Here is a 115,343-nt window from a genome sequence, read left to right as displayed (position 1 = left end):
TGCCTCTTTTGGGGGAGGCATTGGGCGCATGCGTGAAACCTGCGGGGCGGCCTGCGGCCTGTTTCTGCTGGCGGGGCTGGAGCGTTGCGCCGTTGAGGGAGCAGACAGGGCGGGCAAGGCCGCCAATTATGCGTTGGTTCAGGAACTGGCGGCGCAGTTCAAGTCCGAATGCGGCTCGATGCGTTGCGCCGATTTGCTCGGGCTCTCGAAAAAAGAGCCGGTTGTTCCGACTCCCGAAGCAAGAACTCCCGCATATTATGCTAAGCGGCCATGTCCGAAAATGATAGAAACAGCAGCCCGGATATGGGGCGATTTCCTTGAAAAGGAAGGAAAATTGTAACATAATCTGGCCAAATCGCACGTTTTTATTAAATTTTTTTTGTTTTCAGAAACAAAGACCGCTTTTTTTAGCTATTTTTGCCGGGACACAAAATAATTGTTGTAATATATAAAAGCAAAAAATTATGTTGAAAGAAAAAGCAGGTGTTATTGCCGGACAGATCTGGGAAGCACTGAATGGTACTGAAGGTAAAACTCAGAAACAGCTGAAGAAAGAAGCCAAACTGAAAGCGGACAAGGATTTGTTCCTGGGCTTGGGCTGGTTGCTGAGAGAAGACAAGATTGAAACAAGCGAAGTGGACGGTGAATTGGTTGTAAAGTTGAAATAAAGAAGCTTGCATAAAAAAGGAGGTGCGTTGGAAACGGATGACAGTCCGTTTTGCAGCGCACCTCCTTTTTGTGTCCGTCCTGTCAGTTCTCGAAGCAGCCGTTTTCTTTGTCACAGCACGGGCAGCCTTGAAACTCAAACTCAATGGTCGAATGGCTGATCCCTTTTACGGCCAGCGCGTGTTTGATCTGTTGTTTGATGTCGTTCATTTGTGACACGTCTTTGATGACGACATGCACGGTTGCCGCGTTTTCTGTTGTGCTTACAGCCCATACATGGAGGTGATGCCAGTTTTCAATCCCTGATATGCCTGTTATGGCATTTCCTATTTCGTCGAGGTTTACGGAGTCGGGCACAGCGTCAAGCGACAGATAGAGGCTTTCCTTCAGCAGTTTCCACGTTGATGCGAGGATGATGCAGGCTATGGCAAGGCTTATCAGTGTGTCGATGATGACAAATCCCGTGAGAAGAATGACAATGCCTGAAATAACCACCCCCAATGAAACCAGCGTGTCCATCGCCATGTGCAGGAAAGCGCCTTTTACATTCAGGTCGTGTCCTTGGTTCCGCATGAGGAGCAGCGTTGTGATTCCGTTGATGAGGATGCCTGCCCCTGCTGTCCATGAGATGGCGGCTCCGGACACTTGTTCGGGGTTGCGGAGCTTGTAGATGCTTTCTATCAGGATACATCCCACGGCTATGAGCAGGATGATGGCGTTGGCCAGCGAAGCGAGCACGGTGCTTTTCTTGTATCCGTAGGTGAAATGTTTGTTGCCGTGGCGTTTCGCCATCTGGATGGCAAACAGCGAAAGCAGCAGGCTGAATACGTCGCTCAGGTTGTGTCCGGCATCCGAAAGCAGTCCCAGTGAGTTGTATCCGAAACCCACTCCTGCTTCGATGAGGACGAACAGAAGATTCAGTATGATGCACAGGATGAACACTGTGCTGAGTGAGGCGGGAGCATGGTGGTGATGCTCGTGCAGATGATGGTTTTCGTGTGACATATCGACGGTTCTTTTTTTGTTTTCTGATGCAAAGGTAGGAATTTTGTCATCATCCTGTCCGCGTCGGACCGCAATAACAACCGGGTTGCATTTGTACGCTTTTAATTTCGTCGGATGGTTGCGGTTGTGCGGATTTTCCTTAATTTTGCAGCCTTGTTTTTAATTTGTCAATATGAAGAAGAAGCTTTGTCCGCAATGTAAGATCCCGTCGGTCTATGTCAAGAATGAAAAGGGTGAGCGCCGTTTGGTGTATGTAACTTCAGACGGGACGGTTGTTCCGAAAAATCCGGAAGAAACTCTTGATGGGTATGACCTTTCAGAAGTGTTCTGTCTGGGATGCTCGTGGCACGGATCGCCTTCCCGTATGGCGAGGTGGTAAGCCCTTGTTCCTGTCGGGGCTGCTCAATCTTTGTTTTTTTCTGTTTTCTGCACTCTTTACTTTTATTTTATGAAGAGAAAATACGAAAAATATTCAAAGAATAAGGAAAAATAAGATATTTTATTTAGAAATTATCCGTTACAATAAGGATAGATTTGATTATCTTTGTCTTGAAATTGTGACTAAAAATAAGATTATATGGAGAAAGTGGTTGTAAATTCGTACGAAGAGTTTGAGCAATTGCTGGGTAAACAAATCGGAATTTCTGATTGGCTGGAGATACCCCAGGAGCGTATTAATCAGTTTGCTGACGCTACACTGGATCACCAGTGGATTCATGTGGATGTGGAACGCGCGGAGAAGGAAAGCCCTTACAAGAGCACGATTGTGCACGGGTATCTGACGCTTTCACTGCTTCCTTATCTGTGGAATCAGATCATCGAGGTGAATAACCTGAAGATGATGGTTAATTATGGAATGGACAAGATGAGGTTCGGGCAGGCTGTGCTTTCCGGACAGAGTGTGCGTTTGGTAGCCGAACTGCATTCGTTGGTTAACCTGCGCGGTGTGGCAAAAGCAGAAATCAAGTTCTCTATTGAAATCAAGGATCAGAAAAAGAAGGCGCTGGAAGGAATCGCCACTTTCCTCTATTATTTCAATTGATGGATAATGATACGGAGAAAAAACTGAAAGAATGGGCGCGGCAATATCATCAGGCCGCGTTCATTGTTTCTGATCCGGTGCAGTTTCCTCACCGGTATTCGCGGAAAGAGGATATTGAAATCAGCGGATTGCTTACGGCTGTGCTGAGTTTCGGCAATCGCAGGCAGATTCTGAGGGTATCCGAGCGGCTGGACGGGATGATGGGGCATAGTCCGTTGGAATATGTGCTGTCGGGAAGGTGGAGAGATGATTTCAGGGGTTCCGATCCGCGAAGCTTTTACCGGATGATTTCTTATGCTGGATTCCGTCTTTATTTTGAGAAGCTCTATGAAGTGTATGCGTCGGGAAGGACGCTGGAGGATGCTCTGTCGGATTTCACCGGAAATCCGATGCAGAAGCTTTGTGCCTTTCTTGAAGTTTCCGACCGCAGTCCGCAGAAAAAGCTCAATATGTTTCTCCGCTGGATGATCCGGAGGAACTCGGACGTGGATTTCGGCATCTGGAAAACGCTGTCGCCTTCCGAGCTGGTCATTCCGCTTGATACGCACGTATGCCGTGTGGCTTTTCTGTTGGGGCTGACAGAAAAGCAGGTCTTTTCATTGAACAATGCGCGGAAGATAACGGAAGCCTTGTCGGAAATATTTCCCGGTGATCCGTGTTTGGGCGACTTTGCGCTTTTCGGGTATGGAGTGGACCACCCTGAGGGCTAGAACTTGAGTGAAGCGTAGATGCCGCAATGACCGTCACCTGCTACGGGGCTGATGGTAAGGTCGTGCTTCTTGGCGAAGGGGCGTGTGAATATGTAGGAACTGCCTGCGCCGATTACAGCACCGGCGGCTACATCCCACCAGTCATGTTTCTTTCCGTACACGCGGCTCCATCCCACGTAGGTTGATACGACATAGGCTGGGATTCCCCATTTCCATCCGTACCGGCGCTGGATGAACGAAGCGGCGGCGAATGATACAGACGTGTGCATGGAGGGAAATGAATGCATGTCGCTGCAGTCCGGGCGCTCTTTTTTGACGGCGTATTTCAGTGCATAAGTAACTCCTAGCGTTGTTATTCCGGCAAAGGCTCCCTGCTTCAGCCCTTCCCAGTCTTTATTGATCAGTATGGCGGTGAGGCCTGCCACCGGGAGCAGCACAGCTCCCACATCTCCCGATGTACGCACAGCCTTCCGGCTTCCGGTCACTTCAATTTTTTGTCCGAACATGAAAACTGCCATGCAAAGGGCAGCCACGAATAAAAGCAGATGTTTCATTTTCTTTAGAATAGTTTGGGGATAAAGATAATCAGTCCGATGACAGCCGAGGCGATAGCCAGAAGCAGTACTGCTCCGGCTGCCAGATCTTTTGTGCGCTTGATCGCTTCGTTATAGTCGGGCGAAACCGCATCCGCCAGTGCTTCGATTGCGGAGTTGAAAGCTTCTGCCGCCAGAACCATGCCGATAGCCATTGCGATGGCAATCCATTCGGTTGCTGACAGTTTCACGATACAGCCGGTGATGATTACACATGCTGTTATGAAGCAGTGAATCCAGGCGTTGTGCTCGCAGGTTACGAGCAGCCGGATTCCGTTGAATGCGAATCTGAAGCTTCTCAGCCGTTTGCGCAGAGTGAAACCGTTGTTCTTCATGGCTCAGATATTGACAGTCACTTCTACGGGGCAGTGGTCAGAGCCAAAGATTTCGGTATGAATCTTGGCTCCTTCCAGCTTGTCGGCCAGTCGTGCAGAAGCCAGAAAGTAGTCGATGCGCCACCCTGCATTCTTTTCGCGTGCCTTGAACCGGTACGACCACCATGAATAGATGCCGGTCTGTTCGGGATAGAAATGACGGAATGTATCAATGAATCCGGCGTCGAGCAATGTCTGGAACTTTTCGCGCTCCTGGTCTGTAAATCCGGCGTTCATACGGTTTGTTTTCGGGTTTTTCAGGTCTATTTCCTTGTGCGCCACATTCAGGTCCCCGCATACAAGCACAGGCTTCTGTTCATCAAGCCGTTTCAGATAAGCCCTGAACTCGTCTTCCCAGGTCATGCGGTAGTCCAGGCGTTTCAGTCCGTCCTGCGAGTTGGGAGTATATACGGTGACAAGGAAAAAGTCTTCCATTTCAAGTGTGATGACACGCCCTTCGCGGTCATGTTCGTCGATGCCCAGTCCATAAGTTACGCTTAACGGGCTTTTCCGGGTGAAAATTGCAGTGCCCGAATATCCCTTTTTCTCGGCATAGTTCCAGTATGAGGCATATCCTTCAAATTCCAGATCCAGTTGTCCTGCCTGCATTTTGGTTTCCTGCAGGCAGAAAAAGTCAGCGTCGAGCTGTTTGAACGCTTCACGGAATCCTTTGTCGCAGCAGGCGCGAAGTCCGTTTACATTCCAAGATATCAGTTTAATCATAATGAAAACTTGTTTTGCTGTAGAATAAATATGAATTGACAAATCCTCTCTTCTTGTGCGGGAGAGGGAAATCCGCTTGCGTTTATTTTTTCAGATCGAAAAGGTACGTAAGTCTTCCGCCGATGTAAGAATGTCCCGAACGTCCGAAATAATCTTTTTTAGAGTTGTTGTAGAAGTCGCTCAGGCCATAGTAATAGCGTGCTTCAAGGATGAAGTGCCCGATTCCCGTGCGCACTTCAAGGCCTCCGCCTCCGATAATTCCATAGTCGAACTTCCTGTCGGCCGGCTTGTCATACTGTTCGTTTGTTCCTTGCGGCCGGTTAGATGGATTCCACGAAGCGCTTTTGATTTCTTTTTCGCTGATGAGAAACCCTATCTGCGGACCCAGATTCAGGACAAAGCGCACGCCGTTTCCCTTGTCTTTTCCGAAGGCCAGATGGGCGAGCAGGGGAATCTCCACGTAGTTCATGTTGCGGTGGTAAGTATCTCCCGTTCCGTCTTCAATCACCTCCTTCCATCCTCTTTGCGAAAAGTTCACTTCGGCCTGTATGCCGCAGATCATCTTGAAGTATTTTTCAGAGATGTAGCGTGCGGTAACGCCGAATTCCGGGCCGATGAGCTTGCTCTGCTTGATGCTTGGCTGGAAACTGACCGAGCTTACGTTGACGCCTCCATTGATTCCGATAGAAAAGTTGTGTCGTTCGTCTTGCAGCTGGGCTTTCGCCGGCAGAATCCATGCACACCCTATTGCTGTGAGAAAGAGCAGGAGTATATGTCTTTTCATTGCAATCATTCAAAATCCAGTTTAATCAGTTCGAAATCTTTGGTGATGTGTACGAAAAAGACTTTCCGGTTGATGAACCCTCCCCAGTTGTTTACGCGTTCAAACTTGAACCCGGTCTGTATGGGGACAACCTTTACTTTGCTCAGGTTATTCTCCAGTCCGTCCCCTTCCTGCGCCAGTCCCTTCAGAAAGAAATAGCCGGTGTCGAATCCCAGCATTCCGAATTTTGGATAGCTGTTGGCCATGTCTTTGCTGTACCACCTGCGGTAGTTTTGGGTGAAGCGTACAGCTTCGGGGAAGAGGTTGTTGGTGTAGAAAGAAGAATAGAAGTATGTGTCCAGCTCGTAGAATGATGCCAGATGCTCCTGCGTGTATGTCTGCCATTCGGGATAGCCGAACAAGTGCATGTCAAAGCCGGGATGTTCGCGGCGGACAAGCGTAAGATGGGGAAGCAGGCGGGTGAGAGCCGAGCTGCGTCCCGACGTAGGGATAAAGATGTTTGTCCGGGTTGTGTCCATTGCCCCGATAACCTTGTCGGGATCGATTGCGCTGCCGAGCTGGATCTGCTTGAATGTCACCTGGCTGTTCCGAAGTTCGTTTTTCAGCCCGGTGATGAAGTCGGCCTTTTCCTTGTCGCCGTTTGCCGGATCAAGGAAAATCACGTTGCACCGGCTGAACTGGCGTATGAAATGTTCGTATACTTCCGAATACAGGTATGACTGGGGCGTGTTGACCTGGTATATCTGCGGTGTGCTGAACACCTGGTCTACTTTGGGCTCGAACGGGATGACCAGCCGGATGTCGTTCTTCTTTGCAAACTCGGTGGCGACAGGGATGTTTTCGGGGGCTACGGGACCGAAGATGATGTCCATTGTCTTTATCACCGGCTTGTTTAGTATGGAAGTCATCACCTGCTTGCTTCCCTGCGTGTTGTAGGTGTACAGGTCGAAAGATATTCCCTGGCGTTTCAGGCTGTCTACGGCAAGCAGCAGCCCTTCGTAATACTCGGTCATTCGGGGATTGCTTTTGTCTGTCCCGTTCTCTTTGACGGTGAACGGAAGCAGGACAGCCGCTTTAACCACATTCATCTTTTGGGCGACCGGCTGGCTTTCTCTGAAAAGTTCTTCGTTGGTGGGTTCCGGTCCCGCCGCCTGCAGGTTTCCGTTCTTAGTCTTTTCCGATTCGGGGTAGGGGATGAACAGGAATGTGCCTCGCCTCAGTTTCCCGTTTTTGAGGTCGGGATTGAGAGCGATCAGCGCGTCCTGGGTGATTCCGTATTTCTGGCAGATGCTGAAGATGGTTTCCTTGCGTTCCACCTTGTGCATCTCTTTCCATTCCTGCTCTTCCGCTTTCCGCTGAGGGGCGGTTTCCTTCGCCGTCGGGACCGATGCGCTTTCTTGTGCCGGAATGCATACAACCTGTCCTGTCCGGAAATTGCTTGCGCTCAGTCCGGGATTTGCTTCGCAGATGGCTTGCGCCGTCACGTTGTATTTTACGGTAAGCTGGTAGAGAGTTTCTCCCGACTGGATGGTATGGAATACCACTTTTCCGGCATTTGAGCCGTTTCCCGACTGCGGAATCTTCAGTGTTTCTCCTGCGCGGATTTGTTTGTCGCTCCCGGGATTCAGGCGCACGATATCGTCCACGCTGATGTGATACGTGTTGGCAATCGAGTAAAGACTTTGTCCTTTGGCCACGGTGTGCAGGAAATATCCGTTTCCGGTTTGGGCTTTTATCGTTCCGCCGATACTTCCTGCTGTGAGAGAAAGCGAAAGGCACAGTATATGTATAAACTTCATTTTCAGTTGTAATGGTTTGTCATGGGGCAAAAGTACAAAAAAGTTCTTTATCTTGACAAGAAAACCTGATATATCCGGGGAAATAGCATTAAAAAAACGATAAAATCAATCGGGGGAGATGGCAGCGGACTTGTGCCGCATACGGCCCGGTTTCTATGGTCCAGCAGGTGAACCGTACGGTTCAGCCATGTGGTCCGTATAGTCCAGCACTTGAACCGTACGGTTCACGCGCTGGACTGTAAAATATGTGCTGGCATTTGGCGGAAAATTCCGGAGAGGAGAAGAAAACGGACAAAAGCAAATGCGGAACGATAAAAAACACCGGACTTTTTGATACGGGTGCTCTGAAATATCTCTATCTTTGCACGGATATAAAAGACAGACTGAGGATATGATTGAAGGAACGGAAACGATAGACGTGCAAGGGGCACGCGTACATAATCTGAAGAACATTGATGTGGCCATACCCCGTAACAGCCTGACGGTTATTACGGGATTGAGCGGAAGCGGCAAGTCGTCGCTGGCTTTCGATACGATTTTCGCGGAAGGGCAACGGCGCTATATCGAAACGTTTTCTGCTTATGCGCGGAATTTTCTGGGAGGTATGGAACGTCCGGATGTGGACAAGATTACCGGGCTGAGTCCGGTGATTTCCATCGACCAGAAAACAACAAACAAGAACCCCCGCTCTACCGTAGGAACAACCACCGAAATCTATGACTATCTGCGTCTGTTGTTTGCCCGTGCCGGAACGGCTTATTCATACCTGTCGGGCGAAAAAATGGTGAAATATACCGAAGAGCAGATTCTTGATCTGATACACCGCGACTATAAGGGACGGAAAATCTTCATTCTGGCTCCGCTGGTCCGTACGCGCAAGGGACACTATAAGGAGCTTTTCGAGCAGGTGCGGAAGAAAGGGTATCTTTACGTGCGTGTGGACGGAGAGGTGAAAGAAATCGTTCACGGGATGAAGCTCGACCGCTACAAGAACCATGACATCGAAGTGGTGATAGACAAGATGGCGGTGAACGGACAGGATGAAACGCGCCTGAAGCAGAGCGTGGCAACTGCCATGCAGCAGGGGGACGGACTGCTGATGATTTTGGATGCGCAGACCGAAAGTGTGCGGCACTACAGCAAACGCCTGATGTGTCCGGTGACGGGGCTTTCGTATCGCGAGCCTGCTCCGCATAACTTTTCGTTCAATTCGCCTCAAGGTGCGTGCCCGCGCTGCAAGGGACTGGGCTATGTGAATCTGATTGATGTGGACAAGGTGATACCCGACCGTTCGCTTTCGGTGTACGAAGGAGCCGTCGCGCCTTTGGGAAAGTACAAGAATACGATGATTTTCTGGCAGATCGAGGCTCTGCTGGAGCGTTATGAGGCTACGCTGAAGACTCCTGTGAGCGAGTTGCCTGAGGATGTCGTCAATGAAATACTGTATGGCTGTGATGAGCGTCTGAAAATCAAAAGTTCGCTTGTCCATACCACTTCCGACTATTTTGTCCTTTACGAAGGAATCGTGAAGTATATCCAGATGATGCAGGACAAGGATGCTTCGGCTACCGCGCAGAAATGGGCCGACCAGTTTGCCAAGACGGCTGTATGTCCGGAATGCCGCGGGGCGCGTCTGAATAAGGAAGCGCTTCATTTCCGCATCCATGACAAGAATATTTATGAGCTGGCTTCGATGGATGTCAGCGACCTTTATGAATGGGTTTGCCATGTCGGAGAATTTCTCGACAACAAGCAGCGGATCATCGCTTCCGAGATTCTGAAGGAGATACGCACGCGCTTGAAATTCTTGCTTGACGTGGGGCTGGACTACCTGTCGCTCAACCGCTCTTCCGTCAGCCTTTCGGGAGGAGAGAGCCAGCGCATCCGCCTTGCCACGCAGATCGGATCGCAGCTCGTGAATGTGCTGTATATCCTCGACGAACCGAGCATCGGTCTGCACCAGCGCGACAATATCCGTCTTATCAATTCGCTGAAGGAGCTTCGCGACCTGGGAAATACGGTTATTGTCGTAGAGCATGACAAGGACATGATGCTGGCGGCCGACTATGTGGTGGACATGGGCCCGAAAGCCGGACGTCTGGGAGGTGAAGTGGTGTTTGCCGGAACGCCCCGGGAGATGCTGGAGAAGGACACGCTGACTTCGCAATACTTGAACGGGAAGATGAAGATTGAGGTTCCCGCCCAGCGGCGGAAAGGCAACGGCAAGTCCGTTTGGCTGAGAGGGGCGAAAGGCAATAACCTGAAAGGTGTGGACGTGGAGTTTCCTCTGGGAAAGCTGATTTGCGTGACCGGGGTGTCGGGAAGCGGAAAGTCTACGCTGGTCAACGATACGTTGCAGCCCATTTTGTCGCAGCATTTTTACCGCTCGTTGCAGGATCCCTTGCCGTATGATGCCGTCGAGGGGCTGGAATATGTTGACAAGGTGGTTAATGTCGACCAGTCGCCGCTGGGGCGTACCCCCCGTTCGAATCCGGCCACTTATACCGGTGTGTTTTCTGACATCCGCAACTTGTTTGTCGGTCTGCCCGAAGCTAAAATCCGCGGTTATAAGGCGGGACGCTTTTCTTTCAATGTGTCGGGAGGCCGGTGTGAGGCTTGTGGCGGAAACGGGTACAAGACGATTGAGATGAACTTTCTTCCCGACGTGTTTGTGCCTTGTGAAGTATGCCATGGCAAGCGGTATAACCGCGAAACGCTGGAAGTGCGTTACAAAGGAAAGTCAATCGCCGATGTGCTTGACATGACCATCAACCGCGCCGTTGAGTTCTTCGAAAACGTTCCTCAGATACTCAATAAGATAAAGGTGCTTCAGGAAGTCGGGCTGGGCTACATCAGGCTGGGGCAGCCTTCCACTACATTGTCGGGAGGGGAGAGCCAGCGCGTGAAACTGGCCACAGAGCTTTCAAAGCGTGATACGGGAAAAACGGTGTATATTCTTGACGAACCTACAACCGGACTGCACTTCGAGGATATCCGTGTGCTGATGAGCGTGCTTGACCGTCTGGTCGACAAGGGCAATACGGTGATTGTCATAGAGCATAACCTGGATGTCATTAAAATGGCAGACTATGTTATCGATATGGGTCCGGAAGGCGGAAAAGGCGGAGGACAGCTGCTTGTTTGCGGCACTCCGGAAGAAGTGGCCGCATCGGGGAAGGGATATACTTCCCAGTTCCTGAAGGAAGAACTCGAATGGTCAAAGAAATAAAAAAACAGAAGAACGATGTCAAAAGAAAAGATTGCAAAGACAAATGCTGCCCGGTTGCTGGACAGGGACAAAATAAAGTATGAGCTGGTGCCGTATGAAGTGGACGAAAATGATTTGAGCTGCATCCACGTGGCAGCCACGCTGGGGGAAAACATCGAACAGGTGTTCAAGACGTTGGTGCTTCATGGCGACAAGTCTGGCTATTTCGTTTGTGTAATTCCCGGAGAGCATGAAATTGATTTGAAGCTGGCGGCCAAAGTGTCCGGCAATAAGAAATGTGATCTGATTCCGGTGAAAGAGCTGCTGCCGCTTACGGGATACATTCGCGGAGGCTGTTCTCCCATCGGCATGAAGAAACATTTCCCTACTTATATTCATCATACGTGCAACGACTATCCTTATATATATGTAAGTGCAGGCATACGCGGGCTGCAGGTGAAGCTGGCTCCGGCCGATTTGGTCAAGGTGAGCCAGGCTCAGGTATGCACGCTGTTTGGAGTGGAATGAAACGGATATCTAAATAAACAGGTTATGAAATACGGAAAATGGATTGGCGGTATCATGGGATTCATGACGATGGGACCGCTTGGGGCTTTGGCCGGATTTGCCATCGGCTCCTTGTTTGACAAGGCCGGAGATGCGCAGGCTGCGCAGGACGGTTATTCACAGGATAATGTATACATGGGGCAGCGGAACAGTTTTCTGTTTTCCATGCTTGTCATGTCTTCATACATTATCCGTGCGGACGGACGCATCATGCACAGCGAAATGGAATACGTGCGCCAGTTCCTCCGCATGAATTTCGGAGAAGCTGCCGTTGACGAAGGGGAGCGCATCCTGCTGAATCTGTTCGAGCAGCGCAAGCAGATGGAGCGTACAGACCCGTTGGCTTTTAAAAATACCATCCGTGACTGTGGAGCGCAGATCGCGGCTAATCTTACTTACGAACAAAGACTGCAACTGCTTGACTTTCTGGTTAAAGTCGCTCAGGCGGACGGCAATGTATGCGTGCAGGAAGTAGATGCCCTGAAGGAAGTGGCCATGTATATGAGGCTCAATATGCAGGATGTGGACTCGATGCTCAGCCTGGGCGGAAACTCGCTTGACGAAGCCTATAAAGTGTTGGAGGTATCCCCTTCGGCAACTGACGACGAAGTGCGTTCCGCCTACCGCAAGCTGGTGCTGAAGCATCATCCGGACAAGGTGGCTGCATTGGGGGACGACATCCGTAAGGCTGCCGAAGAGAAGATGCAGGCTATCAACGAGGCAAAGGAACGTATTTTCAAGGCAAGGGGAATGAAGTAATTGTCAGATATACAAATGGAAAATAAAATTACGAAAATCAACAAAGTAGAGGTCCGCAACCTTCAGATGGACGACTATGCCCAGCTGGCCCAGTCGTTCACCCGTGTCTATGCGGACAAAGACGTGTTCTGGACACGTGAACAGATCCAGAAACTGATCGACATCTTTCCGGAAGGGCAGATTGTGACCGTTGTCGACGGTAAGATCGTTGGCTGTGCGCTGTCTATCATCGTCGACTACGACATGGTGAAAGGCGATCATACCTACGCGAAAGTGACAGGAAACGAAACCTTCAACACGCATAACCCGAAGGGGAATATCCTTTACGGCATCGAAGTGTTCATTCATCCCGAGTACCGCGGCCTGCGTCTGGCCCGCCGTATGTATGAATATCGCAAGGAGTTGTGCGAAACGCTGAATCTGAAGGCAATCATGTTCGGCGGACGTATCCCCAATTATTACAAGTATGCCGACAAGATGCGTCCGAAAGAATACATCGAGAAAGTACGCTCGCGCGAGATTTATGATCCGGTGCTGACTTTCCAGCTTTCAAACGATTTTCATGTCCGCCGGGTGATGCGCAACTATTTGCCTAATGATGAAGAGTCAAAGCATTGCGCCACGCTGCTTCAGTGGGACAACATCTATTATCAGCCTCCCACAGATTCATACGTGGACAAGAAGACGACGGTGCGTGTCGGACTGGTTCAATGGCAGATGCGTTCATACCAGACGCTTGACGATGTGTTCGAGCAGGTTGAATTCTTCATTGATGCGGTTTCGGGCTATAAGAGCGATTTCGTGCTTTTCCCCGAATATTTCAACGCTCCGCTGATGGCAAAGTTCAACAACCTGGGCGAAGCGCAGTCTATACGCGGACTGGCTCAGTACACGGAGGAAGTGCGCGACCGTTTTGTCACGCTGGCCATCAAGCACAATATCAATATCATTACCGGAAGCATGCCGTATGTGAAGGAGGATAACGGGCTTTATAATGTTGGTTTCCTTTGCCGCCGCGATGGAACATACGAGATGTACGAGAAGATTCACGTCACTCCCGACGAAGTGAAGAGCTGGGGCCTGAGCGGAGGCAAGCGTGTGCAGACTTTTGATACGGACTGCGCGAAGATTGGCGTGCTTATCTGTTATGATGTGGAGTTCCCTGAACTTTCTCGTCTGATGGCCGACCAGGGCATGCAGATTCTGTTTGTTCCTTTCCTTACCGATACACAGAACGGATATTCGCGTGTGCGTGTCTGCGCTCAGGCCCGCGCCATCGAGAACGAATGCTTTGTCGTGATTGCCGGCAGCGTGGGCAATTTGCCGCGCGTGCACAACATGGACATCCAATATGCCCAGTCGGGTGTGTTTACACCGTGTGACTTTGCTTTCCCTACCGACGGAAAGCGTGCCGAAGCGACTCCGAACACGGAAATGATTCTTGTGTCGGATGTTGACCTTGATTTGCTGAGCGAGCTGCATACCTACGGAAGCGTGCGTAATTTGCGCGACCGCCGCAGCGACCTTTATGAGCTTAAAATGAAAAAAGCGGCAACGGAGGACTGACATTGCCGGGCTGCTTCGAACGAAGATAAAAGGCGCAGAGCATAAGCGGCGTTTGATGATGCCGGAGATGCTCTGCGCCTTTGCTGTTTTATTTTACGTTTATCAGCTCGTATTTCCTGTTTCCGAGTCCGATTTTTTCTGCATGAGCCAGGCAGGTCTGGTATTCGGTGTTCGGATTGGTGTTGCAGAAATGGTCGTGCCGGTCATGGAAATGCGGAGCAGCCATTTCATCCGTGAGCTGGCTTCCGGGCAGGGGAGTCTGTTTGAGGCAGGCATCCACGCATGCCTGGTCAAGAGCCAGCGGGTCGAATGAGGCGAACATGCCTACGTCCGGTATGATAGGCGTGTCGTTTCCCGAGTGGCAGTCGCATGTCGGTGAAACATCGCATACCAGTGATATGTGGAAATTCGGCCGGCCGTCGACCACGGCTTTGGTGTATTCGGCCATCCGGCAGTTCAGTTCCTTGATGGCGGCGTTTTGCGCAAAGTCGATGGCATCGAAATTGCAGGCGCCGATGCATCGTCCGCATCCTACACAGTTCTCTGCATTCACGGACATTTTCTTTCTCTCTTCATCGAAAACAAGTCCGTTGTTCGCGCATTCGCGCATACATCTCTTGCATCCCCGGCAAAGTTCGTCGTTTATGATGGGTTTGCCGTTGCAGTGCTGGTCCTTTTTCCCGGCTCTTGATCCGCATCCCATTCCTATATTCTTTATTGCTCCGCCGAATCCGGTCATTTCGTGTCCTTTGAAGTGCGTCAGCGAAATGAAGATGTCTGCATCCATAATGGCACGGCCGATCTTGGCTTCTTTCACATATTCTCCGCCGGCTACGGGAACTGCGATGTCGTCTGTTCCTTTCAGTCCGTCGCCGATAATCACAGGGCATCCTGCAGCAAGCGGAGTGAATCCGTTCTCCCATGCGCAATACAAGTGCTCGATGGCGTTTTTCCGGCTTCCCGGATAAAGGGTGTTGCAGTCGGTGAGGAACGGTTTGCCGCCTTGTTGTTTCACCATGTCTACAACGGCGCGTGCGTAGTTGGGCCGGAGAAAGCTCAAATTGCCCAGCTCGCCGAAGTGCATCTTGATAGCAGCGAACTTTCCGTCCATGTCTATCCGGTCGAATCCTGCTGCCTTTATCAGTCTTTTCAGCTTGTCGGCCGGGCCTTCGTCCGGTTTGCAGCGGAAGCTTGTGAAAAAGACCTTCGACAAATTAGATGTGCTGTTTTCTGTCATAGTCTTCTGTGGTTTATAGTTAGTTACTGTTCGTTATTGCAAAAATACGGAAATTTATGATGTTATGGTTGCCGGTGTGTGTCTTCTTTCGCTTTTTTGTGCTATATTTGGCGGCAAAGAACAAAGTATATGGACAAGCGACATTTTTTGATAGCGGCGATGTGCCTCATGGCACTGGCAGGCTGCACGCAGAAAACCGAACTTCCTGAGAATCCGGAGGATAAGGAAGAATACCGTGATTCGCAGGGCAACAGCTGGATTTATAATGCAATGCTTATGCGCTGGGCGCTGATGCCTTCGGCGATGAACGGACTGACGAGCACACATTATTATTATCCCCAGTCCGGATCGTGGACTGATGCCAGCGGTACGAGAGTGAATCCTCCGTCGAATGTCAAGGTGGCCCCTTCGTCATCGGCCAAGTCAAAGTCGAGCGGACGTGTGTTTGGAACGAGCCGCCGTTCTTCGGGTATTCATGCATAAGGGGAGGGAGTGAATGGAACGTGTTTTTGTAGCACCCCGACCGGGATACCGGGAAAAGATCGAAGCGTTGGGCTTTGACTTTCATGGTGACTATTGGCGCGAGGAAGCCTGTTATCGCCTGTCCTCAAACGAAGTGGAGATGCTGGAAACGGCTACGGCGGAAGCCTATCGTATGTATTGCGATGCGGTGGAGTATATCTTGAACGACCAGCCTGAGTTTATGGAGCGCATCTTGCAGCTCCCGCCGGAAATCTGTGAGCGGATCCGCCGTTCGTGGGATGAAGACGAACTGAGCCTGTACGGCCGGTTTGACTTCCTTGTCGACAAGTCGGGCGTTCCCCGGATTCTTGAATTCAATGCCGACACGCCGACATCCTTGCTTGAAGCATCCGTTATCCAGTGGCAATGGAAGGAAGATTTGTTTCCTGCAAGCGATCAGTACAATGGCATACACGAGGGTCTGGTGCAGTCGTGGAAAGACATGTTTCCTGCGGGAAGCGAGATTCATTTTGCAGGCGCGCTGGATGACCATGAAGATACAGGCACGCTGCAATATCTGGCGAGCACGGCCATGGAAGCCGGATTCTCTACACGGGTGCTTGACATGAATTCGCTTGACTTGCGCGACGGGTGTTTCTATGATCCGAGCGGCGAGCGGGTGAAACGCTGCTTCAAGCTCTATCCGTGGGAGTGGATGGTTGATGAGAGTGCCGACGGCTGCCTGGCCGATGTGCAGTGGGTGGAGCCGGTCTGGAAGCTGCTGATGTCGAACAAAGCCATATTGAAGGTGCTTTTCGACCTGTTTCCGGATTCGCCTTATGTTCTCCCTTGCTATCTTTCACGCCCCGAAAGCGGTCTGTTCTGCAAGAAGCCCGTGTATTCGCGCGAAGGGCATAATGTGAGTGTGCTTGAAATCAGAAATTGGGAAGAGCGGGTGCGTCTGGCTGAAACGGAAGGCGACTACAATAAGGGAGCGTATGTTTATCAGGAGTATGTGGAGCCGACGGCTTATTCCGGCCGCTATCCGGTCATCGGATCGTGGGTTGTGGGCGGAGAACCTGCCGGAATCGGGATTCGCGAGAACCGTACGGAAATAACCGGCAATCTTTCGGAGTTTGTTCCCCATATCATCGGATAAGAACGTTTCGGGCTGCATCGCGCATCGGAAAATGCGGTATGAGAGGGCCTGTTTCCGCAAGAATGATGCTGAAAAGCGGAGAAATGAACGAAAAACTTTCATGAAGTATTGCGGAATTAAAAAATAGTTGTACCTTTGCAACGCGTTTGAGAAAAACGATATGCGAGAATATCCGGTTCCTTGGATGAGTGGCTTAGTCAGCGGTCTGCAAAACCGTGCACGGCGGTTCGAATCCGCCAGGAACCTCTCTCAAATGGCGAAGTGAAACATAGTCCGGTTCCTTGGATGAGTGGCTTAGTCAGCGGTCTGCAAAACCGTGCACGGCGGTTCGAATCCGCCAGGAACCTCTCAATGCACTCTTAGCTCAGTTGGTAGAGCAACTGACTCTTAATCAGTGGGTCCAGGGTTCGAATCCCTGAGGGTGTACATAAGAAAGGAGGCCGGTGCGCCTCCTTTTTTGTTTGTGTCCGCATTCGTTGGCGCAGGATGCCGGCGGACGTTCATCGCTTTGCCAGCCTCCTTTTTATCTCTTCTGCAACACGGTCTGCATTGTTGCAGCTCAGGAGGTATTTCTTTCCTTTTCCGGTGCGGATGAAAAAGGCCTGGGAGTAGTCGCCTACATACGATGTGTAGTAGCCGATGTCGCGGTTGTAATAGCGTCCCACATAGCCGTATATCCCGCCGATGCCGAATATGCGGATATTGCCCGTGCTGCGCGGGTCGTATCTCTGCACTTCCTCGATGTCTGCCAGCTTGATGCGCAGCTTCCCTTTTCCTCTTGCAAGTGTGAGGGCCGAGTCGTCGAGCGTGATTTCTTTCGGCGCATACAGCATGATGGAGCACAGCGACAGGAGCACGATGAGGATGACGAAGCCGCAGAGCGTCTGTGCGGTAGGATTCGTGGCGTGCATGAAATCGCGGATGGGAATCAGCAGGCCGAAAATGACGATGATCGGGATGACAATCCAGGTGATGAGTCTGACGGTCTGGCTCAGTGAAACTTTTTCTTTAATCATGGTGATGAATGGTTTTGCTTGTGAAAACTTCCGCAAGTTACTCAAAATATTCCGGCTGTGCAAGAGCAGAGAGATGTTGTGCGGCCGTTCCGTAATCGAGGTAACATCTTCTGTAATTTGTTTACATTTGAATTGGAAGAAACGTTGTAATTTTGTCACGTAGATAAAAATAGACGTATTATCTCTTTTTTTAATTATCAATAGGGAATGACTATGCAACTCATTAAAGACAAAGAATTCGGAGGCGAACGCCCGCTGTTCGCTTCGCACAATCTGCATCTGGATAATGTAACCATACTTGCCGGTGAATCGGCCATCAAGGAATGCAGCAATATCGTGGCAACCAACTGCCGTTTTGAAGGGAACTATCCGTTTTGGCATGTACGCGGATTTACTATCGACAATTGCTATTTTGCCGTAGGAGGACGTTCGGCTTTGTGGTATTCCGACCATTTGACTATGAAGGATACGGTGGTTGACGCACCCAAAATGTTTCGCGAAATGAACGACATCAACATAGAGAATGTCGTGATGAATGATGCCGACGAAGTGTTCTGGCGTTGCAGCCGTATCCGCGTGAAAAATCTGAAGCTTCATGACGGCACTTATCCGTTTATGTTCAGCAGCGACATTTATGTAGACGGCCTGGAAAGCGACAGCAAGTATGTTTTCCAGTATGTGAAGAATGTGGAAATTCATAACGCAAAGATCACCACGAAGGATGCGTTCTGGGAAGTGGAAAACGTAACCATCTATGATTCGGAACTCGACGGCGAGTACCTGGGCTGGCATTCAAGGAATCTCCGGCTGGTGAACTGCCATATCTCGGGAGAGCAGCCTTTGTGCTATGCGCACGATCTGATTCTGGAGAACTGTACCTTCGATCCTGCATGCGACCGCGCTTTCGAATATTCGACGCTGAACGCTGATATCCGCGGTGCTATTACAAACATTAAAAACCCGACTTCGGGGCGCATTGTGGCAGACTCTATCGGTTCGGTCACGCTCGACGAGAATATCAAGGCTCCGGCCAACTGCGTGATAGAAACAAGAAAGTAAGCAGGCCGGCCGGGAAAAGAGCCGGCAGAGCGGAAGCGGTACCTTCATTTCCGCCTGCCGGCTTTTCCGTCGAGCTGCCTGCGTATCCATTCCATGAGCACTTCCACTGCATACCGCTGTTCGTCGGGGGTGAGTTCCCTGCCCGCCGGAATGTGATGCCATTTGGCGAAGCAGCCTCTGCAGCAGCACCCCGTGGCGTGTTGGGCGATGAATACGGGATGCCCTCGCATCGGCGTCTGCTTTCCGTCGTTCGGTATGAAGGCCGGGGCGAGCCGTTTTCTTACAAAGTCCTCGGCATGGCGGCGGATGGTGTCCATTCCCTTTCTGCTGATGTACTCTTTGTCTGCCGACTTCAGCATGAACCTGCTTCTGAAGTCGGACTGGGACAGACGCTCGAACAGGTCTGACAGGTCGTGTCCGGTATGAAGTTCGGGCGGTGTGCCGCTTTCCGTGCCTGCGGTTTCATCGAATAATTCAGGAAAAAGGCTGTTCATGATTCTCTTTTTTATGTTGGCGGAGTCAAAGATACAAACTTCCTGGTTTTCAGGGAACAATCAGACCGTAAAAAATGACCCGTCATCTTGATCAAAAGACCGCGGTCTTTCACTTAAAATGAGCCGTTATCTTCATCAAGATAAGCCGTCATCTTTTCCGGGGGTGGAGTCTGCTGAAGGAGCGGGCCGGGGCGGGTGTGACGGCGGACGTTCTTCCGCCGTTTTTCCGTTTGCGTCCGGCGGCTTTCCTTTGTCCGCAAAAACGGAAGATTTCATTTACAATCTCTTTCATATAACTTTTTTTTCATATAAATTTGCAGCCTAAATTGGGAAAGATATATCCTGATATTGTTTTGGATACGAATAAAACTGATTATATGAGCAAGAAATTTACTGAATATTCCCAGCTCAGCCTTTCGGACGTGAACAAGGAAGTGCTGAAGAAATGGGATGAAAACGATGTGTTCTCGAAAAGTATGACGGAACGCGAAGGGTGTCCTTCGTTCGTGTTTTATGAAGGGCCTCCTTCGGCAAACGGTATGCCGGGCATCCATCACGTGATGGCGCGCACAATCAAGGATACGTTCTGCCGCTACAAGACCATGAAAGGGTTTCAGGTGAAGCGCAAGGCAGGATGGGATACGCACGGGCTTCCGGTGGAACTGGGCGTTGAAAAGGCGCTCGGCATTACGAAAGAGGACATCGGCAAGACGATTTCTGTGGCCGACTATAACAGGCATTGCCGTACGGATGTGATGAAGTTTACGAAGGAATGGACCGACCTGACTCATAAGATGGGCTACTGGGTGGACCTCGACAATCCGTACATCACGTATGACAACCGCTACATCGAAACCCTCTGGTGGCTGTTGCAGCAGCTTTACAAGAAAGGGCTGCTGTATAAAGGATATACCATCCAGCCTTATTCGCCGGCAGCGGGAACGGGGCTCAGCTCGCACGAACTGAACCAGCCGGGCTGTTACCGCGACGTGAAGGACCTGACCGTGGTGGCTCAGTTCAGAATGAAGAACCCGAAGCCGGAAATGGCGGAGTGGGGGACGCCTTACTTTATCGCGTGGACAACCACGCCGTGGACATTGCCTTCGAATACGGCTCTGTGCGTAGGTCCGAAAATCGACTACGTGGCCGTGCAGACCTACAACGGCTATACCGGCGAAAAGATGACCGTGGTGCTGGCCAAGGATCTGCTCTATACGCATTTCAACAAGAAGGCCGAAGGCATGGCTCTCGAGGACTACAAGCCGGGCGACAAGCTGATTCCGTTTAAGGTGGTAGGCGAATACAAGGGGCCGGATCTGGTTGGAATGGAATACGAACAGCTGCTTCCGTGGGTGAAGCCGGTGGAGCTTGACGAAAACGGCAACTGGCACGACGCAGCCTCAAAAGCGTTCCGCGTGATTCCCGGCGATTACGTCACAACCGAAGACGGTACGGGTATCGTTCACATCGCTCCGACATTCGGTGCGGACGACGCTTTCGTTGCGAAGGCGGCAGGCATCCCTTCGCTGTTCATGATCAACAAGAAGGGCGAAACCCGTCCGATGGTCGATCTGACCGGCAAGTTCTATTTGCTGGACGAACTTGACGGGAAGTTTGTGGACGAATGTGTGAATGTTGACAAATATAAGGAATATCAGGGCCGCTGGGTGAAGAATGCGTATGACCCCCAATTTACGGTTGACGGGAAATATGACGAGAAGGCGGCTCAGGCAGCAGAGTCACTCGACTTCTTTATCTGTATGCAGATGAAGCAGGACAGCCAGGCGTTCAAGATAGAAAAGCATGTGCACAATTATCCGCATTGCTGGCGCACGGACAAGCCGGTGCTCTACTATCCGCTCGACAGCTGGTTTATCCGTTCGACTGCCTGCAAGGAACGGATGATCGAACTGAACAAAACCATCAACTGGAAGCCGGAATCTACCGGAACAGGACGCTTCGGAAAGTGGCTTGAAAACCTGAACGACTGGAACCTGAGCCGTTCGCGCTACTGGGGAACTCCTCTTCCCGTCTGGCGCAGCGAGGATGGCGAGGAAATATGTATCGGTTCGGTCGAGGAACTGTATAATGAAATAGAAAAGTCGGTGGCGGCAGGTTTCATGAAGGAGAACCCTTACAAGAAGCTTGGATTTGTCCCCGGAGATTATGCCAAGGAAAACTATGACAGGATTGACCTGCATCGTCCGTATGTGGATGAAATCATTCTTGTTTCGGCGAGCGGCAAGCCGATGAAGCGCGAGGCTGACCTGATTGACGTGTGGTTTGATTCGGGCTCCATGCCGTATGCGCAGCTTCACTATCCGTTCGAGAATAAGGAGCTGGTTGACTCGCGCAGCTATTATCCTGCCGACTTCATTGCGGAAGGCGTGGACCAGACGCGCGGATGGTTCTTTACGCTGCATGCGATCGCTTCGATGGTATTCGACAGCGTGGCGTTCAAGAATGTGGTATCCAACGGACTGGTGCTCGACAAGAACGGCAACAAAATGTCAAAGCGTCTGGGCAATGCGGTCGATCCGTTCAGTACCATCGAGAAGTTCGGTTCCGACCCTCTGCGCTGGTATATGATTACCAACTCGGCTCCGTGGGACAACCTGAAGTTTGACGCCGACGGAGTGGATGAAGTGCGCCGCAAGTTCTTCGGTACATTATATAATACGTATTCGTTCTTTGCGCTCTATGCCAATGTCGACGGATTTACATATGCAGAAAAAGACGTGCCCGTGGCTGAACGCCCGGAAATCGACCGCTGGATCTTGTCGCTGCTGAATTCGCTCATCAAGCAGGTCGACGACTGCCTGAACGATTACGAGCCTACCAAAGCCGGCCGTCTGATTACGGATTTCGTGAACGACAATCTGAGCAACTGGTACGTGCGCCTGAACCGCAAGCGTTTCTGGGGCAGCGCCATGTCGGCCGACAAGCTGTCTGCTTACCAGACGCTGTATGTCTGCCTTGAAACGGTTGCCAAGCTGATGGCTCCTATCGCTCCGTTCTATGCCGACCGCCTGTATATGGATCTGGTCGGTGTAACCGGACGCGACAATGTTGTGTCTGTTCATCTGGCCAAGTTCCCGGTTGCCGACGAAAGCTTGATCGACCGTGAGCTTGAAGCGCGCATGCAGATGGCGCAGGATGTTACTTCAATGGTGCTGGCGTTGCGCCGCAAGGTGAACATCAAGGTGCGCCAGCCGCTGCAGTGCATCATGGTGCCGGTGGTGGATGAAGAGCAGAAACGCCATATCGAAGCAGTGAAGGAACTGATCCTGAATGAAGTGAACGTGAAGGAACTGAAGTTTGTGGACGGAGCGGAAGGAGTGCTTGTGAAGAAGGTGAAGTGCGACTTCAAGAAGCTTGGCCCGAAGTTCGGAAAGCAGATGAAGGCTGTAGCCGCAGCAGTGGCAGGCATGTCGCAGGAAGCGATAGCCGAGTTTGAACGCAACGGAAGCTATACGTTTGATATCGACGGAACTCAGGCCGTGGTGGCTGTTTCGGATGTGGAAATCTACAGCGAAGACATTCCCGGCTGGCTGGTGGCCAACGAAGGACGGCTGACCGTCGCGCTGGAAGTGACCGTGACCGAAGGCCTGCGCCGTGAAGGTATCGCGCGTGAGCTTGTCAACCGCATTCAGAATATCCGCAAGAGCAGCGGCTTTGAAATTACCGACAAGATAAAAGTCGTGTTGTCGAAAAATTCGCTGACAGATGATGCGGTAAATGAATATAATACTTATATTTGCAACCAAGTGCTGGCTGCTTCGCTGACTTTGGCGGACGAGGTGTCTGAGGCCACAGAACTGGAACTGGACGACTGCACTTTGCGCGTAAATGTAACCAAACTGTAATATGAACCCATCCTTCCGGCGCAGTCCGGAAGGATACTATTATTAACTTAAAAACTTAGAACACTATGGCTGAAAAAACGAGGTATTCTGACGCTGAACTTGAGGAGTTCCGTGCCATTATCATGGAAAAACTTCAGCTCGCTGAACGCGACTATGAGAAACTGAAAAGCAGTATTATGAATACAGACGGCAATGACACTGACGATACTTCCCCCACCTATAAGGTACTGGAAGAAGGTGCCAATACGTTGTCGAAAGAAGAAACAACCCGTTTGGCTGCACGCCAGCTGAAGTTTATACAGAATCTGCAGGCGGCGCTGGTGCGTATCGAAAACAAAACCTACGGCATTTGCCGCGAAACGGGAAAGCTGATTCCGGCTGAACGACTTCGCGCTGTTCCTCATGCCACCTTGAGCATCGAGGCAAAACAGAACGGAAAGAAATAATGTTAAACTGAACAGGAGGATTGGGAATCGGAAATGTATCGGACAATGAAAGCCATTTCCGATTCTCAATTTCCGTTATTGCTTGGACTGATAGAAATAGAAAATGAAGAAATTCCTGACTCAAGGACGATTGGCCGCTCTTATTGTGGCGGCGGTGCTGGTTATAGACCAGGTGATCAAGATTGCCGTGAAAACGAATATGTTCTTGCACGAGCACATTCGTATAACCGACTGGTTTTACATCTACTTCACGGAAAACAACGGAATGGCTTTCGGACTTGAGATATTTGCCAAAATCTTTCTGACTCTTTTCCGCATTGTCGCTGTCATTCTCATCACATGGTATCTGGCCCGTATCGTCAGACAGTCGGAGAAAGTGAAGAACGGTTACATCGTTTGTCTTTCGCTGATACTTGCCGGCGCGGTGGGAAACATCATTGACTGTGTTTTCTATGGCGAAGTTTTCAGTGCCAGCACACATACGCAGATAGCGTCGTGGGTTCCGGTGGGGCAGGGCTATGCCGACTGGCTGCACGGAAAAGTGGTTGACATGTTTTATTTCCCCATCATTGACACCTATTGGCCCGACTGGATGCCGTTTGTAGGAGGGGAGCATTTCATATTTTTCAGTCCGATATTTAACTTTGCCGACGCTTCCATCAGTTGCGGCATTATCGCCTTGCTGCTTTTCTACAGCCGCTATCTGAATGATATGACTAAAAGTTCGCCGGAAAAGAAACAGGTAAAATAAGAGTGCTATGGTTGGACGGTTTTTCAGAATGTTCTGTGGAGGGGCAATGGCCTTTTGTCTGGCGGGATGCGGAAATAAAATACCCGGTGACATCATTCAGCCTGCGGCAATGGAGAATCTGCTGTATGATTACCAGATAGCGAAGACAATGAGTTCTGAATTGCCCTATACTGACAATTATAAGAAGAACGCTTATTTTGCTTATGTGTTTGAAAAGCATCATGTGACTGAGGCTGAATTTGACTCGTCGATGGTCTGGTACTCACGCAACGGCAAGGAACTTTCTGTCATCTACGACAATCTGAAGAAAAGGCTGGAAGAAGACGGCGAGCAGATGAAGCTCATAACTTCGCGCCAGAACGGTGAAATCGCGGTTTCCATGTCGGGAGATACGGTGGACATCTGGCAAGACCGTCCTTTATACTGGCTTACGCCATCTCCTTATACCAACAAGGTGCTGTTTGACCTGAAGGCTGACACTTCGTTCAAGCCGAAAGATATGCTTGCTCTTGAAGCGAAGTTCTCTTTTTTCCCGCGTAACGGGCAGCGAGGAGAAGCTGTGATGGGACTGAAAGTGAGTTTCGACAACGACAGTGTGCAGGGGCTGACCCGTGTCGTGAGCGGAAATGGTGTGCAGCGTCTGTATCTGCGCCCGGATTCAGCCTTTGAATTTAAAAATGTGAGCGGTTTCATCTATTATGTCAGCAAGGAAGATGAAAGGGGCGACCTGCTGCTGACTGACATCAGGCTGGTTCGGACACACCAGGCCAATGTCCTGGAAAAGAGCCGGCGTTTCGTGGCCGACTCTGTGCAGAGAGAAGCTCCCAGACCTTTGACACGGCGGTGACAGATGGCTTTATGAAACGTTTTGCTGTTCATCGTCTGTGGGTGTGGGACAGAAGCGAGGTGTGCGGCCTGTCTTTGGTGGAGGTGGACGAAGTGTCCCACATTGTGAGTGCGGTCCGGCCGCTGGCGTGTGAAACGGAACGTACAGAATGGATTGGCGGCTTTGTTATAGTGGCGCCTCAATGCACTTCTCCTTTGTCCGGCGAAAGTTTCGATGCTTACCGGAAACGTCTTTTGTCGGAATGGGATTCGGCTGAGTGCCGGTCTTCCCACTCCTTGTATGCGTATCATTTTTCTCCGTTCAATGTTGTGGATATGGACTTTCCGGCTGTATCCCGGATGACCGTTTTATAACATCCTGCGGCGGAATTCGGAACATACGATTGCTGTGGCGACGGCTACATTGAGCGATTCGCTGGTAGCGTTCCCTTGCGGATAGTTCGGAATAAGAAGCCGCCGGTTTGTCAGTCGCGAGATTTCGGCGCTGATGCCCTTGCCTTCGTTTCCCATGATGATCAGTCCGTGACCGTCCAATGGGGCTTCGTAGATGTTTTCTCCGTCAAGAAAAGTGCCGAACAGCGGAGTTCCTTCCGGCAGAGAGCCGGCCAGTGCCTTCAGGTCGCAGTAGTGGAGCTTGACCCGTGCCAGTGCGCCCATGGTGGCTTGCACTGTCTTTGGGTTATAGACGTCTGCTGTTCCGGGTGAGCAGAATATATGGCCGATGCCGAACCAGTCTGCAATGCGGATGATGGTGCCCAGATTTCCCGGGTCCTGCACGTCGTCCAAAGCCAGACAAAGCGAATGTTCGATGACGGAAGCGTCGGTTTCTGCTTGTGGGATTTCAAAAACGGCCAGCACATCCTGTGGGGTTTTGAGAAGGCTGGCTTTTGCAAGTTCTTCCCGGGTGACCTCAATCATTTCTTGTGCGCGGAGGTCGGGATTCTTCTTGAGCCATTCCAGGGTACCCGCTATCAGCCGGCACCGAAAGTGTCCCAGCAGATCGCCTACCAGCTTATGTCCTTCTGCCAGAAACGCGTTTTCTTCCTTTCTGTATTTTTTAAGTTCCAGCGAACGGATAAATTTGATTTTATTTTTGCTCAGCATTGTTTTCTGATAAAGTAAATTTGCGGCAAAGCTAAGAAGATATTTTTGAATATTGTATATGTTTGGTGAAAACAGACGGGTTTTGTTTTGATTTCGGATAAATTAACGGAACATTCGTCCTTTGTGCTTGAGATGCTTTGCTGTTTTTATTTTCATGTCAAATTACCGATGGCATTGGTTTTTTTTCTACTTTTGCGTGTAAATCCGTAAAACCGTATCTGTATGAAGCTTGCCTTGCGCCATTGTTCAATCTTTTTGATGCTTTTGCTGGGTCTGAGCGCATGCTCTGTCAGCAAATTCATCCCTGAGGGGCATTATCTGCTGGATGCGGTGAAGATCGAATCAGACAACAAGGAGGTCAAGCCGTCGGAGATGCGTGCTTATGTGCGGCAGACTTCCAACGCCAAATGGTTCAGCCTGGTCAAGATTCCTATGTACATCTATAGCGCTGCGGGGAGAGATTCCACCAAATGGATCAACAGGCTTTTATACCGGATGGGTGATGCGCCGCGCATATATGATCCGGAACTGACTGAAGAAACGCGCGAGCAGATGGAGCAGGCCGTGCGCAACATGGGGTATATGGGCGCGCAGGTTGGCGCTGTTGAAGTGCGTAAGGGGAACAGGCTGAAAGTACATTATGTCATACGTGCAGGGGAACCGTATACGGTGGGAAGCGTTGCTTATGATATTGACGACTACCGCATCGCTGAGTACCTCAGAGCGGATTCTGTTCATCGGATGCTTGCTCCGGGCATGCGCTTTGACGTGAACGTGCTCGATCAGGAGCGGCAGCGTATTACCCAATATTTGCAGAACCGCGGATATTTCAGATTCAACAAAGACTTTATTACCTATCAGGCTGACACTACGCTTTATTCGAAACAGGTAGGGCTGACGCTGAAGCTTGCTCCCTACCGGAGAAAGAAAGAAGACACTCCGGCACCTCACAAGCAGTATCATATCCGTGATGTCAATTTTATCTTTGACTCCGATTTCTCGGATTTGAGCACGACGGGACTTGCCGGACTTGATTCTGTCCGGTCGGGCGGAGTGAACTTTTATTATAAGGACAAGCTGTATCTTCGTCCACGTGTCATTACGGATTATAACCGCCTGCAGACAGGTGACCTGTATCGGTTGAGGAATGTGCAGTCTACTTACAATGCATTGGGGAGGTTGAACATTCTGAAATATTCGAACATCCGGTTTGAAGAAGACGTAAAGTCTGATTCCGCCTGTCTGGATGCGTTTGTCACTCTGAGCAGGAATAAGAACAAATCGGTTGCTTTTGAAATCGAAGGAACCAACTCCGCCGGTGATCTTGGAGCGGCTGCTTCGGTTTCTTATATGCACCGGAATCTTTTTAAAGGGTCGGAAACCTTCTCCATCAAGATCCGTGGAGCGTATGAGGCAATAACCGGCCTGGAAGGCTATGCCAACAGCAACTATATGGAGTATGCCGTTGAGGCGGGACTGAATTTCCCTGAGTTCATGTTTCCTTTTCTTTCATCGGACTTCAAGCGGAGAATCCGTGCGACGTCTGAAGTTACGGTGAAATACAACTGGCAGATCCGCCCTGAGTTTGAGCGTACGGTTGCTTCAGCGGCATGGAGCTACAAATGGTCGAAGCGGAGGGCAAGCCATCGTTTTGACGTGTTCGACCTCAATTATATCTATATGCCCTACCGTTCGGAAACCTTTAGAAGCTATCTTGATGAGATGGACCAGCGGAATCCGCTGCTGCGTTACAGCTATGAGGATCTTTTCATTGTGCGGATGGGGTATACTTATACCTATAACAGTTCGGGAGCCGCTTCGATGAAAACGGCGCAGCGCAATTCGTATTCTATCCGTTTCAACATAGAAGAGTCGGGAAACCTGCTTTATGCTTTTTCCAAAATAGTGAACCGTCATCCGAAAAACGGGGAGGCTTTCCAGATGGGGAACATTGACTTTGCCCAATACGTGAAGATGGACATCGATTACGCGAAGAATTTTATGATTGACTATCGGAATTCGCTGGTGTTCCATGTGGGGGTGGGAGTGGCTGTTCCTTATGGCAATTCGAAGAGTCTTCCGTTTGAAAAGCTGTATTTTTCCGGGGGAGCCAACAGCGTGCGCGGATGGAGCGTGCGTTCGCTGGGGCCTGGCGGGTATAGAGGAGATGCGAACAGCCTTGATTATGTAAATCATACGGGGGATATCAAGCTTGACTTGAATCTGGAATATCGCACCCATTTGTTTTGGAAGCTGAACGGCGCAGCGTTCATCGATGCCGGAAATGTTTGGACCATCCGGAGCAGAGATATGCAGCCCGAAGGACAGTTCAAGTTCGACCGCTTTTACAAGCAGTTGGCTGTGGCATACGGTTTAGGCATCCGCTTTGACCTGGATTTTCTGATTCTCCGTTTTGACGGCGGCATGAAGGCGGTCAATCCGATGTATACCGGAAAAGACCGTTATCCGATTGTTTCTCCCGATTTCAAGCGGGACTTTACGTTCCATTTTGCGGTTGGTTATCCATTCTAATGTATAGTGACATGAAGAAAATAGATGAGGTTTATACAAAAAAGGAAGTGGAGGACTTGAAGGCATGGTTTGACAATGCCACCCTTCCAAAGTCGTTGCAGTTAGATAAGGCGACATTTATTCCCAATTTGAAAGATACGCTCGACCGTCTGTTCCAGCAGGCGTTCATTACGCATGAAAACGCTAAGCTGCTGGGAGGGATGCATCTGATAGAAAGAATCAAAGCGAAGCTTGAGGGAGAAAATACAGCCGGTGAGGCCTAAAATGGCCGGGTTTCTTTCATATATCCAAAAAAAATACGAAATTTGCAGGGATGAATTTTAGTTCTATACACCTTTATAAATAATAGATACAATTATGACAAAAAGCGCATTACAAATTGCAAGAGCTGCTTATCAGCCTAAATTGCCGAAAGCATTGAGAGGTGCTGTTAAGGTTCAGGAAGGCGAACCTACTCATTCTGTAGCTGATGAGGAAGAAATCAAGAAACTGTTTCCGAACACTTACGGCATGCCGTTGATCAGATTTGTTGAAGGGGAAAACAAAGAATATGCTCCGATGAATGTGGGCGTTATTCTCTCCGGCGGACAGGCTCCCGGCGGACACAATGTGATTTCCGGACTGTTTGACGGAATCAAACGGCTGAATCCGGCAAACAAGCTGTACGGTTTCCTGATGGGACCTGGCGGTTTGGTTGATCACAAATATATGGAGCTGACTGCTGATATCATTGATGAATACCGCAATACGGGCGGATTTGATATTATCGGTTCAGGACGTACCAAACTGGAAAAGGAAGATCAGTTTGAAAAAGGCTATGAAATATTGAAGGAGCTGGGCATCAAGGCACTTGTCATTATCGGCGGCGATGACTCAAATACCAACGCTTGTGTTCTGGCTGAATATTATGCGGCCAAGAACTACGGCATCCAGGTTATCGGATGTCCGAAGACTATTGACGGTGACCTGAAAAATGAAATGATTGAAACTTCTTTCGGCTTTGATACAGCCTGCAAAACTTATGCAGAGGTTATCGGAAACATTGAGCGCGACTGTAACTCTGCACGTAAATACTGGCACTTCATCAAGCTGATGGGACGCTCTGCTTCTCATATCGCACTGGAATGTGCGTTGCAGACCCAGCCGAACATCTGTCTGATTTCTGAAGAAGTTGAGGCCAAGAACATGTCGCTGGACGATATCGTTACTTATATCACTGATGCTGTTGCTGCCCGTGCCGCAGCAGGAAACAATTTCGGTACTGTGCTGATTCCGGAAGGTCTGATTGAATTCATCCCGGCCATGAAGAAGCTGATTGCCGAACTGAATGATTTTCTGGCTGTCCATGCAGATGAATATGCCGCAATCGAACCGAACAAGCAGCGTGAATACATTATCAGCAAATTGTCTGCAGACAATGCCGCTGTTTACGCTTCGCTTCCGGAAGGAGTGGCTCGCCAGCTGACGCTTGACCGCGACCCGCACGGAAACGTTCAGGTTTCGCTTATTGAAACAGAAAAACTGTTGTCTGAAATGGTAGGCAAGAAGCTTGCTGCATGGAAGGCCGAAGGCAAATATGTTGGCAAGTTCTCGGCACAGCACCACTTCTTCGGCTATGAAGGACGTTGCGCCGCTCCGTCTAACTTTGACGCCGACTACTGCTATGCTCTGGGTTACACTGCATCTGAGCTGATTGCAAACGGCAAGACAGGCTATATGTCGTCAGTACGCAATCTGACCGCTCCTGCAGAAGAATGGATTGCCGGCGGTGTGCCTATCACGATGATGATGAACATGGAACGCCGTCACGGTGAAATGAAGCCGGTTATTCAGAAAGCGCTGGTAAGACTGGACGGTGCTCCGTTCAAGGCTTTCGCTGCTGCACGCGATACGTGGGCAAAAGAAACGGCTTACGTTTACCCGGGTCCGATCCAGTACTTCGGTCCTACTGAAGTATGTGACGAGCCGACCAAGACATTGCAGTTGGAACAGGCTTGATGATTTTTGCTGTTTTTGATAATATGGTTGATTACGTCGGGTTGTGCTTTGCGGCCCGACGTAATTATTGTTTGCGGCGGAGGCAGTTTCGTATATTTCCGAAACGGTTCTTTCGGCATTTAAACTTGACGAACTATGATTAAACAACCGCCCATAACGGTGGCCAGCCGGCCTCAAGGAAAGGCTTCGCGAAAGAGGAACGTGAAGAAGTCGTCTTCTTCCGGACGTCTGTCTTCTCCGAAGGGGAAAGCCCGTCCCCGCAGGAAGAAGAAAAAAGAGCGCAGCTGGAGTCTGCCTCGGTGGACTTACTGCCTTGCAATGGGTGGGGTTGCCGCTTTGATTCTTATCGGTTTCTATTACTTTTTCATTGAGCCTTATTCATACCGCTGGAAGCCTTGCTATGGCATGAAGGCCTACGGCGTTTGTCTTCCTTACGGTTTCAGCATACACGGCTTTGACATTTCCCATCATCAGGGGCAAATCGATTGGGGTGAATTGCAGAAACTTCAGAAGGCCCCTTTTCCTGTCCGTTTTGTCTTTATGAAAGCTTCTGAGGGAGGCGACTTCAGCGATACGGCTTTTGTGCGTAATTTTGATGAAGCCCGCAGGCACGGCTTTGTTCGCGGAGCCTATCATTTTTACAATCCCAAGACAGATGCCTTGCGCCAGGCTGACTTCTTTATCCGTTCGGTCAAGCTTGAACCGGGCGATTTGCCTCCGGTGCTTGATATCGAGGTGAGGGGAGAAGACGAGAGAAAGCTTCGGACCGATCTTTCCATCTGGCTCCGCCGCATTGAGCAGTACTATAAGGTGAAGCCGATTCTCTATACTTCCTATAAGTTCAAGACCCGTTATCTCAGCGATTCGCTGTTCAATTCTTATCCTTACTGGATTGCCCATTATTATGTGGATTCGGTAGAATATGACGGTCCGTGGCGTTTCTGGCAGCATACGGATATGGGAAAGCTTCCGGGAATCCGTGAAAAAGTAGACCTGAACGTGTTTAACGGTTCTATGGAGGAGCTGCTTCAGCTGACCATTCCTTACCCTGATACAATACAAAAGCCACAGAGCATCTCAGAGAAATGATTTCACTCTGCGGGACACTCCGTGGCTTTATGATAAAAGAGAATCAGTTCCGGAACCTCAGTCCGTCAGCACTCCGTTCAACCACAATCGGTTGCGAACGGTCGACTTCCTGTGCCAGCAACTTCTTCGACAAGTCGTTCAGCAAGTAACGCTGGATGGCACGCTTTACCGGACGCGCTCCGAATTCCGGATCAAATCCGGCTGTAGCCAGAAACTCTACGGCTTCGTCGGCTATCTGCAGGGTTACGCCGTTGTCGGCAAGCATCTTTTGTATGCCGTTGATCTGGAGGCGTACAATCTGTTTTATCTGTTCCTTGTCCAGCGGCTGGAACATGATAATCTCATCAATACGGTTCAGAAACTCCGGCCGGATCGTTTTCTTCAGCATTTCCATCACCTCTTTCTTGGTTTCCTCCACAACCTCATCGTGGTTCTTGTCGTTGATCTTCTCAAACTGACTCTGGATGTATGAGCTTCCTAAGTTGGAAGTCATGATAATGATGGTGTTCTTGAAGTTCACCGTCCGTCCCTTGTTGTCGGTCAGACGTCCGTCGTCCAGCACCTGAAGCAGGATGTTGAACACATCCGGATGAGCCTTTTCGATTTCATCGAACAGTACGACCGAGTAGGGTTTGCGCCGTACGGCTTCTGTCAGCTGGCCGCCTTCATCGTATCCTACGTATCCCGGAGGCGCACCGATCAGACGGGAAACGGTATGTTTTTCCTGATACTCGCTCATGTCGATACGCGTCATCAGCGATTCGTCATCAAACAGGTACTCGGCCAGGGCCTTTGCCAGCTCCGTCTTACCCACACCCGTGGTTCCGAGGAAGATAAACGAACCGATCGGACGTTTCGGGTCTTGAAGTCCCGCACGGCTGCGGCGCACTGCGTCTGCCACGGCTTCGATGGCCTCGTCCTGTCCGATGACACGCTTGTGAAGCTCGTCTTCCAGATGCAGCAGCTTGTCGCGTTCGCTCTGAAGCATCTTGCTCACCGGTATGCCCGTCCAGCGCGATACAACATCGGCTATGTCTTCGGCTGTTACCTCTTCCTTGATCATCGCATTGTCGCCCTGCTTCTTTTTCAGGTCTTCCTGTATGCTCTTGATTTCGTTTTCCAGCGCCTGCAGTTTTCCGTAACGGATTTCGGCCACTTTCCCGTAGTCGCCTTCACGTTCCGCGCGGTCGGCTTCAAACTTCAGTTGCTCTATTTCCTTCTTGTTCTGCTGAATTCTGTTCACCAGTTCCTTTTCGCTCTGCCATTTGGCTTTGTACGAAGTTTCCTGCTCTTTCAGTTCGGCAATCTCCTTGTTCAGCTGAGCAAGTTTGGCTTCATCCTTTTCCCGCTTGATGGCTTCGCGTTCAATTTCCAGCTGTTTCAGCCTGCGCTCGATTTCGTCCAGTTCCTCCGGAAGCGAGTCGCGTTCCATACGGAGCTTTGCTGCCGCTTCGTCCATCAGGTCGATGGCCTTGTCCGGCAGAAAACGGTCGGTGATGTAACGGTTGCTCAGCTCTACGGCGGCGATGATGGCTTCGTCCTTGATGCGCACCTGATGGTGGTTCTCGTAGCGTTCCTTCAGTCCGCGCAGGATAGAGATGGAGCTTGCCGTGTCCGGTTCGTCTACCATAACCGTCTGGAAACGGCGTTCGAGCGCCTTGTCTTTCTCGAAATACTTCTGGTATTCGTCGAGCGTAGTGGCTCCGATGCTTCTCAGTTCGCCGCGGGCCAAAGCCGGTTTCAGAATGTTGGCCGCATCCATTGCGCCTTCTCCCTTGCCTGCTCCGACCAAAGTATGGATTTCGTCGATAAACAGGATGATGTTTCCTTCCGACTTCTTCACTTCGTTGATGACCGATTTCAGACGTTCTTCAAATTCGCCCTTATACTTGGCTCCCGCAATCAGCGCGCCCATATCCAGCGAGTAAAGCTGCTTGTTTTTCAGGTTCTCGGGCACATCCCCCCGCAGGATACGCTGGGCAAGTCCTTCCACAATGGCTGTTTTACCCGTACCCGGCTCTCCGATCAGAATCGGGTTGTTTTTGGTTCGCCGGCTCAGGATCTGGAGCACACGGCGGATTTCTTCGTCACGTCCGATAACCGGATCGAGCTTTCCGTTGCGCGCTGCCTCAATCAGGTTGACGGCGTATTTGTTGAGCGACTGATACGTATCCTCGCTCGACTGTGAGGTTACGTTCTGTCCCTGGCGGAGTTCCTGAATGGCTGCGCGAAGCTCCTTATCGGTAAGCCCCGCATCTTTCAGTATGGTAGCAACCGTGCTTTTCACATTCAGCAATGCAAGCAGCAGTGCTTCCAGCGACACATATTCGTCGCCCATCTGCTTGGAGTAGTCGACTGCCTTTTGCAGCACTTCGTTGGCGTCGCGGCTCAGGTAGGGTTCTCCTCCCGACACCTTCGGCAAGGAAGCTATCTGCCTGTCGAGCACGGTTTCAATCTGCTGGCCGTTGATGCCGAGCTTCTGGAAAATGAAGTTCGTTACATTTTCTCCCACTTTCAGCACCCCTGCCATCAAATGCTCAGGCTCGATGGCCTGCTGTCCGCGGCTCTGAACCAGATTGACCGCTTCCTGCACAGCCTCCTGCGATTTGATTGTAAAGTTGTTAAAGTTCATAAGTAATCTCCTTTCTTTTTTTGTTATCCTGTTCTGTACAGATTCTTCATCAAATAATTTGCCATGGGGATAAAACGCCCTTTGTGTGACTAAATGGCATGACGGTTGGGATATATCCTGTAAAAATGTCAGAAAAAGGGCCGCTTTCATTTTGTCAGAGTGTCAATCGGGATGCGTGAGGCTTGTCTTTCTCGGGTGAGGTTTAGGGTACGGCATTGAAAATCGGACGGAAAAGGACCTTGTGTAATCCGAAAAGTTTGTTCTTATGCCAAGATGCTTTTGTTTTGTTTCTGGTTCCGCCAATCTGTGGCAAAATGTTTAGCTGATCAGTCAGAATCGTTCCGTTGTGACACTTTGCGGATGTCCGGATTTGAAACGTTTCGGGAAGCGGAAAAGCCGTTTGAGGCGTTCCAAAACTTTGTTTTCGGCCTTCGTGGAAAGATGACGGGACATTTTGCTGAAGCTAACGGGGTGTTTCCCATGAAATGACGGGACATTTTGGGCAAGATGACCGCCTGTTTTTGGCGGGATTTTCGTTTCCGCTCCCCTGTTTCAGGGTGTTCTGAGCGGGGTTGCCGTTTGCATCCGTTAAGGAATGGCTTCTGAAAGAGGAGATTTGTTCGGATGTGCGGTTAGCGGTAGAGGCGGTTTTGTATGAATTTGTCAGGCATTTGTGCTGTTGTGCTTTCGGAATGTCAATCAGGGAATTTGTGGAGGGGAATTATCTGCACATAAAAAGCGATCAGTATTTGATTAATTCATAACTATTGTTTGCTTTTGAGCCAGTAAGCAGGCGGAAGCGTCTGCGGCTTGCTATTTTGTGGGAAAAATATTTGTGAGAAGCGTCATGCTTCATTCTTGTTCTTGAAAACCTGGTAATTTTTATGATGTACAAGGATGGACGTTGGCGTTTCCCATGCTGTATAGCGTGGGTCTGCTGTCTATTTGCCAATGTGCATCGGGTTTTCTCAGGACCTTCAAGAACGTGGAGATAGCACGCAGTTCCACGCTTGAACCAAATAGCATCATATATCTTTTTGATTATCAAATTATATATTCAATAATCTTTATAATTTGATACCGCAAAGTTCCCACAAAAAGTAATTGGTTTACCAAATAGACCTGGCACAAAACTGCCAATAAAGAAAGCATATGCAACTACAATTGATGTTTTGCTCACTTTTTTGTGGCGAATTGCAACATTTAACCTTACTGGTCAATTATATTCTCTAAATATACCTATCTTTGTAACCACGTAATGGAGATATAATATGGAGCGCAAATTACTGAATCGTATCAAAGTCGTTCTCGCAGAGAAAAACAAGAGCAATAAATGGCTCTCGGAACAATTGGATAAGGATCCTGCCATAATTTCTAAATGGGTTACAAACACAACGCAGCCCAATGTGGAGATGCTGATCCAAATAGCAAAAGTTCTGAATGTGTCTGTGGATGACTTGCTGAGAACCGAATGAATAAATTTATGGGAGAAGCAAAACTGTACAAGTACTTGGATTTTAACGGTGGGGTGATGATGTTGCATTATGGCAATCTTCAATTCACTAACGCTACGCAATTAAATGACCCGTTTGATTGCCATCCCTCGTTAATTGATTTCTCCAATGTTCCAAAAGAAGTATGTGGAGGATGGACTCCGGAAATAATTGAAGAATTGAGAAGGGATCCATTTCGTAGAACCAGAGAAGAGGTATGGATATGCAGTCTTTCTAAGATATATGATTCAATTTTGATGTGGAGCTATTATAGCAAGCATAAAGGCATCTGCATCGGTCTGGATATGGAAAAAGTCAGAAAGTGTCTTTCTCGTATGTATGGCAATGTCATGATCGGCTGCTCGGAAGTGGAGGTACAATATAAAGACATTGTAGAGAAGCCCGATTATTTTAGGGATGTAAAAGACTTTTTTCATTATCAAATATCCACCAAAGCAAAAGCTTGGGAGCATGAATAAGAAGTGCGTTTATTTATATTAGAGCCATGGCCGGCATATATGAAGTTGCTGCCGTGGCAAAATGATGATAAAGGCTCGATTGACTGGAAAGAAATGAGGGCATTCCCAGAAATTGGAGGAGAGTGTTTCGAATCCGTTTATCTGGGGGTCAATATGGATGTCGAAGAAAAATCAAAAATAATCCGTGTTGCCCGAAAGCTGAATCCCGACATTAAGATTTTCCAAATGGAGATTGATGCAAATGCTTTTAGGTTAAACACCAAACTAATAGAGTAAATACGATGGCCAAGAAACAAACAAAAATAACAAAGGAGGAGTCCTTAGAAACCATACTTTTCAACTGTCGCAACAGTTTGAGAGGGCGTGCTGCTATGACCGACAAGCGCGATTTGTTGCTGACTCTTGTGTTTTTGAAATTCATCGGGGAACGCTTCAAGCAGCAAAAGGATAAAATCAGGCATGAGATTATAGAGGTTCAAGGCATTCACGACGAGGCTTTTGTTGAAATGCAGCTGTCCCGTCCCAATCAGTATATGCAGGACGGAGTGTTTTTCCTGACCGACGAAACATTTTGGGACAAGCTGATTCTTACGGCACCTACCGGAATGGCCATTGCTTTCGATACAGCCATAAAGACGCTGGACGACAATGAGCCCAAACTGAAGAACGCCCTTCCACAGCAGATTTTCACGAAAATGGCCCTTGAACCGGGTGTCTTGAAAAGTGTGGTGGACGAGATTAACAAGATAGATCCCAAAAAGTTCACCGATCACGACCTCATAGGGCGTGTATATGAATATTTCTTGCAGGCTTTCTCAATCAATGCCGACAAGGAGGAAGGTGAGTTCTACACGCCGCATTCTATCGTGGAGCTTATTGCCTCACTCATCGAGCCGTTCGACGGTACGGTCTATGACCCGTGCTGCGGGTCAGGCGGTATGTTCGTGCAGGCAACCACGTTTATTGAAGCACATGGCGGCAACACCAAAGCGGTCAACGTGTATGGACAGGAATCCGAACCGGCGACCTATCGTCTGGCAAAGATGAATCTTGCTATCCGCGGTATATCCTACCATTTGGGAGACAAAGCTGTACCCACTTTCTCCGACGACCAGCATAAAGACCTCAAGTTCGACTATATCATGGCAAATCCGCCATTCAATTTGAAGAAATATGCCGAGTATGGAGAATTTGAGACGGATCCCCGATGGAAAGGTTATGGAGTTCCACCGACCAGCAATGCCAACTACGCATGGATCCTTCATATCCTGAACAAACTGGATGTCAATCACGGAATTGCAGGATTCCTACTTGCCAATGGAGCATTGGACGACAGCGACACGCTTGAAATACGCAAACAGTTGATTGAAAACGACAAAATCGAGGCCATCATCGTCCTGCCACGCAACATGTTCTATTCTACTGATATATCCGTTACACTATGGATCTTGAACAATAACAAGAAAGGAGGTCCGTGGCACGGCAGACAACTGCGTAACCGCACGGGTGAAATCCTGTTCATCGATCTCCGTACTTGGAGTGAAAACATCTATGAAAAGAAATATGTTCGGCTATCGGAAAATCAAATAGAGCGAGTTTGCCAAATCTATTTTGGTTGGCAGACCGAGAATTTCGCCGAGTATGCCGAACCGGAATTATATTATGCTGCACACCGTGGCGAGATTCAGAAAAAAGGATATTCGCTTGTACCCTCCAGATATATTGAGTTTATCGACCGCGATACGGAAATTGATTATAAATCGGCCCTCACCGAGATGAGTCGTAAGTTTGACGAGCTGAAGAAAAGATGGGATGCAAATGAAACCGAACTCGTAAACGCCTTCAAAATTTTGGGATATGGAAAAGAATAAACTGCAGACCAATGTAATAACCGAGAATTTTGTTTCCGATATTAGAACCATCATAGAGCAAGGACGAAAACAAGCCTATGCCGCGACTGGCCAAATAGCCATTATGACTTATTGGAACATCGGACGGCGTATCGTGGAAGAGGAGCAACATGGAGCAAGCAGGGCGACATACGGACAAAAACTTATCCCGGCTCTTGCGGTCAGACTTGCTGCTGAATACGGGACCGGTTATGGTAGGCGCAATTTGGCATATTACCGAAAATTCTATTTGGAATTCAAGGATGTAGAGATTTTGCACACGCGTGTGCAAAATCTTACCTGGTCACATGTCCGCAGGCTTCTTTCCGTCAGCAATACGCAAGCAAGGGAATGGTATCTGAAGACAGCTGCTGAAGATATGTGGAGCGTGGATGATCTTGACAGGAATATCTCCACCCAATATTATGAACGACGGCTTGCGGCTCAAAGAGAGAGTTCAACTCTGCCCGTACCTTATGTCGGTCAAACAGATCCGTTGGAATATATAAAGAATCCGATGGTGGCCGAATTTATGGGATTCCATCGGGATACTAATTATTCAGAATCAGAATTGGAGCAGGCACTAATTGACAACCTTGAGAAGTTCATCATGGAACTCGGTCGTGGATTTGCTTTCGTAGAAAGGCAGCAACACATTGTGACCGATACGGCTGATTTCTATATCGACCTTGTATTCTATAATTACAAGATGAAGCGGTTCGTTATCTTTGAACTGAAAACCCATAAGCTGACTCATCAGGACATCGGACAGTTGGATATGTACATCCGTATGTACGATGATTTGGTTAAGGGAGAAGATGACAATCCGACCATCGGCGTGTTACTTTGTACAGATACGGACAACACCATAGCAAAATATTCAGTGTTACACGATAGCGATCAGATTTTTGCCGCTAAGTATATGACATATATGCCTACCGAAGAGGAACTGCGCCGAGAAATCGAACAGCAGAAACGATTCTTTATGGAACAGCATGGAAAAGAGGAGGTGTGATATGGGAAGTGGCAGTGTAAAATGGGGCCGGATCGGGGACTATATCGAGTGGTGTGACGAAAGGAATACGGCCGGTCGTAACTATCCTGTTATCGGCATAAATAGAGATAAAACATTTATGCCAACGGTTGCCAATCTGGATGGTGTTGATATTAGAGCCTGTCGTTTAAATTTTCCAATAAAGTCTTCAGACTGGAGATGCAGATTTTCCGGAACTCTCCGGCTTTTAGCCATAAAGAGGCAAAGTCATGAAATCGCGGGGAAGCGTCTGCTTTCGGATGCAGACCGTCCTTTGATCTCATGACTTTGCGTAGAAACATTCCTTTCAATACAGCCTTATCCGCTGTGTCGGAATGTTTTGCAGGCAAAAATCAGTGCATTCGTTGCCGTGTCATCGTTCATGCCATCAGTTGCTTGTCGGATTCTGAGTCAGTGTAGAGCCGCTTGGATAGGCATCGATAGCTGATTGCGGGATGAAGTAAACCACGCGATAGTCCGTAGCCGGGATGTCTTCCGTCGCATTGTGCGGACCCGGATACCTTCTAACCAGCGAATCACCGTTGCGGAACACGTCATAGCTGCGTTCTGCCTGATATGCAAGTTCCAGCTGGCGTTCCTTGTCGACCAGTTCCGATGCCGTGGTTGCATTGAACTCGCTTGCATCGTATTCGCCTCCCGTAATGGCACGCCCGCGGATGGTATTGACATCGTTCATTGCCTCATTGATGTTTCCCATTTTCACATAGGCTTCGGCACGGTTAAGATACATTTCGTCCAGACGGGAGATGATGGGCGAATGGAGCTGTGAATCCAGACCATCCTCGCGCGAGCATTTCGTGATATAGAACTCAGGGTAGCCGTTGTTGAGAGTGATGTAATAGTCAATGACTCCCGTGTATGAAACGCCGCCGTAATTGATGGTGTAGTATTCTTCATCGGAATCTCTTCCGTCAGTGGGAGTCAGCGTGTAAGTTTCTTCTCCCTCCGTGCATGACGTATGATCGGCGTTCACCGTCAGTTGTTTGTAGATATATCCCGTATTGGCCGAGTTGGGAGTGATGAAGCGGAACACTTCCGTGTAGTTTCCGTCGTCATCCTGCTCGTATTGCGGCTCGATGAAGGCGGCGCGGACATCCACGATGTTTTCCTGATCCGGACGCCAGTCGTTGCGGCCCGTTTCGTCCAGCAGCTCAAGGTATTTGGCGCTGGCGTACATCTCTCCCCAGCCCATTCCTCCGATGTTCGAGTACATCCCACCGACAGTATAGTAGTAATCATATCCTGAAAATTCGCTGGCAAGCCGTTTTACGACGAATATGTCTTCGGAGTAGTTCTCCGGAGTTGTCCGGCTCGAATTCATATAGTCATCGCGTGAGGCCAACGTGTATTGTCCGGAGTTGATTACTGCATCGGCATAATAGCGTGCCGAATCTGCATAGGTTGTGTTCGGACTTTCATAAGTGCCGCTCATATACAGATAGATGCGCGAAAGCATGGCTTGGGCTGCTTCTTTGGAGGCATAGGCAGGGCCGTCGTCGCGGGTCAGTGTCGCTTCGGCTATTCGCAAGTCATAGATGGCCTGCTGGTAGGTTACTTCCACCGTAGACCGGTCGGGCAGGCTCAGGTTGTCCATGTCATCAGGCGTTCCGTTGACGATGGGCACTCCCAGATTCGTTTCCGGGCTCTGGTAATAAGGGCGGCCGAACGCACGGCACAGGTAGAAATACATCATGCCCCGGATATAGTGGCATTCGCCCAACTGACTGAGGATTTTAGCATCTTCGGTTTCGCCTATCATGTCGATGATGTTTGACGCTTGGGCAATGGCCTTGTAGCCGTAGTCCCAGAAATTCTGCAGGCGGTAGTTGTCCGGAGTGCGCGAGAATGTGATGAACTCGTAGAAATCGTCGGTGGATGAGCCGCGGATCATCATATTGTCACCTGCGTATTCTCCCAGGCGGTGCATCGGGTCGGACCATGTCTTTAACTGCGCATATGCTCCGTCAATCAGGCTGCTTAATGTTTCAGACGGATTTGATGTGACCTGTTCGGATGCCACGCTGCTGGTGGGGAAACGGTCTAGGTCGCACGAGCTTAAACCTCCGGCAATCAGGGCCGAGGTCAGAACTATTGAAGTAAATATGTTGTTTCTCATAAAATCGCTGTTTAGAAAGTTAAGTTGATGCCAAACATGAATTTGCGGGTAGTAGGATACGAGATATTGGCCGTACCTATCGACTTGTATGTGCCTGTATCTTCGTCGTAAGATGCTGAAATTTCAGGGTCAATGCCTGAGAATCCTGTTATGGTGAACACGTTCTCAGCCATAAAGTAGATGCGCATGTTCTGGATGTAATATTTGGGCAGCTTCAGGTTATATCCGATAGACAGCGACCGGAGCTTCAGGTAATCTCCGTCTTCCAGGTATCTGGTTGATGCGCTGTTGGAGTTGCTGTCGTTTCCGTAGCTTGCCAGCGGGTGGGTGGCTATGTCGCCCGGTTTTTCCCAGCGGCTCCATCCGTCCATCAGTTTCATCTGGTTTCGGTCGGTATAGGCTCCGTCGGAGTCGTACTCCTGACGTGCATAGTTGTAGATCTTGCCGCCGATGGAGAATCCGAATGAAGCGCTGAGGTCAATGTTCTTCCATTGCACGAACGTGTTGAATCCGCCGAACAGGTCGGGCGAAGTGGATTCGGTTATCACCTGGTTGGCTTCCGAGTAGTTGCTTGTCGTTTCACGGCTGCCTTCTTCATCGTTCACGTACCATAGCGGTGATCCGGTTTCGGGATCAACTCCTGCCCATTCGCGCAGGTAATAGCAGTCGGTTCCGTATCCCACCTTCAGCACTTTGTCTGCGGCTCCGGCAATGTTCGTGTCGTTTCCTCCTCCGCCTATGATCGTCAGATCCGGGTCGTCACCGTACAGTTTCTCTACCGTGTTGACATTGTGTCCCAAGTTCAGGTCTACGCTCCACAACCAGTCTTTCGTGCGGACGATATCGCCTCCGATGGTCAGTTCGATACCTTTGTTGCGGACCTCGCCCACATTCTGCCAGCGGCTGGTCACGCCAGTCAGGCCGGATACAGGCACCTGATACAGAGCGTTCTTCGTATATTTGTTATAGTAGTCAAATACCAAGCGCAGGCGGTTCTTGAAGAAGTTGGCGTCGATACCGATTCCGCCAGTGTAGGTCGTTTCCCATGTGAAGTTGCTGTTTCCTACCTGGCTGATCAGCAGGGCAGGCGTTCCGTTATAGTTTGCGGAAGCAGAATAAAGGTCATACGACGGATAGCGTGCGTAGGGAATGTTTCCTACCGAACCGTAAGAAGCACGGAGCTTCAGCATATCCACCCATGGGGCATTGAACCAGCTTTCCTGATGGATGTTCCATCCTGCACTGATTGAGAAGAAGTTACCGTATTTGTTGTTTGCTCCGAAGTTTGACGCGCCGTCGCGGCGGATTGAGGCTTCAGCCAGATACTTGCCGTCGTAAGCATAGTTGGCCTTCATGAAATAAGACTGTTTGGCCCATTCAGTCAGGCTTCCGCCTACGGCTTCTGGAGTAGATGTAGCGTCAAGCACGCCCACGCCGGATATAAGTCCCGTACCAGTAGCCGAAATGGCTTTGTCGCGCGTAGAGAGGAACTCATAGGCCAGCAATGCCTGTACGGAGTGCTTGCCGAAAAGCTTGTTGAAAGTCAGGTACTGGTTGGTGTACAAACGCGTGGAGTTGCTCTGGTATTCGCTCACACGTCCCTGAACACCCGAAGCGCTGTCGGTGTTGGGGTCTGTGTATTGCGAATAGTAGTAGCCTCTGTAGCGGTAGCTGTTTACAGAAGTAAATGTCAGCCAGTCTGTGAACTTGATGTCAAAGTCAAAGTTTCCGGAGAACTCGTAAGTCTTGTAGTCCGTATGGTCGCCGTTGGCAAGCGCGTTGAGGTAGTTCGTATCTGACGAGTCTACCCAGCCGCTGTAGCGGTCCGGCACCAGATTGCCTTCTTCATCATACGGGCTGTCCCACGGGAACATGGTGTACATTGACGTTACGTCATATTGCGCATCGTATGTGTCGATCATTGACCCTGAAACGTTAGGCTTGATTGTCAGCCATTTGACGGGCTGGTATATGGTGCGGTAGCGGAAACTGTAGCGTGTATAGTCGTATCCTTTTACTGCGCCCGATTCGTCGTAATATCCCAGTGAAAAATAGGAGCGTATCTTTTCGTTGCCTCCCGAAAGCGAAATGTTATAGTCTTGAGTGAAACCTGACTGTGAGGCGAGATCCCACCAGCTGAAGTCAGCGTTCCGCAGGTCCGAATTATAACGGCTGAATGTGATGTCTTCCTGATTGGGAAACGAAGCGTAGTAGTCATAAAGTTCCGCACCGTTCATCATCTTCATGTTGCCGGTTGTCAGTCGGCTTATACCCAGCTTAACGGAGGCGTTTACAGTCATTTTTTCCACTTTGCCGGCTTTTGTAGTGACCACGATGACACCGTTTGCGCCTTGCGAACCGAAGATGGCGGTTGATGCAGCGTCTTTCAGCACTGTAAGTGTTTCAATGTCTGAAGGGTTCAGCACACCGGGATCTTCACCCACAATTACGCCGTCGATAACCCACAGGGGCGAGGTGCTTCCGCTCAACGTGGCGCGTCCGCGGATCTGTACGGCTCCGTTTGAGTCGGGCTGGCTGGAACCGGGAGCAACGTATACGCCTGAAATCCTGCCGTTCAGCATGTTCTCGACATTAGGCGTGGTGATGTCAGCCAGCTTTTCCTGTTTCAGTGTTGCCATAGCTCCAGTCAGGCTTTCCTTTTTCTGGACACCGTATCCTACAACGACAACTTCATCAAGTTCATGCGAGCTTTCTTCCAGCTTGATGTCATATTTTGTCTTCCCCGGGACAACTTTGATTGTAATGGTATTGTAGCCGATGTAGCTTATGGTAAGTTATGTGTTTTCCGCTACCGTCAAGATATATTCGCCGTTCATGTTGGTAATCGTTCCGACGCGCGGATTGTTTTTGTCTGCTATTGAGGCCCCGATGATGCTTTCCCCCTTTGCATCGGTGACAACGCCGCTTATCGTAACTTTCTTGGATTGCTGTTGCACCTTTGATGCTGCAACGGCTTGGTTTTCTGCCGGGATTGGATTTGTGCCGGCAATGACAGACGTGGAAACAAAGAGCATACTCCACAGGATGGTCGTTCGTGGGTACTCTCTAAACATGTGTACATAATTTCTCATGCTCGTGTCGTTTTGAAGTTAAACTTTAGTTTTTACACTCTGATTTATTGATACAGTATACTGTTTTTTATAGTATTTTGTCTAGACTTAATTTTATGCAATAATGAATTTATAGTAGTTAAGTTGTTGCAAATATACAAATATATTTTATCTGACAATATTCTTTCGTAGAAAAATATTAACAAGCAATATGTCAAAATAAATGAATAAATTGTGATTTTTAGTATTTGTTTTTCTGTGTAATTTGAGATTTTTGTAAATATTATTTGAACGTTTTTGAAAATGTTGCGGGATGGCAGGCGTTTTTTTAACTTCATTTTCGGGAAAGAGATGAAACTGTTTCGGCCGGTTGCTGGAAAAATGGATGCACATTTTGCCCGTTGGGACTAAAAGCCTGTCGTTTAAAACTCTAGGGAGCGGTGCGTGTTTGCGTGGGTTTGCAAAGCAGATTTGCCCATCTTCATAAATAATTGTATCTTTATCCGCTCAAAAATGCGATGTATGGAAAAAATAACTTTTGCCCCGAATGTCCTTTTGATAGACGCTGCCTGCCTGAATCGTGTAGGAAATGATATGGCGCGCCATTTTGCGCCGTTGGTGAATCGTGAACTTCCGAAGGCGGATTTGTCACTGCTGCTTGAATGCCTGGCTTTGGATGCCGGAGTGCAGCCCGGAGAAAATGAGATACAGGTCATATTTATTTATGACGGAAGCACCAGGCGGATGAACTTCTGTGAACCGTCGGATTTAGGCAAGGAATTGCATGATGTGGCTTTCAAAAGCCGGTTGGGAGAGTTCTCCATCTATAGTTTCCAGCCTTCAGGCATGGCCTCGCGTGAAGATTTGTTCATCGAGTCGCTCCGGATTATCGGCGAGTCGAAAGAAGCGCAGTGTGTTGGGGTTGTTCCCGATGAACCAGCTTATGGAAGCAAGGCAGCCGATGAGGTCAGCAAGTGGGAGAAGAAAGATAAAGCAACGCTGTTCGGCATGAATCCGCCGTCGCAGCTTTCTGCCAGATGGCAGTTTGAGATGCTGGGATACGCTGTGCTTCAGTCGCTGGGCATCCGTGCTGATGAACTTTAAGCGGGAGAGTCATGTCTGATTTCCGATTGAAGGCATTCTATAGTGTGGCGAAGAATCTGAGCTTCACCAAGGCTTCGCAGGAACTGTTTGTCAGCCAGCCGGCCGTGACCAGGCATGTGCATGAACTGGAAAGCATGTATCAGGTGCGCCTGTTTGACCGGAAGGGAAATACAATCTCTTTGACCGAGGCTGGGCGTGTGCTCATGGAGCATTGCGAACGGATTCTTGTCGAGTACCGCAAGCTTGAGTACGATATGCATCAGCTTAACAACGAGTGTGCCGGGGAGTTGAGGCTGGGGGCAAGCACTACCATTTCGCGTTATGTGCTTCCGCCCGTGCTGGCAAGGTTTACAGAACGGTATCCGAAAATAAATGTGTCGCTTATCGACATGAATTCCCGCCATATAGAGAATGCGCTTCAGGAAAACAGCATTGATGTCGGGATGGTGGAAGGAGTGTTCCGCGTTCCTAATCTCCGTTACGAGCCGTTCCTGTGTGATGAGCTGGTTCCTGTGGCATGTTGTTCGGGCAAGTGGAATGTTCCTGAGGAACTGTCGCTGGAGGAATTTGTCCGTATGCCTTTGGTATTGCGTGAGCGCGGTTCGGGAACGCTTGACGCCATTGAAATGGCTTTGTCGGAAAAAGGACTGAAACTTTCGTCACTGAACGTGCGTATGTATTTGGGCAGCACGGAGAGCATCAAGTCGTTTCTGCGTTACAGTGACTGCATGGGGATCGTTTCGGTGTTTGCTGTCGACCGTGAGCTTCGTTCGGGAGAGTTCCGGGTTGTCGATGTGGACGGCCTCCGCTTCAAACGCCATTTCTGTTTCGTTTCCGCCCAAGGGCAAGAAGCGGATACCGCTCTCAACTTCATTCAGTTTGTAAAGGATATGGTGAAGAACGTTTGAATGTTTTCATTTCTTTCCGAATTCCGGGTCAATCTTCAGCAAGGCGGTTACACCGAAAGTGGCGAGCGTGCAGGCCATGATCCAGACAAAGAAAAGCCGGTATCCTAAAGTTTCTTGCATCCATCCGGCAATCATGCCCGGAAGCATCATGCCCAATGCCATGAAAGCCGTGCAAATGGCATAGTGGGAAGTCTTGTGATTCCCGTCTTTTGAAAAATAAATCAAATAAAGCATGTAGGCGGTGAATCCGAATCCGTAGCCGAACTGTTCGATGAATATGCAGCTGTTGATGATCCACAGGCTGGAAGGAAGGGCGTAGCTCATGTATACATAAACGATGTCGGGGAGGGAAATGGCCCATACCATCGGCCATAGCCAGCGTTTCAGTCCGTGTCGGGACACGGCTATTCCTCCAAGTATTCCTCCTAAGGTCAGTCCGATGACCCCAAGTGTTCCTTGCGAAAATCCTATCTGTGCGGTAGTCATTCCCAGTCCTCCTTTTTCGGGCGGATCAAGCAGGAAGGGGATTCCCATCTTGGCCAGCTGCGCTTCGGGCAGCCGGTAGAGCAGCATGAAAAGAATGGCTGCCAGAGCCTGTTTCTTGCGGAAAAAGGATGCGATTGTTTCGCCGAATCCGCAGAGGATGTTGCGTGCCTGTATTCCCGCTTGTGCCGGACAATCGTCTGCCGGGCGGGGAAGAAGAAACGAGTGATAGAGCCACAGAGCCAGAATCATGCCGGAAAGGATAAAGAATGTGATGCTCCATGCATAGTCGATTCTTCCGCTTGTCTTTTCAAGAAATCCAGCCAGCATGATCAGAAGCCCTTGGCCTGCTATCGTGGCAAAACGGTAGAACGTGCTGCGGATACCCACGAACAATGCTTGCTGATGGCTGGTCAGACCGAGCATGTAGAATCCGTCGGCGGCGATGTCGTGTGTGGCGGAGCTGAAAGCGATAAGCCAGAATACGGCCAATGTGAGCTGGAAGAAACGGTCGGTCGGGATGGTGAAGGCGATTCCCGCCAGTCCGGCCCCTAGCAATAGCTGCATACTGACAATCCACCAGCGTTTGGTTTTGAGCAAATCGACGAACGGGCTCCAAAGCGGCTTGATAACCCATGGCAGGTTGAGCCAGCTGGTATAGAGGGCTATGTCCGTATTGGAAATTCCCATGCGTTTGTACATCACCAGCGAGAGAATCATTGCGGCTACATACGGAAGTCCTTCGGCAAAATAGAGGGTAGGCACCCATGCCCAGGGAGAAATGCTCTTTATGCGTGCTTTCATGTTTTCAATACAGTTTTCTGATGTCCGCCCCCTTGTAGTAATGGAGCAGGATTTCGTTATAGTTGTAGCCTTTTTCGCCCATTACGGCAGCTCCTATCTGGCAGAGTCCGACTCCGTGGCCCCATCCGGCGCCGGTCAGTTCGAACCATTCGGGAACGCCTTCCTTTTCCGGTCCCTTGTCGACAACGAATGCCGAACTGAACAGATGCGTTTCAGAAAGGACACGCCGGATCTCCAATTCTTTTCCGATGACCAGCGTCTTGTTTGTCCCGACAATTTTCAGTTTGCTGATTCTTCCGGACTTTCCCCGCTCTGCCGGTATCAGGTCGATGATGCATCCGTAGTCGCATTTCGTGTTCCGGCGGATCAGAGAAGCCAGTTCTTCTTGCGTGTAGCGCACTTTCCACCGGTAGAAATTGTCGGTTTGCTGGTCGTAGTTGTTCAGTATCTGTGCGATGATCCTGCTGTCATGCGTGTTGCAGAACGCTTCGGGAGTGCTTCTGATCCAGTGTTCCGCTTCCTTTTCATCGGTAAGGTCGGGCAGGTGTGATTCTTTTTCCGTGTCGCGCACGGCCGTAAGATAAGGATACGACTTGTCTTCCCAGCAATAGTTGAATTCTTCGCTTGCTCCTCCGCAGCATTTTGAAAACCGGGAGTCGCAGATAGCGTGCTTGTACATGAGCACCTGTCCGCGGGTTGCTTTCACGGCTTCGGCCACACTGCGGTTTGAAGCGCGGGTAATTCCCTGGTACCGTTGGCAGTGGTCGTCCGCACATACGTCAAAGATCGTATGGTCTTCACGGTCGTACCACCGGATATATTCCGTATCGGTCTTAATGAACGAGAAAAAGCCGTCGTGCTTCTTGCTGAGCGATTTCCGCTTCTCTATCTGTGCCAGCAGCCAGCTCCGTGATATTACGGCGTGGGCTTTCAGAAACTCCAGGGCGGAAGCGGCGTTCATTTCCGACGAGATGACGCTGGTCAGATACTCTTCTGCCGGCACCTGGTTGATTGCAGTTATTTTGCCTTCGTCAACTGTCAGCCGGAGCGATCCGAGAAACGTTTGCGTTTCCTGCTGTTCCCAATGGAAGTTGATGCCGATGGTGACATCATACAAAGAGAATGAGGCATTCTCCTCCAATGGCGTGAATGTCAGTTCCTGATAAAGGTTTCCGTTCCACAGTATGCCTCCTTCTTCGAAACTTACCTTTTGTTGCCCTTCTACGGTTTCTCCTTTGGCTATGTATTTGGCGTTCAGCGTGAAGTTTATTTCGAGGGCATTGACGATGCCTACATTTATTTCCGGTTCTTTCATAAGCTTAAAGTGATACCTCCTGATAGATTTTCAGAAGGTCTTCTTCTGTAATTTTTTCATAATCTTCTTTTCTTGCGGCAACGACGATGCCTGCCATGTCCAGGGCCCCCGGGCTGATGAGAAGTTGGGCTTCTCCTTCGGCATAGTAGCATTGCGGGCGGTGGACGGAGCGTGGAAAATAAGCGGTGACAAACCCATGCTGTTCGTCTTTCCATGCAAACAGGTTGTAGCGGGGTTCTGTTTCGCCCTCGTGTACGGGGAGTGTCCGCAGATAGTCTGATATCAGTCTGCTGCTGGAATTTGTTCCCTTGTCTGTCACGAAAGCGCGCACCGGACATATATATCCGTTTATCGCGTAGGCAATGCACGAGCTGCCGTCTTCCAGACGCTCGTATCCGCATTGGGTGGCTCCGGAAAGCAGTCTGTTCCACTGGCGGATGAAAGGCACATCTTTTTGGCGGACTGCCTGAAAGTGGAAGTGGTCGGGTGCCGAAGCGCCGCATCCGGCTCCATTATAGAATACGGTATATCCCTTTTCGAAATGTTTCTCCAGCCAGTCTGTCAGTCTTCCGGGAAGCTGGCGCGATTCTTTTCCTGCAAGTGTCTGCCATTCGTGGCACTCGCTTGAGAGCGTGAGGTGCCCCGGAAGGATGGGGTACGGATTGACCCGGAGGCTGAAGGCTTCGTCCAGTTCGATGCGGATGCTGTCCTGTAGCTCCGGCTTGTTGCTGATGCAGAGAAAGCACGGGCGCGCGTTGACCGATGCCCGGTCTGTTTTTGCGAAGGAGGACACGGCTCTTGCCGGGTTGAACTGTACCTGGATTTCGTTTCCGTTCAGACTGAAATGGCGCACGTGTATGCGGCTGAGCGCTTCGTGGTTGTTCCGCGCCTGTTCCCATTTGTCGAACTGGGAGGCGAAAAACGTTTCTCCCGACACATTGCTTGCAGGGTAGAGATATGACATCGGTCGTGATACCTTGTCTTTCCTGCGGCGGATTTCAAGCGTGCGCAGACTGTCCTTGTAGCTGTTGTTCCGGTTGACCTTGTCGATACTCAGGTTGGCATCGGAGTTTCCTTCCCACCGCCTGCAGAGGTAAAGCACGTCATAGATGCGTCCGATGCGGTAGTCGCGTGAAAAGGCCAGCCCCAATGCGTAGTCTTCTCCGTAGCTGGTGTTTGGCACCCGTATCTGTCGGAGCAGGGGAGTGTAGAAAGCGCGCGGCGCTCCCAGACCGTTGATGCGGAGCGCGTTGTTGTGTCCGTTCGTGTCGGTCCATTCCTGATGGTCAATGATTCCCGGAGGCAGGGTTTCCAGATTGAAGTCTGTCATCCGGTAAGAGCCGATGACCATTGCGCAACGCTCTTTGTAGAACTTGTCGACAATGCGCTGCAAGGTGTCCGGTCCGCTGTACAGGTCGTCGCTGTCCAGTTGCACGGCAAAGCGTCCGCATTGCGGATGATTGGCGGCCATGTTCCAGCATCCGCCGATTCCGAGGTCGTGGCGTGAGGGAATCAGGTGAATCACCCTCGGGTCGCCGGCAAATTCGTCAATGCATCCGGAGGTTCCGTCGGTCGAATGATTGTCGACGATGATGACGTTGTAGCGGAAGGTTGTTTTCTGGCCGAGTGCCGAGCGTATGGCGTCTTTTATGGTTCTTTCCCTGTTTCGTACCGGAATGATGACTGACGCTTCGCATGCAAAGTCTTCTTCTTCCGGAGCTATCAGCTTTCCGGCTGGCGGCAGATAGGCCCTTATGTTTTTCAGATAATAGGTGAAAGCCGTTTCGCGTTCCAGTTGGACAGCCCTGTTTCTGGGATCCACATAGTCGAACTGTTTTTCGCCCGACTTTCTGGCGTCATTTTCTGCGCGGGTATAGAGATATTCGCTGATATGGGTAAGCTCGCCTTGTTCAGACAATGCCAGCCGCAAGGCATACAGGGCCGAATACTGATATTCGGGCTGGGAGAGAATACGGTCTGATGCCTTTGCAAGCGCATCGGTTTTGAAGAGCATCAGCGGGCCGAAGTCGAAATCATCGCGAACGCTCCCCGGCTGGTAGTCGATGACGGGATGAGGCTGCCTCTCTCCGTTGAGAATCTGGTAATGGTCGGCATAGACCATCACGCTTTCCGGCGCGCTCAGGTAGTCGCACATCCGTTCGAGTGCCTGCTCGCCCAGTTCGAGCGGCTGCAGTGTCGTATATAATAAGGTATAGGGCGTTTTTGCATGGAGGGCTATCTGGCGTATGGTTCCGGTTTGTTCAAACGAATCCAGCGGGAGCGTCCGGCACTGAGGGCAGGCAGCTTCGGCCGCTTCCTTTTGCCCCGTAAGTAGGTATATCTGGTCTATATAGGGGTGCGACAATAAACTGTTCAGAAGTTTATTGAATTGGTTGTCAGTATGATAGAAAAGAAAACAAGTAATCGTTTTTTTCATGTTAAATACATTTTATACAGACAAAGATAGGGAATTATCTTATTTTTCTCTAACTTTGTACGCTAATTATATGAAATTGAATGTCTGCATTTGCAGGGCCTTCCCAAGGTGCTGAAAAGATAACGGCTCATTTTAATTAAGATAACGGCTCATTTTAATCAAGATGACGGCTTGTTTTGATGAAGATGACGGCTTGTTTTTTTGGCCGGAAATGCAGATGTTCATATACGTGAATTAAAACAGAACGACTATGGCAAAGACTCCTCTGTTAGGGAGAACGTTGGATGAATTGAAAGAGATTGTGTTCGGTTTGGGCATGCCCAAATTTACGGCCGGTCAGATAGCGTCGTGGATGTATGGAAAGAAGGTTTCTTCGATTGACGAAATGACCAATCTCTCGTTGAAGAACCGCGAACTGCTGAAAGCGTCTTATGAAATCGGATGCAGCGCTCCTGTTCACGAGATGCGTTCGGCCGACGGGACGGTGAAGTACTTGTTCTCTGTTTCGGAGGGGAATTTTGTGGAAACGGTTTACATACCCGAAGACGAAAGGGCCACCTTGTGCGTTTCTTCGCAGGTGGGATGCAAGATGAACTGCAAGTTCTGCATGACTGGAAAGCAGGGGTTTGCGCAAGATTTGACCGCCGCCCAGATTCTGAACCAGATTTATTCCGTGCCCGAGCGCGACACGCTGACAAACATCGTGTTTATGGGCATGGGCGAACCTTTTGACAATCTCGACGAGGTGCTCCGCGCCTTGGATGTGCTTACGTCGGACTATGGATACGGATGGAGTCCGAAACGGATTACGGTGTCGTCGGTCGGCCTGCGCAAGGGGCTTCGGCGTTTCCTTGATTTGAGCGACTGCCACCTGGCCATCAGCCTCCATTCGCCGTTCCCGGCGCAAAGAAAAGAACTGATGCCTGCGGAAAAGGCTTATCCGATTGCCGAGATTGTTGAAGAGCTGCGCCGCTACGACTTCAGCAAGCAGCGCCGCCTTTCGTTCGAATACATCATGTTCAAGGGAGTGAACGACAGCATGGTCTATGCGAAAGAGCTGGTGAAGCTTCTCCGCGGACTGGACTGCCGGATCAACCTGATCCGTTTCCACGCCATTCCGGGTGCAGACCTTGAAGGGAGCGAACCGGAAACGATGCTGGCTTTCCGCGACTATCTGACGGGGCACGGGATTTTTTCCACGATCCGGGCTTCCAGAGGGGAAGACATATTTGCCGCCTGCGGAATGCTTTCTACGGCAAAGCGGCAGAACATTGACTCAGAGTAATACAAGAATTTAAATATGGAAGGTAAAAGAATTAAAGTGGGTATTACCCACGGAGATATCAACGGAATCGGCTATGAAGTGATTCTCAAGACATTCTCTGATCCGGCGATGCTGGAGCTTTGTACGCCGGTTATTTACGGCTCTCCCAAGGTGGCTGCCTATCACCGGAAGGCGATGGACATTCCTGCAAACTTCAGCATCGTCAATACGGCTGCGGATGTGCAGGACGGACGGGTGAATGTGGTGAACTGCATCAATGAGGAGCTGAAGGTTGAACTTTCGAAACCGACGCCCGAAGCGGGCAAGGCTGCCGTTGCCGCTCTTGAGAAAGCGGTGGAGGAATACCAGGAAGGCTTGTTCGACGTGCTGGTTGCCGCGCCTGCAAACAAACAGTCCGTGCAGGCCGATTCGTCCGGCTTTTCGGGCCATGGCGCTTTTCTTCAGGAACGGGTCGGCGGCGGACGGAAAGCTCTGACCGTTCTGGTGAAGCGGGATTTCCGCATGGCGCTGGCCACGGAAGATATTCCGGTGCGTGAGATTCCGAAGACGCTGACCAAAGAACTGCTGGCCGAAAAGATCATGGCTTTTCACCGCTCGCTGAAAGTGGACTTTGGAATTGATTCGCCGCGGATTGCCGTTCTGGGCCTGAACCCTCATGCCGGTGACGATGGCTTGACCGGCACCGAAGAAAAGGAGGTGATAGCACCCGCCCTGTCCGAGATGGTGGCGAAGGGAATCCAGTGCTTCGGGCCTTATCCGGCCGATGGCCTTATCGGCTCGGGCAGCTTCTCCCGTTTCGACGGCATCCTTGCCATGTATCATGACCAGGGAATGATTCCGTTCAAGACGCTGGCTATGGAAGACGGAGTGAACTTCACGGCGGGTCTTCCGGTTGTCTGTTCCGCTCCGGTTCACGGCACGGCCTATGACATTGCAGGAAAGGGAATCGCATCGGAGAACTCTTTCCGTCAGGCTGTATATCTGGCTATTGACGTGTTCCGCAACCGGGTTCTGGAGAAAGAGATTTCTGCGCGTCCGTTGCGCAAGCAATATTACGAGAAGAAAGACGACAGCGACAAGCTGAAACAGCTTGATGTACCGGAAGAAGATTGATATGAAGTTTGCGATAATATCAGCCGGGGAAGGATCCCGGCTTTCACAGGAAGGAGTGAAGCTGCCCAAACCGCTGGTGCAGCTGAACGGAACAGCTATGATCGACCGCCTGATTCATGTCTTTGCCGAGAACGGGGCAGACGAAGTGGTCGTTATAATCAACAATGAAGTGCCGTTGACAAAAGCTCATTTGGCCGAGCTGGAACAAAAGTCGGAAGTCCCTTTGAGAGTGATCGTAAAGACGACACCCAGTTCCATGCACAGCTTTTATGAACTTAGCCCGTATCTCAGGGAAGACCGCTTTTGTCTGACTACGGTCGATACCATTTTCCGGGAAGACGAGTTCTCGGAATTTATCCGGGCTTTCAAGGCTTCCGGCAAAGACGGGATGATGGCCGTCACAGATTATATCGACGACGAGAAGCCTTTGTATATCGGGACAGACGAAAACCTGTCGATAACCGGATTCTATGATTCGGTGGTGCCCGGCACAAAATATATTTCGGGAGGCATTTATTGTCTGACACCGAAGGCAATCGGTACATTGGAGTATTGTATCAGTCACGGGATGGCCCGGATGCGTAATTTCCAGCGCCAGCTGGTTGCAGACGGCCTGAAGCTGGAGGCTTATCCATTTTCAAAGATACTGGACGTGGATCATGCCGGCGACATCGTGAAGGCAGAGGCTTTTTTGAACGGCAAGTGACAGACTTGTAAACGAATAAGAAAAAAGAAGAAGATAAATAATCGATAACCATGCAGAAGAATGGGAAAAAGATTCGGGTTGTAGGCGTGAGCCGAGGAAACGAGTTTTCTCCGAATCATGTGGGGAATGATGCGGCTATTTTCAGAGAAACGGCAGAAGAGCTGGCGAAGAGAGGATGCGAAGTCACATTGTTCCCTGAAAAAGAATTTGTGGCTCAGCACATCCAGGCAGACTTCATTTTTGACATGGCCCGTGACAGGGCTACGATTTCCAGGCTGAAGGAGCTGGAAGAAAACGGAGCGCTGGTAGTCAATTCAGGATTTGGAATCGACAATTGTGTCCGTCGGGAAATGACGGAGCGGCTTATTGCCAGCGGCGTGCCCCATCCGGAAAGTTTCATCATTCCTACCGGCGGCGAGTTTACGCCGGACATTTATCCTTGCTGGATAAAGAGAGGCGATTCGCATGCCATGGTAAAGGAAGATGTGGTTTATGTGGAATGCCGTGAAGAGGCCGAAGTGGTGATGGCCGATTTCCGTGCGCGGCACATACCGGTTGCGGTGGTGAACGAGCACCTCGTAGGCGACCTGGTGAAGTTCTACGGTGTGCAGCATACCGACTTCTTTTATGCATTTTATCCGACCGAGCAGTCGCACAGCAAATTCGGGCTTGAAGCCATCAACGGCGAGGCGAGAGGTTTCCCGCTTGATCTTGACAAGTTGAAGGCGTATGCCAACCGTGCTGCGGAGGCACTCAATGTGCCCATTTACGGCGGGGATTGTGTCGTGTCGTCTGCCGGCGAGATAAGAATCATTGACTTTAATGACTGGCCCAGTTTCGCGCGTTGCCGCAGGGAGGCTGCGCCTAAGATAGCCGAATGCATTTATAATCGTATCATTTCCAAACTGAACAGCAAATAAAGATGAGCGCAGAAAAGAAAGGACTTGAGGCTTCGTTCAAGTCGATGGATACAGAAGAGTTTCTTGACATTCATTTCAACCGCCCCATCGGTTATGCGTGGGCTTTGTTCTTCAACCGGTTCGGGGTGCACCCCAATGTAGTGACAGTGCTTTCGATCATCCTCGGCGTTTCGGCTGGAGTGATGTTTTACTTTCCCGACATGAAGCATACGGTCATAGGCATTATCCTGCTGATGTGGGCCAATCATTACGACAGCTGCGACGGGCAGCTGGCCCGAATGACAGGGAAAAAGACGCGCTGGGGGCGTATGCTCGACGGATTTGCCGGTGATTTGTGGTTCTTTGCCATTTATGCTGCCATCTGCCTGCGGCTCACCTTCCAGCCTTTGCCTTTTGGCATCGGAAGCGAAAGCGGAACGGTGTGGGGGGTGTATATCTGGCTTCTGGCTTATGTTTCGGGCATATTCTGCCATAGCCAGCAGTGTACGCTTGCCGACTATTACCGGAATATCCATCTTTTCTTCCTGAAAGGAAAGGCAGGGAGCGAGCTCGACAACTTCAAGCAGCAGAGGGAATTGTTCTACAGCCTGCCCTGGAAGCATAATTTCTGGTGGAAGCTGTTTCTGTATTCTTATGGAAACTATACGCGCAAGCAGGAGCGGATGACTCCGAACTTCCAGCGCTTCTATGCGTTGGTGCAGCAGAAATACGGTGACAATATTCCTCAGGAACTTCGTGACGAGTTCCGGAGCATGAGTCTTCCGCTGATGAAATATACGAATATCCTGACATTCAATACGCGCGCCATTGCGCTTTACGTTTCGTTGCTTATCGGCGAACCGTGGCTTTATTTCGTGTTTGAAATCATTGTGATGACCGCTCTGTTTACATACATGCGCCACCGTCACGAGGCGATGTGCGCCTTTCTCTATAACAAATACGCAGGATTATGAAAGAAAAATTCCGCAATATATTCTACATCTTCGGGATCTTTGCCATTGTAGTGATGCTTTTCACCTTCGACATGGATTACGGAGAGCTTTGGGCAAATATCCGCCGGGCGGGAGGATGGCTTCCCGCGGTGATTCTGCTCTGGGTGTTTATCTATTATCTCAATGCGTGGTCGTGGTATGCGATTATCTGCGACGGGAAGAGTGCAAGGGTTTCTTTCTGGAAGGTCTATAAGCTGACCATATCCGGATTTGCCCTCAACTATGCCACTCCGTCCGGACTGATGGGAGGGGAGCCTTACCGCATCATGGAGCTTAGCCCGTATGTGGGGGTAAGCAAGGCGACGTCTTCGGTGATACTTTATGTGATGATGCATATTTTTTCGCATTTCTGGTTCTGGCTCACGTCGTCTGTTCTGTATGTGTTTGTCGCTCCGCTGAATTGGGGGATAGGAATAATGCTTGCTGTTGTGGTCGGATTCTGTCTGCTTGCCATTTATTTCTTCATGAAAGGCTACCGGAACGGCATGGCAGTGCGCGCGTTGAGGATGCTTTCCCATGTGCCGTTCGTCGGGAAATGGGCGAAACGCTTCGGCGAGGAGCAGAAGGAAACCCTGGAGCGCATCGACTCGCAGATAGCCGAGCTTCACAAGCAGCGCAGGAGCACGTTTTATATTTCGTTGGGACTTGAGTATGCGGCGCGTGTCGTAGGCTGCCTGGAGGTGTATTTCATTCTGAATATTCTGACCACAGATGTCAGTTTTTTCGACTGCATTCTGATAATGGCATTTACCTCACTCTTCGCCAACCTGCTTTTCTTTTCGCCCATGCAGTTGGGAACACGTGAGGGGGGCTTTGCGCTTGCCACGGGAGGGCTGGCCATTCCGAGTGCGTTCGGCATTTATACGAGCCTGATAACCCGTGTGCGTGAATTGTTTTGGATTATAGTAGGGGTGATGCTGATGAAAATCGGCAACGGAACCGGTAAAATAAAGGAAAAAAATGAACAAGAAACTGAATGATATCCAAGGTGTGATTTTTGATTATGGCGGTACGATTGATACCAACAGCCGCCATTGGGCGGAAGTACTGTGGAGCAAATACGAGGAATTTCAGGTTCCCGTTGACAAGCAGAGTTTCCGGGAAGCCTACGTGCATGGTGAACGTACCCTGGCGCGTGTGCCGCTCGTAAGGCCTGAACACAATTTCCGCGATGTGCTCTGCATCAAGACCCGTATTCAGATCGACTTTCTGGTGGATGGAGGAAAGCTTTCCCGAGAGGATGCCGACGCTAAGAAATACGCTGCCTGCATAGCCGAAAGCTGCTATGATTATGTTCTGGAAGTCCTGAAGCGCACACGTCCCGTTGTGGAAACGCTGTCCAGGCGTTACAGGCTGGTGCTGGTGTCTAATTTCTACGGAAACATACAGACCATCTTGAAGGATTTCGGCCTTTTCAGCTTCTTTTCGGACATTATCGAGTCATCCGTCGTGGGAGTGCGCAAGCCCGATCCTGCAATCTATCGTCTGGGAGTGGAGGCGATGGGCTTTCCTGCCGGAAATGTGCTGGTGGTGGGCGATTCGTTCTCGAAAGACGTTGTGCCTGCCAAGAAAGTCGGATGCAAGGTTGCATGGCTCAAAGGAGAGGGATGGGGCAATGAAGAAACGGACGAATCGTTGCCCGATGTAATTATTGGCGACTTGCCTGACTTATTGCCTTACTTATTATAATGCGTGCGGACATGAAAAACCAGCGGACAGCCTTTGTCGACAGGCAGTACCTGTTGCCGTTTATATTGCTGACTTCCTTGTTCTTTCTGTGGGGATTCGCTCATGCCATTCTTGACGTGCTGAACAAGCATTTTCAGGAACTGCTGGAAATCTCCAAAACTCATTCGGCGCTGATTCAGGCCACCATGTATATGGGCTATTTCATTATGGCCATTCCTGCCGGGCTTTTCATCAACCGGCTCGGCTACCGGAAAGGAGTCGTGTTCGGCCTGCTGCTCTATGGTGTCGGGTCGCTGTTGTTCATACCCGGCCAGCATTGGATGTCGTTTAACTTTTTCCTTTTTTCCCTGTTCGTCATCGGATGCGGGCTGGTGTTTCTTGAAACGGCGGCCAATCCGTATGTCACGGAACTGGGGGCGAAGGAAACCGCGGCGAGCCGCCTTAACTTTGCCCAGTCGTTTAATGGAATGGGCTGCATCTTTGCGCCGATTCTTACCGGCCTGCTTCTCTTTTCGGACGACGGGACGATGAAGGCCGGAAACGTGGCTCTTCCGTATACGGTCATGGGGGTTGTCGTGCTGCTGGTTGCCGTTGTCTTTTCACGGATAAGGCTGCCGGAAATCAGGCATGAGGTGGAGGTGGATCATGCCGGCCGCAAAGTCAGCTTGTGGTCGCACAAGCTTTTCGTGTTCGGCCTGACCGCCCTGTTCTTTTATGAAGTGGCGGAGATTTCCATCAACAGCTTCTTCATCAATTATGTGACCGACAAGCAGTGGATGAGCTCGCGCGATGCCTCCATCATCCTCTCGTTCGGAGGTCTGGGACTGTTTATGGTGGGACGTTTTGTCGGGAGCTGGATTATGAGCCATGTACGCGCCGAGAAGATGCTTTTCTGGTGCGCAACCGGAACTGTATGCACCACGCTGGTTGTCCTGCTTGATGCAGGCCATGTGTCATTGGCCGCTTTGCTTTGCGGATACGCATTTGAGGCCATTATGTTTCCGACCATCTTTGCTCTTTCGCTGAAAGGACTCGGAAGCCATACCAAACGCGCTTCTTCTTTTCTGATGATGTCGCCCGTGGGAGGAGCCGTAGGTCCGTTGTTTATGGGATGGATAGGCGACCACGCCGCCATGCATCTGGCCTTCTTTGTTCCTCTTGTCGGATATGCGGTTGTCTGGATGTTTGCGCGCTATGCGCTGAAGCGATAGATTGGAAACAGGCAGTTCGCGCGAATCTGATATGGAATTTCTGTTTTGTCCGTTGGAAACCCGGCAAGTCCGGGCGGACAGACAAAGTTGAAGCTTCCCGCAGAAAAGTTTGTCTTCAGTTTAGAGATACAGCCTTTTTTGCGGAAAGCTTCATTCTTTTTGAAGGCCGGCAGAAAAAGATGCCGGCATATCTTATGGAAACGATGAGATATCCTTGTGGACTACTTCTGGCAAGGAGGACAGACGGCATGATGTCTGTTCATCTCGTGGCAGGGAGGGCAGAGGGGGCAAGGCCTAACGTCTGCTCTTTTTCCTGCTCTCGGTTTGCCCGGTGCTTTACGGAATCCGTCCGGGCGCGGAGCAAACACCTTTTCCAACTGGCGCGGGGTCAGAATCTTCTTGAACTCGTTGAAGTATTTCTTTTTCGTGTCAAGCATCTTCTGCTGTCTGTCCATGCGGTCCTCCAGAGCCTTCATGATGTCTTCGTCGGTGCGTTCTTTCTTTTTGGCTTCCTTGGCATCCTTTGCGTTCTTTGGGAGTGCGCGGGATTCCTTCATCGCCTCAAGGTATTCTTTGTAAAGTGGGGTGAACTTTGCCGCGGTCTTGTCGTCCAGCATCAGGCTCCGTTCCATCCGTTTTGTCTGGAATTCCATCATCTGTTCCGGAGTGGGACGTTTGCGCTGCTTGTCGGCAGGTTTGCTGTTCTCGCCATCCGTGTTTTGTGCAAACGCACTGCTTCCGCCCAATACTGCAACGAAGGCCAAAGCTAAAAATAAACGGTTTGTTTTCATTGTTCTTTCATTTAAAGGGTTGATAATCATGTTTGCTGGTTTAGCGCGCTTTTGTCCTTTTGACAGACGGCAGTTCCCAAGGTTTATCCGCATAGTATAATTTAACCTTGTGGAAGATTCGTTCAGGTTTTAAATTTTCTATTTTTGCAGAAAACATCGGAAATATGAAACAGACAGATGCGCAGGATGATCCCATGAAGGTAATCTTTAACTACAACAATGTGTTTTTCAGCTTTTTCTATGATAATGCGAGCGCGTGTATCCACCGTTCGCACGAATATGCCATGAACTATGTTTATTCGGGCGAGATGGTGCTTGACAACGGGAAAGAACAGATCCATGTGGGAAAAGGGGAATGCGTTTTCATTCCGCGCGACCATCATATCACCATGTATAAGAAGCCTTGCGGGGGTGAGCGTTACTGCGGAATCTTTCTGAGCTTTACCCGCAGCTTTCTCCGTGAAATGTATGCCAGGCTCAACCGGTATCAGGAGGCGGCGGATATGCCCAAGCCGGAGGTGCGGGCGGTAAAGCTCCCGAAAACGCCGGAGATTGCCAGTCTGTTTGCTTCGATGGCGCCTTATTTTGACGCCGATGAAAAGCCGCAGGACGATTTCATGCATCTGAAGCTGCAGGAAGGGCTGCTGGCTTTGCTGCATATCGACAGGCGTTTTGCGGCATTGCTGTTTGACTTCAACGAATCGTGGAAAATTGATATCCTCGACTTCATGAACAAGAATTATATGTATGAGTTTACGGTAGAAGATCTGGCTCACTATACGGGGCGCAGCCTTGCCACGTTTAAGCGCGATTTCAAGAAGCTGAGCGACCTTACTCCGGAAAAGTGGCTCATACGAAAACGCCTGGAAGTGGCTTACGAACTCATGAAGCAGGGCGGCAGGCGGATTGTGGACGTTTATGCCGAAGTGGGCTTCAAGAATCCTTCTCATTTCTCAACCGCTTTCAAGAAGCAGTACGGTGTTCCTCCCACCGCTGTTTCCGCGTGAAAGGTGAACTTTTCAGAAACTATATTTGAGCTTTACAGCAATGTGGCTTTGGATTCTTTGCGCTACTTTTGCCTTTGTAAATCTAAAAGTGTTAAGCGTATGAAACCATACATTGTTTGCCACATGATGGCATCGGTCGACGGACGCATTGACTGCGACATGACCGAGCGTATCGGCGGAGATGAGTATTACGATGCTCTTCGCGAACTGCATTGCGATTCAGACGTGTCAGGAAGGGTTACGATGCAGATGCACTATGCTCTGCCGGATTCCTTTATTCCTTCCGATGCCACACCGGCGGGCGGGGAGTCTGTCTGGAAAGCTGCCGAAGCCGACGGCTATACCATCGGTCTTGACTCGAAGGGAAGGCTGCAGTGGCCGGCCGCCGAAGCTGACGGACGCCCGTTCCTCGTCATAACCAGCGAGGATGTGCCGAGGGAGTATCTTGAAGTGCTGCGCCGGCAAGGGATATCGTGGATTGCAACAGGCAGGGGAGAAGCGGATCTTTCGAGAGCCGTCGAACTCTTGAACGTGCATTTCGGGGTGAAGAGGCTGGCCGTTGTGGGCGGGGGCCATATCAACGGAGCTTTTCTGAAGGCAGGTCTGCTGGACGAGGTAAGCGTGGTGATAGGTGCAGGCATCGACGGACGCAAAGGCATGACGGCTGTATTCGACGGCATTGAAGACGCTTCGTATCCAACCACTCTCCTCAAGCTGGACAGTGTGAAGCGTATCGGTGAAAATTCCGTGTGGGTGCGTTATTCTTTCTGATTCTTTAAAAGATACCGGTATGAGAAATCCGTTTGGTACTTTATGTGCGGCTTTGCTGCTCTGTGCGTGCGGGACGGCAAGCCTTTCTGCGCAAGAAAAACAACTTAATGAAAATAAAATGATGGAGGAAAAATTGAATCTGGCTCAGGAATGGGACAAGGTGTTCCCGCAGAGCGACAAAGTGAATCACAGCAAGGTGGTTTTCCACAACCGTTATGGAATCACACTGGCGGCCGACCTGTATGTGCCGAAAAATGCGGAAGGAAAACTGGCGGCAATTGCCGTTTGCGGTCCGTTTGGAGCGGTGAAGGAGCAGGCGTCGGGACTGTATGCACAGAAACTTGCAGAACGCGGCTTCTTGACCATCGCTTTCGACCCTTCGTTTACGGGTGAGAGCGGGGGACAGCCCCGTTATGTGGCTTCGCCCGACATCAACACGGAAGATTTTTGTGCGGCGGTCGATTATCTCTCTACCCGTGAGGATGTGGATGCCGGACGCATCGGCATACTCGGCATCTGCGGATGGGGAGGCATGGCGCTCAATGCTGCCGGCATCGACACACGCATCAAGGCTACGGTGGCTTCTACGATGTATGATATGAGCCGCGTCACGGCAAACGGTTATTTTGATGCCATGGATGCCGGGGGACGCTATGAACTTCGCCAACAGCTCAATGCCCAGCGTACGGAAGATTACAGAAACGGCACGTATGCGCTTGCCGGAGGTGTGGCCGATACGCTGCCTGCCGACGCTCCTCAGTTCGTGAAGGACTATCATGCATACTACAAGACTCCGCGCGGCTATCACAAGCGTTCGCTCAACTCGAACGGGGGCTGGAACAAGACTTCTGCGCTGTCGTTCCTCAATATGCCTATCCTGGCCTACAGTGATGAAATCCGCAGCGCCGTGCTCGTGGTTCATGGCGAAAAGGCCCATTCGCGCTATTTCAGCGAAGACGCTTTCAAGAAGCTGAAAGGCAGCAACAAGGAACTGCTTATTGTTCCGGGTGCGAGCCATACGGACCTTTACGATAATTTTGAAAAGATTCCCTTCGACAAGATTGAAAGTTTTTACCGCACTTATTTGAAATAAGCGGCTGAAACCCTTATTTTTGCAGGCAGACCCGGATTTGTGATACGCATCGGGCCTGCCTTTGTTTTGTTTTCTGTAGCTTATGGATATGAAAAGAGTATTTTTCGGATTGCTGGTCTGCCTGGTTTCGTGTTGTGTGCAGTGTGTGGCAGAAGAAACGTTGCACGAGGATATCGCCCGTATAATTGAAGGGAAACGTGCCCGGGTGGGTGTGGCGGTCATCATTGACGGGAGGGATACGGTAACCGTCAACAATGAGGAACGCTATCCCATGATGAGCGTTTTCAAGTTTCATCAGGCACTTGCGGTGGCAGACTTTATGGACCGGAAGGGGTTGCCGCTCTCTGCGGAGATTCTGGTGAAGAAAGAGCAGTTGAAGCCCGACACGTACAGTCCGCTCAGGGACTCTCATCCGGAAGGGAACGTGTCTCTTCCCGTCAGCGAACTGCTGACTTATACCTTGCAGCTCAGTGACAACAATGCCTGCGACATCTTGTTCGATTATATAGGAGGAACGGAAATTGCCGATGCGTATATCCGTTCGCTGGGCATTGACGGATTCTCCATTTCCGCTACGGAGGATGACATGCACCGCGATCTGGATCTGTGTTACGCCAACTGGAGCACGCCGCTTTCTGCCGCACGCCTGCTGGAGGTGTTTCTTGTCCGCCGGCTTGCAGGAGATTCGTATCAGCAGTTCATAAAGGAAACGATGGTGACATGCCATACCGGAGAAAACAGGCTGAAGAAGCCGCTGAAAGGTACGGATGCGGTTGTCGGGCACAAAACGGGTACGGGCGACCGCAATTCGAGGGGCGAGCTGATTGGAACCAACGATATCGGATTCGTTTCTTTGCCCGACGGAAGACGGTATGTGATAGCCGTGTTTGTGAAAGACTCGGAGGAGTCAGCAGAAGATACGGAGCGGATCATAGCGGACATCTCGGCGGCCGTTTACCGCCATCTTTGTGTCCGGTAGTTTTCATTTTGTTTTGTCTTGGTCATAACCGGGAGGAAACGGGCCTTGCCTTCCTCTTCCTCCGGCCGGGCTTGTTCCGTAATTCTACAAAATTGTTTCAAAGGTTTTGCAAATTTGTAGATTATCTTGATGTTCGGTATTTTCGCTAGCATTATGAAAGATGTGAGAATAAAGAAAGTTCAGTCCAAGCATGAAATGGACGATTTCATCAAGTTTCCGGAAAGGCTTTATGAGGGATGTCCGTATTACGTGCCCGATATGGAATCGGATGTGCGCGATACGTTTGATCCCAAAAAGAATGCGGGACTTGAATTCTCGGAGATGCAGCCGTTTGTGGCATATGATGGGGAGGGCAGAGTTGTGGGTCGCATCACCGGAATCATCAACCGCCATGCCAACGAGAAATGGAAGACACGGAATGTGCGCTTCGGCTTTATCGAGTTTGTTGACGACCGCGATGTCTCGGAGGCCTTGCTTGCTGCGGTGGAAGAGTGGGGAAGAGAGCGAGGCATGGAGTACATCCAGGGTCCGATGGGGATATTTGATTTCGATAAGGAGGGGATGCTGGTGGATGACTTCGACCAGACAGGTTCGATGATCACCATCTATAATTATCCTTATTATCCGGAGCATATGGAGGCTTTGGGGTATGAGAAGGAGGTCGACTGGGTTCAGATACGCATTGATATACCCGAAACAGTCCCTGCCAAATATGCGCGGGTGGCTCGCCTTTCGAAAGAGATGTTCGGACTTCATGTGCGCAAGCTGAACCAGAAAGATATTGACAACGGATATGGACGCAGGGTGTTTCAGTTGCTCAATGAGGCTTATTCGCCTTTGTTCGGATATACCGAGATGTCCGACCGACAGATTGATCTGTATGTTGACCGTTATTTCCCGCTGATAAATCCGGAGATGCTGCCGGTGATAGAGAATGACAAGGGGGAATTGGTGGGTGTGGCCATTACGATGGGGAGCCTTTCGTCCGCTCTTCGCAAAAGCCGCGGACGACTCTTGCCTTTCGGATGGTATCATTTGCTCAAGGCTCTGAAATGGAAACACGATGAAAAAGCGGAACTCTTGCTTATCGCCGTGCGGCCCGACTATCAGGGCTTGGGGGTGAATGCGCTGTTCTTCGACGATCTTATTCCGATTTACAACAGGCTGCATTATAAATGGGCTGAAACCGGCCCGCAGTTGGAAAGCAACGTGAAGGAGCTTTCACAATGGAAACCTCTGAATCCCAAGCTTGTCAAACGGAGGAGGTGTTATCGGAAGAGGATCGGTTGCAGCGCTCCCGGCTCTTCACGTGAGGAGGCTTGCCAGACTTCGGCATCCTGAATTTGGAATTGTTTTATTGTTTTATATTGAAAGGTTCTTTAAGCCTCCCTTTCGGGGAGGTTTAAAGAGGTTCTGATTTTGACTTATGGAAAGAAAAGTAGTGATAACAGGAATGGGCATCTGGTCGTGCCTGGGGACGACTCTTGATGCGGTGCGCGACTCTTTATATGCAGGGCGCAGCGGTATCGTATTCAGCCGTGAACGGAAGGACGCGGGGTTTCGTTCGGCATTGTGCGCCGATATACCGCATCCGGACCTGAAGCCTTTTGTTCCGCGCAACCAAAGGCAGTTCATGCCGGAAGAAGCTCAGTATGCGTATATGGCTACGCGTGCGGCTCTGGAAAATGCCCGGCTTGATGCGGATTACATCGCTTCGCATGAGATCGGCATCATTTACGGAAATGATTCGGTGGCTGAGGCCACCATGCATGCGCTCGACAAGTTCCGCGAGTTCAAGGATACGGCGGCGTGCGGAAGCGGTGCCATATTCCAGTCGATGAACTCCACAGTCACCATGAATCTGGCATGCCTGTTCAAGCTGAGGGGAATTAATCTGACGGCTTCGGCGGCTTGCGCTTCCGGATCGCACTCCATCGGATTGGGTGCCTTGCTTATCCGCAACGGTCTGCAGGAGTGTGTGGTGTGTGGAGGTGCGCAGGAAGCCAACATGTATAGCGTGGCGGCTTTCGACGGAATCCAGTCGTTCTCCGTGCGTGAGGACGAGCCGGCAAGGGCGAGCCGTCCCTTCGACCGCGACCGTGACGGACTGGTTCCTGGGGGAGGGGCTGCGACTGTGATTCTGGAAAGCTATGAACATGCCGTGAAACGCGGTGCTCCTATTCTTGCCGAAGTGGTAAGCTGGGGCTTTTCGAGCAACGGCGATCATATCTCTACGCCAAATGTGGCAGGGCCGGCACGTTCGCTGGAACTATGCTTGCGGCACGGAGGGATAAGTCCTCAAGACATCGGCTACATCAATGCGCATGCCACTTCCACGCGTATCGGGGACAGCAGGGAGGCAGAGGCCATCGCGCAAGTGTTCGGCGACGTCAAGGTGCCGGTTACATCGACAAAGAGCCAGACCGGACACGAGATGTGGATGGCGGGTGCCAGCGAAATCATTTATTCGATGCTGATGATGAAGAGCGGGTTTATCGCCGGGAACATCAATTTTGAGAATCCGGACGAAGATTCGGCAAAGATCAATGTCCTGCCCGAAACGAAGGAGGCGCATTTCGACATGTTCCTTTCAAACTCGTTCGGATTCGGAGGGACAAACTCTACGCTGATAGTGAAAAATATGCTTTAATAGCGATGTGCAAAATAAGAAACTGTTTTGAATTTATCGTGTGCTGATTTGGGATGAGTTTTTGAGGCATTTCCGTTTGTGTGATGAGGAAGATAGCGGGCTATCTGACGAAGAACAGAAGCGGAAAAGACCAAAAAATAGCCCAAAGCACACACGAAAACGAACACATCAAGCCAAGAAAAACTTTTTGGAGAAATTCAAAACAGTTTCTAAATATCAACCGTAAAAATAGGAAATTATGACACGTGAAGAAATTGTATCAAAAGTAAATGCTTTGTTGTCGGAAGAATTTGAAGTTGAACAGGATGCTTTTGAGCCGGAAGCCAATGTGAAGGAAACGCTTTCGCTCGACAGCCTGAGTCTGGTCGATCTGGTGGCCATTATCCAGCAGACCTACAAGATAAAGATTCCGGTGGCCGACTTGCGCGAAATCAAGACTTTCAACAATTTGTACGACTATATAGAGTCGCATCTGCCGGCATGAAAAGAATTGCAGTAGAAAAGCTCATTCCGCAGCGTGCTCCTGTGATGATGGTGGACGAACTGCTGGAGGCCGAAGAAAACGGAGCCGAGGTCAGTCTGCTGGTTCGTCCGGACAATTACTTTATGGATGAGGACGGGCGGCTTGACGAAGTGGGATTGATTGAGCATATCGCTCAGTCCGCTTCGGCATTGGCTGGCTACAAGGCACTGGCAGAGGGCGTTGAGAATCCTCCGCTGGGCTATATCGGTGAGGTGAAGAGGTTCAAATGCCATTTCCGTCCATGCGCAGGTGATCTTTTGCATACGACGATATCGGTTGTGGCGGATGCCGGCGGAGTGACTCTCATTCAGGGTGTAACACGGGTGGGCGACCGCATGGCGGCCGAAACTCAAATGAAGATTTTTGTCAAACCTTGGCAGTCATGAAGCTCGAAGGTAATTATTTTCAGATTGACGCACTTCACATGGGAGCTGCTCACGGGGTGTTCTACCTCCGGCTCCTTCCCGGATGTGATGTGTATCGGGGGCATTTCCCCGGCAATCCGGTGTGTCCCGGTGTATGCCACATCGAAATGCTCAGAGAGTGTGTCATGAAACTTGTCGGTGTAAAGGTGTTTATTTCCTCTGTCAAGCAATGCAGGCTGACGGCTGTTTCCGATCCTTTAAGCTGTTCGGAACTGAAGCTGACGGTCAGTCTGGAGAAGACGGACGAAGGGTATGCCGTGTCTGCTTTGCTGGAGGATGAAGAAAAGACCTATATGGAATACCGGGGCAGCATGGCAGTGGACCTGTGAAAAAAGGATTGCGGAAGCATGAACTATGAAGTATGATGTGATAGTTGTCGGAAGCGGTCTGGGCGGACTGGAATGCGCCTCCATTCTCTCTCGGAGCGGGCTGAGTGTGCTTGTGCTCGAGAAAGGGGCGCAGGCAGGAGGCTGCATGCAGAGCTATTGCCGCAGGGGAATGTGGTACGACACAGGATTCCACTATGTGGGAGGGCTTGGCGAAGGTCAGTCGCTTTACGCTCCGTTTCGTTACCTCGGGTTGCTTGATCTGCCTTGGAAACGCCTTGACTTCTGTTTCGACCGGATATCTGTCGGGGGAAGGAACTTTGTGTTTGCGGAGGGATTCGATGAGTTTGCCCGGATGCTGGCTGAAGACTTTCCGGCAGAACGGAGTGCGCTTTGCGAGTATGCTTCTCTGTTGCGCCGCGCCGGAGAAGAGCGGTTCCTGTCCCCGGGCATGTCGGCCGGTGAGGCAGACCTGCTTTCTCCGATGTCTGGTGTGGGAGCTTATTCGTATCTGAGTGAAAAGTTCCGCAATCCTCTGCTGGTTGATGTGCTGAGCGGTGCCTCGCTGAAGATGGAATTGCGCAAGGAGTCCTTGCCTTTGTTCACTTTCGTACATGGCAACAGCAGCTTTATCGAGAGCAGTTGGAGGCTGAAGGGCGATTCTTCACTGATTGTCCGTTCGCTGGCCGACACTATCCGTTCGTACGGCGGAGAGATTATTTGCCGGTCGGAAGTGGTAGAGCTTGTGGAAAAGGGTGGAAAGCTGGTGCAGGCTGTCTGTTCCGACGGGCGGGTGTATGAAGGAAACGTTTTCGTGAGCGATGTGCATCCGGCAATCACGTGCGGCTGGGTGAAGCGGAGCGAAAGGATAAAGAAGGTGTTCCGCAGCCGGATAGGCCGTTTGGAGAACACGTTCGGGATGTGTACTGTTTCGCTCTGCATAAAGCCTCATGCGCTCCGTTATTTCAACTGGAACCATTATGTATACAGCAGACCGGGCGTGTGGACATTTTATCAGGAAGCAGAAGTTGTAGGCGGAGTGCTGGTGAGCTGCCGTGTTCCCGAAGACGGGAGCGGGTATGCACGTCAGGTGGATCTGCTCACTCCGATGAACTGGGGACAGTGTGAGCGGTGGACAGACACGGTTGTAGGTCATAGAGGCGAGGAGTATCTCCGTTTGAAAGAGCGGATGGCCGACGAGTGCATTGCGCTGGCCGATGAAGTGATACCCGGCTTGAGGGATATGGTGGAGGGGTGCTATGTGAGTACACCTCTTACTTACCGCGACTATACGTCCGTTCCTGAAGGTTCGGCTTACGGTGTGCGCAAGGATTTCAACGCTCCTCTCATGACGATGCTTTCTCCTCGTACGCCCGTTCCTAACCTGTTGCTCACGGGACAGAATCTGATGCTGCACGGACTGCATGGAGTGACAATGACTGCGCTTCTGACTTGTGCGGAGATTATCGGAAGAGAAGAACTGCGCAAGCTGGTTTTTAAGAGTTGAAGAATATAAAACAATGAAAATTATGAAATATGCATTGGTAACGGGCGGCAGCCGGGGAATAGGACGGGCTGTCTGCATCAAACTGGCCCGGATGGGCTATCAGGTTCTCGTCAATTATGCGAGCCGTACGGACGAGGCTGAAAAGACGCTCCAACTGGTACGCGAGGCGGGACAGGACGGAGAGCTGCTTAAATTTGACGTGAGCGACAGAAAGCAGGTGTGCGAAGCGCTTGAGGCATGGGAAGAACGTCATCCTGACGAATACATCGAGGTGCTGGTAAACAATGCCGGTATTCGCCGCGACAACATTCTGGCGCTCATGCCTGAGGAAGACTGGCACAGGGTGCTTGACATTACGCTCAACGGATTTTATAACGTAACGCAGGCTTTGCTTCAGCCGATGATGTTCCGTAAATACGGGCGCATCATCAACATGGCGAGCGTGAGCGGACTCAAGGGATTGTCGGGACAGACAAACTATTCGGCGGCAAAGGGCGGAATCATCGCGGCTACAAAGGCGTTGGCGCAGGAAGTGGCGCGGAAGAACGTGACGGTCAACGCTGTGGCTCCCGGGTTTATTCGGACAGATATGGTAGACGGGCTGGACGAGGCGGCACTGAAGAAGACCATTCCCGCCAACCGTTTCGGAACACCTGAAGAGGTGGCCGAACTTGTGGGATTCCTTGCCTCGCCCGAGGCTGGATACATCACAGGCAATGTGGTATCAATCAACGGAGGGCTCTACACGTGAAAACGCTTGAGGATCTTTGCCGGGTGCAGGTGAAGTTCAGCGAAATCGATTCCATGCGTAGGGTGTGGCACGGTTCTTTTGTCACTTATTTTGAAGACGGACGCGAGTCGTTCGGAAGACGGTATCCCGGAATTGGTTATGCGGACATGCAGCGTGAGGGAATTTATGCGCCTGTTTACGACCTGCATGTGAAGTATCTGGCACCATTGGCTCTGAACGATAGGGCGGTTATTCATACGGCTTATGTGTATCATCCGGGTGCCCGGCTGGACTATAATTACCGGGTGTATCGCGAGAGCGACGGAGTGCTGTGTGCTGAGGGTGATACGGTGCAGCTCTTCATTGACGAGAGCGGAGAACTGATGTTGGAAGAGCCGGCATATTATCGGGAATGGAAGGAGAGATTCCTTCTTTCTTCGGGCGGGAAATAACTTAAATGTATTGTGATATGTCGAACGAAAATATAAAGTCAACTTATAAGTCGAACGACACGGAAGAGTGGCTCGACAAAGTATGGACGCGTCCCATAGGCTACCGCTGGGCGCTTCTGTTCGAGCGTCTGGGTGTCCATCCTAACGCGGTTACCGTACTTTCAATGATCATCGGGGCAGGCTCGTCGCTTTTTTTCGTCCACGGTTCCTACCGTACGGAAGGCTGGGAAGGGCTTTGGATGAATGTGGCAGCAGTCATGCTTCTGGCATGGGCCAATTTCTATGACAGCGCCGACGGTCAGCTGGCACGTATGACGGGGAAAAAGACCCGTCTGGGACGGATTCTCGACGGAGCGGCGAGCGAGGTATGGTTTATACCCATCTACCTGTCACTGGTTTGCCGGTTCTATAACCATCACACGCTTGAGTTCAGTTGGATGGGACTTGAAGACACTCCTCAGAACACATGGATCGCCACGCTTCTGCTGCTTGTCCTGGTGCTGTATTCCGGTTTCGGATGCCATAGCCGCCAGTGCGGGATAGCCGACTATTACCGTCAGGTCCATCTGTTTTTCCTGAAAGGAGAGGCGGGAAGCGAGCTTGATAATTCCGTGCAGCAGCAGAAGCTTTACGATGAAACCCCGTGGAAAGGGAACTTTCTCTGGAAAGCGTTTCTGAAGACATACGTCAACTATACCCGGACGCAGGAGAAACAGACTCCAAACTTTCAGCGGCTGATGAAATGTCTGCGCGAAAAGTATGGGGCGACCGAGAACATTCCGCAGGCTTTCCGTGACAGGTTTCGCGAGCTGTCGCTTCCGCTGATGAAATGGACGAATGTCCTTACGTTCAATACCCGGGCAATCGTGCTCTATACCGTATGTCTGATCGACCTGCCTTGGCTGTATTTTGTGTTCGAGGTGGTAGTCATGTCAGTTCTTGCCCGATACATGCGGGCCAGGCATGAACGTTTCTGCAAGAGATTGTGCGAAGAAATATAATGGTTTCACTCCGCTCTCACCGACCGGATTTTAAATGAAGAATAGAATGAAAATCAGAACAATATGTTTGTTGCTTTCTTTGCTCGCCGCGGTGTCCGCCTTCGGGCAGACTGCGCTTTTCAAAGGCATTGTAACCGATTCGGTGAGCGGAGAGCCTCTGCCGTATGCTTCCGTGCAGTTGGAATCGACGGGAAAAGGGGCAATGACGGATGCGGACGGAAGGTTTTCATTCACCGCTTCAAAGAAGAGGGCCGTGCTTGAAGTTTCTTATTTGGGATACGACACGAAAAAGGTGCGAGTAGAACCGGGCAAGTCGGGCAACCTGCATGTACGGCTGGTGCCTTCGGGCATCGCACTGGAGGAAGTGATCGTGAAGCCGAAGCGTGAACGCTATCGCAGGAGGGACAATCCTGCCGTGGCTTTTGTGCGCAAGGTGATTGACGCGCGCGACGGGAATGATCCGCGCAACCGCGACTATTTCAGCTACGACCGTTACGAGCGTATCGTGTTTGCCCTGAACGATTATGTTCCGAAGAAAAGAGCTGACGGGAAGACGGGCAAGTTTGATTTCGTGGCCGACTTTGTAGACACGCTTGAGGTGGGCACCACAATTCTGCCCGTTTCGGAAAAGGAAAAGCTGGAGCATGTCTACTGGCGCAAGTCACCGAAATCGGAAAAGCGTGTGGTGGTGGGAGCGAAGTCGTCGGGGGTAGACGAGGTGTTCTCGCGCGACGGTGTGCAGCAGTTCCTGAATGAAGCTTTCAAGGAGGTGGACATCTTCCAGAACAACATCCCCCTGTTTCTCCAGCGTTTCGTGAGTCCTCTGTCCACTATCGGTCCGGCGTTTTACAAGTATTATCTTCTCGATACGCTGCAAGTGGAAGGCAAGCCGGTGGTCGATCTGGGCTTCGTGCCTTTCAACTCGGAGTCGTTCGGGTTCACGGGACATCTGTTTGTGCCTCTCGATTCAACTTATTTTGTTCGGCGGGCGATTCTGAACGTACCGAAGGACATCAATCTGAATTTTGTGTCGGGCATGACTATCGAACAGACCTTCGAGCGCGCGGCAGACGGCACCCGTATCATTACGAAAGACGACATCCGCATAAACTTCAAGATTATCGAGAAGTCGAACGGGTTTTACACCCAGCGTCTGAATGCCTACAGTCACCACTCGTTCGATCCTCCTTCGGAGGAGCGGGCGCGCGTGTTCTCAGAAAACGCTCCCGTGATTGTGGCTGACGACGCTTACAAGAAGGGAAACGATTTCTGGGAAGCCAGCCGGCCTGACGAACTGAAGAAGAAAAACCCTAACTCCGTAGAAAAGCTGATGGCTAAGTTCCGTTCGGTTCCGGTGTTCTACTTCGTGGAGAAAGCGGTTTCCATACTGGTGTCGGGCTATATTCCTACCGACAAGAATCCGGAGAAGAACAAGTTTGATCTTGGACCGATGAACAGCACCATCAACGGGAATGCCATCGAAGGGGCGCGCTTCCGTGTGGGCGGAGGAACCACCCCTGTCTTCAACAAACACTGGTTTTTCGAGGGATACGCTGCCTATGGCACGAGGGACAAGAAGATGAAGTATGATGCGCTTGTAGAGTATTCGTTTAACCCGCGGAAGGATTTCCGCCTGGAATATCCGATGCATTCCCTCCGCTTCGAGTATATGTATGACATCAACAAGCTGGGGCAGAACTATATGTATACCAGCAAAGACAACGTGATGCTGGCCATCCGGCGCAAGAAGGACACGCGTGCCACTTACCTGCGCAGGGCGGAACTGACTTACACGCGCGAACATTACAACGGAATATCTTACGGTGCTGTGGTGCGCAACTTCAGGGAGTACGCCACTCCCTATGCGGAGTTCAACCGTATCGGGGCAGACGGAAGCCTCAGTCCGGTGGGCCGCTACGACATGACCGAACTGGAACTGAAATTCCGCTACGGACGCAACGAGCGTTTCTACCAGACACGCACGCAGCGTGTGCCGATCACCTATGATGCGCTGATCTTCAACCTCAGCCATACCATGGCCCGGAAAGGGCTGCTGGGCTCGTCGTTCAACTATCACCGCACGGAGCTGGGCGTACAGAAGCGGTTCTGGTTCTCGGCGTTCGGCTATGCCGACCTGATAGCGAAGGCAGGAAAGGTGTGGAGCAAGGTGCCTTATCCGCTGCTCATCATTCCGAATGCCAACCTGACCTACACAATCCAGCCGGAAGCATATACCAATATGAATGCCATGGAGTTCATCAACGACGAATACATGTCGTGGGACCTTACTTATTATCTGAACGGAAACCTCTTCAACCGCATTCCGCTCATCAAGAAACTGAAGTGGAGGGAGGTGTTCTGCTTCCGCGGCCTGTGGGGACATCTGACCGACAAAAACAATCCGATGAAGAACGGGGAGGGGCTGTATGCCTTTCCCGCCGGATCGGGAACGATGGGCAGAGCACCCTACATGGAAGTGAGCGTGGGCATCGAGAACATTTTCAAATTCCTTCGGCTAGACTATGTGTGGAGGCTCAACTACCTCGACAATCCGGACATCCAGCGCCGGGGAGTACGTGCAACCATGCGTCTGTCGTTCTGAGTTGGAAATGCATGGCCGGAAGTTGCCGGAGGGGAAGCGGAATCGCCACGGAGTTTGTCTTGTCAGACTGCCGGTTGTGTCTTTTGCCTGCCGGCTCCCGGTCTTTTATCCGAAATCCGCTTCCCGTTCCACCTGTATCTTCTTTCCTGTAACGGGATGTACGAATTCGAGGGAAGCCGCATGAAGATACATCCGCTCTGCCCTGTGTCCGTAGAGTTCGTCGCCCACAATGGGGTGTCCCAGTCCCAAAGGATGAGCCGCATGTACGCGGAGCTGGTGCGTGCGTCCGGTCAGCGGATAGAAGTCCACCCATGTCCTTCCGCCCTCTCTTTTCTTCACCCGATAGCGTGTTACGGCAGGCTTTCCGCGTTCGGCACTTGCCATTTGCCGGGGTCGGTCGGTCGGATCGGGGCAGAGCGGCAGTTCGATGCACCCCTCATCCGTTTCCACAGTTCCTTCCAGTATGGCCTCATACTTTTTCCGCATGTTGCGCGTTTCGAAGAGTGCCTGAAGCTTCTGGTGTACCTCTTTGGTCTTGGCCGCCAGAAGCAGCCCCGAAGTGGCCATGTCGAGCCGATGGACGAGGAGAGGACCTGTGGCCTGCGGATAACGTTCGCGCAGTCGTTCGAGTACCGAGCCGATTTCGTCCTTTCCCGGCACGGAAAGCATTCCGGCCGGCTTCTCTACAATCACGATCCATTCGTCCTCATAAACGGTTTCGAGCGGTGTCGTGCGGTGGATATCTTCCTGAAGCGGATTCTTTTCCACCTCCAGCCCCTCAAGCATGTGGTGCAGGATTGGTCCGCACTTCCCCCTGCATGAGGGGTAGAAATGCCCGTGGATACGGATTTCTTCCTTGGGCGAGTCACCCCACCAGAACTCGCCCATTGCCAGCGGACGCAGACGATGCAGGTAGGCAAACTGGAGCATTTTGGGCAAGGCGCATTCTCCGGCTCCGGCGGGAGGTATTCCTTGCGGCGTGTCCCTGAAGATTTCGAGCAGATCTTTTTCTTCGCCCCGCGCATTGAGCATCCGGAAACGTGCGAAGAGCTTGAGCTGGAGAGCTGCCGAGCGCGATTTCCTTTCTCGCTTCAGCCGCAGTATTTCCGTTTCCTGTTCGTCGAGAGCAGTCTTCAGTGTTTCCTCTTCCGCTTTCAGCTTTTTTTCAAGCCGCTTGTATTCGGCTTTCTGAAACTGGCTCTCGCGTATCAGATCCTGCTCCGTTGTTTCGTCAGTTCCCAGTTTCCTCAGTCTGTCTCTCCGCTGCTTCTCCTCCTTCAACTGCCGGCGTGCGTCGGCCAGCCGCAGGGCTGCCTCGTTTTGCCATTCGGCATATTCCTTTTGTCGCGCAAGATATTCGGGCGAGCTTTCCATCTCTTCAATCCGCCGGTTGATGGCGGAGATGTTCGCCTCTTCGGTGCGGAAGAATCCCTCAGGCCGCAGCAGGTCGTAGACGGGAGGGACGAAATACGCGTGCAGGTTGCTTCCGGCCAGATTGCCCGAGAAGGCCGCCACGAATCCTGCTTCTCCCTTGGTGTCTTCCACTACGAGCACGCCGAACATCTTTCCCTTTGCCAGCTCCTCCGCCCAGTCCGTGCGTGCGGAGAGGTAAGCCTGCACCTCCCCGGCAGCCTGTACGACCAGCGGGTGCGGTGTGTAGAAAAACGGAAACGTGAAAGCCGGCGGCAGGGAAATGCCGTCGGCGCTGCGGTTGAACCGATGAATGCGGTCGGTATATGCGTGTTCCATGAATCGGGAGCGTCAGATCATTTCGCGCTGGCGGCAGAAGCATCCTGCGAACTGTTCGCTCACGTTTTCCACCCTGTTTCTGAACAGTCCGTATACGGCCGATCCCGATCCGGTCATCGAGGCATAGGTTGCTCCGATGTCGTAGAGCTTGTCTTTGATGGCGGCTATTTCGGGATGTCTGGCAAATACGCTTTCCTCAAAGTCGTTCTTCATGCAGTCCCTCCATTCCTCCACCGGCCTGCGGATAATCTCCTTGAGCGATGTTTCGGGACGGCGCGGACGGATTCCGCCATAGGCTTCGCGCGTTGAAACGCTGATGTCAGGCTTGACGAGCACCAGTGTATAGTCGGCCAGCGAGAGGCTGACACGCTCGAACACGTTCCCTGTTCCGGTGGCGAATACCGGCTGGTTCTGGATGAAGAAGGCACAGTCCGCCCCCAGCCGTGCGGCATGCTTTTCCATCTCTTCGATGCTCATTCCGAGTCGGAACTTCTCGTTCAGTGTCTTGATCATGAAAGCGCAGTCGGACGAGCCTCCTCCCAGTCCTGCCCCTGTAGGGATATGCTTGAACAGGTGGATGTCTACGGGAGGCAGGCTGTAGGCATCGCTGAGCAGTGTGTATGCCTTGACCACGAGGTTGTCTTCGGGCGATCCGTCGAGCGTGCTTCCGCTTACACGTAGTCTGTAAGGTTCGCCGGTATTTTCCAGACGGTTCACTTCGAGGGCATCCTGGAGGTTGATGGGATAGAATACGGTTTCCAGATTATGGTATCCGTCGGGACGCTTCTCCACCACGTTGAGTCCGAGATTTATTTTGGCGTTAGGAAAAGTGATCATAATGCAGTGTCTTTTTTTGGTTTTTTCAAAGGTAGTGAATCTTTTGAAAACGCGCAAGTCCGGGAGCGTCCTTTTACTGAGAGAGAATGCCCGGGTGTTCTGGTGCGAAATCCATTGCGTCCGTCCGGATGTCCGGAACAAATCGGGAACTTCCCGCAAAAGAAGTTTGTTTTCAGCCTGAAGACGTGTATCTTTAGGCTGAAGACATATATCTTCACGCTGGAGATTTGCATCTCCAGGCTAGAGATACAGATTTTTCTGCGGAACGTCCGCTTTTTTATGCGGCGTGAGCAATGAAGTTGGACTTGTGAATCGTTGCATTCGGCTGAATCGCTTGGTTTCCCCTCATTCAAATTCCAGGACGAAAGTTGTGTTCCATCCGTTGGTTCCTGACTTCAGCAGCGTGATGGTTCCTCCCGAAAGCTTCATGATCTGCCGCGAGAGTGACAGCCCGATGCCGCTCCCTTCTTTCTTGGTGGTGAAGAAAGGCACGAAAATCTCCTCAGCCTCGTTTTCGGGTATGACGGGACCGTTGTTGCTTACGTAGATAAACACATGCTCGTCGGCCGTAGACGAATAGGCGCGGAGGTGGATACGTCCCTTCCGGTCGCCGATTGCCTGCACCGCGTTCTTTATCAGGTTCAGCAGCACCTGCCGGATCAGGTTCGGGTCGGCGTAGAGCATCAGTTCCGAAGGCTCGATGAGTTTGGTGAACGTAATGTGTCCGGGGATGATGTGAAGCTCCTCAATCTGCGCCGCCAGCTCCGTGACGTAGAACGGCTCGGGCGAAGGCTTTTGCAGGGACGAGAATTTCCGGTAGCTGTCGACAAACGAAATCAGTCCCGCCGAAGTGTCGCGGATGGCCCGTATGCCCTCATAGAGAGAAGAGTGTATCACATCGTCGCGCTTCATGAAGGTTTCGCTGAGCGATGAGATCGGGGCGATGGAGTTCATGATTTCGTGTGTCAGGACGCGGGTCAGCCTGATCCATGAGTCCAGCTCCTTGCTGTCCATTTCGCTTCGTATGTCATTCAGCGTAAGGATGCGTACAGTCTGGTTTCCCAGCTCCATTTCCGAGGCGCGGACCGCCAGTTGGATTTCGCCCTTTGATGTGTTCAGATGGAGGTTGCACCGTTCGCCGGAGCTCAGGCGGCAGAGCGTTTCCGGGACATCTTTCCCGTAGCGTTCCAGTTGGCCGAGCGTGCCCAGCACAGGGAGTCCCAGCAGTTTGGCTGCCGCAGGGTTGCTCTGCATGATGGAATGGTCTTCTTTCAGCACGATGATGCCCGTGCTTACTCCCGACAGAATCTGTCCGTAGAAGTGCTCCTGCTGTTCCATGAGCTGCTTCTGCCCGGCCATCATCTCGCCGAACTGGTTGAGCGTGTCCTGAAGGATGCGCTCTCCTTCTGCCAGTCCCTGCATGGGGAGGCGGAACGAATAGTCGCGGTTGCGGATGGCTTCGAGCATGAGCCAGCTCCGTTCCTTCAGCCGGTGCCTCATCACCAGGAAGATGATGAAGGAGAGCAGGCACATGGCACTTCCTCCGGCCATATATGCCAGACTCCGGGTGCAGACGCCCAGTGTGAGTGCAGCCGTGCCCGCTGTCAGAAGCGCTATGCGCGTTCCCGCCGATAATAGATGTCTAGATGCCATACCGTTTCATTTTGTTGTAGAGGGTCTGTCTTGTTACTCCCAGCTGCGCGGCGGCCTGCGACAGGTTTCCGCTGCACTTGCCGATGGCTTTTATGATGAGGCTTCGCTCCATCTCGTCAAGGGTCTGCATGTCTTCTTCTGTCTGCGCTTTCCGGTCCGGTTCGGGGTGGTGCGCAGGGGCTAGCTGCAAGGCGTCGGTCTTCACTTCGTCCCCGTCCGAAAGGATAGCCGCCTTTTCTATCACATGCTGCAGTTCGCGGATATTCCCGTACCACGGGCACGAAAGCAGGAGTTTGCGGGCTTCCTCATCGAATCCTTGCAGGTTCCGTCCGTATTTCGCGGCATACCGTTTCAGGAAGAGTCCGGCCAGCGGAAGGATGTCTTCTTTCCGTTCGCGCAGGGCAGGGATATGCAGATGGATGGTATTGATTCGGAAGAGCAGGTCTTCGCGGAATTCTCCTTTGCGCACCATCTCGTCCAGATCGCGGTTTGTGGCGCATATCAGGCGGATGTCGGTAGACTGTGGACGGTTGCTTCCTACCCGCACGAAACTTCGTTTCTGGATGGCGGTCAGCAGTTTTGCCTGAAGGTGGTAGGGCAGGTTGGCAATTTCGTCGAGAAAGAGCGTTCCGCCGTTGGCTGCCTCGAATCGGCCGATGCGGTCGGCGTGTGCGTCGGTGAACGAACCTTTCACGTGGCCGAACAGTTCGCTCTCGAAGAGCGATTCGGTGATGGCTCCCATGTCGGCCGTCACCATCGGTCCGTTGCGCCGGTTCGAGAGGCGGTGGATTTCGCGCGCCAGCATGTCTTTGCCTGTTCCGTTTTCGCCGGTGATGAGGATGTTGGCATCGGTGGCGCTCACTTTGTCCACCAGCATGCGGAGCGGCTTGACGGCTTCCGACTCTCCCCAGTACATTGCTCCCTCGTCCGGCATCTGTGGGGCGAGCTGTTTCTTCTTGTCTTTTCCGTTTCCTTTCCGGTATGCTTCGAGCAGGGTCTGCACCAGTCTGCCGTTTTCCCAGGGCTTCACCACAAAGTCCGACGCTCCGTCTTTCAGTCCTGTGACCGCCAGGTTTATGTCGGCGTATGCCGTAAACAGCACCACCTGTATCTGCGGCTTCATCCGTTTGATTTCGCGGAGCCAGTAAAGGCCCTCGTTTCCGTTGTTGATGCCCGACGAAAAGTTCATGTCGAGCAGAATGAGGTCGACGGGTTCTTGCCTGATCAGCGTGGGGAGTGTGGTCGGCGAGCTGAGGGTGAGTACCTGTGCGAAATGTTCTTCCAGCAGATAGCGGAGCGAGGTCAGTATGTTTTGGTTGTCGTCGACAATCAGAAGTGTGCCTTGTTTTGCCATGGTGTGTATTGTCTGTTTTTATGTGATGCAAATTTATGGAAAAAAGTCTGCGCCTCAAACGGAAGCAGTGACAAATTATTTTACACGCAGTGTATAAATTTTTGACACTTTTACGGAATGCCTCTTACTGATATGTGCTGTTTTTCAGATGATTGCTGTTTTGGCACGGACTTTGATTCATGAATATCGGATGAATGACTTTTTTATATTTTTGATTTCAGACATGAATATGACAAGCAACGTGAAATTTATCTGTATGGCGGTGGCCGGATGCTTCGCGCTTCATGGTGAGGCGCAGGAAGTATGGAGTGTGGACCGGTGCATGGCATACGCCGTCAGACATAACCATACGGTGAAGCAGCGCCTTCTGGAGGCGAAAAACTATGAACTCGACCGGCTGCAGGCCATCGGGAGCTTTCTGCCCGGAGTGAGCGGAAGCACGGGAGTGCAGTACAATTTCGGTCGTTCGGTAGACCCCGAAACCAATACCTATAATAATGTGTCCACTTTCAACAACTCATACACGCTGGAGGGGTCGCTGACCGTTTTTCGCGGAGGGAGCCTGGTCAATGAGCTGCGCCGATCGAAGGCCGCCGTCCTTTTGGGAAAGGCCGCCCTTCAGGAAGCGCGCGACAATACGGCGCTCGAAACCTTTCAGGCTTACATCGATGCGCTCTATTGCTACGGAACGGAGCGTCTGGCGCGGAAGAAGCTGGCGGAAAGCGATTCGCTGCTCTACAAGACCCGGCGCCAGGAAGAGCTGGGACTGAAGGGACTGGCGGATGTGGCGCAGATGGAAGCCCAGCAGGCCACTGATGCTTATAACCTGACGCGCCAGCGCAACCTGTTTGAAACGGCCATGCTGACGCTGAAGCAGAAGATGAATTATCCGGCATCAGAGCCTTTGGTGCTTGATACTTGCCTGCTTGATGCAAGCCCTCTTTCTTTCGTGAAGCTCTCGGCCGATTCTCCGGAGGATGTGGTGAGTGCGGCATTGAGCACCAATCCCACTTTGCATCAGGCGGAAATGAACAAGCGAATCGCTCTCATGCAGCGCAAAGGTTCGTGGGCGAACATCCTGCCTCAGATTACGCTTTTCGGAGGCGTTTCTTCTTCCTACTACAAAGAGCTGCACAAGGACGGGTACGACAGCTTCGGGAGGCAGTTCCGGAACAACCTGGGGCAATATTTCGGGGTGAGCATGAGCATTCCGCTTTTCAACCGCTTTTCGGGGGCGGTAAGCATGCGCCAGGCACGCAACAACTACCGCATAGCCAGCGAGCAGTACGAGGAGCAGAAAACCGAACTTCAGAAGCTGGTGCTTCAGGCGGTGCAGGACCGTGAAGGCTATCTGAAAGAAACGGTGCAGATGGAAAAGAAAGTGGCTTCCGACTCGCTGGCCTATCATGTGACGCGCCGCAAGTTCGAGGAGGGGCTGATGACTTCGCTCGATGTGCAGAACAGTGCCGCCACGCTTCTCGAAAGCGAAACGCTGTTCTTGCAGAGCAAGCTTACCTATGTGCTGAAATGCAGGCTGGTGGACTATTACAAGGGAGAGGAGATAATCAATTGTCGGTTAAACGTTGAGAACTGAAAACATAACCTTAAACTGTCAACTATTTACATTATGGATATTCAACTGGAAAAGAAAAAAGGTATCAGAAAGCAGCACATCCCTTATATCGCAGGGGGAGGGGCAGTGCTGGCGTTGCTGCTTTGGATTGTGTTCGGCAATCATGCTTCTACACTGAAGGTGGACGGACGCTCGCTGAACATTGCGGAAGTGACTTATGGAGAGTTTAACGACTATATCCGGGTGAACGGGCAGGTGCAGCCCATCTCGGTAGTGCAGCTCAGTCCCGAGGAGGGAGGAATCGTGCGCGAGAAGGTGGTGGAGGAAGGTGCCCACGTAAAAAAGGGTGACGTGATTCTCCGCCTGAGCAACTCGAACCTCGATCTTCAGATTCTGAATGCCGAGTCGGAACTGGCCGAAAAGCAGAACCTGCTCCGAAACACGCAGGTCACCATGCAGCAGGACAAGCTGAACAACGAAACCGAAAAGGTGCAGCTCGACGTGGATGCGCGCCGCAAGCTCCGCACGTTCAACCAGTACGAGCGGCTCTATCGGGAGCGGCTCATCAGCCGGGAGGAATATTTGCAGGCAAAGGAAGACTATGAGGTTTCCGTAAAGAAGCACGGACTGGTGACGGAGCGTCTGGTGCAGGATTCCATTTATCGTACCATTCAGATGGATCAGATGGAAGACAATCTGCAGAACATGCGGAAGAACGTGCTTCTGATCCGCGAACGCAAGGACAAGCTGGAGGTGCGCGCACCAATTGACGGGGAGCTGGGACTGCTCGACGCGGAACTGGGACAGAACATCACCGCAGGACAGATGGTGGGACAGATCAATGACCTCTCGGACTTCAAGATCGAGGCGATGATTGACGAGCATTATATCGACCGGGTGACCAACGGGCTTCCCGCCACATTCGAGCGTCGAGGATCGCAGTTCAGCCTGAAGGTGCGCAAGGTGTACCCTGAAGTGCGTGAGGGACGGTTCCGCACCGATTTCGTGTTCCAGGGAAAGCGTCCGGAAAACATCCGGAGCGGGCAGACCTACTATATCGACCTTCAGTTGGGAGAGCCTACCCAAAGTGTGCTCATCCCGAAAGGGACTTTCTTCCAGGTGACCGGAGGAAACTGGATATTCGTGGTCGACAAAGACGGGAAGAAGGCTTACCGGCGCAAGATACGCATCGGGCGGCAGAACCCTCAGTATTACGAAGTGACCGAAGGACTGGAAAAAGGTGAAAAGGTTATCGTTTCCGGCTACGAAGGCTATAAGGACAACGAGGTGCTTGTTCTGAAATGAATGGAGCCTGAAGATAAAAAACTGACCGCTCATCTTGACGGACTTCACGGCTCGTTTCCGGCGAGATGTGCGGACAGGTGTGAAAGGAAAAAACGACAGAATATACGATGAGATAACTGTAAGAAAACATGAAGACTTATTTTACATTCTTGGAGCGCAACAAGCTCTTTACGTTTGTCAATGTGGCGGGGCTGAGCATTTCGCTGATGTTTGTGTTCCTCATCGCCGACATGGTGATGCGCCAGCTTACCGTGGACAAGGATTTGAAGGATGTGGACCATACTTACCTGTTCGCTTCCGAGGAATACTTCGGTGCGCATTATGTGCTGGGCGAGCGTTTAGCAAACCGCTATCCAGAAATAGAGGATTGGTGCGTGAGCACGAATTGCGCGGGAATAGGTGATGAGTATGCAGATGTGGATGGGAGGAAATACGATGTGAAAGTACTGGTGGCAAAGGATAACTTTTTTACATTTTTCGGTTTCCCGCTACTGGAAGGGAACCCTGCCCAAGTGTTGTGCGATGATTACAGCGTAGTGCTCTCGCGCTCGGCGGCCAATCGCATTTTCGGAAAGGAAAACGCGTTGGGGAAGTCCATCCGTATGAACTTCACTGACGGACATGTCTATACTGTGACGGGAATCATGGAGGATATAGGCAATTCCATCTTCCCTTCGGAAACAGAGATGGTGTTTCCTTTTGAGACAATGAAATACATTAATACTGCCGCCGCCATCGAGAACACTGGCATGCAGAACTTCGGAGGGGCGAATCTTTTCATACATGTGCCCGAAGGGGTGGATCCGAACGCCAAAAATGCTGACATGCTGGCATGGCTCAAGACGTTTGCCTGGCCTTATCTCTACGGAACGTACTCAAAGGCTTGTTGGGTGCCGATGCGTGATGTGTATTTCTCCGAAATGGAGTGTACGAACATGAATCAGTATAGCCGGAGGGTGATGACGGTGATGGCTGTGGCAGGTTTGCTGGTTCTTCTAATGGCTGTATGTAACTATGTGAGCATGAGTGTGGCGCAGACTTCGTACCGCGCCAAGGAAATGGCTACTCGCAGGTTGCTCGGTTCGACTCCGGACTGCATTTTTTGGCGGATGATGTTAGAGTCGTTGGTAATGATTGTTGTAGCCTTTGTGGCTGCCTTTCTTCTGGCTGTGCTTGCAGAGCCGTATGTGATGGAGCAACTGAAGACGAGGCTGGACATCGTGGGTGACCTGACTCCGGAAACCGCGTTCTGGTATGTGGTGGGAATCGTGCTGATTTCAGCGGTGTCGGGATTCGTCCCGGCCACAATACTCTCAAGATACAACCCGATGGATGTAGTGAAGGGCACGTTCAGGCGGAAGACTAAGACGGTGTACCTGCGTTTGCTTTATGTCGTGCAGTGCGGACTCACGACGGCTCTCCTTTCTTGCGCGCTCTATCTTGGGGTTCAGTTCTTCCGAATCCTTGATGAGCCGTTGGGATATAGCTACGGGCATGTGCTTTGCTTTCCCAATATGAGCGAAACAAAGAATCTCGCCCGTTTCCGTGATGAGGCACGCCGGCTTCCGTTTGTAAAGAACGTCTGCTTCACGCGTGGCTTTCCAGTGGACGGGGGTAATAGCTCGCTTTCCGAGTTCAACGTGAAGGGTAGGTCAGCTCCTATAGATTTCCGACTTTTTGTGGCCGATTCGTCTTTCCTTTCCATTTTTCATATACCATTGGAAAAAGACTACGGCCTGTCTCCTTCACCTTCAAGTTATTATTTGAGCCGCCGTGCCTACAAGGAACTTGCCTTGGATGACAGTGCTTCTTCTGTAATGAACGCCGAGGGATCTTGGAAATTGAACATCGCCGGGCGCATCCCCGACTTCCAACTCCGTTCGGCTTTAGAGAAGCCCTGTCCGATATTGCTCCAGATTTTCCCGTCCGATAGTATCGCCTATCCGTGGGACGTACTGATAGAAACATATGACGGAGATTTGGAGGCCCACAAGAAGCGGCTTGATGCACTTTATTCGGAAATGATCGATGGAGTTCCGTTTGAGTCAAGGTGGTACGATGATTTGTTGTTGGATTCCTATTCCGATATTATTCGTGTGAGTAAGGTAATCGGAGTGTTCACGTTTGCCGCCTTGCTTATCTCCCTATTGGGACTTACGGCCATGAGCGTTTACTTCATAGCCCAGCGCAAGCGCGATATGGCGATACGTAAGGTGTTCGGCTCCAGTCCGCTCAGCGAGCAGAGCCGGCTGATGCGCTTTTCGTTCAGTTCGGCCCTTGTCAGTCTGATAATCGCCATTCCCCTGATGTGGTTCGGAATCATGCAGATAGACAAGATCGTTACTTTTAAAAGCTGTTTCCCATGGTGGGTTCCGGTGGCCGCCTTTCTGACCATATCCTTCATTTCGCTGGTGGCGGTATGGCTCATTGGCCGGAGTGCCACGCGCGAGAACCCGGTGAACAATCTGAAGACGGAGTGACTTTACCATTTACAGACTTTTTTAACTGACAAATATGAAAACATTGATACGCAACTTTACGCATACATTCCGGCGCTTTTTCACCGCCAGCGTGCTGAACATCATGGGACTGGCGATAGCCTTCGCCTCGTTTTTCGTGATCATGACGCAGGTGGATTACGACCTGAACTTCAATAAGGGATATAAGGATTATGAGCATATCTATCGGGTGGAAGTCTATCCCAACGATGACAACGGGTGGCAGACGTGGATGCCGCGCCCACTATGCGAACTGATAGGCAACGGTTCGCCCCACATCCAAGCAATTTCCATCGTCAACTCTTTTTCCGGCTCGGCAAAGTTTGAGGTAGGCGGACATCAGTTCGAAGAAATCACCCTGTCCGGCTTCGGCAACTTTATGAAGACGTTCCAGCCCCGCATGATAGCCGGTTCTGCCGATGCGCTCGAACGGCAAGGGCAAGTGCTCATCCCACGCTCGATGGCGATGCGCTTCTTCGGTTCCATTGATGCTGTGGGGAAAACTATCTTCGAAGGAAAGCAGGCGGATAACCGTCTGCTGACCGTGGGTGGCGTGTATGAAGACTTCCCCGAAAATTCGCAGATAAGGAGCTGCCTTTTCCTCCCCCTTCGGTCCGAGAACAACAAGGACAACTGGCAAAACTGGAACTACAACTGTTATCTCCGTACTGACGGCACACTGGATCCTGATGAACTGAACAGGTCCGTATTCCAAAGGATGAAAGAGATAGTGCCCGAACGGGTCAGTGCAATGAGCGACAATGAAGCGTCCTCGTTCCTCCGCTTTACTCCGATAGCCGACGTACATTTTTCAAAAGTAGGCAACAAAAGCGCCAGCAGCCGCACCACGGTCTACCTCCTGCTGTGCGTGTCGTTTCTCATCGTCATCGTTGCTGCCATCAACTTCATGAACTTCACGTTGGCGGAAACCCCGATGCGCGTCAAGAGCATCAACACGCAGAAGGTGCTGGGAGCCACGGCAGGCTCGCTCCGTATGGGGCTGGTGCTGGAAGCGGTGCTGGTCAGCATCATTGCTTTGGGCATATCGATGCTCTTTCTGCTGGCGTTGCGCGATTCGGGCTTGCAAGATTTGGTGACAGCAAGCCTTGACTTGACGGCACATCCGCTGCTGCTTGCCTCCACTCTCGGCATCAGCGTGCTGATAGGTATGCTGGCAGGACTGTATCCGTCTTATTATGCCACTTCTTTTCCGCCAGCCTTGGCACTGAAAGGCTCGTTCGGCCTTTCTCCTAAAGGGCGGAAGCTGCGCACGTTGCTGGTATGCTTCCAGTTCTTCGTGGCGTTCATGTTAGTTATCGCCATCGGCATAATGTATGCGCAGAGCCGCTACATCCGCACCGCCGACTATGGCTACGACAAGGATGCCATCGTGGTGGGCAACATGTCGTGGGATGCCATCCTGCAGAAAGAAGCGGTAGCCGATGAACTTTCGCGCATATCGGGCGTAGAAGGTGTAGCGTTTTCGCAACGCGTTTTGAGTTCGAGCGATACTTATATGGGATGGGGACGCGGCTCGGATGACAAGCATATTCAGTTTGACGTGCTTCCGGTGGATTACCGCTACCTGAAGGTGATGGGCATCCATGTCACCGAGGGGCGCGACTTTAAGCCGGGCGACGGTGATGTGTATATCTTTAACGAAGCTGCCCGCAAGAAATATCCATGGATGGCGGTCGACCAACTTGCCACCGATGGCGATTACCCCATCGTAGGCTTCTGCGAGAATATCCGATACAGCACGTTCCGCAACGATGACAACAGCCAGCCAATGGCATTCTTTATCTTCGGCAAAGACTATGCTGACTGGGGGCGCTGGGAAAACATCGTCAACGTCCGCATCTCCGCCGGGACAGACAAAATAGCTGTTATCCACTCCTTGCAAAAGACGATGGAGAAGTTCACCCCGGGTCACGATTTCGACTTCCGGTTCATGGACGAGGTGATTGACAATTCCTACCGCAACGAGCTTCGCTTCACGCGCCAGATTCTGCTCTTCTCCCTGCTCGCCATCGTCATCAGCATGATCGGCGTGTTCGGGCTGACCATGTTCGAGAGCGAATACCGGCGCAAGGAAATCGGCATCCGCAAGATATTCGGCAGCACCACGGGCGAAATCCTCCGCATGTTCAACAAGCGTTACCTTTATATATTGATGGGATGCTTCGTCGTAGCCGCGCCCTTCGGGTGGTGGATCGGCCTCCACTGGCTTGAAGGCTTTGCCGAGAAGGCTCCCATCAGCGCATGGATATTTCTCATCTCGTTCCTGCTCGTCACCGCCATCACTCTCCTTACGGTTACGGTTCAGAGCTGGCGGACGGCGAGAGAGAACCCCGCAAACTCTATCAAGACGGAGTAGGTGTAAAGAAATCATACACCGGCTGTCAAGATTTTTGACATATCCGTGCAATACGGAATATTAAAATGTTCTGGCAATAAGGAAGTTGTATGAATGGTACGGCATTTGCTTTCCTGATTTGGGAAGATGCTGCAACAAGAAAAAAGAATGAATGATTGATCAACAAAACATACAGTTATGATAAAGATTGAAAACCTTACAAAGACCTTCCGCACGACGGAAGTGGAAACCATTGCACTGAACAAGGTGAACCTTGAAGTGAGTGAAAAAGAATTCGTAGCCATCATGGGACCCTCGGGATGCGGCAAGTCTACGCTTCTGAATATTTTGGGCTTGCTTGACAACCCGACCTCAGGAAGCTATTATCTGGACGGAAAAGAGGTGGGGCACCTGAAGGAAAAAGACCGCACCAACGTGCGCAAGGGAAATATCGGCTTCGTGTTCCAGAGCTTTAACCTGATTGACGAGCTGAACGTGTTTGAGAACGTGGAGCTTCCGCTCACCTACCTGCACATTCCCTCGGACGAGCGTAAGCGCCGTGTGAGCGAGATACTGAAACGGATGAACATCAGTCACCGTGCGAAGCATTATCCGCAGCAGCTGTCGGGAGGTCAGCAGCAGCGTGTGGCCATTGCCCGTGCCGTGGTGTCGGGACCGAAGATTATTCTTGCCGACGAGCCTACGGGTAACCTCGACTCAAAGAACGGACTGGAAGTGATGCAGTTGCTTACGGAACTGAACAAGGAGGGAACCACCATCGTGATGGTGACGCACAGCCAGCGCGATGCGGGGTTTGCCGGACGCATCATCAATCTGTTCGACGGACAGGTGGTGTCGTCGATTGCGGAAATGTAAGTCTTTTTTGTCAGAAGTTGTCATTTTGTTGGAAGTTAAAGCCTCCTTTAACTTCTCTAACTCCTTTAACTTCTTTAACTCCTTCTTAAACTGCTTAGAAAAATGAAAAAAGCATTGAAATCATTGTTTCGGAAAGGGGAGGCCAACGTGGTGAAGATACTCTGTCTGGGAGTGGGCCTTGCCATAGGTCTTACTCTCCTTGCCGAAGTTATCTTCCAGCGATCGTACGACAACTTTATACCCCGGCTGGAAGATACCTATCGCGTGGGCGAACGCTACATGCGTCCAAGCGACGGAGGATTGAAAGAGTATACGCAGGTTTCGGGAGCCGTGGCGTCGGGACTCAAGGCGTATTGCCCCGAGGTGGAAGCCGCGACCCGTTTCACGGAATTCACTGCTGATGCTTTTGTGTCGGAAGACAAAAAAGAAGTGTTGTGCAACATCTATATGTGCGACAGCTCTTTCTTCGATGTCTTTCCTTTGCCGATTCTGATGGGAGAACCTCCCCGCACCGGACTGGAAAAGGCGGGATGCGGATATATCTCGCGCGAACTGTTTGAAACGCTGGGACAGGACATCATCGGACGGACGCTCACCTGGAAAGCTTTTCCGAAATTCCGCTTCACGGTGGTCGGGGTTTTCGAAGACATGCCCGAAAATACGCATTTGCCCCGTTTCAACGTGGCGCTGGCTTTGCCTACCATCGCGTGGGTGTCGTGGGACGGACGAAACAACTGGGTGGGAAATGACCGGTATAAGGGCTATGTCCGTCTGCGTGCGGGAACCGATCCCGAACAGCTCCGCCCGAACATCAGACGCATGATTGACGACAATGTGAGTGAAGAACTGAAAGGTACGGGCAGTGAACTGGACTATGCGTTGCAGCCTGTGAAAGAGATTTTCGTATCCTCCGACTACAATCGGGTGATGAACATCGTGTTTCTCTCGTTTGCCGTAATCATGCTCCTTTCTTCCTTGCTCAACTATGTGCTGCTTTCCATCTCGTCGATGGTGAGCCGGGCTAAGAGCATCGCCACTTACCGCTGCTACGGTGCGGGCCGGAGTGACATCTGCCGGATGATTCTGGCCGAATCGTGCCTTCATGTGGGCATCCTGAGCCTGGGACTGGCCGTGCTGGTGATTTTCGGGATGCAGGACTTCCTGCAGATGCAGCTCGGACACAGCCTGAAATCGCTTTTCACACCTTCGGCTCTCGCCATGTGTGTGCTGGTCGTTCTGGCGGTAGTTATTATTTGCGGCGTTGCGCCGGGCTGGCTTTACGCGCGCATCCCCGTCACGTATGCTTACCGCCGTTATTCGGAGAGCAAGAAACACTGGAAACTGGGACTGCTGTTCGTGCAGTTTCTGCTCTCTTCGCTTTTTGTCAGCCTGCTGGCGGTGATTGGCTTGCAGTATCATGCACTTACCAATTATGACGCCGGGTTCGACTACAAGCACGTGCTGGTTGTCGGCCTGAGCGGAACGGAAGACAATGAGAGGGAACGCTGCATACAGGAGCTGAAGGCTCTGCCGGATGTCGCTTCCCTGTCGTGGGGCTACTGCTCTCCGGTTAGCAAGTGCAGCGGAAACAACGTGTATAACCCGGAAACGGGAGAAGTATATATGAATGTGGCCGACATGTATGATGTCGGTGACGATTATCACAAGACGTTTCAGATTCCGGTCATTGAGGGCAGCGTCTTTACGCCGCACCTTCAGGACACGGTGACCCGTCAGGTGATGGTGAGCCGCAAGTTCGTGAAGCGGATGGAAGAACTGGCCGGCTGGAAAGGCTCTCCCGTGGGAAAGGCTTTCTTTTTGAGCGAGCACGGCGGACCGCTCACGGTATGCGGTGTCTACGAGGAAATTCACCTCGGCTCTCAGTTGGCAGAGTCCCGCGACGAGCGTCCTACGGTGATGTTCTATCAGGGAAAGCCTTCGGGAGTGCTCTTCATACGGGTTCATCGGATGTCGCCCGAAACGGTTGGACAAGTACAGAAAGTGGTCGACCGTACGCTCACCAGTCAGGAGAAGATTCTGACAAGCCTCGATTCGCAGATGAGTTCCCTGTACGATTCGCTGCTCCGTGTGCGCAACAGCGTGTTCTTTGCCGGGCTTTGCGTGCTGGTGATAGCTCTGGTCGGTCTGTTTGCCTATATCCGCGATGAGGTGTTGCGCCGCCGTTCTGAAATCGCCATACGGATAATCCACGGAGCGAAAGTGTCCGACGTTGAGCGTCTTCTGCTTTCCGACCTCCTGAAGGTGGCAGTTCCTTCCGTGCTGTTAGGCGGACTTGTGGCATGGAGGATCAGCGAGTCGTTGCTGGAACTTTTTGCCGTGAAGATTGGACTGACGTGGTATCTCTTTGCGCTTTGTATGGCTGCTGTGCTGCTGGCGGTGATGATGCTTGCCGCATGGCTGGTGTGGCGCACGGCACGGACCAACCCTACGGAGAACCTGCGGGCGGAATAAGCCTTCGTGTCCGAAAGCAACTTCAGCCTTATGCTGCAAATTCTTTATCTCCAGGCTAGAGATATACATCTTTTGTCTGGAGATATATGTATTTAAACTGGAGATATGCATCTCTAGCCTGGAGATAGAGAAAATTTAAGGTGTCTGTTTGTTTTGAACGGGACAAAATGAGGGGGATGATAGCAGATATTTCGTGATTTTCCCTTACCTTTGTTTTCCCAAAACAAAGAGCAATGGCAGAAGTAAAAAGAAATATAAGGGTGCCGAAGGCATCCAAGACTAAACAGACAGATGAATACGGGCATCTGCAGCCCCAAGCTCCCGAATTGGAGGAGGCTGTGCTCGGTGCCCTGATGATAGAAAAGGATGCCTATTCGCTGGTCAGCGAAATACTCCGCCCCGAGTCGTTCTACGAACACCGCAACCAGCTGATTTATGCGGCTATCACCGACCTGGCCATCCGCCAGAAGCCCATCGATATCCTTACGGTGACGGAGCAGCTCCGCCAGCGGGGAGATCTGGAAGAAGTGGGAGGTCCGTTCTATATCACCCAGCTGAGCGGTAAGGTGACCTCGTCAGCCCATATCGAATACCATGCGCGCATCATCGCGCAGAAGTTTCTGGCGCGCGAGCTGATCACTTTCACCAGCCAGATACAGACCAAGGCTTTCGACGAAACGCAGGATGTGGACGACCTGATGCAGGAAGCTGAGGGAAAGCTCTTCGAAATCTCCCAGCAGAACATGAAGAAAGACTATACGCAGATTAATCCTGTGATTCAGGAAGCGTATGACATGCTTCAGAAGGCTGCGGCGCGCACCGACGGTCTGAGCGGTCTGGCAAGCGGATTCCACCAGCTCGACAAGATGACTTCGGGCTGGCAGAACTCCGACCTGATCATCATCGCGGCGCGTCCGGCGATGGGAAAAACTGCCTTTGTCCTTTCGATGGCCAAAAACATGGCGGTAAACAGCCAGGTGCCCGTTGCCTTGTTCTCGCTCGAAATGAGCAACGTGCAGTTGGTGAACCGTCTGATTGTGAACGTGTGTGAGATTCCGGGTGATAAGATAAAGAGCGGGCAGCTTGCGCCTTACGAATGGGGGCAGCTCGACTATAAGATTAAGGAACTTTACGACGCGCCTCTCTATGTGGACGACACGCCTTCGCTCTCGGTGTTCGAACTGCGTACAAAGGCCCGCCGTCTGGTGCGTGAGCATGGGGTGAGAATCATCATCATCGACTACCTTCAGCTGATGAATGCGAGCGGAATGTCGTTCGGAAGCCGTCAGGAAGAGGTGAGCACCATCTCGCGTTCGCTCAAGGGACTGGCCAAAGAGCTGAATATCCCCATCATTGCGCTGAGCCAGTTGAACCGAGGAGTGGAAAGCCGCGAAGGAATCGAGGGCAAGCGTCCCCAGCTGAGCGACCTGCGCGAGTCGGGAGCCATCGAGCAGGATGCCGACCTTGTGTGCTTCATCCACCGCCCCGAATATTATAAGATATACAGCGACGAAAAAGGGAACGACCTCCACGGAATGGCCGAAATCATCATTGCCAAGCACCGTAACGGTGCGGTGGGCGATGTGCTGCTCCGTTTCCGCAGCGAGTATGCCCGTTTCCAGAATCCGGACGACGAAATGATTGTTCCTCCTCCGGGGGACGAAACGAGCGCTCCTGTCTTGCGCTCGCGCATGAACGGCGGGGGAGGGCAGTCTGGTGTGCCGCCCCTTTCTGCCGATATGGTTCCGCCTCCCGACAATCCATTCGGCGGACCGGTTCCCGATGTTCCGTTCTGATTGAAAAGCTGCTGATTTGTCAAGGGTTAAAGGAGCCTTCACTTCGCAGGAAGTTAACGTTTCCCTGCTTCTTTGGCTTCTTTGACTCCTTTCACTCCTTTCTAAAGGAATTCCGCCCCGAACGAAAGCGGGAGCAGATCCTTCACGCTTTCGAGAATCAGAATGTCTTTTCTTCCGTGAAGCAGGATGCGGATGGGATGTCTGAAACGCTGTTCCGTTTCCAGCAGCACCTGGCGGCACGCTCCGCATGGCGGAACAGGGATGTCTACAAACCCGGATTCGTTGCGTGCGGCGATGGCCAGCATGCGTACCGGCTGGTCGGGATATTGCGAGTTGGCGTAAAACAAGGTTGTCCGTTCGGCGCATATGCCCGACGGATAAGCTGCATTTTCCTGATTTGTGCCTGTAACGGTCACTCCGTTTGCCAGCAACGCTGCCGCTCCGACCGCAAATCTCGAGTATGGAGCGTAGCTCCGTGCCGTAGCTTCTTTCGCCGCGTCGATAAGCAGGCGCTGTTCTTCGTCAAGCTCTTCGTAAGCGGCAGATCTGATACGGATGTCAATGTGAATCTCTTTCATCGTCTTTTTTCTTTTTTGTTGGTCCTTCTTTTACAAATTTAGCGGAAAATCGCATTCCTTCTATCTTTATGTTCGCAATATATGGTCAAAATCTTTGTTTTTCGGTATTTTTAAGCATTCGGGTGCAGGCATTTTTCGCCAATCCGTTATCTTTGTGGAAATTTGTTAGAAAAAGGAACTGATGGGAAATATACGATATTTTTTCTTTGTTCTGCTGGCAGCGTTGGTTGCAGGTAACCTGTCGGCGCAGAAACGTAACAAGGCATACGAAGACTACATTCACAAGTATCGCAAAATAGCGGTGGACGAGATGAAACGCTATCATGTTCCGGCCAGCATCACGCTGGCTCAGGGACTGCTGGAGTCTGGAGCGGGAAAGAGCCAGCTCGCGCGGCGATCGAACAATCATTTCGGAATCAAGTGCGGCAAATATTGGGAGGGACGCACCGTGCGCGCCAATGATGACGCTCCCAATGAATGTTTCCGCGCCTACCGTCATCCGAAGGATTCTTACCGCGACCACTCCAAATTTCTGCGCGGAGGCACGCGCTATGCTTTTCTGTTCAAACTGAAGATCACCGACTACAAGGGATGGGCGAAGGGACTGAAGAAGGCAGGATATGCCACCGACCCGAGATATGCCACCCGTCTGATCAATATCATCGAGCTGTATGATCTGGACAAATATGACCGGAAAGGCGGACTGAAATGGGCCGAAGAGTTTCCGAATCCCCATCAGCCTTATCTTGCCAACGACTTGCTCTACGTGATTGCCCGCGAGGGGGATACGTTCAAGTCGATCGGGCGCGAGTTTGATATAAAGAAGAAACGGATCCGCACCTACAACGAGCTGCCGAAGGGCTATGAATTTCGGGGAGGAGAAATCGTTTACCTGGAAGAAAAGCACAAGCATGCCGTAGACGGGTTTGTCAGCTACATTGTCCGCCCGGGCGATTCGATGTATTCCATTTCGCAGAAGTTCGGCGTGAAGCTGAAAAATCTTTACAGGCTTAACGGGCTGGATGAGGATGCGGGCGTTCCTCCGGTCGGTTCGATCGTTTGGCTGCAATGAGCCGGCGCTGCGGATTCCGTCTTGCCGGACCGCCTACCGCCTGATTTTCTTTTTGTAGTATTCCGCCCGGTCTGTGATTTCTTTCACAAAGCGGTATGTGTCTGTTCCCCGCAGGTATCCGTTCTTGCACACCGGATCCTGATAATACGTTTTCTCGCTTTTCAGCAGGATGAAGTGGGCCACATTGTGTTCCCACAGGTATTGGTTGCGTCCGTATTTTTCGGCAAGAGCCATTGCGTCTGTCACATGGCCGATGCCGGCATTGTAGGCGGCGAGTATGAATTTGGTCTGGTCTTCTTTCTCTTCGATCCGTTCGAAGGAGCGCTGCATGGAAGCGATGTACTTGACAGCGGCCTTGATGCTTTCTTCGGGGTCTTTTTCTTTTCCCGGAGGCACTCCCAGGGCGCGTGCGGTGGCCGGCATGAGCTGCATCAGTCCTCTCGCTCCGGCCCATGAAACCACGTCGGGGTTGAAGTTCGATTCGGTATAGGCTAGCGAGGCCAGCAGCCTCCAGTCCCATCCGATCTGTTTGGCATATTTGCGGAACAGGTCGTCGTAGTGCGATATTTTTCCTTCCCGCACGGAGAGGATCGGACCGTACGAAGGCCGCTTGTTCAGCTCGAAGTAACGCCTTGCGCTGGCCTTGAACTCTGCGGAGCCGATGTTTTCCTTGTGCCATTGGTCGGCGGCTTCAGCCAGCAGGGGCGAGGTTTTCCGCACGGCCCATGCCGAACGCTGGTCGAAGCTGATGGCCATGCTGATGTCGAGGTTCGGATAATAGGTGCGGTTGATCCGGGCGATTTCGTCCGTAGCCACCGTATAGTCTATAGTTTCTTCCGACACCCATGTGATCAGGTCTTCGGCCGTGGCCGTATCGGTAGGCACTTCATGGATGTTGATTCCTCCTCCCAGTTCGCTGTTGAGGTTCTTCAGGCGTTCGTGGAATATTCCGGGTGTGGTGTAAATCTCTTTTCCGATCAGCTGGGTCACGTCTTTCAGCGCCTGTTTTCCTTTGCGCTGCACGATGACCTGGCGGGTGATGTTTTCTTCCCCGCAGAATATCAGGCTGTCTTTCAGTGGATTGGTGATGGGCAGGTTATAGGCAATCAGGTCGCCTTTTCCCCTGAGCAGGCTGTCTATCAGTTCCGCTTCGTCTTTTACCACTTGTATGCGCAGCTTCAGTCCCAGCGAACGGGCGAACTGCTGGGCTAGTTCATATTGAAAGCCCATCGGCTCTCCCCGATAGTTGAAGTAGGATGCCGAACCGTTGACGGTGAGAGCCACAAGCTCTCCCCGTTCCTTGATCTGCGGCAAGTCGACGGGCGGAATTTCGTTTTGCTTCGGCTTGCAGGAGAACAGGCAGAGGCAGATGAGCAGGCAGAGCTGCTGGATGGCATAACGTTTCATCGTCCCACAATCTTTTCAATATACAGCTTCAGTATCTCTATGGCCTTTTCATTGTGTCCGCCTTGCGGAACGATGAGGTCTGCTATCCGTTTGGCCGGTTCGATGAACTCCAGATGCATGGGCTTGAGCACGCGCATGTAGCGTTCCATCACCGCTTCGGCGGTCCGTCCCCTTTCGATCACGTCGCGCTGTATCACGCGGATCAGCCGTTCGTCCGGGTCGGCGTCTACAAAGATGCGCAGGTCCATCTGCCTGTTGAGGCGTTTGTCGCTCAATGCCAGTATGCCTTCTATGATGACAACCTTGCGTGGCTCGATGTGTATGGTCTGTGCCTGGCGGGTGCAGGTCAGATAAGAATACACAGGCTGCTCGATGGCCTCGCCTTTGCGGAGCATGGAGATGTGTTTCGACAGCAGATCCCAGTCGAAAGCGTTGGGATGGTCGAAGTTGATGTTTTGCCGTTCTTCTGCCGGCACATGGCTGCTGTCCTTATAATAAGAGTCGAGCGGAAGTACCACCACTTCGTCGGGCGGAAGGCTTTCTACGATGCGTTTCACGACAGTTGTTTTTCCGGAACCTGTCCCTCCGGCAATTCCAATGATAATCATGATACAGTTTCGGTAATTAATTTCTATATTTGCAATATACAAATATACGAAATTCATAAATATACACAACTATGGTCAAGCACATTGTTTTGTTCAAACTGAAAGATACGCTGGATCCGGCGGAAAAATCGGACATCATGCATCGTTTTAAGGCCGCTATCGAGGCGCTTCCCGAAAAGATTTCCTGTATCAGAAACATCCATGTGGGACTGAACGTGAACCCGGCGGAAGAGTGGGACATCTGTCTGGAGAGCGCATTCGATTCGCTTGATGATGTGAAGGCGTATTCCGTTCATCCCGATCATCTGGCGGCAGCCGGCATTCTGAAAGACGCGAAATGCGGACGTGCGTGTGTGGACTTTACGTATCAGGAGGAGGAAGTATGAAAAAGATAGTCAATCCGTGGCTTGGAATGGACGGTTACTTCTGTTTCGGCTGTGCGCCCGACAACGAAGCGGGAGTGAAAATGGAGTTTTATGAAGACGGTGATGAAGTGGTTTGTTTCTGGCATCCGGAACCGAAATACCAGGGATGGACGCATACGCTGCACGGAGGGATACAGGCTACGCTTTTGGATGAAGTCAGCGCGTGGACTATAGCCCGCAAGCTGCAGACCACAGGGGTGACGTCGAAAATGGAGCTGCGCTATCTCAAGCCGGTGCATACCACCGACAAGTATCTGGTGGTTCGGGGCAGAATCGCCGAACAGAGGCGCAATATCGTGACAGTGGAGGCATGCCTCTGCAATAGCGCGGGAGAGCCTTGCACAAAGGCGTCGTGTACCTATTTCACTTTCTCGAAGGAGAAGGCGCTCAGCGAACTTCATTTCAGCGGATGCGAAACGGAAGACGGGGAAGTGGAGCCGGCAATCTGAATATAGTTGATAAAACAGAAGAAAAAAGCAATATTTTCCGACAAATGCTTGCATAATTGAAACGCAAGCTATATTTTTGTCACAAACAACAGAACGAAGAAAGTATGATCTATACCAGAACACATCACCATCATCATTGCCTGACGGAACAGACGGTAGGCTGAAGGTGTGTGCCGGTACACATAAAAAGAAAAGGAAGGCTTGCCGAATAGCGAACGGCAGGCCTTTTTTCGTTTTTGCAAACATTTAAAAACAATGAATATATGTTGAGAATTGCCGTACAATCGAAAGGCCGTCTGTATGAAGACACGATGGCTCTGCTTGAAGAAGCGGACATAAAGCTGTCCACTTCCAAGCGCACTTTGCTTACCCAGTCGAGTAATTTCCCCGTCGAGGTGCTCTTTTTGCGCGACGACGATATCCCGCAGTGCGTGGCGGGCGGAATTGCCGATGTGGGAGTGGTTGGAGAAAATGAATTTGTAGAGCGGGCCGAAGATGCTGACATTATCCAGCGTCTGGGATTCAGCAAGTGCCGGCTTTCGCTTGCCATACATAAGGAGGTGGACTACACCGGACTGGAATGGTTCAACGGAAAGAAGATAGCCACGTCTTATCCTGCAATCCTGAAAAACTTTCTTGACAGAAACGGGATAAAGGCGGAAATCCATGTGATTACCGGCTCGGTGGAGATCGCCCCGGGAATCGGGCTGGCGGATGCCATCTTTGACATCGTGAGTTCCGGTTCGACGCTTATCAGCAACAACCTGAAGGAAGTGGAAGTGGTGATGAAGAGCGAAGCGCTGCTCATCGGAAACAAGGGACTGTCTGATGAAAAGAAGGAGATTCTGAAGGAACTGCTTTTCCGTATCGGAGCGGTAAAGGCGGCGGAAGACAAAAAGTATGTGCTGATGAACGTGCCCGCCGACAAAGTGAAGGATATTATCGAAGTGCTGCCGGGAATCAAGAGTCCTACGGTGATGCCGCTGGCCACGGAAGGCTGGAGCAGCGTGCATACCGTGCTCGACGAGAAACGTTTCTGGGAAATCATCGGAAAGCTGAAGGCGATTGGCGCGCAGGGAATCCTGGTTCTTCCCATCGAAAAGATGATACTTTAACCTTTAAATAGACTCAAAACGATGAATGTAATCATATATCCCGAGCGGGCGGATTGGAAAGAGATTCTGAAACGTCCGACTCTCGACACCGGATCGCTGAGGGAAACGGTTTGCGGAATCCTCGGCCGCGTGCGTAATGAGGGCGACAAGGCGGTAATGGAATACGAAGAAATGTTCGACAAGGTGAAGCTGCATTCGCTGGCTGTCACGGAAGACGAGTTCAGGGAGGCCGAAAAGGCTGTAAGCATCGAGCTGAAGGCGGCCATCATGTTGGCATACAAGAATATACACACCTTTCATTCTTCGCAGAAGTTCGAAGGGAAAAAGGTGTCTACCTTGCCGGGTGTGACTTGCTGGCAGAAGGCCGTAGCCATCGAAAAGGTGGGGCTTTATATTCCGGGCGGAACAGCTCCCTTGTTTTCTACCGTACTGATGCTGGCAACTCCGGCACGCATTGCCGGATGCCGGGAGATTGTGCTTTGCACTCCTCCCGACAAGAGCGGAAAGATCAGTCCGGCCATCCTTTATGCAGCGCAGGTGGCGGGAGTCAGCAAGGTGTTCAAGGCTGGCGGAGTCCAGGCTATTGGAGCCATGGCTTACGGCACAGGCTCCATACCTAAAGTATATAAGATTTTCGGGCCGGGGAACCAGTATGTCACGGCTGCCAAGCAGCAGGTATCCTTGCGCGATGTGGCGATAGATATGCCGGCAGGTCCGTCGGAAGTGGCGGTGCTTGCAGATGAAACGGCCAATCCGGCCTTTGTGGCTTCCGACCTTCTTTCGCAGGCAGAGCATGGAGTGGACAGCCAGGTGCTGCTTGTCACTACCTCCCGCGGACTGCTGGAAAAGACGCAGGCGGAAGTGGAACGTCAGCTGGCATTGCTCCCGCGAAAACAGATAGCTATGAAGTCGCTCGAGTCAAGCCGTCTGGTTCTGGTGGAAAGTCTGGAGGAAGGAATAGCCATGGTCAACGAATACGCTCCCGAGCATCTCATCATCGAAACTCGTGACTATGCGGCGGTGGCGGAAAAGATTGTCAATGCAGGCTCGGTGTTCCTCGGATCGTATTCGCCTGAGAGTGCGGGCGACTATGCTTCGGGCACGAACCATACCTTGCCCACCAACGGGTATGCAAAAGCCTACAGCGGAGTGAGCCTTGACAGTTTTGTCCGGAAAATCACTTTCCAGGAAGTTACTCCCGAAGGCATCGCTACCATTGGGCCGGCCATCGAAGTGCTGGCGGCCAACGAATACCTGGATGCACATAAAAACGCTGTTTCATTACGATTAAACCGGAAGATATGAAAACACTGGAAGAACTGACGCGGCCGAACATCTGGGCCTTGAAACCTTATTCTTCGGCGCGCGACGAATATAGCGGAAAGGAGGCTTCGGTCTTTCTCGATGCCAATGAGAATCCGTACAACGCGCCCAACAACCGTTATCCGGACCCGTTGCAGGGGGATCTGAAACGGAAGATCGCTGTGGTCAAGAAGGTGCTTCCCGAACAGATCTTTCTGGGAAACGGAAGCGACGAGGCCATTGATCTGCTGTTCCGCGCCTTTTGCCGTCCCGGCATCGACAATGTGGTGGCCATCGAACCGACTTACGGCATGTATAAGGTTTGTGCCGATGTGAACGATGTGGAATACCGCAATGTGCGCCTTGACGCTGAGTTCCGCTTCAAGGCCGGCGACATGCTGGCGGCCTCGGACGGGAACACCAAGCTGATGTTCCTTTGTTCGCCCAATAATCCTACGGGTAACAATCTTGACCGGAAGGAGATTCTGGCACTGCTTGAAGGATTCGGAGGGCTGGTGGTTGTGGACGAGGCTTATGCTGACTTTTCTGATGAGCCTTCGTTTCTGGCGGAACTGGAGATGCACCCTAACCTGGTGGTTTTGCAGACGTTCTCTAAAGCGTGGGGGTGTGCGGCCATCCGTCTGGGCATGGCTTTTGCTTCGCCGGACGTAATCGGGATACTTACCAAGATAAAATATCCGTACAACATCAACCGGCTGACACAGGAAGAGGCTATCCGCATGATTGGGCAGCATTATCAGGTGAAGCTGTGGGTGAAATCATTGCTTGAAGAACGTTCCCGGATGATAGGGGAGTTCAAGAAACTGAAGTGCAGCCGGCACGTGTATCCGACTGATGCGAATTTCTTTCTGGCAGAGGTGAGCGATGCCAAGAGTATCTATGATTACCTGGTGGACAAGGGAATCATTGTGCGCAACCGTACGAACGTGACGCTGTGCCATAACTGTTTGCGCATCACCATCGGCACGCGTCCGGAAAACGATGCCTTGCTTGAGGCTCTGAAACAATATAAAGACTGAAAAGGCATGAAGCAGAAAGTTTTATTCATAGACCGCGACGGAACACTGGTAATCGAGCCTCCGGTGGACTACCAGCTCGACTCGTTCGAAAAACTGGAGTTTTATCCCAAGGTGTTCCGCAACCTTTATTTTATACGCCATAAGCTGGATTTCCGTTTCGTGATGGTTACCAATCAGGACGGGTTGGGTACGGCCGCTTTTCCTGAAGGCACCTTCTGGCCTGTGCATAATCTGGTGATGAACACGCTCAAGGGCGAGGGAGTGGAGTTTGATGAAGTATGCATCGACCGCAGTTTTCCGGAAGACAATGCTCCTACACGGAAGCCTCGAACGGGTATGCTGAAGGCTTATATCGGCAATCCGGAATATGATCTGGAGGGAAGCTTTGTCATCGGAGACCGGGCTACGGATGTCGAGCTGGCTCACAACCTGGGATGCAAGGCTATCTTGCTCCAGCCGGACAAGTCACTGGTGGAAGGAACGGGGATGGAAGATACATGCGTGCTTGCCACAACCGACTGGGACCGGGTGGCGGAGTTCCTTTTCGCCGGCGAACGTGTGGCCGAGGTGCGGCGGACAACGAAGGAAACAGATGTTTTCGTCCGGATGAATCTGGACGGGAGCGGGAAATGTGACATTGGTACAGGTCTGGGCTTTTTTGACCACATGCTGGAACAGATAGGCAAGCATGGAGGACTGGATCTGACTGTCCGTGTAAACGGAGATTTGCAGGTGGACGAGCATCATACCATCGAAGACACGGCACTGGCTTTGGGCGAGTGTCTGCGCAAGGCGTTGGGCGACAAGCGGGGAATCGAGCGTTATGGCTATTGTCTTCCGATGGACGATTGCCTTTGCCAGGTGGCTCTTGATTTCGGAGGGCGCCCGTGGCTGGTATGGGATGCGGAGTTCAAGCGGGAAAAGGTGGGAGATATGCCTGCGGAGATGTTCTTCCATTTCTTCAAGTCATTCAGCGATGAGGCACGGATGAATCTGAACATCAAGGCTGAAGGAACGAACGAGCACCATAAGATTGAAGGCATCTTCAAGGCCTTGGCGCGCAGTATCCGAATGGCTGTAAGGCGGGATATCTATCATTATGAAGTCCCTTCGAGCAAAGGGATTATCTGACCCGTTGTGCCGGTGCAGAAGAACGGCCGAAACAGACGATGTTCCTGTTCCGGCCGTTCTTCTTGTATGTGTTCCGACAGTGTTATTGTTTCTTCAGCGATACGCCCAGTTGCAGTCCGTCGTATTCGTTCAGCAAGGATGTTGCTGTGCTGATGGCGCTGTTTGAGGATTTTCCGGCAATCGCTCCGGTGATGTTCTGTGCCAGTGACATCAGCTTGTCTGCCTTGAACAGCAGGCTCATCGTGTCGCCCGTCAGTCCTTTTGATACCGTCACGTTCGTTTTGATGCCCAGGCGCGTCTTCATTGTCAGCTCCTTCGTGTCCGGATTGTAGCTGTAGGTGCCTTGGGTGGTGCGGCTTCCGATGGTTGCCGTATAAGTGCTGTCTTCGTTGAACGTATAGGAAGAGCCTTCCTTGAATCCCAGCAGTTCGAATACGCCGCTCATCTTTTCTTCAATCTTTTTTGAAGCCACTTCGCCTCCGGCTTTTGCCAGCAGGTTGTCGCTGGTGAACTTGCAGTCAGGGCCGGCGTAGGTCCATGTTCCCACAATCGAATTGCTTTCGCCCGTAGCCTTGTTGATCACGGCGTTCGCCACTCCGGAGAGGATCGATTTCCAGTCCTGTGCCATGCCGTTGGCTGCGCCTGCTATGCAGAGGACAGCCGCCAACATTACTTTAAGCAAAATACTTTTTTTCATCTTTATCTAGTTTTAAGTCTAAGTTTTTTCTCAGCAAGCCTTGAAGCTCATGTCAAGCCCCTTTACCGAATGGGTGAGAGCGCCTACAGAAATGAAGTCCACTCCACATTCCGCATAGTCGCGGAGCGTGTCGAAGGTGATTCCTCCGGAAGACTCGATCTCATAACGCCCGCCGACCATTTCAACGGCCTTGCGCGTGTTTTCCGGCGTGAAGTTGTCGAGCATGATACGGTCCACTCCGCCCAGGTCGAGCACCTGCTGCAGCTCGTCGAAGTTGCGCACTTCGATTTCAATCTTCAGGTCCTTGCCCTTTTCCTTGCAGTATTCTTTGGCACGTGTGATGGCCTTGTCTATTCCTCCCGCAAAGTCTACGTGGTTGTCCTTCAGCAGAATCATGTCGAACAGTCCGATGCGGTGGTTCACGCCTCCGCCTATCTTCACCGCCATCTTCTCGAGGATGCGCATTCCCGGAGTCGTTTTCCGCGTGTCGAGCACGCGGGTCTTCGTGCCTTCGAGGCGTTCCACGTATTTATGGGTCATGGTAGCAATGCCGCTCATGCGCTGCATGATGTTCAGCATCAGGCGTTCTGTCTGCAGCAGCGACTGCACTTTCCCCGTCACCGTCATCGGCACGTCGCCCGGCTTTACATGCGCGCCGTCGTTGATGAATACCTCTACCTGGAGTGTCGGGTCGAAGCGTCTGAACACTTCTTTCGCCACTTCAATGCCTGCCAGTATTCCTTCTTCCTTGATGAGCAGCTTCGATTTGCCCATTGCGTCGGCAGGGATACATGATAATGTGGTATGGTCACCGTCGCCTATGTCCTCTGCAAAAGAGAGGTCGATCAGACGGTCTATCAGATCTTTCACAATTTTTTCGTCCATCTTGATTCGATTATAAAAGGTTTTGTTTGCGGCAAAGGTAAGTATTATTCGTATCTTTGCAAAAGTTACACGATTAAATCAGATAAAAAAAGGATGAAAATAACATTGCTTGTGGTGGGTCGTACCGCCGACAGACTCTATGCAGAGGGGATACGCGACTATCTGGAGCGTGCCGGCCACTATGTGCCGTGTGAGATGGAGGTGATTCCGGAGCTGAAGAACACGAAGAGCCTGAGCCGGGAGCAGCAGAAGGAAAAAGAAGGCGAGCTGATATTGAAAGCCATTCAGCCTGGAGATTGCGCGGTGCTGCTTGATGAGCATGGTAAAGAGTTCCGCTCGGTGGAGTTTGCCGCATGGATGGAGAAGAAGATGCATGCGGTGAACCGCAGGCTGGTGTTTGTCGTTGGCGGGCCGTACGGATTTTCTCCGGCCGTGTATCAGGCGGCGCAGGACAAGATTTCACTCTCGAAGATGACTTTCTCGCATCAGATGGTCAGGCTTGTCTTTGCCGAGCAGCTCTACCGTGCCATGAACATACTGAACAACGGCCCTTATCATCATGAGTGACAGGCGGGCCGCTTATTCGAACTTTTGCGACAGCTTGTCGCGGTATTCGCGGGGCGAGCATCCGAAGTATCTTTTCACGTATTTCCCGAAGAACGACAGGTTGGGGAAGTCCAGCTCGTTCGACACTTCCTTGATGCTCATGTCCGTGCGGTTCAGCAGTTGCTTGATGTCCGTCACAACATACTGGTTGATGATCTCGGAGGCCGTATGCTCGCTCGTTTCCTTGCAGATGGCCGAAAGATACTTGGGCGTGATGTGCAGCTTGTCGGCATACCATGCCACCGAACGGCTTTTGGGATAGGACGAAGCGATCAGTTCAGTGAAGGCGAAAAACAGGTTCTCGGCCGATGTGTATCCGTGAGGCTTGATTTCGATGAAGCGTTCGAGCACGTCGTGAAACTCGTACATGAATGCGCGGAGCAGCGCGTCGGTTACTTCGCGCCCGTGCTTGCAGGCGGCGTTCGTAAGCTTCGAGCGGAGAAGGTCGTAGTATTGGTTGAACAGCGTCACTTCTTCGGAGCGCAGAGAAAGAATCGGGTTTTTCTCGAAGAACTGCTGCGCGTTCCATGTGCTTCGGGAGATCAGCGTCATCTGCTTTATGTATTCGGGCGACAGGCAGATACCTCTGAACTCCACGTCCGTGTCGGGCTCGCTGTTTCCTATGATGATGTTCGGCCGGCAGATAAGCAGCTCGTTTTTTTTCAGGGTCTTTTTCTCTCCATTGATAGAGATCGACACGGAACCTCTCAGGCACAGCAATGATATGAAAACGTTGACTTTGATAACCTCCTGCCGTTTCTGCATCTTGGGATTCGATATATTGTCTATAAGTGCCAGCCGGTCGTCATAATAAATGACCCCTTCCTTTGCTTTATCGTCGTTCAGACTTCTCTCCATTATTTTTTTCTCCATACATTTTTGTGTTTCGCTGCAAAATAAACGAAATAAAGACAATACTTGATGATGCTTACTTCTTAAATATTGTCCCGATTGTCTGATTTTGGGAGAAACGAGAAAATTTTTTCAAAGCATTTTTCTTTGCATCCATGAAAAAAGACGGCGGATTTTTAAAAAAATAAGCTGACAAGTCATTTGAGATGACGGCTTATTTTGACTTGAATGACCCGTTATCTTGCTTAAAGTTATTCGTCATCTTTTTGCGGGAAACCTCGTGTCGGCAAAAGGACGTACATGCGCTGTGTTTTTTTTGAAAGATAAACAATAGTAAAATAGTAAGTATGAAAATGATTCGTTGTTTTGTGCTGGCGGTGTCTGCATCGCTGGCACTGGCCGGGTGCCAAGTGAAAGAGGAGAAGACCGGCGGACCTTCTCCCGTAAGAGTGAAAGTGATGAAGGTTGCATTGTCCGAGCAGAAGACGTCCGGGCGTTTTTCCGGAACGGTGGAGGAAGCGGCCGGCACTCCGCTCAGCTTTTCCGTTATGGGAACGGTGAATGCCGTCAGCTTCCGCCTGGGCGACCGGGTGGAGAAGGGGCAGCTTCTTGCCTCGCTCGATGCCACGTCGGTTCGAAGCAGCTATGACGCGGCAAAGGCTGCGCTTGTGCAGGCGGAAGACGCCTACCGCCGCATGAAAGAGCTTCACGGCAAGGGAAGTCTGCCCGAAATCAAGTGGGTGGAGGTGCAGAGCAAGCTCCAGCAGGCGCGTTCCATGGAAGAAATGGCCCGCAAGAACCTGAAGGATTGCAAGCTGTATGCCCCGTTCAGCGGAGTGATAGCAGACAAGTCGGTCGAAGTGGGACAGAACGTGATTCCCGGGATGGCCGTCGGAAAGCTGCTGGGGGTAAGCAGGCTGAAGGTAAAGATATCCATGCCGGAGTCGGAGATTGCTTCGGTTTCCTTGCGTCAGAAGGCGGAGATTGTTGTCCCGGCATTGGGAAACCGCCGGTTTTCGGGGGAGGTGAGCGAGAAGGGAGTCATGGCGAACCCGCTTTCCCGCTCTTATGAAGTGAAGATTGACGTGGCGGATGCCGGAGGAGCTTTGATGCCGGGCATGGTGGCCGAAGTCAGATTGGCTGGCGCCGGTGGAGGAACGGCGGTTATAGTTCCTGCACGCATTGTGCAGCTGGACGAAAAGAACAGGTCGTTTGTATGGACAGACAACAATGGCGTTGCGGAAAAACGGGTGATCTCCTGCGGCGGCTTTTCCGGCGACGGAGTGGTGGTTGCATCCGGACTCAAGGCGGATGACCGCATCATCATAGAAGGGCAGCAGAAGGTCTGCAACGGAACCCGGATCACAACAGACGAGGAGGCAAAGCAATAATCACGCATTATGGAAAAGACAAGACGTAACTTTGTGGAATGGGCGATGCACTACCGGCAGATAGTCATTCTGGTAGTGGCCTGTCTGGTGGCATTCGGCGTGTACAGCCTGCCCGAAATGCGCAAGAACGAGTTTCCCGACTTCACCGTCCGCCAGGGAATTGTGGTGGCGGTGGCTCCCGGCAATACGGCCCGGGAAATGGTTGAACAGGTAACCAAGCCGCTGGAAGACTATATCTTTACCTACAAGGAAGTGAAGAAAGAGAAAACTTTCTCGAAAAGCCGCGACGGTATTGCCTACATACAGGTGGAGCTGAACGATGAGCTTACGGACAAGGATGAGTTCTGGAGCAAGTTCAAGCACGGCGTGTCGCAGTTCAAGAGCGAACTGCCCTCCAATGTGCTGGCATTGGTGGTGCAGGACGACTTCGGAGATACGTCTGCTCTGCTGATCACCATGGAGAGCGATGACAAGACCTACCGCGAGCTGGACGACTACATGGACTTGCTGCAAGGCCGTCTGCGCCGCATCCCTGCCGTGGGACGCATGACCGTGAGCGGGATGCAGAACGAACAGATATCGGTCTATCTGGACCACGACCGCCTCTCCAAGTATGGCATGAATGAACAGACCCTTGCCCTCAGTCTGATGCAGAAAGGGTTCATCACCAGTGGCGGACGGGTGAAGGACGGCACCATGGTAGAGCCTATCTACGTCAGCCGTTCGCTCAATACTGTGCGTGACGTTCAGGAGCAGATTGTCTATACCGACCCGAAAGGCAATGTGGTCCGTCTGAAGGATGTAGCTCGTGTGGTACGTGAATATCCTGATCCCGACAGTTACATCACTAATAACGGGCGCAAGTGCCTTCTGCTCTCCATCGAGATGAAGAAGGGAAAGAACATTGTGGCGATGGGCGATGAAATCAACAAGGTGCTGGATGAGTTTCAGACGGAACTGCCCAGCGATGTTACCTTGTTCCGCATCACCGACCAGCCGAAGGTGGTGGACGACAGCGTGATGAACTTCCTCCACGAGCTGGTTATCGCTATCGTGGCGGTGGTTATCGTGGTGATGCTCTTGTTGCCCTTGCGTGTGGCATTGGTGGCTGCATCTACTATTCCGATTACCATATTCATATCCTTGGGACTGTTCTATGCTTTCGGCATCGAACTGAATACCGTAACGCTGGCGGCGTTGATAGTCACGTTGGGTATGATTGTCGACAATTCGATAGTCATTATCGACAGCTACCTGGAGATGTTGGGCGAAGGCATGTCGCGGTGGCACGCCTCTATCTATAGCACTACGCATTTCCTCAAGTCCATCTTCTCCGCTACGCTGGCGATTAGTATCACGTTCTTCCCGTTCCTGTTCACGCTGACGGGCATGTTGAACGAGTTCGTGCTGAGCTTCCCGTGGGCGATTTCTATTGTGCTGGGCACATCGCTGCTCGTGGCAACACTGCTTGTACCCTTCATGCAGTTCTGGTTCATACGTAAGCCTATGGCGGTAAAGAAGACGGAAGGCAAGAAGCCGTTTAACTTCCTCGAACTCTTGCAGAAGCAATATGACTGGTTGTTCGACAAGTGCTTTGCCCATCCGAAGATAACGGTGACCGTTGGCGTGGTTTCTATCGTGGTGGGTGCGGTGATGTTGACAGGTTTGCCCCAGCGCATCCTGCCCGTGGCCGATCGTAACCAGTTTGCCGTGGAGATATACCTCCCTACGGGAACTGATGTGGATATCACTGCACAAGTGGCAGACAGCATGGAACACATCCTGCGCCAAGACCCGCGCGTGGTGAGTGTGGCTTCCTTCAAGGGATGCGCCTCGCCCCGCTTCCAGACCTCGTATGCGCCGCAGATTCCCGGCACCAACTATGCCCAGTTCATCGTGAACACCACGGGCATCCGCGACACCGAGGCACTGCTGGACGAGTACACCCCGAAATACACCGACTACTTCCCCGGTGCTCGCGTGCGCTTCAAGCAGTTGTGTTACAGCGATGCCGCCTATCCTATCGAGGTGCGGCTGTCGGGCGAAGACTTGGAAGTGCTGAAGCATGACGCGCAAGCGGTGCTGGAAGAGCTGAAGCAGATACCGGAACTTATCCTCGTGCAGACCGACTTCAACGAGCCGTTGCCCGCCGTGGCCGTCAACCTGAAAGAAGATGAGGCTACCCGTTTGGGCGTGACCAACCTCGGACTGGAGTCCACCCTTGCCATGCGCTATGGCGACGGGCTGGCGATAGCCAACGTGTGGGAAGGTGATTATCGGATACCGGTTGTGCTGAAAAGCACCAAAGCCGACCGTGCCTTTTCGGCTGATGTGGAAGACGAACTGATACCTGTAGCCGGCGGACTGGAGAACGTTCCCTTGCGGCAAGTGGCGGATGTGGAGCCTGCATGGGAGGAGGGACAGATTGTCCGGCGCAACGGAATATACACCGTCAGCGTGCAGGCGGAACTGGAGCGCGGCATGAATGCCATGCAGATGACTGCCCGTGTGCAGGAAGCGATGAAAGACATGCAGCTTTCAGACGGGGTGACTCTTTCTTACGGCGGAGAGCAGGAGAAGACGGATGAAGACATGCCTCAGATCATGAGCGGTCTGATGCTGGCTTCCGTAATCATCTTCTTCATCCTTCTGGCTCATTTCCGCAAAATCAGCATTGCCCTGCTGATATTCGGCAGCCTGACGCTTTGCCTCTTCGGTACCGCCTTCGGCATTCTCATTCAGGGGGTGGACTTCAGCATCACCAGCATATTGGGAGTGGTAAGCCTTATGGGTATCATTGTGCGTAACGGCATCATCATGATAGACTATGCCGAAGAGCTGCGGGCTGCGGAGCATTTGAGTGCTTCCGATGCCATCTACCATTCCGCACGGCGGCGTATGCGTCCCATCTTCCTGACTTCGGCCGCTGCTTCGATGGGCGTGATTCCGATGATTCTGGGACGCTCGAGCCTGTGGATGCCGATGGGAACGGTCATCTGCTACGGCACGCTCATAACGATGGTTTTCCTGCTTACCGTCCTGCCGTGCATGTATCTGCTCATTTTCCGCGGCACCTCGGAACGGCGCGAGAAGTGGGATGCTTTGGAGAAACAATAACTTATGAATCTTTTAGCTGATTGAAGCAATGAAACTTAGAAGTATATCCGTTCTGACGGTCGGCCTTATGCTGGCGGGAACGACTTTTGCCCAGCATGTCTATACGCTGGACGAGTGCATAGAAGCTGCCTTGCAGAACAACGTGCGCATGAAGAATGCCGAAAACGATCTGAAGGTGGCTGCGCACGAACGCAAGAACGCCTTTACGAATTATTTCCCTACTCTTTCCGCTTCGGGCGGAGGCTTCATGTCTGACAAGCCTGTCCTCGACCTTGAACTGGCGCCGGGCATGGGATTGTCGATGTTGAAGAACGGCATTGTGGGCGGAGTGTCGGCGGCAATGCCGGTATTCACGGGAGGACAGATCGTAAACGGGAACAAGCTGGCAAAGGAGAACGTCGAAAAATACCGCCTCTTGCGCCACCAGTCGGAATACGAAGTGGAGCTTACGGTGGAGAATTATTTCTGGCAGGCTGTTGTGGCGCAGGAGAAACTGCGCACCATCGCCGCCCTGGAAAAGCAGTTGGCGCAGTTGACGAATGATGTCACCGCATCGGTCGAAGCGGGAGTCACCACACGCAATGATCTGTTGCAGGTGCAGCTCCGCAGCAACGAAACGCTCAGTGCGCGCCTTTCTGCCGAAAACGCCTGCCGTCTGGCGCGCCGTCTGCTGGCGCAATACATCGGAGCCGGAACAGACAGCATCGGAATAGACTTCGTGCTGGCTGATTCGCTTCCCCGCAATCCCGGCTTCCTTTATACCGATCCCGAAGAAGCCTTGTACCGTACCGACGAATACAATCTGATGAATACGGACTTGAGAGCCAAACGCATCGAACACCGCATCAGTGTGGGGAAGAACCTGCCGACGGTGGCCGTCGGAGGCGGATACGGATACAACAACCTGCTGGATAAGGACTGCACTTCATGGATTGGCTTTGTCACGGTAAGCGTTCCGCTTTCCGGATGGTGGGGAGGAGCGCACGACATCAAGAAGCACAAGCTGGAGATACAGTCGGCAGAGAATACGCTTGCCGACGGAAGCGATTTGCTGAAACTGCGGATGGAAAGCACGTGGGATGACCTGACTGATGCTTATCGGAACGTGGAGATTGCGCAGGTTTCCATCTCTCAGTCTGCGGAGAACCTGCGTCTGAACACGGACTATTACGCTGCCGGAACCTGTTCGATGAGCGATCTGCTGGAGGCGCAGACTCTTTATCGCCAGAGCCGCGACCGGTATGTGGAGGCATATGCGAAGTATCAGATAAAGAAGCGTGAATACTTGCAGGCTACAGGACGCTGAGGCGGAATTGGAACGATGTTTTCAGTTGGCGGAACATGCTGCTGTAGGATGATTGCCGTATATTGCGGCTGTAAAAACAAATAAGTGATAACTGTAAAAAACGTGTGAGTATGGATAAGGTAAGCATTGGAATGAATGCCGGCATCGTCTGGCGTGTGGTCCGCAATCATGGACCGCTTGTGGGCTACAAGGAATTGAAGAAAGCCTCAGGGCTTTCCGACCGTGATCTGAATGCGGCTATCGGGTGGCTGGCCCGTGAGAACAAGATCGAGTTTGCCACCAATCCGGACGATGATTCCGATCTGTTCTTTGTAGAATTGAATGTATATTTCTGACGGTGCAAAAAAGTCACGAAGAACGGAAAGCGAATACCCGTATCTTCGTGACTTTATATCTCGAGGCTTGCCGGAACCGGCAGTCCTTATTTCTTGGGAGCCGGATTGTAGCGTGCGTTCAGCCCTTCCACGATTTCCTGTGTGATGTCGAGTGACTTGTCGGCAAACAGCAGGTTGTCGAGCTGTGTGTTGCTGATGATCAGGCTGTATCCTTTTGACTGGTTGTACACTTTCAGGAACGAGTTGATTGAGTCGCGCAGCTGGAGGCTGTTCTTCTGGTTTTCAGCTTGCAGTTCTGCATAGAGCTTTTCCTGCAGCTGCTGGAGGTCGCGCTGCTTCTGGAGCAGACGTGCGTTTTCCTGTTCGGCACGTTCGCGGCTTGCGAATCCGTTGTTTTCAATCTTGCGCTGGAATTCTCTCATCTCGCCGTCCAGTTCCTTGGCCTTTTCGTTCAGTGTGGTGCGGATGTTTTCTTCCTTCTTGATCATCTCTTCGTTCAGATCGTTCCAGTAGCGGTATTTGGTAAGAAGCGAATCCACCTCTACGTAGGCGATTTTCATATTTGTTCCTGCAACGGCCGGAGCTGTTGTCGTGGCAGATGAATCATTCTTCTGGTTACATTGAGTAAACAAAAGAGCGAATGCGAATGCGACGAAGGCATTCAGGATGTACTTTGTCTTTTTCATACGGTTAAAGTATCATTGTTAGTTAATATTTCGTTTTCTGTCGCTTCATTCTGCGTCACCGGATGTCTTTCCGTTCGGCTATCGCATGCGGATTGGCACGCTGCGCTTCCCTGTCTTGCGACTGTACGCAGCCGATGCCCTTTGCTTTCATGGCTTTGTTCCCGCTTACGTGGGTGTTCGGGAAACGCCCGTTTTTCTTGAACAGGATTTTTACCGACAGCAAAACCACGCTGATAGCAACTATTAACAGTGTAATCAGAATTGTCTGAAGCATTTCTATTAATTTTGTGGTGCAAAGATATATTTTTTGTCATGATAACTTTGGATTTTGTCCTGAAAAAAGTCGTTTTGGAGGAGTAAATCATGGTATTTAACTTATTTTTGCGGATTGAATAATATGCAACATTTAATTTAGACGATTATTTTATGGAAAAAAAAGATTTGCAGCCGGCATCGGTTTTTCATTATTTTGAGGAAATCTGTCATGTACCCCGTCCTTCGAAAAAGGAGGAGAGAATCAGACAATATTTGACAGACTTTGCGGAATCGCACGGACTGGAGTATAAAGTGGACGACGCAGGAAATGTGCTGATCAGAAAAAACGCTTCTGCCGGAAAAGAACACCTGAAGACAGTGGTGCTTCAGTCGCACATGGATATGGTCTGCGAAAAGAACGGCGGCGTGGAGCATAATTTCGATACCGATCCGATCGAAACTTACATCGACGGCGATTGGCTGCGGGCAAAGGGTACGACGCTGGGTGCCGACAACGGAATCGGCGTGGCTACGGAGCTGGCCGTGCTGGCAGACCGGAGTATAGAGCACGGTCCGATAGAATGCTTGTTTACCGTAGACGAAGAAACCGGACTGACGGGAGCCTTTGCACTGAAAGAAGGTTTCATGAACGGAGATATTCTGCTGAACCTTGACTCGGAGGATGAAGGCGAACTGTTTATCGGATGTGCAGGCGGTGCGGGCACTACGGCCGAATTTCCCTGTCCGATGGTGCAGGCTCCCGAAGGATATTTCTTCTTCCGTGTGGCAGTCAAGGGACTGACGGGAGGTCATTCGGGCGATGACATCAACAAGAACCGGGCGAATGCCAACAAGATTCTGAACCGTTACCTGACTGCCCTGATGCAGCGTTACGGCATGTGCCTCTGCGAGATAGACGGAGGCAATCTGCACAATGCCATACCCCGCGAGGCGTCGGCGGTATGTGCGGTGCCGATGGCTCATAAGGAAGATGTGCGTGTGGACTTGAATGTTTTCCTTGCGGAAGTTGAAAATGAATACGCGGTGACGGAACCCAACTTGATTATGGAACTTGAATCAGAATCTCCCCGCCGGGAGGTGATGGAGGCAGAAGCCATGAAGCGTTTCCTGCTTGCCGTATACGCAGTGCATAACGGGGTTTACGCCATGAGCCAGGACATCCCGGGACTGGTGGAAACGTCTTCCAATCTGGCTTCTGTCAAGCAGAAAGACGGGAAGATCATTGTTGTCACCAGCCAGCGCAGCTCCATCCTGTCTTCGCGCAAAGACATATCGCAGGCGGTGCGCGCCGCTTTCGAACTGGGCGGAGCATCCTGTGTCACAGCCGACGGTTATCCGGGATGGAAGCCGAATCCTTCTTCCGAAATCTTGGGCATAGCCGTGGAAAGCTACAAGCGGCTGTTCGGGGCAGAGCCGAAGGTGAAGGCCATTCACGCCGGACTGGAGTGCGGCCTGTTCCTCGAAAAATATCCTTCGCTCGATATGGTGTCTTTCGGTCCGACGTTGCGGGGCGTTCATTCGCCCGACGAGCGCATGCTGATCCCTACGGTTGAGAAATTCTGGAACCATCTGCTCGATGTGCTGAAACACATTCCTGCCAAGGCATGACCGGCGGGCTGAAGAGGCTGGGGGCGTTGCTGGCATTGGGGGGAGCGTTTTTCTTTCAGCTGGCGGCGCAACAGCCTTTCCGGATAATGGAATACAATGTAGAGAATCTCTTCGACTGCCGTCACGATTCGCTGAAGCAGGACGGAGAGTTTCTCCCTTCGGGCGTAAGGGGATGGAACCGTTTCCGCTTTGCCGAGAAGGTGAACAAGGTGGCTAAGGTGATACTGGCGGCAAGCGGCCGGCAGGTTCCTGATCTGGTGGCTCTGTGTGAGGTGGAAAATGATTATTGCCTGCGCACGCTGGTCCGTTATTCTCCGCTTCGGGATGCGGCATATGAATATGTGATGACCGATTCGCCCGATGAACGGGGGATAGACGTGGCTTTGCTGTACCAGCCTGCGACGTTCAGGATGCTGGAGTTCCGTCCGATACGGATTCCGCTTGAACAACTGGGACACCGTCCTACGCGCGACATCCTGCATGTGTCGGGGCGTGTGATTTCCGGTGATACGCTGGATGTCTTTGTCTGTCATTTTCCTTCCCGTTCCGGAGGACAGAAGCGGTCGGAGCCTTATCGCCTGCAGGCTGCTTCGTGCCTGAAACAGGCGGCCGATTCCGTGCGTTCCGTCCGTCAGCGTCCGAATATTGTCATTACGGGTGACTTCAACGATTATCCCTCCGACCGTTCGCTTCGGGAGGTGCTGGGTGCGTCACGGCCCGGGGAAGATGAAGTCAGCTGCGGGCGGTTTTACAACCTGATGGACGGCAAGCCGGGCGGAACCTACCGGTACAAGGGCGAGTGGAATATCCTCGACCAGATGATTGTGGGAGGCGAACTGTTGCAGGACAGTTCTTCCGTACGGACGGACTACGGGAAAGCCCGCATCCTTTCGTTCCCGTTCTTGCTGGAAGAGGACGAAACCTATGGCGGCGAAACGCCTTTCCGGATGTATCGCGGAATGCGCTATCATGGAGGCTACAGCGATCACCTGCCGCTGTTGCTCGAACTTGAAATAGATGATGAATGAGCATATGAGAGATTTTGCAGCGATAGACTTTGAAACGGCAAACCGCGAGCTTTCCAGCGTCTGCAGCGTGGGAATCGTGGTTGTGCGGGGAGGGGAGATCACCGGCGAGATTTATCGCTTGATACATCCCTCGCCCAACTATTACAGCTATTGGAACACGCGTGTGCACGGCCTTACGAGGGAAGACACGGAAAAGGCGGATGTATTTCCCAAGGTGTGGGAGGAGATTGCTCCGCTGATAGAAGGGCTTCCTCTGGTTGCGCACAACAGTCCGTTCGACGAAGGCTGCCTGAAGGCGGTTTTCCGCACTTATGGAATGGATTATCCCGATTATGTTTTCCATTGCACCTGCCGGGCTTCCCGGCGCATGTTCGGCAAAGAGCTGCCCGACCACCGCCTGCCCACCGTGGCTGCGCGTTGCGGGTATGATCTGTCCTGCCACCACCATGCGCTTGCCGATGCTGAGGCGTGTGCCCGCATCGCCATGAAAATACTCTGAAGCGGCAGCATTCGGCAGATTTTTGCGTAAAATTCTGTATCTCTAGCG

At 51.4% G+C, this 115,343-nt stretch carries 97 protein-coding genes, 3 tRNA genes and 3 pseudogenes (1 of these 103 running past the window's edge); 74 read left to right on the top strand and 29 right to left on the bottom strand.

What is annotated here, in order from left to right:
* Both QUW60_RS07910 and QUW60_RS07905 read left to right on the top strand, forming a co-directional pair.
* Positions 1–340: the 3' portion of a C-GCAxxG-C-C family protein gene (locus QUW60_RS07910; RefSeq protein WP_289559680.1), read on the top strand. 128 nt of this gene lie to the left of the window's left edge; only the last 340 of its 468 coding nucleotides appear in the window; its start codon lies off the left edge, out of view; it ends in the stop codon at positions 338–340.
* A gap of 124 nt (positions 341–464) precedes the next feature.
* The gene (locus QUW60_RS07905; protein ID WP_258338746.1) at positions 465–668 is read left to right on the top strand and encodes a winged helix-turn-helix domain-containing protein; all 204 of its coding nucleotides are present in this window, start codon (positions 465–467) and stop codon (positions 666–668) included.
* A gap of 82 nt (positions 669–750) precedes the next feature.
* Here the strand turns inward: QUW60_RS07905 and QUW60_RS07900 are convergent, their stop codons facing one another.
* Positions 751–1,671, bottom strand: coding sequence for a cation diffusion facilitator family transporter (locus QUW60_RS07900; protein WP_258338745.1), 921 nt, complete (start codon positions 1,669–1,671; stop codon positions 751–753).
* A gap of 172 nt (positions 1,672–1,843) precedes the next feature.
* Between QUW60_RS07900 and QUW60_RS07895 the strand changes: the two genes are divergently transcribed.
* The 3 genes from QUW60_RS07895 to QUW60_RS07885 all read left to right on the top strand — a co-directional run bounded on the left by QUW60_RS07895 (position 1,844) and on the right by QUW60_RS07885 (position 3,423).
* Positions 1,844–2,050, top strand: a complete 207-nt coding sequence (locus tag QUW60_RS07895) for a hypothetical protein (RefSeq protein ID WP_258338744.1) — start codon at positions 1,844–1,846, stop codon at positions 2,048–2,050.
* Between the two features lie 198 nt (positions 2,051–2,248).
* Positions 2,249–2,713, top strand: coding sequence for a MaoC family dehydratase (locus QUW60_RS07890; protein WP_258338743.1), 465 nt, complete (start codon positions 2,249–2,251; stop codon positions 2,711–2,713).
* Positions 2,713–3,423: a TIGR02757 family protein gene (locus QUW60_RS07885; RefSeq protein ID WP_258338742.1), complete on the top strand. Its 711-nt coding sequence runs from the start codon at positions 2,713–2,715 to the stop codon at positions 3,421–3,423. Before QUW60_RS07890 ends, QUW60_RS07885 begins: the two co-directional genes overlap by 1 nt.
* Here QUW60_RS07885 and QUW60_RS07880 read toward each other — a convergent pair.
* From QUW60_RS07880 to QUW60_RS07860, 5 genes are all read right to left on the bottom strand, one after another.
* Positions 3,420–3,941, bottom strand: a complete 522-nt coding sequence (locus QUW60_RS07880) for a phosphatase PAP2 family protein (RefSeq protein ID WP_434736854.1) — start codon at positions 3,939–3,941, stop codon at positions 3,420–3,422. The genes QUW60_RS07885 and QUW60_RS07880 overlap by 4 nt on opposite strands.
* 41 nt (positions 3,942–3,982) lie before the next feature.
* Positions 3,983–4,351 carry a diacylglycerol kinase family protein gene (locus QUW60_RS07875; protein WP_289559675.1) on the bottom strand — a complete coding sequence of 123 codons (369 nt, stop codon included), beginning with the start codon at positions 4,349–4,351 and terminating at the stop codon, positions 3,983–3,985.
* A gap of 3 nt (positions 4,352–4,354) precedes the next feature.
* The gene (locus QUW60_RS07870; protein WP_258338739.1) at positions 4,355–5,113 is read right to left on the bottom strand and encodes an exodeoxyribonuclease III; all 759 of its coding nucleotides are present in this window, start codon (positions 5,111–5,113) and stop codon (positions 4,355–4,357) included.
* An 82-nt stretch (positions 5,114–5,195) separates the two neighbouring features.
* Positions 5,196–5,897, bottom strand: coding sequence for a porin family protein (locus QUW60_RS07865; protein WP_289559695.1), 702 nt, complete (start codon positions 5,895–5,897; stop codon positions 5,196–5,198).
* 5 nt (positions 5,898–5,902) lie between these two features.
* Positions 5,903–7,696: a LysM peptidoglycan-binding domain-containing protein gene (locus QUW60_RS07860; RefSeq protein WP_289559674.1), complete on the bottom strand. Its 1,794-nt coding sequence runs from the start codon at positions 7,694–7,696 to the stop codon at positions 5,903–5,905.
* 391 nt (positions 7,697–8,087) lie between these two features.
* Here QUW60_RS07860 and uvrA point away from each other — a divergent pair, with 391 nt between their 5' ends.
* From uvrA to QUW60_RS07840, 4 genes are read left to right on the top strand one after another with little or no spacing between them, the layout of a single operon-like run.
* On the top strand, positions 8,088–10,925 hold the full coding sequence (uvrA, locus tag QUW60_RS07855; RefSeq protein WP_289559673.1) for an excinuclease ABC subunit UvrA: 2,838 nt from the start codon (positions 8,088–8,090) through the stop codon (positions 10,923–10,925).
* Between the two features lie 15 nt (positions 10,926–10,940).
* Positions 10,941–11,432 carry a Cys-tRNA(Pro) deacylase gene (gene ybaK / locus QUW60_RS07850; RefSeq protein WP_289559671.1) on the top strand — a complete coding sequence of 164 codons (492 nt, stop codon included), beginning with the start codon at positions 10,941–10,943 and terminating at the stop codon, positions 11,430–11,432.
* A 24-nt stretch (positions 11,433–11,456) separates the two neighbouring features.
* Positions 11,457–12,230 carry a TerB family tellurite resistance protein gene (locus QUW60_RS07845; RefSeq protein WP_258338734.1) on the top strand — a complete coding sequence of 258 codons (774 nt, stop codon included), beginning with the start codon at positions 11,457–11,459 and terminating at the stop codon, positions 12,228–12,230.
* A 15-nt stretch (positions 12,231–12,245) separates the two neighbouring features.
* Positions 12,246–13,796: a carbon-nitrogen hydrolase family protein gene (locus QUW60_RS07840; RefSeq protein WP_258338733.1), complete on the top strand. Its 1,551-nt coding sequence runs from the start codon at positions 12,246–12,248 to the stop codon at positions 13,794–13,796.
* 88 nt (positions 13,797–13,884) lie between these two features.
* On the opposite strand, the gene QUW60_RS07835 is transcribed toward QUW60_RS07840, so the two are convergent.
* Entirely contained in the window at positions 13,885–15,033 is a 1,149-nt protein-coding gene (locus tag QUW60_RS07835; protein WP_258338732.1) for a DUF362 domain-containing protein, read from the bottom strand.
* A gap of 129 nt (positions 15,034–15,162) precedes the next feature.
* On the opposite strand from QUW60_RS07835, the gene QUW60_RS07830 reads away from it, so the two are divergent.
* From QUW60_RS07830 to QUW60_RS07810, 5 genes are all read left to right on the top strand, one after another.
* Positions 15,163–15,516 (top strand): hypothetical protein, encoded by a 354-nt coding sequence (locus QUW60_RS07830; protein ID WP_258338731.1) that lies wholly within the window; start codon positions 15,163–15,165, stop codon positions 15,514–15,516.
* Positions 15,517–15,529: 13 nt separating this feature from the next.
* Positions 15,530–16,654: a glutathionylspermidine synthase family protein gene (locus QUW60_RS07825; RefSeq protein ID WP_289559668.1), complete on the top strand. Its 1,125-nt coding sequence runs from the start codon at positions 15,530–15,532 to the stop codon at positions 16,652–16,654.
* Between the two features lie 174 nt (positions 16,655–16,828).
* Positions 16,829–16,900, top strand: a tRNA-Cys gene (locus tag QUW60_RS07820).
* Positions 16,901–16,929: 29 nt separating this feature from the next.
* Positions 16,930–17,001: transfer RNA gene (locus tag QUW60_RS07815), tRNA-Cys, on the top strand.
* A 6-nt stretch (positions 17,002–17,007) separates the two neighbouring features.
* Positions 17,008–17,080 (top strand) — tRNA-Lys (locus tag QUW60_RS07810).
* Between the two features lie 74 nt (positions 17,081–17,154).
* Here QUW60_RS07810 and QUW60_RS07805 read toward each other — a convergent pair.
* Positions 17,155–17,670: a PH domain-containing protein gene (locus tag QUW60_RS07805; protein ID WP_289559666.1), complete on the bottom strand. Its 516-nt coding sequence runs from the start codon at positions 17,668–17,670 to the stop codon at positions 17,155–17,157.
* 213 nt (positions 17,671–17,883) lie between these two features.
* On the opposite strand from QUW60_RS07805, the gene QUW60_RS07800 reads away from it, so the two are divergent.
* Complete coding sequence (locus tag QUW60_RS07800; RefSeq protein ID WP_289559664.1) at positions 17,884–18,729, top strand: DUF3737 family protein; 846 nt, start codon at positions 17,884–17,886, stop codon at positions 18,727–18,729.
* Between the two features lie 44 nt (positions 18,730–18,773).
* On the opposite strand, the gene QUW60_RS07795 is transcribed toward QUW60_RS07800, so the two are convergent.
* On the bottom strand, positions 18,774–19,223 hold the full coding sequence (locus tag QUW60_RS07795; protein WP_434736853.1) for a DUF4186 domain-containing protein: 450 nt from the start codon (positions 19,221–19,223) through the stop codon (positions 18,774–18,776).
* A 377-nt stretch (positions 19,224–19,600) separates the two neighbouring features.
* Between QUW60_RS07795 and ileS the strand changes: the two genes are divergently transcribed.
* The 5 genes from ileS to QUW60_RS07770 all read left to right on the top strand — a co-directional run bounded on the left by ileS (position 19,601) and on the right by QUW60_RS07770 (position 25,486).
* On the top strand, positions 19,601–23,089 hold the full coding sequence (gene ileS / locus QUW60_RS07790) for an isoleucine--tRNA ligase (protein ID WP_258338727.1): 3,489 nt from the start codon (positions 19,601–19,603) through the stop codon (positions 23,087–23,089).
* Between the two features lie 65 nt (positions 23,090–23,154).
* On the top strand, positions 23,155–23,535 hold the full coding sequence (locus QUW60_RS07785; RefSeq protein ID WP_258338726.1) for a TraR/DksA family transcriptional regulator: 381 nt from the start codon (positions 23,155–23,157) through the stop codon (positions 23,533–23,535).
* 103 nt (positions 23,536–23,638) lie between these two features.
* Complete coding sequence (locus QUW60_RS07780) at positions 23,639–24,286, top strand: lipoprotein signal peptidase (protein ID WP_289559661.1); 648 nt, start codon at positions 23,639–23,641, stop codon at positions 24,284–24,286.
* Positions 24,287–24,293: 7 nt separating this feature from the next.
* Positions 24,294–25,133 (top strand): DUF4296 domain-containing protein, encoded by an 840-nt coding sequence (locus QUW60_RS07775; protein ID WP_289559659.1) that lies wholly within the window; start codon positions 24,294–24,296, stop codon positions 25,131–25,133.
* Positions 25,134–25,144: 11 nt separating this feature from the next.
* Entirely contained in the window at positions 25,145–25,486 is a 342-nt protein-coding gene (locus QUW60_RS07770) for a hypothetical protein (RefSeq protein WP_258338723.1), read from the top strand.
* Here the strand turns inward: QUW60_RS07770 and QUW60_RS07765 are convergent.
* Positions 25,481–26,236, bottom strand: a complete 756-nt coding sequence (locus tag QUW60_RS07765) for an RNA methyltransferase (RefSeq protein WP_289559656.1) — start codon at positions 26,234–26,236, stop codon at positions 25,481–25,483. The two genes, QUW60_RS07770 and QUW60_RS07765, sit on opposite strands and share 6 nt — an antisense overlap.
* A gap of 222 nt (positions 26,237–26,458) precedes the next feature.
* On the opposite strand from QUW60_RS07765, the gene tamL reads away from it, so the two are divergent.
* From tamL to QUW60_RS07745, 4 genes are all read left to right on the top strand, one after another.
* On the top strand, positions 26,459–28,768 hold the full coding sequence (tamL, locus tag QUW60_RS07760) for a translocation and assembly module lipoprotein TamL (protein ID WP_289559654.1): 2,310 nt from the start codon (positions 26,459–26,461) through the stop codon (positions 28,766–28,768).
* Between the two features lie 11 nt (positions 28,769–28,779).
* Positions 28,780–29,031, top strand: a complete 252-nt coding sequence (locus QUW60_RS07755) for a DUF6965 family protein (protein ID WP_258338720.1) — start codon at positions 28,780–28,782, stop codon at positions 29,029–29,031.
* 94 nt (positions 29,032–29,125) lie between these two features.
* Positions 29,126–30,766: a diphosphate--fructose-6-phosphate 1-phosphotransferase gene (locus tag QUW60_RS07750; RefSeq protein ID WP_289559652.1), complete on the top strand. Its 1,641-nt coding sequence runs from the start codon at positions 29,126–29,128 to the stop codon at positions 30,764–30,766.
* A gap of 135 nt (positions 30,767–30,901) precedes the next feature.
* On the top strand, positions 30,902–31,855 hold the full coding sequence (locus QUW60_RS07745; protein WP_289559650.1) for a glycoside hydrolase family 25 protein: 954 nt from the start codon (positions 30,902–30,904) through the stop codon (positions 31,853–31,855).
* Positions 31,856–31,898: 43 nt separating this feature from the next.
* Here the strand turns inward: QUW60_RS07745 and clpB are convergent, their stop codons facing one another.
* On the bottom strand, positions 31,899–34,487 hold the full coding sequence (gene clpB, locus QUW60_RS07740; RefSeq protein ID WP_289559648.1) for an ATP-dependent chaperone ClpB: 2,589 nt from the start codon (positions 34,485–34,487) through the stop codon (positions 31,899–31,901).
* 1,271 nt (positions 34,488–35,758) lie between these two features.
* On the opposite strand from clpB, the gene QUW60_RS07735 reads away from it, so the two are divergent.
* The 4 genes and pseudogenes from QUW60_RS07735 to QUW60_RS07720 all read left to right on the top strand — a co-directional run bounded on the left by QUW60_RS07735 (position 35,759) and on the right by QUW60_RS07720 (position 39,363).
* Complete coding sequence (locus QUW60_RS07735) at positions 35,759–35,962, top strand: helix-turn-helix transcriptional regulator (protein WP_258338716.1); 204 nt, start codon at positions 35,759–35,761, stop codon at positions 35,960–35,962.
* A gap of 8 nt (positions 35,963–35,970) precedes the next feature.
* Positions 35,971–36,735, top strand: a pseudogene (locus QUW60_RS07730) (DUF2971 domain-containing protein).
* Positions 36,736–36,740: 5 nt separating this feature from the next.
* Positions 36,741–38,330, top strand: a complete 1,590-nt coding sequence (locus QUW60_RS07725) for a class I SAM-dependent DNA methyltransferase (protein ID WP_289559646.1) — start codon at positions 36,741–36,743, stop codon at positions 38,328–38,330.
* On the top strand, positions 38,317–39,363 hold the full coding sequence (locus tag QUW60_RS07720) for a PDDEXK nuclease domain-containing protein (protein ID WP_289559644.1): 1,047 nt from the start codon (positions 38,317–38,319) through the stop codon (positions 39,361–39,363). The genes QUW60_RS07725 and QUW60_RS07720 overlap by 14 nt, the downstream gene beginning before the upstream one ends.
* Before the next feature lie 406 nt (positions 39,364–39,769).
* On the opposite strand, the gene QUW60_RS07715 is transcribed toward QUW60_RS07720, so the two are convergent.
* Positions 39,770–41,518 carry a RagB/SusD family nutrient uptake outer membrane protein gene (locus tag QUW60_RS07715; protein WP_289559642.1) on the bottom strand — a complete coding sequence of 583 codons (1,749 nt, stop codon included), beginning with the start codon at positions 41,516–41,518 and terminating at the stop codon, positions 39,770–39,772.
* Between the two features lie 11 nt (positions 41,519–41,529).
* Positions 41,530–44,610, bottom strand: a pseudogene (locus QUW60_RS07710) (SusC/RagA family TonB-linked outer membrane protein).
* 501 nt (positions 44,611–45,111) lie between these two features.
* Between QUW60_RS07710 and QUW60_RS07700 the strand changes: the two are divergent.
* Together QUW60_RS07700 and QUW60_RS07695 are read left to right on the top strand one after the other, a co-directional pair.
* Positions 45,112–45,693, top strand: a complete 582-nt coding sequence (locus QUW60_RS07700) for a DUF6621 family protein (protein ID WP_258338756.1) — start codon at positions 45,112–45,114, stop codon at positions 45,691–45,693.
* Positions 45,694–45,704: 11 nt separating this feature from the next.
* Positions 45,705–46,601 (top strand): LysR family transcriptional regulator, encoded by an 897-nt coding sequence (locus QUW60_RS07695; RefSeq protein ID WP_289559637.1) that lies wholly within the window; start codon positions 45,705–45,707, stop codon positions 46,599–46,601.
* A gap of 6 nt (positions 46,602–46,607) precedes the next feature.
* On the opposite strand, the gene QUW60_RS07690 is transcribed toward QUW60_RS07695, so the two are convergent.
* Genes QUW60_RS07690 through QUW60_RS07680 form a run of 3 tightly spaced genes read right to left on the bottom strand, consistent with a single transcriptional unit; the run spans position 46,608 to position 51,640 of the window.
* Positions 46,608–47,888: an MFS transporter gene (locus QUW60_RS07690; RefSeq protein ID WP_289559635.1), complete on the bottom strand. Its 1,281-nt coding sequence runs from the start codon at positions 47,886–47,888 to the stop codon at positions 46,608–46,610.
* 4 nt (positions 47,889–47,892) lie between these two features.
* On the bottom strand, positions 47,893–49,203 hold the full coding sequence (locus tag QUW60_RS07685; RefSeq protein ID WP_289559634.1) for a SpoIID/LytB domain-containing protein: 1,311 nt from the start codon (positions 49,201–49,203) through the stop codon (positions 47,893–47,895).
* A gap of 4 nt (positions 49,204–49,207) precedes the next feature.
* The gene (locus QUW60_RS07680) at positions 49,208–51,640 is read right to left on the bottom strand and encodes a DUF4922 domain-containing protein (protein WP_289559632.1); all 2,433 of its coding nucleotides are present in this window, start codon (positions 51,638–51,640) and stop codon (positions 49,208–49,210) included.
* A gap of 250 nt (positions 51,641–51,890) precedes the next feature.
* Here QUW60_RS07680 and rlmN point away from each other — a divergent pair, with 250 nt between their 5' ends.
* The 8 genes from rlmN to QUW60_RS07640 are packed head-to-tail and all read left to right on the top strand — an operon-like array spanning position 51,891 to position 59,556.
* A complete protein-coding gene (gene rlmN, locus QUW60_RS07675) occupies positions 51,891–52,925 on the top strand; it encodes a dual-specificity RNA methyltransferase RlmN (protein WP_289559629.1) in 1,035 nt (344 codons plus the stop codon).
* Positions 52,926–52,940: 15 nt separating this feature from the next.
* Positions 52,941–54,038, top strand: coding sequence for a 4-hydroxythreonine-4-phosphate dehydrogenase PdxA (gene pdxA / locus QUW60_RS07670; protein ID WP_258338762.1), 1,098 nt, complete (start codon positions 52,941–52,943; stop codon positions 54,036–54,038).
* A gap of 1 nt (position 54,039) precedes the next feature.
* Entirely contained in the window at positions 54,040–54,744 is a 705-nt protein-coding gene (locus QUW60_RS07665) for a nucleotidyltransferase family protein (RefSeq protein ID WP_289559627.1), read from the top strand.
* Between the two features lie 50 nt (positions 54,745–54,794).
* Positions 54,795–55,664: an ATP-grasp domain-containing protein gene (locus QUW60_RS07660; protein WP_258338764.1), complete on the top strand. Its 870-nt coding sequence runs from the start codon at positions 54,795–54,797 to the stop codon at positions 55,662–55,664.
* A gap of 2 nt (positions 55,665–55,666) precedes the next feature.
* A complete protein-coding gene (locus tag QUW60_RS07655; RefSeq protein WP_375337987.1) occupies positions 55,667–56,617 on the top strand; it encodes a CDP-alcohol phosphatidyltransferase family protein in 951 nt (316 codons plus the stop codon).
* Positions 56,614–57,636 carry a lysylphosphatidylglycerol synthase transmembrane domain-containing protein gene (locus tag QUW60_RS07650; RefSeq protein ID WP_289559624.1) on the top strand — a complete coding sequence of 341 codons (1,023 nt, stop codon included), beginning with the start codon at positions 56,614–56,616 and terminating at the stop codon, positions 57,634–57,636. The genes QUW60_RS07655 and QUW60_RS07650 overlap by 4 nt, the downstream gene beginning before the upstream one ends.
* On the top strand, positions 57,617–58,345 hold the full coding sequence (locus QUW60_RS07645; RefSeq protein ID WP_258338766.1) for an HAD family hydrolase: 729 nt from the start codon (positions 57,617–57,619) through the stop codon (positions 58,343–58,345). The genes QUW60_RS07650 and QUW60_RS07645 overlap by 20 nt, the downstream gene beginning before the upstream one ends.
* 11 nt (positions 58,346–58,356) lie before the next feature.
* Positions 58,357–59,556: a sugar MFS transporter gene (locus tag QUW60_RS07640; protein ID WP_258338767.1), complete on the top strand. Its 1,200-nt coding sequence runs from the start codon at positions 58,357–58,359 to the stop codon at positions 59,554–59,556.
* Positions 59,557–59,777: 221 nt separating this feature from the next.
* On the opposite strand, the gene QUW60_RS07635 is transcribed toward QUW60_RS07640, so the two are convergent.
* Complete coding sequence (locus tag QUW60_RS07635; RefSeq protein WP_289559620.1) at positions 59,778–60,347, bottom strand: Spy/CpxP family protein refolding chaperone; 570 nt, start codon at positions 60,345–60,347, stop codon at positions 59,778–59,780.
* 164 nt (positions 60,348–60,511) lie between these two features.
* Here QUW60_RS07635 and QUW60_RS07630 point away from each other — a divergent pair, with 164 nt between their 5' ends.
* The 14 genes from QUW60_RS07630 to QUW60_RS07565 all read left to right on the top strand — a co-directional run bounded on the left by QUW60_RS07630 (position 60,512) and on the right by QUW60_RS07565 (position 74,413).
* Positions 60,512–61,354, top strand: a complete 843-nt coding sequence (locus QUW60_RS07630; protein ID WP_258338769.1) for an AraC family transcriptional regulator — start codon at positions 60,512–60,514, stop codon at positions 61,352–61,354.
* 99 nt (positions 61,355–61,453) lie between these two features.
* Entirely contained in the window at positions 61,454–62,125 is a 672-nt protein-coding gene (locus QUW60_RS07625; RefSeq protein WP_258338770.1) for a RibD family protein, read from the top strand.
* A gap of 19 nt (positions 62,126–62,144) precedes the next feature.
* Positions 62,145–63,218: an alpha/beta hydrolase gene (locus QUW60_RS07620; RefSeq protein WP_289559617.1), complete on the top strand. Its 1,074-nt coding sequence runs from the start codon at positions 62,145–62,147 to the stop codon at positions 63,216–63,218.
* Between the two features lie 88 nt (positions 63,219–63,306).
* Positions 63,307–64,197, top strand: a complete 891-nt coding sequence (gene bla, locus QUW60_RS07615) for a class A beta-lactamase, subclass A2 (RefSeq protein ID WP_289559615.1) — start codon at positions 63,307–63,309, stop codon at positions 64,195–64,197.
* A gap of 153 nt (positions 64,198–64,350) precedes the next feature.
* The gene (locus tag QUW60_RS07610) at positions 64,351–65,538 is read left to right on the top strand and encodes an N-acetyltransferase (protein ID WP_258338773.1); all 1,188 of its coding nucleotides are present in this window, start codon (positions 64,351–64,353) and stop codon (positions 65,536–65,538) included.
* Between the two features lie 85 nt (positions 65,539–65,623).
* A complete protein-coding gene (locus tag QUW60_RS07605; RefSeq protein ID WP_258338774.1) occupies positions 65,624–66,847 on the top strand; it encodes a beta-ketoacyl-[acyl-carrier-protein] synthase family protein in 1,224 nt (407 codons plus the stop codon).
* 238 nt (positions 66,848–67,085) lie between these two features.
* Positions 67,086–67,331: an acyl carrier protein gene (locus QUW60_RS07600; RefSeq protein WP_258338775.1), complete on the top strand. Its 246-nt coding sequence runs from the start codon at positions 67,086–67,088 to the stop codon at positions 67,329–67,331.
* Entirely contained in the window at positions 67,328–67,756 is a 429-nt protein-coding gene (locus QUW60_RS07595) for a hotdog family protein (RefSeq protein ID WP_258338776.1), read from the top strand. The genes QUW60_RS07600 and QUW60_RS07595 overlap by 4 nt, the downstream gene beginning before the upstream one ends.
* A complete protein-coding gene (locus QUW60_RS07590) occupies positions 67,753–68,124 on the top strand; it encodes an ApeI family dehydratase (RefSeq protein WP_258338777.1) in 372 nt (123 codons plus the stop codon). The genes QUW60_RS07595 and QUW60_RS07590 overlap by 4 nt, the downstream gene beginning before the upstream one ends.
* A gap of 25 nt (positions 68,125–68,149) precedes the next feature.
* Positions 68,150–69,628, top strand: a complete 1,479-nt coding sequence (locus tag QUW60_RS07585) for a phytoene desaturase family protein (RefSeq protein WP_289559610.1) — start codon at positions 68,150–68,152, stop codon at positions 69,626–69,628.
* A 22-nt stretch (positions 69,629–69,650) separates the two neighbouring features.
* On the top strand, positions 69,651–70,379 hold the full coding sequence (flxB, locus tag QUW60_RS07580; RefSeq protein WP_258338779.1) for a flexirubin biosynthesis SDR family reductase FlxB: 729 nt from the start codon (positions 69,651–69,653) through the stop codon (positions 70,377–70,379).
* A complete protein-coding gene (locus QUW60_RS07575; RefSeq protein WP_289559608.1) occupies positions 70,376–70,810 on the top strand; it encodes an acyl-CoA thioesterase in 435 nt (144 codons plus the stop codon). Before flxB ends, QUW60_RS07575 begins: the two co-directional genes overlap by 4 nt.
* Positions 70,811–70,827: 17 nt before the next feature.
* Entirely contained in the window at positions 70,828–71,811 is a 984-nt protein-coding gene (locus tag QUW60_RS07570; RefSeq protein ID WP_289559606.1) for a CDP-alcohol phosphatidyltransferase family protein, read from the top strand.
* A gap of 46 nt (positions 71,812–71,857) precedes the next feature.
* Positions 71,858–74,413 (top strand): DUF5686 and carboxypeptidase-like regulatory domain-containing protein, encoded by a 2,556-nt coding sequence (locus QUW60_RS07565; protein ID WP_289559604.1) that lies wholly within the window; start codon positions 71,858–71,860, stop codon positions 74,411–74,413.
* Positions 74,414–74,518: 105 nt separating this feature from the next.
* Here the strand turns inward: QUW60_RS07565 and QUW60_RS07560 are convergent, their stop codons facing one another.
* From QUW60_RS07560 to QUW60_RS07545, 4 genes are all read right to left on the bottom strand, one after another.
* Positions 74,519–76,162, bottom strand: coding sequence for an RluA family pseudouridine synthase (locus QUW60_RS07560; protein ID WP_289559602.1), 1,644 nt, complete (start codon positions 76,160–76,162; stop codon positions 74,519–74,521).
* Between the two features lie 12 nt (positions 76,163–76,174).
* A complete protein-coding gene (gene ispE / locus QUW60_RS07555) occupies positions 76,175–76,999 on the bottom strand; it encodes a 4-(cytidine 5'-diphospho)-2-C-methyl-D-erythritol kinase (protein ID WP_258338784.1) in 825 nt (274 codons plus the stop codon).
* A 345-nt stretch (positions 77,000–77,344) separates the two neighbouring features.
* Positions 77,345–78,652, bottom strand: a complete 1,308-nt coding sequence (locus QUW60_RS07550) for a sensor histidine kinase (RefSeq protein ID WP_289559600.1) — start codon at positions 78,650–78,652, stop codon at positions 77,345–77,347.
* Positions 78,642–80,006, bottom strand: a complete 1,365-nt coding sequence (locus tag QUW60_RS07545; RefSeq protein ID WP_258338786.1) for a sigma-54-dependent transcriptional regulator — start codon at positions 80,004–80,006, stop codon at positions 78,642–78,644. The genes QUW60_RS07550 and QUW60_RS07545 overlap by 11 nt, the downstream gene beginning before the upstream one ends.
* 241 nt (positions 80,007–80,247) lie before the next feature.
* On the opposite strand from QUW60_RS07545, the gene QUW60_RS07540 reads away from it, so the two are divergent.
* The 7 genes from QUW60_RS07540 (at position 80,248) to dnaB (ending at position 92,882) form a co-directional block, all read left to right on the top strand.
* Positions 80,248–81,600 carry a TolC family protein gene (locus QUW60_RS07540; protein ID WP_289559597.1) on the top strand — a complete coding sequence of 451 codons (1,353 nt, stop codon included), beginning with the start codon at positions 80,248–80,250 and terminating at the stop codon, positions 81,598–81,600.
* A gap of 33 nt (positions 81,601–81,633) precedes the next feature.
* On the top strand, positions 81,634–82,884 hold the full coding sequence (locus tag QUW60_RS07535; protein ID WP_289559595.1) for an efflux RND transporter periplasmic adaptor subunit: 1,251 nt from the start codon (positions 81,634–81,636) through the stop codon (positions 82,882–82,884).
* A gap of 128 nt (positions 82,885–83,012) precedes the next feature.
* Positions 83,013–85,364, top strand: coding sequence for an ABC transporter permease (locus tag QUW60_RS07530; RefSeq protein ID WP_289559593.1), 2,352 nt, complete (start codon positions 83,013–83,015; stop codon positions 85,362–85,364).
* A gap of 34 nt (positions 85,365–85,398) precedes the next feature.
* Positions 85,399–87,759, top strand: a complete 2,361-nt coding sequence (locus tag QUW60_RS07525; RefSeq protein WP_289559591.1) for an ABC transporter permease — start codon at positions 85,399–85,401, stop codon at positions 87,757–87,759.
* A gap of 177 nt (positions 87,760–87,936) precedes the next feature.
* A complete protein-coding gene (locus QUW60_RS07520; RefSeq protein ID WP_289559589.1) occupies positions 87,937–88,614 on the top strand; it encodes an ABC transporter ATP-binding protein in 678 nt (225 codons plus the stop codon).
* Positions 88,615–88,716: 102 nt separating this feature from the next.
* Positions 88,717–91,086 (top strand): ABC transporter permease, encoded by a 2,370-nt coding sequence (locus QUW60_RS07515; protein ID WP_289559587.1) that lies wholly within the window; start codon positions 88,717–88,719, stop codon positions 91,084–91,086.
* 233 nt (positions 91,087–91,319) lie between these two features.
* The gene (gene dnaB, locus QUW60_RS07510) at positions 91,320–92,882 is read left to right on the top strand and encodes a replicative DNA helicase (RefSeq protein WP_258337929.1); all 1,563 of its coding nucleotides are present in this window, start codon (positions 91,320–91,322) and stop codon (positions 92,880–92,882) included.
* 101 nt (positions 92,883–92,983) lie between these two features.
* Here the strand turns inward: dnaB and QUW60_RS07505 are convergent.
* Positions 92,984–93,481, bottom strand: a pseudogene (locus QUW60_RS07505) (cytidine deaminase); the annotation flags it as partial.
* A 160-nt stretch (positions 93,482–93,641) separates the two neighbouring features.
* On the opposite strand from QUW60_RS07505, the gene QUW60_RS07500 reads away from it, so the two are divergent.
* Positions 93,642–94,532: a glucosaminidase domain-containing protein gene (locus QUW60_RS07500; protein WP_258337927.1), complete on the top strand. Its 891-nt coding sequence runs from the start codon at positions 93,642–93,644 to the stop codon at positions 94,530–94,532.
* Positions 94,533–94,565: 33 nt separating this feature from the next.
* Here the strand turns inward: QUW60_RS07500 and QUW60_RS07495 are convergent, their stop codons facing one another.
* Both QUW60_RS07495 and udk read right to left on the bottom strand, forming a co-directional pair.
* On the bottom strand, positions 94,566–95,939 hold the full coding sequence (locus tag QUW60_RS07495; protein WP_258337926.1) for an MltF family protein: 1,374 nt from the start codon (positions 95,937–95,939) through the stop codon (positions 94,566–94,568).
* Positions 95,936–96,547, bottom strand: coding sequence for a uridine kinase (gene udk / locus QUW60_RS07490; RefSeq protein WP_258337925.1), 612 nt, complete (start codon positions 96,545–96,547; stop codon positions 95,936–95,938). Before udk ends, QUW60_RS07495 begins: the two co-directional genes overlap by 4 nt.
* Before the next feature lie 71 nt (positions 96,548–96,618).
* Here udk and QUW60_RS07485 point away from each other — a divergent pair, with 71 nt between their 5' ends.
* The 6 genes from QUW60_RS07485 to hisB all read left to right on the top strand — a co-directional run bounded on the left by QUW60_RS07485 (position 96,619) and on the right by hisB (position 102,009).
* Positions 96,619–96,933 (top strand): Dabb family protein, encoded by a 315-nt coding sequence (locus QUW60_RS07485; RefSeq protein ID WP_258337924.1) that lies wholly within the window; start codon positions 96,619–96,621, stop codon positions 96,931–96,933.
* Positions 96,930–97,421, top strand: a complete 492-nt coding sequence (locus QUW60_RS07480; RefSeq protein ID WP_289559581.1) for a PaaI family thioesterase — start codon at positions 96,930–96,932, stop codon at positions 97,419–97,421. Before QUW60_RS07485 ends, QUW60_RS07480 begins: the two co-directional genes overlap by 4 nt.
* A gap of 263 nt (positions 97,422–97,684) precedes the next feature.
* Positions 97,685–98,536 carry an ATP phosphoribosyltransferase gene (gene hisG / locus QUW60_RS07475; RefSeq protein ID WP_289559579.1) on the top strand — a complete coding sequence of 284 codons (852 nt, stop codon included), beginning with the start codon at positions 97,685–97,687 and terminating at the stop codon, positions 98,534–98,536.
* 21 nt (positions 98,537–98,557) lie between these two features.
* Positions 98,558–99,841, top strand: a complete 1,284-nt coding sequence (gene hisD / locus QUW60_RS07470) for a histidinol dehydrogenase (RefSeq protein WP_258337921.1) — start codon at positions 98,558–98,560, stop codon at positions 99,839–99,841.
* Positions 99,838–100,878 (top strand): histidinol-phosphate transaminase, encoded by a 1,041-nt coding sequence (hisC, locus tag QUW60_RS07465; RefSeq protein ID WP_258337920.1) that lies wholly within the window; start codon positions 99,838–99,840, stop codon positions 100,876–100,878. The genes hisD and hisC overlap by 4 nt, the downstream gene beginning before the upstream one ends.
* 6 nt (positions 100,879–100,884) lie before the next feature.
* Complete coding sequence (hisB, locus tag QUW60_RS07460) at positions 100,885–102,009, top strand: bifunctional histidinol-phosphatase/imidazoleglycerol-phosphate dehydratase HisB (RefSeq protein WP_289559576.1); 1,125 nt, start codon at positions 100,885–100,887, stop codon at positions 102,007–102,009.
* Between the two features lie 82 nt (positions 102,010–102,091).
* On the opposite strand, the gene QUW60_RS07455 is transcribed toward hisB, so the two are convergent.
* Both QUW60_RS07455 and nadC read right to left on the bottom strand, forming a co-directional pair.
* A complete protein-coding gene (locus QUW60_RS07455) occupies positions 102,092–102,706 on the bottom strand; it encodes a DUF4923 family protein (RefSeq protein WP_289559574.1) in 615 nt (204 codons plus the stop codon).
* Positions 102,707–102,736: 30 nt separating this feature from the next.
* Positions 102,737–103,591, bottom strand: a complete 855-nt coding sequence (gene nadC, locus QUW60_RS07450; protein WP_258337917.1) for a carboxylating nicotinate-nucleotide diphosphorylase — start codon at positions 103,589–103,591, stop codon at positions 102,737–102,739.
* Positions 103,592–103,684: 93 nt separating this feature from the next.
* On the opposite strand from nadC, the gene rlmH reads away from it, so the two are divergent.
* Complete coding sequence (gene rlmH, locus QUW60_RS07445) at positions 103,685–104,158, top strand: 23S rRNA (pseudouridine(1915)-N(3))-methyltransferase RlmH (RefSeq protein WP_258337916.1); 474 nt, start codon at positions 103,685–103,687, stop codon at positions 104,156–104,158.
* Positions 104,159–104,170: 12 nt separating this feature from the next.
* Here rlmH and QUW60_RS07440 read toward each other — a convergent pair whose 3' ends face one another.
* Positions 104,171–105,070, bottom strand: a complete 900-nt coding sequence (locus QUW60_RS07440; protein ID WP_289559571.1) for a helix-turn-helix domain-containing protein — start codon at positions 105,068–105,070, stop codon at positions 104,171–104,173.
* 326 nt (positions 105,071–105,396) lie between these two features.
* Here QUW60_RS07440 and QUW60_RS07435 point away from each other — a divergent pair, with 326 nt between their 5' ends.
* The 4 genes from QUW60_RS07435 (at position 105,397) to QUW60_RS07420 (ending at position 111,198) form a co-directional block, all read left to right on the top strand.
* On the top strand, positions 105,397–106,440 hold the full coding sequence (locus QUW60_RS07435; protein WP_353479595.1) for an efflux RND transporter periplasmic adaptor subunit: 1,044 nt from the start codon (positions 105,397–105,399) through the stop codon (positions 106,438–106,440).
* A 9-nt stretch (positions 106,441–106,449) separates the two neighbouring features.
* Complete coding sequence (locus tag QUW60_RS07430; protein WP_289559569.1) at positions 106,450–109,557, top strand: efflux RND transporter permease subunit; 3,108 nt, start codon at positions 106,450–106,452, stop codon at positions 109,555–109,557.
* Positions 109,558–109,585: 28 nt separating this feature from the next.
* Positions 109,586–110,863, top strand: coding sequence for a TolC family protein (locus tag QUW60_RS07425; protein ID WP_289559567.1), 1,278 nt, complete (start codon positions 109,586–109,588; stop codon positions 110,861–110,863).
* 110 nt (positions 110,864–110,973) lie between these two features.
* The gene (locus tag QUW60_RS07420) at positions 110,974–111,198 is read left to right on the top strand and encodes a winged helix-turn-helix domain-containing protein (RefSeq protein WP_258337912.1); all 225 of its coding nucleotides are present in this window, start codon (positions 110,974–110,976) and stop codon (positions 111,196–111,198) included.
* 86 nt (positions 111,199–111,284) lie between these two features.
* Here the strand turns inward: QUW60_RS07420 and QUW60_RS07415 are convergent, their stop codons facing one another.
* Entirely contained in the window at positions 111,285–111,884 is a 600-nt protein-coding gene (locus QUW60_RS07415) for an OmpH/Skp family outer membrane protein (RefSeq protein WP_258337911.1), read from the bottom strand.
* Positions 111,885–111,939: 55 nt separating this feature from the next.
* Positions 111,940–112,158, bottom strand: a complete 219-nt coding sequence (locus tag QUW60_RS07410; protein ID WP_258337910.1) for a hypothetical protein — start codon at positions 112,156–112,158, stop codon at positions 111,940–111,942.
* 152 nt (positions 112,159–112,310) lie between these two features.
* Between QUW60_RS07410 and QUW60_RS07405 the strand changes: the two genes are divergently transcribed.
* The 3 genes from QUW60_RS07405 to QUW60_RS07395 are packed head-to-tail and all read left to right on the top strand — an operon-like array spanning position 112,311 to position 115,295.
* Positions 112,311–113,768, top strand: a complete 1,458-nt coding sequence (locus QUW60_RS07405) for an aminoacyl-histidine dipeptidase (RefSeq protein ID WP_289559563.1) — start codon at positions 112,311–112,313, stop codon at positions 113,766–113,768.
* Positions 113,765–114,796 carry an endonuclease/exonuclease/phosphatase family protein gene (locus tag QUW60_RS07400; protein WP_491745708.1) on the top strand — a complete coding sequence of 344 codons (1,032 nt, stop codon included), beginning with the start codon at positions 113,765–113,767 and terminating at the stop codon, positions 114,794–114,796. Before QUW60_RS07405 ends, QUW60_RS07400 begins: the two co-directional genes overlap by 4 nt.
* 4 nt (positions 114,797–114,800) lie before the next feature.
* Entirely contained in the window at positions 114,801–115,295 is a 495-nt protein-coding gene (locus QUW60_RS07395; protein ID WP_289559561.1) for a 3'-5' exonuclease, read from the top strand.
* The last annotated feature ends 48 nt before the right edge of the window (positions 115,296–115,343 follow it).

It is taken from the genome of Bacteroides gallinaceum (assembly GCF_030373775.1).
In the GTDB taxonomy this organism is placed as follows: domain Bacteria; phylum Bacteroidota; class Bacteroidia; order Bacteroidales; family Bacteroidaceae; genus Phocaeicola; species Phocaeicola excrementipullorum.
Note: the sequence above shows the minus strand (reverse complement) of the source record. Positions and strands in the feature narration are given on the sequence as shown.

Coding starts and splice junctions, on each gene's coding strand:
- QUW60_RS07415 (WP_258337911.1), bottom strand. CDS start 111,884: ATGAAAAAGACAAAGTACATCCTGAATGCCTTCGTCGCATTCGCATTC.
- QUW60_RS07775 (WP_289559659.1), top strand. CDS start 24,294: ATGGTTGGACGGTTTTTCAGAATGTTCTGTGGAGGGGCAATGGCCTTT.
- QUW60_RS07725 (WP_289559646.1), top strand. CDS start 36,741: ATGGCCAAGAAACAAACAAAAATAACAAAGGAGGAGTCCTTAGAAACC.
- QUW60_RS07745 (WP_289559650.1), top strand. CDS start 30,902: ATGATTAAACAACCGCCCATAACGGTGGCCAGCCGGCCTCAAGGAAAG.
- QUW60_RS07870 (WP_258338739.1), bottom strand. CDS start 5,113: ATGATTAAACTGATATCTTGGAATGTAAACGGACTTCGCGCCTGCTGC.
- QUW60_RS07625 (WP_258338770.1), top strand. CDS start 61,454: ATGAAACCATACATTGTTTGCCACATGATGGCATCGGTCGACGGACGC.
- QUW60_RS07770 (WP_258338723.1), top strand. CDS start 25,145: ATGAAACGTTTTGCTGTTCATCGTCTGTGGGTGTGGGACAGAAGCGAG.
- QUW60_RS07765 (WP_289559656.1), bottom strand. CDS start 26,236: ATGCTGAGCAAAAATAAAATCAAATTTATCCGTTCGCTGGAACTTAAA.
- nadC (WP_258337917.1), bottom strand. CDS start 103,591: ATGGACGAAAAAATTGTGAAAGATCTGATAGACCGTCTGATCGACCTC.
- QUW60_RS07680 (WP_289559632.1), bottom strand. CDS start 51,640: ATGAAAAAAACGATTACTTGTTTTCTTTTCTATCATACTGACAACCAA.
- QUW60_RS07535 (WP_289559595.1), top strand. CDS start 81,634: ATGGATATTCAACTGGAAAAGAAAAAAGGTATCAGAAAGCAGCACATC.
- uvrA (WP_289559673.1), top strand. CDS start 8,088: ATGATTGAAGGAACGGAAACGATAGACGTGCAAGGGGCACGCGTACAT.
- rlmN (WP_289559629.1), top strand. CDS start 51,891: ATGGCAAAGACTCCTCTGTTAGGGAGAACGTTGGATGAATTGAAAGAG.
- ispE (WP_258338784.1), bottom strand. CDS start 76,999: ATGATCACTTTTCCTAACGCCAAAATAAATCTCGGACTCAACGTGGTG.
- QUW60_RS07845 (WP_258338734.1), top strand. CDS start 11,457: ATGAAATACGGAAAATGGATTGGCGGTATCATGGGATTCATGACGATG.
- QUW60_RS07610 (WP_258338773.1), top strand. CDS start 64,351: ATGAAAGATGTGAGAATAAAGAAAGTTCAGTCCAAGCATGAAATGGAC.
- QUW60_RS07425 (WP_289559567.1), top strand. CDS start 109,586: ATGAAACTTAGAAGTATATCCGTTCTGACGGTCGGCCTTATGCTGGCG.
- QUW60_RS07860 (WP_289559674.1), bottom strand. CDS start 7,696: ATGAAGTTTATACATATACTGTGCCTTTCGCTTTCTCTCACAGCAGGA.
- QUW60_RS07735 (WP_258338716.1), top strand. CDS start 35,759: ATGGAGCGCAAATTACTGAATCGTATCAAAGTCGTTCTCGCAGAGAAA.
- tamL (WP_289559654.1), top strand. CDS start 26,459: ATGAAGCTTGCCTTGCGCCATTGTTCAATCTTTTTGATGCTTTTGCTG.
- QUW60_RS07665 (WP_289559627.1), top strand. CDS start 54,040: ATGAAGTTTGCGATAATATCAGCCGGGGAAGGATCCCGGCTTTCACAG.
- QUW60_RS07795 (WP_434736853.1), bottom strand. CDS start 19,223: ATGAACAGCCTTTTTCCTGAATTATTCGATGAAACCGCAGGCACGGAA.
- QUW60_RS07660 (WP_258338764.1), top strand. CDS start 54,795: ATGCAGAAGAATGGGAAAAAGATTCGGGTTGTAGGCGTGAGCCGAGGA.
- QUW60_RS07550 (WP_289559600.1), bottom strand. CDS start 78,652: ATGGCATCTAGACATCTATTATCGGCGGGAACGCGCATAGCGCTTCTG.
- QUW60_RS07400 (WP_491745708.1), top strand. CDS start 113,765: ATGACCGGCGGGCTGAAGAGGCTGGGGGCGTTGCTGGCATTGGGGGGA.
- QUW60_RS07585 (WP_289559610.1), top strand. CDS start 68,150: ATGAAGTATGATGTGATAGTTGTCGGAAGCGGTCTGGGCGGACTGGAA.
- QUW60_RS07780 (WP_289559661.1), top strand. CDS start 23,639: ATGAAGAAATTCCTGACTCAAGGACGATTGGCCGCTCTTATTGTGGCG.
- bla (WP_289559615.1), top strand. CDS start 63,307: ATGAAAAGAGTATTTTTCGGATTGCTGGTCTGCCTGGTTTCGTGTTGT.
- udk (WP_258337925.1), bottom strand. CDS start 96,547: ATGATTATCATTGGAATTGCCGGAGGGACAGGTTCCGGAAAAACAACT.
- QUW60_RS07515 (WP_289559587.1), top strand. CDS start 88,717: ATGAAAAAAGCATTGAAATCATTGTTTCGGAAAGGGGAGGCCAACGTG.
- QUW60_RS07600 (WP_258338775.1), top strand. CDS start 67,086: ATGACACGTGAAGAAATTGTATCAAAAGTAAATGCTTTGTTGTCGGAA.
- QUW60_RS07560 (WP_289559602.1), bottom strand. CDS start 76,162: ATGGAACACGCATATACCGACCGCATTCATCGGTTCAACCGCAGCGCC.
- QUW60_RS07435 (WP_353479595.1), top strand. CDS start 105,397: ATGAAAATGATTCGTTGTTTTGTGCTGGCGGTGTCTGCATCGCTGGCA.
- QUW60_RS07715 (WP_289559642.1), bottom strand. CDS start 41,518: ATGAGAAACAACATATTTACTTCAATAGTTCTGACCTCGGCCCTGATT.
- QUW60_RS07880 (WP_434736854.1), bottom strand. CDS start 3,941: ATGGCAGTTTTCATGTTCGGACAAAAAATTGAAGTGACCGGAAGCCGG.
- QUW60_RS07500 (WP_258337927.1), top strand. CDS start 93,642: ATGGGAAATATACGATATTTTTTCTTTGTTCTGCTGGCAGCGTTGGTT.
- QUW60_RS07755 (WP_258338720.1), top strand. CDS start 28,780: ATGAAGAAAATAGATGAGGTTTATACAAAAAAGGAAGTGGAGGACTTG.
- QUW60_RS07865 (WP_289559695.1), bottom strand. CDS start 5,897: ATGAAAAGACATATACTCCTGCTCTTTCTCACAGCAATAGGGTGTGCA.
- QUW60_RS07630 (WP_258338769.1), top strand. CDS start 60,512: ATGAAACAGACAGATGCGCAGGATGATCCCATGAAGGTAATCTTTAAC.
- QUW60_RS07525 (WP_289559591.1), top strand. CDS start 85,399: ATGAAAACATTGATACGCAACTTTACGCATACATTCCGGCGCTTTTTC.
- QUW60_RS07565 (WP_289559604.1), top strand. CDS start 71,858: ATGAAAATCAGAACAATATGTTTGTTGCTTTCTTTGCTCGCCGCGGTG.
- QUW60_RS07420 (WP_258337912.1), top strand. CDS start 110,974: ATGGATAAGGTAAGCATTGGAATGAATGCCGGCATCGTCTGGCGTGTG.
- QUW60_RS07495 (WP_258337926.1), bottom strand. CDS start 95,939: ATGAAACGTTATGCCATCCAGCAGCTCTGCCTGCTCATCTGCCTCTGC.
- QUW60_RS07720 (WP_289559644.1), top strand. CDS start 38,317: ATGGAAAAGAATAAACTGCAGACCAATGTAATAACCGAGAATTTTGTT.
- QUW60_RS07590 (WP_258338777.1), top strand. CDS start 67,753: ATGAAGCTCGAAGGTAATTATTTTCAGATTGACGCACTTCACATGGGA.
- QUW60_RS07830 (WP_258338731.1), top strand. CDS start 15,163: ATGGACAAGCGACATTTTTTGATAGCGGCGATGTGCCTCATGGCACTG.
- QUW60_RS07895 (WP_258338744.1), top strand. CDS start 1,844: ATGAAGAAGAAGCTTTGTCCGCAATGTAAGATCCCGTCGGTCTATGTC.
- pdxA (WP_258338762.1), top strand. CDS start 52,941: ATGGAAGGTAAAAGAATTAAAGTGGGTATTACCCACGGAGATATCAAC.
- QUW60_RS07455 (WP_289559574.1), bottom strand. CDS start 102,706: ATGAAAAAAAGTATTTTGCTTAAAGTAATGTTGGCGGCTGTCCTCTGC.
- QUW60_RS07695 (WP_289559637.1), top strand. CDS start 45,705: ATGTCTGATTTCCGATTGAAGGCATTCTATAGTGTGGCGAAGAATCTG.
- QUW60_RS07835 (WP_258338732.1), bottom strand. CDS start 15,033: ATGACAGAAAACAGCACATCTAATTTGTCGAAGGTCTTTTTCACAAGC.
- flxB (WP_258338779.1), top strand. CDS start 69,651: ATGAAATATGCATTGGTAACGGGCGGCAGCCGGGGAATAGGACGGGCT.
- QUW60_RS07905 (WP_258338746.1), top strand. CDS start 465: ATGTTGAAAGAAAAAGCAGGTGTTATTGCCGGACAGATCTGGGAAGCA.
- QUW60_RS07650 (WP_289559624.1), top strand. CDS start 56,614: ATGAAAGAAAAATTCCGCAATATATTCTACATCTTCGGGATCTTTGCC.
- hisB (WP_289559576.1), top strand. CDS start 100,885: ATGAAGCAGAAAGTTTTATTCATAGACCGCGACGGAACACTGGTAATC.
- QUW60_RS07800 (WP_289559664.1), top strand. CDS start 17,884: ATGCAACTCATTAAAGACAAAGAATTCGGAGGCGAACGCCCGCTGTTC.
- QUW60_RS07440 (WP_289559571.1), bottom strand. CDS start 105,070: ATGGAGAAAAAAATAATGGAGAGAAGTCTGAACGACGATAAAGCAAAG.
- QUW60_RS07690 (WP_289559635.1), bottom strand. CDS start 47,888: ATGAAAGCACGCATAAAGAGCATTTCTCCCTGGGCATGGGTGCCTACC.
- QUW60_RS07405 (WP_289559563.1), top strand. CDS start 112,311: ATGGAAAAAAAAGATTTGCAGCCGGCATCGGTTTTTCATTATTTTGAG.
- QUW60_RS07570 (WP_289559606.1), top strand. CDS start 70,828: ATGTCGAACGAAAATATAAAGTCAACTTATAAGTCGAACGACACGGAA.
- hisG (WP_289559579.1), top strand. CDS start 97,685: ATGTTGAGAATTGCCGTACAATCGAAAGGCCGTCTGTATGAAGACACG.
- QUW60_RS07885 (WP_258338742.1), top strand. CDS start 2,713: ATGGATAATGATACGGAGAAAAAACTGAAAGAATGGGCGCGGCAATAT.
- QUW60_RS07395 (WP_289559561.1), top strand. CDS start 114,801: ATGAGAGATTTTGCAGCGATAGACTTTGAAACGGCAAACCGCGAGCTT.
- QUW60_RS07485 (WP_258337924.1), top strand. CDS start 96,619: ATGGTCAAGCACATTGTTTTGTTCAAACTGAAAGATACGCTGGATCCG.
- QUW60_RS07620 (WP_289559617.1), top strand. CDS start 62,145: ATGAGAAATCCGTTTGGTACTTTATGTGCGGCTTTGCTGCTCTGTGCG.
- QUW60_RS07900 (WP_258338745.1), bottom strand. CDS start 1,671: ATGTCACACGAAAACCATCATCTGCACGAGCATCACCACCATGCTCCC.
- QUW60_RS07410 (WP_258337910.1), bottom strand. CDS start 112,158: ATGCTTCAGACAATTCTGATTACACTGTTAATAGTTGCTATCAGCGTG.
- clpB (WP_289559648.1), bottom strand. CDS start 34,487: ATGAACTTTAACAACTTTACAATCAAATCGCAGGAGGCTGTGCAGGAA.
- QUW60_RS07700 (WP_258338756.1), top strand. CDS start 45,112: ATGGAAAAAATAACTTTTGCCCCGAATGTCCTTTTGATAGACGCTGCC.
- QUW60_RS07685 (WP_289559634.1), bottom strand. CDS start 49,203: ATGAAAGAACCGGAAATAAATGTAGGCATCGTCAATGCCCTCGAAATA.
- QUW60_RS07545 (WP_258338786.1), bottom strand. CDS start 80,006: ATGGCAAAACAAGGCACACTTCTGATTGTCGACGACAACCAAAACATA.
- rlmH (WP_258337916.1), top strand. CDS start 103,685: ATGAAAATAACATTGCTTGTGGTGGGTCGTACCGCCGACAGACTCTAT.
- QUW60_RS07595 (WP_258338776.1), top strand. CDS start 67,328: ATGAAAAGAATTGCAGTAGAAAAGCTCATTCCGCAGCGTGCTCCTGTG.
- QUW60_RS07805 (WP_289559666.1), bottom strand. CDS start 17,670: ATGATTAAAGAAAAAGTTTCACTGAGCCAGACCGTCAGACTCATCACC.
- hisC (WP_258337920.1), top strand. CDS start 99,838: ATGAAAACACTGGAAGAACTGACGCGGCCGAACATCTGGGCCTTGAAA.
- QUW60_RS07875 (WP_289559675.1), bottom strand. CDS start 4,351: ATGAAGAACAACGGTTTCACTCTGCGCAAACGGCTGAGAAGCTTCAGA.
- QUW60_RS07635 (WP_289559620.1), bottom strand. CDS start 60,347: ATGAAAACAAACCGTTTATTTTTAGCTTTGGCCTTCGTTGCAGTATTG.
- ileS (WP_258338727.1), top strand. CDS start 19,601: ATGAGCAAGAAATTTACTGAATATTCCCAGCTCAGCCTTTCGGACGTG.
- QUW60_RS07655 (WP_375337987.1), top strand. CDS start 55,667: ATGAGCGCAGAAAAGAAAGGACTTGAGGCTTCGTTCAAGTCGATGGAT.
- QUW60_RS07645 (WP_258338766.1), top strand. CDS start 57,617: ATGAACAAGAAACTGAATGATATCCAAGGTGTGATTTTTGATTATGGC.
- QUW60_RS07825 (WP_289559668.1), top strand. CDS start 15,530: ATGGAACGTGTTTTTGTAGCACCCCGACCGGGATACCGGGAAAAGATC.
- dnaB (WP_258337929.1), top strand. CDS start 91,320: ATGGCAGAAGTAAAAAGAAATATAAGGGTGCCGAAGGCATCCAAGACT.
- QUW60_RS07840 (WP_258338733.1), top strand. CDS start 12,246: ATGGAAAATAAAATTACGAAAATCAACAAAGTAGAGGTCCGCAACCTT.
- QUW60_RS07785 (WP_258338726.1), top strand. CDS start 23,155: ATGGCTGAAAAAACGAGGTATTCTGACGCTGAACTTGAGGAGTTCCGT.
- QUW60_RS07520 (WP_289559589.1), top strand. CDS start 87,937: ATGATAAAGATTGAAAACCTTACAAAGACCTTCCGCACGACGGAAGTG.
- QUW60_RS07640 (WP_258338767.1), top strand. CDS start 58,357: ATGAAAAACCAGCGGACAGCCTTTGTCGACAGGCAGTACCTGTTGCCG.
- QUW60_RS07750 (WP_289559652.1), top strand. CDS start 29,126: ATGACAAAAAGCGCATTACAAATTGCAAGAGCTGCTTATCAGCCTAAA.
- QUW60_RS07530 (WP_289559593.1), top strand. CDS start 83,013: ATGAAGACTTATTTTACATTCTTGGAGCGCAACAAGCTCTTTACGTTT.
- hisD (WP_258337921.1), top strand. CDS start 98,558: ATGAATGTAATCATATATCCCGAGCGGGCGGATTGGAAAGAGATTCTG.
- QUW60_RS07480 (WP_289559581.1), top strand. CDS start 96,930: ATGAAAAAGATAGTCAATCCGTGGCTTGGAATGGACGGTTACTTCTGT.
- QUW60_RS07890 (WP_258338743.1), top strand. CDS start 2,249: ATGGAGAAAGTGGTTGTAAATTCGTACGAAGAGTTTGAGCAATTGCTG.
- ybaK (WP_289559671.1), top strand. CDS start 10,941: ATGTCAAAAGAAAAGATTGCAAAGACAAATGCTGCCCGGTTGCTGGAC.
- QUW60_RS07605 (WP_258338774.1), top strand. CDS start 65,624: ATGGAAAGAAAAGTAGTGATAACAGGAATGGGCATCTGGTCGTGCCTG.
- QUW60_RS07430 (WP_289559569.1), top strand. CDS start 106,450: ATGGAAAAGACAAGACGTAACTTTGTGGAATGGGCGATGCACTACCGG.